The sequence below is a fragment of the Brevibacterium limosum genome, assembly GCF_011617705.1.
Taxonomy (GTDB): domain Bacteria; phylum Actinomycetota; class Actinomycetes; order Actinomycetales; family Brevibacteriaceae; genus Brevibacterium; species Brevibacterium limosum.
On the sequence record NZ_CP050154.1, the window covers coordinates 3283942 to 3399284 of the forward strand.

Here is a 115343-nt window from a genome sequence, read left to right on the forward strand (position 1 = left end):
CGACGCGCACGTAGCTGGCGTCGACTCGTCGGGCGGCCATCGTCAGTTGCCCGCCCAGACGAGAAGAGTTTAAGCAGCGCCGACAGAAGCGACCTCATCGATCAGCTCAGCGTCGTCATTCGGCCGAGGTCGCGGTGAACTGCCACTGTGCGGTGGTGTCCTGCCCCTGTGTCAGGGTGTCATCCGCGGTGACCTTGAAGCAGAGGGTGACCGGGTCGCCGGTCGCGGTGTCCGCGCCGGCGGTGAGGTCGAACTCGGCGGCTCCCGTGGTCGAGTCCAGTGCCGTTCCCGCCGGCGCCACGGACGTGCCGGTCGCAGTCGCCGTGCACTCCCCTGCCGAGGCGACCTGGACGATCTCATAGCTGAGGGCCGTGGTGTTGTCTCCGCCCCCGGCGGCCGAGGTGAGAGAGACGGTCGCATCGTAGCTCGTCGGTCCGTCGAGGCGGAGGACGAAGGGGGCCGCCACGGTGTCGCCCGGAGACAGGTTGTCCCCGCCGTCGAGAGAGAAGCTCAACTCGGCCGCGCCCGCGGAGCTTTCATGATCGTCGAAGTCCGTCCCGTTGGTGCTGCCTTCGACGTTGAACGAACCGGCACCGAAAATGCCTTCGGCCCATTCGTCATCGGTCCAGGCGGCGAGCGTCACCGCTGCACCGACGCCGAGGACGATGCCGCCGGCAAGGATGGCTTTGAACTTGCGCGAACGCGTGGTCTCAGTGGTCAAGGGGACTCCTCATTGTCGGGCGCTCCAGCGCCTTGTCACGATGAAATAATGCGGGGAATGACTCCATGATGACTGATGAATTACTTTCAAGGTGCCTTTTTTCTAACACTTCTGTAATCTGTTATGGAAAAGTGACCTTGAGGAAAGCCCGCCACAATATCCGATTTCGTCGTCCCACACCTCCCCGCCTCGCTCTCTCATTCATTGAGAACGTCGTCGCCTCGTGTCAGTGACTGGGCGCACACTGTTTAGACGAGACAGGCAAGGAGGCCAAGGTGGCACAACTTCAGACAGACGTTGCGATCGTCGGCGCAGGACCCGCGGGACTCATGCTCGCGCACCTGCTGCACAATGCAGGCATCGAATCCGTCGTCATCGACAGTCGCAGCCGCGACGACATCGCCCACACGCACCGCGCCGGAATCCTCGAAGCCGGATCGGTGCGCATGCTCGAAGCCGCCGGCGTCGAATCCCGCGTCCACACCGACGGGCACCGCCACGACGGCATCGACATCCGAGTCAACGGCGCCTCGAACCACTTCGACTTCCCCGAACTCGTCGGCGAATCCGTCTGGCTCTACCCCCAGAATGAGATCTTCGTCGACCTTTCCGCCGCCCGCGAACGCACCGGCCGCCCCACCTACTACTCGGTCACGGACACCACCCTCGGCGATGTCGAGACCGAACGCCCGTGGGTCACCGCCACCACCTCCGACGGTGAAGAGCTGCGCATCGGCGCCCGCTACGTCGTCGGGGCCGACGGCTCCCGCGGACCGTGCCGCTCGATGATCCCCGACGGCACCCGGCAGCGCTTCTTCCACGAGTACCCCTTCGCCTGGTTCGGCATCCTCTGCGAAGCCCCGCCCAGCCACGAAGTCCTCATCTACTCCCGCTCCGAACGCGGATTCGCACTCATCTCCCAGCGCAGCGCGAACGTCCAGCGCATGTACTTCCAGGCCTCCCCGGACACGGATGTCGCCGATTGGTCGGATGACCGGATCTGGACCGAACTCCAGGCCCGCGTCGACGGCCCCGACGGCTTCGAACTCAAGACCGGACCGATCTTCGACAAGACTGTGCTTCCCTTCCGCTCGGCGGTGACCGAACCGATGCAGCACGGTTCGATGTTCCTCGCCGGTGACAGCGCGCATACCGTCCCTCCGACCGGGGCGAAGGGCCTCAATCTCGCCTTCGCCGACGTCGCTGTGCTCGCCCCGGCCCTCATCTCGGCGCTCAAGGACTCCGACACCGAGGCGCTGGCAGGCTACTCGCAGACCGCGACCAAACGCGTATGGAAGGCCCAGAACTTCTCGTATCAGATGACACGGATGCTCCACACCGACCCGACTCAGGATGCCTTCGAAACGAAGCGCAGCCTCGGCGAACTGCGATCCATCCTCGAATCCGACCACGGGCGCCGGTACCTGGCCGAGTGCTACACCGGCTGGCCCCACGGCTGAGCCGCTCCCCATTCCTCCCCACGAACACCACCGAAGAGAGAAAGGTTCGACGATGAGTCAGCACCAGACCTCAGACACCGATGAGACCGCCGAGGCCTTCGATTCGCCCACCGTCATCGACCAGCCCGTGAAGGGCCCCGACGACGCAGCAGAATCCCAGACCACACTCTCGGCCGAGATCGACGGCATCGAAGCACAGTACAAGCAGGACGTCGCCGGCGGGAAGAAGCCCGAGACCCAGCCGCGCCTGGACTACCGGCCCTACCGGTCCTCGATCCTGCGGCACCCGACGAAGGATCCCCGCCACACCGACCCGGAGACGATCGAGCTCTTCTCCCCCGCGTTCGGACATCGGGACATCGGCACCCTCGAATCGGATCTGACCATCCAGGCCGACGGGGAACCCATCGGCGAGCGCATCCGCGTGACCGGCCGGGTCCTCGACGGCGAAGGTCGCCCCGTGCGCAATCAGCTCGTCGAGATCTGGCAGGCGAATTCGGCCGGACGCTATATCCACAAACGCGATCAGCACCCGGCCCCGATCGACCCGAACTTCACCGGCGTCGGCCGGACCCTGACCGGCGACGACGGCTCCTATTCGTTCACGACGATCAAACCGGGCCCCTACCCGTGGAAGAACCACCACAACGCATGGCGACCGGCACACATCCACTTCTCGCTCTTCGGTTCCGAGTTCACACAGCGGATGATCACCCAGATGTACTTCCCCGGGGACCCGCTCTTCGCCCTCGACCCGATCTACCAGTCGATCACCGACCAGAAGTCACGCGAGCGCCTGGTGGCGACCTACGACCACAACATCACCGAGCACGAATTCCTCATGGGATACAACTGGGACATCGTGCTCACCGGAGCCAACCGGACCTGGATGGAAGAAGAGGATGATGACTGATCTCACCGCAACCCCGGATCTGACTCCGACCCCGGGCCAGACCGTCGGGCCGTTCTACGGCTATGCGCTGCCCTTCGACCACGACAATGAGCTCGTCCCACCCGGTTCGGCACGCGCCGTGCAGCTGACCGGAACCGTCTACGACGGGGCAGGCGACCCGGTACCCGACGCCATCCTCGAGATCTGGCAGCCGGACGAGAACGGCGACGTCCCCCGTGAGACCGGTTCGCTGCGCCGCAACGGCTTCACCTTCACCGGCTTCGGCCGCGCGGCCGTCGACCCCGAAGGCGAGTTCAGCTTCTCGACGGTCAACCCAGGACCCACGGAGGCCGGCAAAGCACCATTCATCAGCGTCGTCATCTTCGCCCGCGGGCTGCTCAACCGGCTCTTCACCCGCATCTACCTGCCCGAGGACACCGCGGCGCTGACTGCCGACCCGCTCCTGTCCTCGCTCGACGAAGACGAGCGCACTCGCCTCATCGCCACGCGAGGGGCTGACGGATCGCTGCACTTCGACATACGGTTGCAGGGTGAGGGGGAAACTCCCTTCCTCCGATTCCCCAGCCACGAGGACTGACGCGACATGACCGACACCGCCCACACCCGGTTCCTCTTCGCCCCCGGCGATCTGCGCGGATCCGAAGCCATCGACGACGCCGCGTTCATCACCGCGATCGGCCAGGTCGAGACCGCGTGGATCGTCGCGCAGGGACGGGTGGGGCTGGTGTCATCGGAGATCCGCGCCGAGGTGGCCGCCGCCATCGATTCCACGATCCGCACACTCACGGACGATCACAATCACTTGCAGACGCTCGGCGAGGATGCCGAAGCCGGCGGCAACCCGCTCATCCCATTCCTCGCCCTCGTCCGCTCCAGGCTCTCACCTGAAGCCTCCCGCTGCCTGCACCGGGGACTGACCAGCCAAGACGTCGTCGATACGGCGATCGGTCTGCTCGTCTCCCGCGTCGTACGGCAGATGCAGGCGCGCCTCGAAGTCATCGGCGCCTCCCTCGTCGAACTCTCCGACGCTCACGCTCAGACACTGTGCCTGGCCCGCACCCTCACTCAGCCGGCGCTGCCGACGACTTTCGGGCTCAAGGCCGCCGCCTGGGCCGCCGAGGTCAACGAGGTCCAGGGCCAGGCGCCCTACGTCGACTATGTGCAGGTCGGCGGGGCCGCCGGCACCCGTGCCGCGATCCGCTGGTTCGCCGGAGACTCCACCGAATCCCTGCTGCGCGAATTCCACGTGCAGATGATCGGTCCCGACGCCGCGCTGACCCAGATCCCCGTCCCGTGGCACACCGATCGCGTCCGCATCCTGTCCTGGGGCTCCCATCTCGCCCAATGCGTCACGGTCGGGGCATCCATCGCCCGCGACGTCCTCATCGGTGTGCGCCCCGAGTTCGGCGAACTGTCCCTGGCCTCCACCGGCGGATCCTCGACGATGCCGCACAAATCGAACCCCACCTCGGCGGTGCTCCTCCACCGCAACGGAATGCGCGTCCCCGGCGCCCTGTCCACGCTGACCACGGCCGCCGCCGAAGCCGTCGAAGAACGTTCCGACGGCGCTTGGCACGCCGAATGGCCGGCCCTGTCCGAGCTCATGACCTTGGCGATCTCATCGCTGATCATCCTCGACGAGATGATCGCGGGACTGCAGGTCAACGCCGATGCCATGCGCACCAACCTCGATGCCGCCTCCCCCGGGATCTACGGAGAGAAGCTCGGCATCGTCTTCGGTGACCGCCTGGGCAAGGACACCCGCGCAGCCATCGTCGCCCCCGGCTCCGACCCCATCGCCGCACTGGCTGCTGCGATCGGCGACGAAGACGGCATCGAGGAATTCTTCACCCCCGAGTCCTACCTCGGGGAGGCCGAGGACATCCGCCGCACCATCCTGGCGACCATCGACAACTCCGGACCGCAGGAGATCGACCTGCCGTCCTTCGACTGAGAACCGCATTTCGACTTAAGACCCGACCGAAGAAAGTGACATCCATGGACCTCACCGCATCCGTTCTTGCCGCCCCCGCCGCCCCTGCGACCGACGCCCGGGTGCTCGTCGTCCTGCCCTCGCTGGGCACCTCCGCGGCCGCTCTGTGGCAGCAGGCCGCCACCGAGCTCTCCGCGCTCAGTCCGGAGACGACGGTCATCGGCATCGACCTGCCCGGTCACGGTCGTTCGGCTCCGATCGAGGTGCCCACCGGCACCGAGGTGGCTCCGCGGCTGACGATGACCGACCTCGCCGAGGCGGTCCTTGCCACCCTGGATCGGGTCCTTCCCGATGTGGCCGCCACCGACGCCCCCGTCGACCTCGCCGGCGATTCGATCGGCGGCGCCACCGCCCTGCAGCTGGCGCTCGACCACGGAGACCGCTTCGGCCGCATCGCCGTGTTCTGCACGGGCGCGAAGATCGGTGAAGCAACAGCTTGGGAGGAACGCGCGCAGACCGTGGCGACCTCGGGCACCCCGACTCAGGTCATCGGTTCGGCACAGCGCTGGTTCGGGGAAGGGTTCATGGACCGGGAGCCGGAGGCCTCGGCCGCTCTCCTGCACTCGCTGCAGGACGCCGACCGGTTCTCCTATGCCGCTCTCTGCTATGCCCTCGCCGATTTCGATGTCCGCGCACGCCTGCCCGAGATCTCGCGGCCGCTGCTGGCCGTCGCCGGCTCCCAGGACCAGCCGACTCCGCCGACGAAACTCGCCGAGATCGCCAACGGGGTCCCCGGCGCACTCCTCGAAGTCATCGACGGCGCCGCTCACCTCGTCCCCGCCGAGGCTCCGGTCGTGACCGCGGGTCTGCTCGCTGACTTCCTGCACGGAAAGGGACTCGGTGCAGGGGCCGGCGGCACCGGCGGTGCAGGCGCGACCGCCGCAGACGATTCGGAAGCCGACCTGCCCACCGCGTCCGGGCCGAGGGAGGCCAGCCGCGACGAAGTCCGTGAGGCCGGAATGACCGTGCGCCGTCAGGTGCTCTCCGATGCCCACGTCGACCGGGCGAACGCGAAGGTCGACGACTTCACCAGCGACTTCCAAGACCTCATCACCCGCTACGCCTGGGGCGAGATCTGGACCCGGCCCGGGCTCGAACGGCGCATGCGTTCGGCGATCACGCTCACGGCAATGATCGCCGGAGGCCACGAAGCCGAACTCGCGATGCACGTCAAGGCCGCACTCCGCAACGGACTCACCCGCGACGAGATCAAGGAAGTCCTTCTCCAATCGGCGATCTACTGCTCCGTGCCGAGCGCGAACACAGCCTTCTCCGTCGCATCCCAGGCACTGGCCGAATTCGACGCCGAGGAATCCTCCGACTCCTGAACCTCCGTCGGCGGGGCCTCGACCAGTTAAGCGGGTTCAGAGTGCACAGTTTTCACGAGATTCTGGCAATCTGTACACACTCAACCTAGTAGGCGCAGGGGCGACCGCCTGTTCGAATCGTCACATTGCGTCCTCAGGGCTACCGAGCAGCGGTGATGGGCAATAGGCTGGTGCGGTCGTCGCCCGAACCAGCAGCCTCCGAAGGAGTTCCATGAGCGAAGCACCGGTCTCCCGCGGAGTCTACAAGTTCGCGGTCTTCGCTTTGGCGATCGGCGCCTTCGCCATCGGAGTGACCGAATTCGCGACCATGGGTCTGCTGCCCATGATCGCCGAGGAACTGGGCATCACCGTCCCGCAGGCCGGACATGCGGTGTCCTTCTACGCGATCGGCGTCGTCGTCGGCGCACCCCTGATCACGACCATCGCAGCCCACATGGACCGCAAGCTGCTGCTCCTGTGCATGATGGGCCTCTTCGCTCTGGGCAACCTCGCCTCGATGCTGGCTCCGACGGCCGGGCTGTTCAACATCGCACGCTTCGTCTCCGGCCTGCCGCACGGCGCCTACCTGGGCATCGGAGCCGTCGTCGCCGCCTCCCTCGTCCCGGCCAATCGCCGCGGCCGGGCCATGTCGCGAGTGATGCTCGGCCTGACGATCGCGAACATCTTCGGCGTGCCCTTCGCCGCCGCACTGGGCAATATGTTCGGCTGGCGCAGCGCCTATGCTCTCGTCGCCGGCCTCGGAGTGCTCACGGTCATCATGGTCGCCATCGGCGTCCCGCGCGTGAAGCTCGGCGCCGTGCCCTCGGCCCGTGGTGAGATCAAGGCCCTCGGCCGCGTCCAGATCATCCTCACCCTCGTGGCCGGCTCCGTGGGCTTCGGCGGCATGTTCGCCGTCTACACCTACATCACCCCGACGATGACCGACGTCGCCGGCGTTCCCGAGATCGCGATCCCCTGGGTCCTCGCCGTCTACGGGCTGGGCATGACCGCCGGCTCGCTCATCGCGGGGCCGCTCGTCGACAAGTCCATCGAACGCTCGGCCACGGGCGGCATGATCCTCTCCGCTCTCGTGCTGGCCGCCTTCGGCGCCTTCACCCACATCGCGGCGATCGCGATCATCGCCCTCTTCCTCATCGGCATCTCCGGGTCGATGATCACCACGGCGCTGCAGATGCGTCTGTTCCGCGAATCCCACGACGCCCCGAGCCTGTCCGCGGCCATGAACCATGCCGCCTTCAATCTCGCCAATGCGCTCGGCGCGTGGCTCGGCGGCATCGTCATCACCGCGGGCCTCGGCTACCGAGCACCGGCCTGGGTGGGGGTGGGCCTGTGCCTGTCCGGACTCATCGTCATCTCCATCGCGATCTTCCTTCGCCGAGGCGGCTCCCCCGACCCGAGCACCCGCACTTCCGTGGAAACCTGAGCCGGTATTCAGCAGAACCCTCCGCCGAGACACTGGAACTATGGGTCACTATCGGATACTTTCCGGCTCAGAAATGTCCGTTTGTGACCTACGTTTGGGCGGAACGCTCGGCGCGGACAGTATCCGAACGTGACCCGCAGCTGCATGCCGATACGATGAAGCCATGGATCATCCTGCGCCCGGTCGCTCTCATGCCGTGACCCGCCACTCTGACGACCTGACCCTCCGCCCTGAATCGGCCGTACTCCTGACCCTCGCGGCGCTGGCCGTCCTCGCCCTTCTGCTGCTGAGCGGATGCGGATCTTCTGATTCCGGGGGCGATTCCGCCGACGGCTCGGACTCTTCGGCCGCCGCGGGAACCTGCTCGTACCCCGCCGATTCGCAGTCCGCGGCGAAGGACGTCAAAGCACCGGCAGAGGAACCGGAGGCGAAGGGCACCGTCGACGCCACCGTGGCGACCAGCGCAGGGGACCTCGCGGTGACTCTTGATGCCGACCGCACCCCGTGCACCGTCAACAGCTTCCTGTCGCTGGCCGCGCAGAAGTACTTCGATGACACCGAATGCCACCGCCTGACCACCGAGGGCATCTTAGTCCTCCAGTGCGGCGACCCCACAGGCACCGGCTCCGGCGGCCCAGGCTACTCGTTCGCCGATGAGCTCGACGGCTCCGAGACCTACCCGGCCGGCACTCTGGCCATGGCCAACTCCGGTCCCGACACGAACGGCTCTCAGTTCTTCGTCGTCTACGACGACAGCTCCCTGCCGCCCGACTACACCGTGTTCGGTCAGCTCGACGAGGCGAGCACGAAGACCGTCGCCGATCTCGCAGCCAAGGGCACGGACTCCGGCGCCGGGGACGGCGCACCCAAGGAGAAGGTGACGATCACCGAGGTCACCTCCGCCGAGTGACCTCACGTCTGAGTTGCCCACAACACTCGGACCTCCTATGGATCTCAGCACCTGAGACCTGGAAATCACGTTCTATGAGACGAGCGTAATGTCGATTCGTCGCCGTCGACGCTGTGCCTGACACAGCGCCGACGGCCTTTTCCATTGGCACGGACCACCCGCCCGTGCCTGCACTCACGAAACAGCGGAGCACCACCACCATGTCCACCGAAACACAACCGGAGAATCCCTCCTCGGCACCCGGAGTCGACGACGACGCAATCGCAGCGACTCGGAAGAACAACACACGCGGCAAGGTCCTGACCGCCTCGATGGTCGGCACCACCATCGAATTCTTCGATTTCTACGCCTACGCCACGGCCTCCTCGCTGGTCTTCCCGGCCCTCTTCTTCCCCAACCAGACATCGACGACGCAGCTGCTGAGTTCGTTCGCGATCTTCGGCGTCGCCTTCGTCGCCCGCCCCCTCGGCTCGATCATCTTCGGTCACTTCGGTGACCGCATCGGCCGCAAGAAGACGCTCATCGCCTCCCTGCTCATCATGGGCATCGGCACCTTCCTCATCGGCCTCCTCCCCACCGCAAGCACCCCGGGCTGGGTCGTCCTCGCCCCGCTGTTCCTCGTCCTGCTGCGCTTCTGCCAGGGCGTCGGCCTCGGCGGCGAATGGTCGGGTGCGGCGCTCCTGGCCACCGAGAATGCCCCGAAGGGCAAGCGCGCCATCTGGGGCACCTTCCCGCAGCTCGGTGCCCCCGTCGGCTTCATCATCGCGAACCTGCTCTTCGTCGCCCTCGGCACCTGGACCTCCCCCGAGGCGTTCCTCGCCTGGGGCTGGCGCATCCCGTTCCTGCTCTCGGCACTGCTCGTGGCCGTCGGCCTCTATGTCCGCATGTCGCTCATGGAGACCCCGGCATTCCAGCTTGTCGCGCAGAAGCAGCAGATCTCGAAGGCCCCGCTCGGACGCGTGTTCGCCACGAGCTGGAAGCCCCTCATCCTCGGCACTCTGATCATGCTCGCGACCTACGTGATCTTCTACTTCATGACCGCGTTCACCCTCACCTACGGAACGTCACCTGCCACCCCCGAACAGGCACAGACCGCCGCCGAGGCGGCAGGGAAGACCTTCGACCCCGCGGGCTTCGTCGCCGGGCTGGGGTACACGAAGAACGAGTTCCTCACCTACCTCATCATCGGGGTCGTGTTCTTCGGCATCTTCACCGTCGTCTCCGGACCCTTGGCAGAGAAACTGGGTCGTCGGAAGATGCTCTTGGGTGTGACCGTGCTCATCGCCGCCTACGGACTCGTCGTCAATGCCCTGTTCAACGCCGGCACCCCGGGAGTCATCATCGGCCTCATCGTCGGCTTCATCCTCATGGGGCTGACCTTCGGACCGATGGCCGCGTACCTGCCGGAGCTCTTCCCCGCCAATGTCCGCTATACCGGCTCGGCGATCTCCTACAACATGTCCAGCGTCATCGGGGCCGGTCCCGCACCGTTCGCCATGGTCGCTCTGTGGCAGGCCGAAGGAGGGTCGATCTTCTACTGCGGTCTCTACATCATCGCCGCGGCGATCGTCACCATCATCGCCTTGTGGCTGGCCAAGGACACCTCTGACCTCGACATGGAGGACCAGCTGAGCTGAGCCCCAGACCGAATGTGGTCGTTCCACCGAGGCCCGATCGCCGTTTCAGGCGGTCGGGCCTCGATTCTGTGACCGCAACTCGCTGGCAGCGCAGGCCGGTCGCCCGCATACGCGGCAACACTACGATTTCGTCACAACCGCCTCGGCGATCATCGAAGCGCCGTGGGTGTGACCCAGTTCACGGTAGGATTCCTCTCAGACACTGCCCAGACACGGATGTCCGGGCAATCCGTTTGCGTGACGAGGCCGTCACCGATCTCCTGGAGGAACCATGAAACGACGCTCGAGCCTGGCCATTGTGGCCGTCGGCGCCATGCTCGCCCTGTCCGCCTGCGGCGGCGGAGGCGATTCCGAACCTGCAGCGACCGCCGAGGGCGGAGTCCCCTTGGTCAAGGAAGGCAAGCTGACCACCTGCACCCACCTGTCCTACCAGCCCTTCCAGTTCGAGAAGGACGGCGAGGTCGTCGGCTTCGACGTCGACATCGTCGATGCCGTGGCGAAGAAGCTCGGCGTCGAACAGGAGATCATCAACACCTCCTTCGAGACGATCACCTCGGGTGCGGAGTTCAACCAGAACAAATGCGATGTCGCGGCTGCGGCGACGACGATCCAGCCGAAGCGCGAAGAGGCTGCGGACTTCTCCGAGCCGTACTTCGACGCGAACCAGGCGATCCTGACGAAGGCGGACAAGACTGCGAAGGACGAGGCGGGCCTCAAGGGCTTCAGAATCGCAGCGCAGGCAGGCACCACCGGCCTGGACTACGCGACCGAGCACTTCAAGGATTCCGAGGTCGTCACCTATGAGGACCTGCCGCTTTCGCTCGAGGCGCTCAAGACCGGTCAGGTCGATGCCGTCATCAACGACAACGGCGTGCTGTATAACTACAACGCCGAGAACAAGGGCTTTGCGGTCGGCTTCGACATCAAGACCGATGAGCACTACGGCATCTCGATGAAGAAGGGCAATTCGGAGATGAAGAAGGCCGTGGACGATACTCTCGCCGAGATCAAGGAGAACGGCGAGTACGACAAGATCTACGAGAAGTGGTTCGGCGACGCCCCTAAGTGATCGCGCCTGAATGGGCGGTCTGCTGCGACGACAGCGTTGCAGCAGACCGCCCGTTCGGCTGAGCCCGACCGCCTCGCCTGAGCCCAACTGCCGCTCACGGCATGCATCTCGGCGGGCATCCCCGCCACCGTTTTCGAAGGACAACACCCATGTCAGTTCCCCATGCGCGAGAGGACGGCCGCCCGACCGACCCCGCCGTTCCCGTCGCAACCGCCACCCCGAAAGCCAAGATGAGCAAACGCCAGAAGGCGAAGCTCTCCCGCGGCATCCAATACGCCGTTCTCGTCGTCATCGCGATCATCATCGCGCTGGTCGCCGATTGGCCGACCTTCATCGACACGTTCGGACGATTCGACATCGCCGTCGGCATGTTCCCCGACGTCATCACGGGAGCGCTGAAGAACACAGTCGTCTTCACCGTCCTCGGCTTCGCTCTCGGCCTGGCGATCGCTCTCGTCGTCGCGCTGATGCGCTTGTCCTCGGTCGGCGTCTACCGCTGGCTGGCGACGATCTACATCGAGTTCTTCCGCGGTCTGCCGGCCCTCGTCGTCTTCCTCGTCATGGGTTTCGGATTGCCCGTCGCCTTCCCCGGGTTCATCCTCCCGCAGCTCGTCATCATCATGATCGCCCTCGGCCTCGTGTCCTCGGCGTATATGGCCGAGACGATCCGCGCCGGCATCCAGGCAGTGCCGAAAGGGCAGATCGAAGCCGCCCGGTCTTTGGGCATGTCCTCGTCGCGCGCAATGTTCACGATCGTCCTGCCGCAGGCCATGCGCATCATTCTGCCGCCGCTGACGAACGAGCTCATCCTGCTGACCAAGGACTCCTCCCTGGCCTACATCCTCGGCTCGTCGGTCGACGGCCGTGAGCTCGCCGCCCTCGGCCGAGCAGAGATCGTCAACACCGCGAATCTCACCCCGTTCATCGTCATCGCGGTCTGCTATCTCATCATCACGGTCCCGCTGTCGTATCTTTCGCGGGTGTTGGAGAAGAAGTACGGTTCCGCCGATTCAGGAGTGAAATGATGACTGCCACCACCTCGTATTCGTCGACGAAGACCCCGATCATCGCGATTCGGAACCTGCAGAAGAGCTTCGGGGCGAACAAGGTCCTCACCGATATCAGTCTCGACGTCGACAAGGGCGAGGTCGTCTGCGTCATCGGACCCTCGGGCTCGGGCAAGTCGACGATGCTGCGCTGCATCAATACGCTCGAGACTCCTAGCGGCGGCTCGATCGTCGTCGACGGCATGGACATGACCGATCTGGACCTCGACATCGACGCTGCCCGCACCCGCATCGGCATGGTCTTCCAGTCCTTCAACCTCTTCGGCCACCTCACGGTGCGGGAGAACCTCACGATCGCCCAGACCAAGGTGCTGCGTCGTTCGAAGGCCGAAGCGAACAAGGTCGCCGAGACGAACCTCGCGAAGGTCGGGCTCTCCGAGAAGATGGAGGCCAAGCCGGGATCGCTCTCCGGCGGGCAGCAGCAGCGCGTGGCCATCGCCCGGGCACTGAGCATGGACCCCGACGTCATGCTCTTCGACGAGCCCACCTCGGCGCTGGACCCGGAGACCGTCGGAGACGTCCTCCAGGTCATGCGCAACCTCGCCGAGGCGGGAATGACGATGGTCGTCGTCACCCACGAGATGGAGTTCGCCCGGCAGGTCGCCGACCGCGTGGTCTTCATGGACGGCGGAGTCGTCGTCGAGGAAGGACCTGCCAAGGATGTCATCGGCAATCCCCAGGAGCAGCGGACGAAGGACTTCCTCTCCCGCGTGCTCAATCCCGGACAGCTGGGATAGCGGACAGCCGGTCGACCGCGGGCTCAGAGAGTGAAGCCGGCGGGGAAGGGATCACTCGGGTCGAGCATGAACTGCGAGGTCGCGGTCAGCCAGGCGCTGCCGGTGATCGCCGGCACCACGGCCACGTGTTCGCCCACGGTCGTCTCCTTGATGAGGCGGCCGGTGAAAGTGGTGCCGATGAAGCACTCATTGACGAAATCCGTATTCAGTCCCAACTGCCCGCGGGCGTGCCGGACGGCCATGAGCGCGCTCGTCCCAGTGCCGCCGGGCGAACGGTCCAGCCACCCGGGGTGATTGATGAGGACGTGGCGGGCATCCGGTACGTCACCCCTCGGCCCGGGCTCCGTCGGCGGCGTCAGAAACACGACGTGCTCGCAGCCGCGGTAGCCGGTGTCCGGATGCACCGGGTCAAGCTGCTCGTTGACTGCGGCCATGATCTCACGACCGGCAGCGATGAAGTCGTCGCCGCGCTCGCGCTCGAACGGGATGCCGACCTCCTCGGCGGAGACGAAGGCGTAGAAGTTCCCGCCGAACCCGATGTCGCAGGCGATCCTCCCCCGCCCGGGCACCTCGACGGACTGGTCGAGCGCGTGCGCATAGGAGGGAACGTTGATGATCGTGACCGCCTCGGCGTGACCGTCCCGGACGGCCACCTCGGCGGTGATGAGCCCGATCGGGGCATCCAAACGCACAGTCGTGACGGGTTCGACGACCGGCACCATTCCCGTCTCGACGAGGACGGTCGCGACCGCGATCGTGCCGGCTCCGCACATCGGCAGCACCCCGGTCACCTCGATGAAGAGCACTCCCCAGTCCGCGTCGGCACGGGTCGGCGGCTGCAGGATCGCACCCGAGAGCCACCCGTGGCCGCGCGGTTCGCACATGAGGAAGGTCCGCAGGTCGTCGGAGTTCTCGATGAACCATTCACGACGTTCGGCCATCGACTCACCGGGGAATGCTCCGACTCCGCCGGTGACGACACGCACGGGCAGCCCCTCGGTGTGGGCTTCGACTGTCTGGATGAGACGGTTGGTGCGCATTGTCCCTCGCCTCGCCTTTCTCGCTCAGCTCTCCAGAACGTCCTTGAGGATGACGCGGTAGCCCTGGCGGGAGTCGAAGCCGTGGATCTCACGGGTGTCGAGCGCCGACATGAAGTCGAGCACCTCGGCGGTGATGACCTGTCCGGGCACGAGCACCGGGAACCCTGGCGGATACGGGGTGACGAATCCGGCCGAGACCGGCTGTTGCCCGTTCTCGACGCGGCGTCGCAGCTCATGCGGGAGCACATGCTCGATGTTCTGCCGGCGCAGACCCGCATAGTAGGCCGTGCGCAGGTCGCCGTCGGGCAGCTGCTTCGACGGATCCTCAGCAGGAACCTCGGCGGCATAGTCGGGGGCGAAGGCACTGAAGTCCGGCAGCGGAGGCATCACCGCTGCGGGTTCGGTCAGCGCATCCTGTTCATGGAGCTCGTGCGGATCATTGAACATCCCCGCCAGTTTGACCAGCACCTCGATGAGGTAGGCGACGGCCGAGCGTGAGGTGCCGATGTTCGTCATGAACAGCACCGTGTTCCGGCTCGTCTTATTCACCTGGATGCCGTAGCGGTCCATGAGGTGCTCGTGCTTGAACGTGTCCCCGTCGACTCCCGTGCCCGAGATCTCGACGGTGATGCGGCTGGGATCGACGACGAACTCGTCGCGGACCCAGGCGTCCCACATCGTCGACAGGCCATCGCGCAGCGGCATCGTCCGTTCGGTGACGCGGTATTCCTCCGGAATGAGGTCGGCAGCGGTGAGCACTTTGAACGTCTTCTTCAGCAGCGGATGCCTGGCGATCGCCGAGGACAGGCTCATCGCCAGGTCGAGCTGCTTCTGCACGAGCGCGAAGCCCTCCATCTCCACCTGCCTGCGACCGAGATCGAGGGACGCGAGGATCTGGTAGTTCGGCGAAGTCGACGTGTGGGTCATATACGCCTCGTGGAAGGCCTCCTCGGCACCGGAGGAGAACTCCTGATCGTAGACGTGGATCATCGAACCCTGGCGCAGCGCGGTCAGCGTCTTGTGCGTCGACTGAGTCGCGTACACGCGGATCGTCGCATCCGGCGGCGGCAGCAGATCCTCCTCCAGCCACACCGAATCGGGGGCGGGGGCACCGGTCTCGGGATCGAACAGGCGCTTCTGCTGCTCCCGGTACGCCGCGGCGTGCGCGTTGGTGGACAGGTTCTCCTCCAGGGTCTCTGCAGCGACCATGGCGGTGCGCTTGCGGGTGACCGGGTGGAACCGGGCGAAGGCGAACCAGGCTTCGTCCCAGAGGAAGACGAGGTCGGGTTTGATCGCCAGGCACTCGGACATGACCGTGTAGGGGTCGTAGACGATTCCGTCGAAGGTGCAGTTGGTCAGGGTGATCATCCGCACCTCGTCGAGGCGGCCGGCGGCCCGGTAGTCGAGCAGCAGCTGCTTGATCCTGGACAGCGGCACCGCCCCATAGAAGGCGACATCGTTGAGCGGGTACGCCTCGAGGTACGCGGTGCGAGCACCGGTGAGCATGAGCGCATGGTGGTGGGACTTGTGGCAGTTGCGGTCGACCATGACGACCTCGTCGGGTGAGACGACGGCCTGGTGGACGATCTTGTTCGCCGTCGACGTGCCGTTCGTGACGAAGTACGTGCGTTTGGCACCATAGGCGCGCGCGGCCAGCGCCTGCGCCTTCTTCAGCGTATGCACCGGAGCGAGCAGGGAATCGAGCTCACCGGAGGTGGCACTGGATTCGGCCAACAGCAGATTGAGTCCGTAGAAGTCGACGAAGTCGCCGATCCACTTCGAACCGACGACGGAGCCGCCGCGGGAGACGGGCAGGGCGTGGAAGACACCGGCCGGGCGGCGGGCATGCTCACGGATCGCGTCGAAGAACGGAGTGTCGTAGAGGTGCTGGATGCGGCGCAGCAGCGACAGGTGGAGTTCGAACTGGTCCTCACGGCGAAACACACGACGGAACCGGTGCGTCAGGGCACCGGCGAGGCTTTCGATATGCGCACCGGCCATGAGGTAGAGGTCGAGCTCCGGACGCAGATTCGCCAGAGTGTCGGCCAACCGCAGCACCCGGCGGACCGAATTGAGCGGACTCATCGGCGCCGTCGGCGATTCCTTCGTCGAGGTGTGCGCGAACTCGATGGAATCGCGCAGGTCGCGGCTGAGCACCTCGCGGGTGTTGTCCGTGAATCCGGGTCGGATGACGCAGGCGAGCAGGTTCGGGTTCGTCAGTGCCGCCGCCACCGCATCGTCGGCGGTGGGCACGATCACGTAGTCGTAGATGAACTGGTCGGAGGCATTGCGGAGTTTGAGCAGGTCCGTGTGCAGCTCATCACGGCCGCCTTCGGTGGTCTCATCGACGATGAGGACCTCGAAGCGGGGACGGGTGTCCTGTCGGTCCTTGAGTTCGGCGCGCTCATCCTCGGTGAGCTCGTCTTCACCGGTGTCGGGCACGGTGGTGCCGCGCAGCCGGTTGACCGCACGGGTGATCATGTCATGTGCCCGGTCGAATTCGCCGTTCGAGAGCAGGTCGGTGATCTCCTCGACATAGCGCTGGCCGAAACCGGCCCAATAGAGTTCGATCGTCTTCAGCGAGCGCAGCGAGCGCCACACCTCGCCGTCTTCGGCGATCATCGAGAAGTCCCCGCCGCTGACGGCCAGCCGCTTGATCGCGAACTTCAGGTACTCCCACGCATCCGAGCGCAGCCGCCAGGTGCTCGCCGGCATTCCCGGGTCCCGTTCGAGCTGCGCCCTGCGCGGTGTCGACGGGGCCCCGGCTCGACCGTGCCTGCGGCCGCCGCCGAGGTCGGTGGCCTCAAACTCCTGCGCCGTTGCCTGGTCGGAGTCGATTCCGGTCATGCGAGAGCCTCCTGGCTGTCAGTCTCAGTCCTCACCCCGCTTCGGTGAGGATTTCCTGCTCACGGGCTCAGCCGGCGGACCGTACTGATTCCGTTGTTGCACGATCATACGACCTCACGGTTGCGAATGGGCACGGTGGTGGGCCCGTGAGACAACCACGGAAGGCAAAATGATGATAAGGATGGGGTATGGACACCTCCGCGTCTCTTTCTGCAGGTCATCTCATCGTCGAGGAACTCGAAGCACACGGAGTCGCTCGCACCTATCTGGTGCCCGGCGAGTCGTATCTCGATGTCATCGACGGTCTCCGCGATTCGGCGATCACCCCGATCGTCTGCCGCCAGGAGGGCGGTGCCGCGTATATGGCCGTCGCCGAGGGGCGGATGACCGGGGTGCCCGGAATCGCCATGGTCACGCGTGGCCCGGGGGCGGCGAACGTCAAGGTCGGCGTCCACACCGCCTACCAGGACGCGACCCCGCTCGTCGTCTTCGTCGGGCTCATCCCCACCGATCATCGGGGCCGCGAATCCTTCCAGGAATTCGATCTCGAGGGCTGGTTCTCCTCGACCGCGAAGAAGGTTCTCACCCTCGATGATCCCGACAAGACCGCCGAGGTGGTCGTCGACGCCATGCACACCGCCGTGACCGGTCGGCCCGGTCCCGTCATCGTCGGCCTGCCCGAAGAGGTCCTCGTCCAGCGCAGTTCGGGGACGGTCCTTCCCCCGCGGGTGCATGGTTCGGCATCGCCGTATGCCGGTGACGTCACGGAGCTGCGGGCCCGCATCGCCGCCGCCGACCGCCCCGTGCTCATCATCGGCGGGGAGGACTGGTCGCCGTCGACGTCGCGGCGCATCGCCCAATGGTCGCGCGACCGCGGCCTCGGGGTGCTCGGGACCTTCCGCGCCTACGACGGCATCGACCATGACAGCCCGAACTTCCTCGGCATCTTAGGCTTTGGTGCCGCCCCCGTGGCCATGCGCACCCTCGCCGAGGCGGACCTGCACATCTATCTCGGCTGTGTCCGCACCGATGTGGCCACCGACGGGTTCAGCAACGGCGTCGACCAGCGCACCGTCGTCATCGGCCCCGATGCCGATGCGCACGGCCACTTCGGTCGCCTCGACCAGCACATCGTCACCTCGGTCAGCCGGTTCGCCCAATCCCTGTTCACCGAGGAGGGCACCCGCACCTATTCGGTGTCCTCCGACGGGTCGATCGATGAACCGCCGCTCGGCGACGCCCTGTCCGAAGCGGCCGGGGACGCCGTGCCGCTGCCGGACTGGGTGGCCGAGGCCAGATCCGAGCTCGAGGCGTGGCGGAGACCGCAGGTGGCAGCGTCGGGGTCGGCCGCCTCGGCGGGGTATGTCGACATGGACGAAGCATTCGTCCACGTGAAGGAGCTGCTGGCCAAGGACGCGATCATCACCTACGGAGCGGGGAACTTCTCCGGCTGGGCCACGCGCTTCCTGCCCACGCACGGGTTCCCCTCGGCACTGGGCCCGCGCAACGGATCCATGGGATTCGGGCTGCCCGCCGCGGTCGCCGCCGCGCTCGTCCACCCGGAACGGTCGGTGTTCTGCATCGCCGGCGATGGAGATTTCCTCATGAACGGGCAGGAGATCGCCACGGCCGTCCAATACGGCGCCGACATCACCGTCGTGCTCAACGACAATTCGGTCTACGGCACGATCCGCGGCCATCAGGACCGCGAATACCCGGGCCGGGCCACGGCCACCGCACTGCAGAACCCGGACTTCGCAGCCATGGCCACGGCGTTCGGAGGGCTCGGCATCCGCGTCGAGGCCACCGAGGACTTCCGTGACGCGTTCGAACGGGCGCTGGCATACAAGGGACTCTCGCTCGTCCACTGCATCACGGATCCGGCCGTTCGCGGGGCGCGCCTGCCGTGAACGGTTTGCCGTGAACGCCGGAGCGGACGTCTTTCGAATCTGACTAAGGTGACCGTATGAGAATCGACGCGATCTTCACCGACCTCGACGCACACACTCTCGACCCGACGCGCCCGCGGGCGCAGAAGATCGGGGTCTGGGGCAACCGGATCATCGGCTTCGACGAGGAGCTCGACGGCATCGACGCCGATCGGGTCGAGTCCTTGGGCGGAGCGACGGTGCTGCCGGGATTCAACGACGTCCACTGCCACACGACGTGGTTCGGTCTCACCCTGGCCTCGGTCGATGTCACGGCACTGCCCGGCGGTCTGCCCGATGTGTATGCGGCGCTCGAGAATGCCGCGGCGACGACTCCGTTCGGGGAATGGATCGAAGCCACGGGGTATGCCCACCGTGACTATGACGGGCAGTATCCGGACCTGGCCCGTCTCGACGAGATCACCGGGGACCATCCCCTGTTCATGCGGCAGACGTCCGGTCACGCCGCGATCGTCAACACCGAAGCGATGCGCCGGGCCGGGATTCTGGACCCCGGCTTCGAGGAACCCGTCGGCGGCAAGGTCGTGCGCGACGCCGCCGGACATCCCACGGGGCTGATCGAAGAGACGGCACAGACCCTGGTGCAGGATCTCATCCGCCCGTATTCGCTCGACACCGTCGTCGACGCCCTCGATCTGGCGACGGCCTATTACGCGAAGGAAGGCATCACGTCCTTCGGCGAATGCGGAATCGCCTACGGCTGGATCGGCCACTCCCCCATCGAGATCAGCGCCTACCTGCGGGCTCGGGAGGAGGGCAGGCTGCGGGCTCGGGCTCAGCTCATGCCGCAGGCCGACGGGCTGCACCCGATCGCGGCGAACTCCGCCGACGGGTTCGGCATCGGTCTCGATGCGGGACTGCGCACCGGCCTCGGCGATGATCACATCTCGATCGGGCCCGTGAAGTTCTTCATGGACGGAGCTCTGTCCGGCGAGACCGCGGCGCTGCGGGAGAACTATGCGGGCAAGGACCATCCGGGCTACCTGCAGGACGACGCCGAGGTGCTGCGTCAGCAGATCCTCGACACCTATGCGTCGGGCTGGTCGTTGGCCGTTCATGCCATCGGTGATGCCGCTGTGGATGCGGCGGTCGCCGATATCGTCGAAGCGCAGAAGAGGTACGGCAGGCGGGCGGTGCCCAACCGGATCGAGCATGCCGCGTTGGTCCATGACGAGCATCTGGCGACTCTGGCCGAGCACGGAATCGTCGTCACCCCGCAGGCGGCGTTCGCCGATGGCATCGGGGACGGGATGAATGCCTCGCTCGGGCCGGACCGGCGGCACCTGATCTACCGTGCGAAATCGTTCGTCGACGCGGGTGTGCCGATGGCCGGCAGCTCGGACCGGCCGTGCGCCGACGGCAATGTGCTGCGCGGAATCGAAGCCTACGTCACCCGCAGGACCCGTGACGGGGACATCATGGGCTCGGCGGCCGAAGCCTTAAGCGTCGACGAGGCGATTGCCGCCTACACGGTCGAGGCGGCGAAGGCCTCGGGTCAGGGAGCGGACAAGGGCACGCTGAGCCGCGGCAAGCTCGCCGACTTCGTCGCCTTGGAGACTCACCCGGGCGACGTCGCAGCGGACGAGATCGCACAGATCCCCGTCAAGGCCACGATCTTGGGCGGCAACTACACCCACCAAACCCCCTAATTGCTACCTGACGGCGGCCCAGCAACCTCGCGCAAGGTTGCTGGGCCGCCGTCAGGTAGTAACTACCGGGGGAAGTCGAGGTCGGTGAGGACCTTCTCGAAGACTCCGAGGCCGCGTTCGAGGTCCTCTTCGCTGATGTTGATCGGCGGGACCACGTGCAGGCGGTGATAGTTGTTGAACGGGATGACGCCGTGTTCCTTCAGCGCCGCGACCACCGAGGCGACCTCGGGGGAGCCTCCGCCGTAGGGGGCCAGCGGTTCCTTGGATTCCTTGTCCCAGACGAGTTCGATCGCCCAGAACGCTCCGGTGCCGCGGACCTCGCCGACGTGCTTCGAGTTCTCCGCGATCTGTTGCAGGCGGGGGCCGATGATCGTCTCTCCGATATGGGCGGCGTGTTCGATCATGCCCTCGTCGGCCATTGCGTTGATCGTCGCGACTGCGGCCGCGCACGCCAGCGGATGACCGGAGTAGGTCAGTCCGCCGGGGTAGACGCGTTCGGCGAAGGTCTCAAAGACGTCGTCGTTGATGACGACTCCGCCCAGTGGGACGTAGCCGGAGTTCACGCCCTTGGCGAAGGTGATGAGGTCGGGGACGATGTCGAAGTGTTCGAAGGCGAACCACTTGCCCGATCGTCCGAACCCGGCCATCACCTCATCGGCGATGAGCACGATCCCGTGCTCGTCGCACAGCGCCCGCACGCCCTGCATGTATTCGGGGCTGGGGATCATGATTCCGGCGGTGCCGGGGATGGATTCGAGAATGATCGCAGCGATCGTCGCCGGCCCCTCGAGCTCGATGGTCCGACGCAGATGCTGCAGCGCCCGTTCGGTCTCTTCGGCCTCGGTGGCGGCGTGGAACTCCGAGCGGTAGAGGAAGGGCCCGAAGAAGTGGACGACGCCGGCCGCTCCGTGTTCGTTCTCCCACCGACGCGGGTCGCCGGTGACGTTGACGGCCGTCTGGGTTCCGCCATGGTAGGACCGGTAGCGCGAGAGCACCTTAGTCCGCCCGGTGTGCAGACGCGCCATGCGGATGGCGTGCTCGTTCGCATCCGCGCCGCCGTTGGTGAAGAACACCCTGTTCAGGCCGTCCGGGGTTCGGTCGGTGATGAGGCGTGCCGCCTCGGAGCGGGCCGCGTTGACGGTGGCGGGGCTGATCGTGCACAGCACATCGGCTTGGTCCTTGATCGCCTGCACGACGGCCGGATGCTGGTGGCCGATGTTCGTGTTCACCAGCTGCGAGGAGAAGTCGAGGAACTCCCGCCCCTCACCGTCGATGACCGTCGACCCGTGAGCGCGGGCGACGGTCGGTGGGTCGATGAGTCGCTGTGCCGACCACGAGTGGAAGACGTGCGCGTGGTCGAGTTCACGGGCTCGGGCGGATTCGTCCTTGAGCGCTGCGAGGTCGGCGTCGCCTGGCTGGTGCACCATTGTCACCCTTTCACTGAAGTACCGGGGATGAGCGCGGAATCCGCGCCCGTGGGCTCATGGTAGAACACATTCGACTACAGTGACGAGCATGTCTTACCGGACCATCGTCAGCCCCGTCGAGGCCGAGATCGAAATCAAGAAGTCCCGGTTCCTCACTCGTCTCTCCCCTGCCGCGGATGAGCCCGAGGCGCGGTCCGTCATCGCCGCCGCGAGGGCCGAGCATCCGAAGGCCCGCCACCACTGTTCGGCCTTCGTCCTCGATGTGGATTCGCGCACTCAGCGCTTCAGCGACGACGGGGAACCGGCCGGCACAGCGGGCGCCCCGATCCTCGATGTCGTCACCGGCCATGATCTGACCTTCGTCGTCGCCGTCGTCACCCGGTATTTCGGCGGCACTCTGCTGGGGGCCGGCGGGCTCGTGCGCGCTTACGGTCAGGCCACCTCGGCGGCGGTGGATGAGGCACGGATCATCACCCGTCGTGAGCGCGTCCTCGTGTCCGCGCACGTCGACTACGCCCGGGCCAACGCCCTGGAGCGGGCGGCCGGGAACCGGGGATGGACGACGCGGGCCGACTACGGCGGTGAGGTGGGACTCGACGTCCTCGTCCCCCTCGCCGAGGTGGCCGAGGCCGTGGCGATGTACGCCGACCTCACGGCCGGTCAGGCAGAGCCCGAGGTCGGTGAGGTCGAGTGGGTGTGAGATCCGAGTTCCGTGCTCGGCACAGTCGAGTTCGAATCAGTCGAGCGCGGCGATCTTCGCGACCTGCGCGTTCGTGAGCATGACGAGATCCTCGGGGCGGATCTCGATCTCGAGACCGCGACGGCCGGCCGAGACGAACACGGCGGAATGGTCGAGCGCGGTGCGGTCGACGACGACCGGAACGGCATGGCGCTGCCCGAACGGAGAGACTCCTCCGACGGGGTAGCCGGTGCGACGTTCGGTCTCGGCGACGCCGGAGAGCTGGGCCCTCTTCGCTCCGCGCGCCGAAGCCAGAGCCTTGAGGTCGAGCTGACCGGAGACCGGGACGAGTGCGGTCACGGGTGTCCCGTCGACCTGGATCATCAGGGTCTTGAACACCTGGTCGGAGCTGACACCGAGCTTGTCGGCGGCCTCCGAACCGTAGCGGCGAGTGGCTGGATCGTGGTCGAAGCTGCGCAGGCTGTAGTCGATGCCTGCCAGGTTGAGCACTCGCACGGCCGGGGTCGCCGCACTGGATGTCTTGGATGCAACTGTCATAAGGGGGTAGTGCCTCCTGCCCGCAGATCGACGGGGCCAGGAGGCGCAGTGTTCACGACTCCGTGTCCCCGCGTCGATACGGACGGAACGTTGTATCGGTGCTGATAGGTACCCGCCCACAATAGGCGAAGTGGGCTGGCGGGCGCCAATTCTCATGACCCCAAGTGACCCGTCGGTAAATTCACCGACCCTTTCAGCCGAGCGCGTTCAGCCCCAGCCGAGTTCGTGGAGTCGGTCATCGTCGAGCCCGTAGAAATGCGCGATCTCGTGGACGATGGTGATGACGATCTCCTCACGCAGATGATCTCTGTCCTCGGCGAAGTCGATGAGGTTGTCACGAAAGATGAAGATGTTGTCGGGCATCTCGAACCCGGCGACCCCCCGCTCCCCGATCGGCGTGCCCTCATAGAGGCCGAGCAGGTGCCGGTCGCCGTCCTCCGGTCGGTCCTCGACGAACAGTGCGACATTGTCCAGCTGTTCGGTCACCCCTTCGGGCAGCAGATCCAGGGCTTCACCGAGGATCGCATCGAACTCGTCATCGCTCAGGGCCTCCATGTCCCCCACTCTAGCGACCCCGATCCCCTCGCCGAGGCGGCCCGGCGAAACGTCGGAAACCGCCGCATCCGGCCTGTGACGGAGGACACTCCATTTCGTTTTGCATTCCGCGAATCGGGTGGGATAAGCTTAACGTCGTTGCCCACGGGGAATCCGAGGACAACCTGGGCCCCCATCGTCTAGAGGCCTAGGACACCGCCCTTTCACGGCGGCGACACGGGTTCGAATCCCGTTGGGGGTACGGTGTAGGATCGTAAGGTCTTCCATCGCAACAGCAAGGCCCTGTGGCGCAGTTGGTTAGCGCGCCGCCCTGTCACGGCGGAGGTCGCGGGTTCGAGTCCCGTCAGGGTCGCGGAGCATAAGGCTCTTCTTCGGAAGAGCCTTAGTTTCTCTCGACATACTTATGTGTGTCGGCGGCTCGGCTCTGTAGCTCAGTTGGTAGAGCGTTCGACTGAAAATCGAAAGGTCACCGGATCGACGCCGGTCGGAGCCACAACACGGAAGCCCCGCTTCCCCAGTGAGAACTGGGAGGCGGGGCTTCTTCGCGTCTCCACCGCCACCTCTTGAAATCCGCACCGACTGGAGTAGGTTGAAGATGAGTTCGATGACCCGCCCACGTCGTAGTGGTGCCGGGTGAAAGGAGAGCACGATGACGAACAATCCGACGATTCAGGAACTCAGCCACGAGGACAGAGCTTTCCCACCCCCGGCGGACTTCGCCGCCGCCGCGAACGCGAAAGCCGACGAGTACGACAAAGCCGCGGCCGACCGCATCGGCTATTGGGCGGAACAGGCACAGCGCATCTCCTGGGAGACGCCCTTCGACACGGTCCTCGACTGGTCGGAGAAGCCCTTCGCGAAGTGGTTCGTCGGCGGCCGGCTCAATGCCGCGTACAACTGTGTCGACCGCCATGTCGAGAACGGCCTCGGCGATCGCGTCGCCTACTACTTCGAAGGCGAATCCGGCGACACCCGCACCATCACGTACTCCGATCTTCTGCGTGAGGTCTCGAAGGCCGCGAATGCGCTCACCGAACTCGGGGTCAAGACCGGCGACCGGGTCGCGATCTATATGCCGATGATCCCCGAGACGGTGTTCGCCATGCTCGCCTGCGCCCGCCTCGGCGCTCCCCACACCGTCATCTTCGGCGGCTTCTCCGCCTCGGCGATCGCCGACCGCGTCAAGGACTGCGGGGTCGAGTTCGTCATCACCGCCGACGGGGGCTACCGCAAGGGCAAGCCGTCGGCCCTCAAATCCGTCGTCGATGAGGCGATGGAGGACTGCCCCGAGGTGCGCAACGTCCTCGTCGTCCGCCGCACCGGCCAGGACGTAGCCTGGAACGACGATCGCGATCTGTGGTGGGACGAAGTCGTCGATCGGCAGCCGGAGACCCATACTCCGGAGGCCTTCGATTCCGAACATCCGCTCTACATCATGTACTCCTCGGGCACGACCGGCAAGCCCAAGGGCATCATGCACACCACGGGCGGCTACCTCGTCGGGACCTCATTCACCCATTGGGCGGTCTTCGACATCAAACCCGAGACGGACGTCTATTGGACGGCCGCGGACATCGGCTGGGTGACCGGCCATTCGTACATCGTCTACGGTCCGCTGGCCAACGGGGCCACCTCGGTGCTCTATGAGGGCACCCCGGACACACCGCACCGGGGACGGTGGTGGGAGATCGTGCAGAAGTACAAGGTCTCCATCCTCTACTGCGCGCCCACGGCCATCCGCTCGTTCATGAAATGGGGCCGCGACATCCCCGGGCAGTACGACCTGTCCAGCCTGCGCCTGCTCGGCAGCGTCGGCGAACCGATCAACCCCGAAGCGTGGATGTGGTACCGCGAGCACATCGGCGGCAACCGCTGCCCCGTAGTCGACACCTGGTGGCAGACGGAGAACGGCAGCATCCTCATCAGCCCGCTGCCGGGTGTGACCGAGACGAAGCCGGGCTCGGCGATGCGTCCGCTGCCGGGCATCGTCGCCGACGTCTACGACGATGAGGGCAATTCGGTCGAGCCCGGAAACGGCGGCTACCTCGTCATCAAGGAACCGTGGCCGTCGATGCTGCGCACCCTCTGGGGCGATGAGGAACGGTTCAAGAAGACCTACTGGTCGCAGTACCCGGACGTGTACTTCGCCGGGGACGGGGCGAAGATCGACCGCGACGGCGATTTCTGGGTCCTCGGCCGCGTCGACGACGTCCTCAACGTCTCCGGACACCGGATGTCGACCGCAGAGATCGAGTCCGCCCTCGTCGCACATCCGAAGGTCGCCGAGGCGGCCGTGGTCGGGGCGAGCGACGAGATGACGGGGCAGGCGATCGAAGCTTTCGTCATCCTCCGTGAGAGCGCGCACGACGGCGGGGACGATGTCGTGGGCGAACTGCGAGGTCATGTGCGGTCCTCGATCGGACCGATCGCGACTCCCCGTTCGATCATGATCGTGCCCGACCTGCCGAAGACCCGGTCGGGCAAGATCATGCGTCGGCTGCTCAAGGACGTGGCCGAGAATCGCGAGGTCGGCGATGTCACGACTCTCGCGGACTCCTCGGTGATGGATCTCATCCAGAAGGGCGTCGCGGAGAGCTGACCGTCCGCTCCGAGAGATTCCGCCCGCCACCTCTTGCGGTGACCCACGACACACTGATGTACTCTTGAGTAACATCTGGTGGGTCACCGTCGGTGATCGCACCCGAATGCCGAAAGACACTCGACTGCAAGGATGCGTACGAATGAAACGTGGAACCGAAATCGCCGGCGCCAAGGTGCTGATCACTGGAGCCGGAAGCGGAATCGGCAGGCTCATGGCCCTGGATGCGGCGGCCCGCGGCGCTGCCGAGGTCATCATCTGGGATCTCTCGGACGAACGAGGCGACGTCGTGCGCGCCGAGGTGCAGGCCGCAGGAACAGCCGCCCGAGCCTTCGCCGTCAACGTCGGTGATGCCGACCAAGTCGCCGCCACGGCCGAGCAGACCGGACCGATCGACATCCTCATCAACTGCGCCGGCATCGTCACCGGCAAGAAGCTCCTCGAAGTCGACGAGGCTGCGGTGCGACGGGTCTACGACGTCAACACCTTCGCCCTGTACTGGACGACCAAAGCCTTCCTGCCCGGGATGATCGAACGCGACCGCGGCTCGGTGGTCACCATCGCCAGCGCCGCAGCCCTGACCGGAGTCGCCCGGCAGACCGACTACTCGGCGAGCAAATGGGCTGCGGTCGGCTTCACCGAATCCCTGCGCGGAGAGCTGCGCGCCGATGGCTGCCGGGTCAATACGCTCGCCGTCTGCCCCTTCTACATCAACACCGGCATGTTCAAAGGTGTGCAGACGAAATTCCCTCGCCTGCTCCCGATCCTCGAAGAGAAAGATGTGTCCACGCGCGTCCTCGATGCCGTCGAGTCCGGTCGCGAGCAGCTGGTCATGCCCTCACTCGTCAGGTGGGTCCCGGGCGTCCGGCTGCTGCCGACCCGCGCCTTCGACAGAGTCATGGACTTCCTCGGCGTCAACCAGACGATGGACCACTTCACCGGTCGGACCGGCAAGAACCGGTTGCACAGGTCCCCGTCCGGGGACGTTCCGGTAGCCGTCGCACGTCACTAGGAGGCACATCGTCGGTCCGCGCGGTTGCGCGTCGCGCTCGGCCGCAGCCTCGGCGCAGGTCCACAATGGAGTCAGTGGGACGACCGGGAAGGACGCGACATGGCAACGACGGATCTGGTCCTCGAGGGCGGTGGCACGAAGCTGCCGGGCCTCGTCGGGGCTGTCGAGGCTCTTGCCCACGGCGGCTACGACTTCCATCGCATCGCCGGAACCTCGGCCGGAGCGATCGTCGGTTCGCTCACCGCGGCGGGGATCTCACCGCCGACCCTGCGGCAGAAGGTCCTCGAACAGGACTTCGGCGAATTCGAGGACCTCTCCCCCGCGTTCCGCCCCGTCCCCTGGTTGGGACGAGTACAGGGATTGCTGCTGCACAAGGGGATGTACGTGGGCGAGGCGCTCCATGACTTCCTCGCCGAGCTGCTGGCAGATCAGGGTGTGCACACCTGGGGTGACCTCAAGTTCGCCGACCCGGGCAGTGCGATCCCGGCGGAGCGGTCGTATCGGCTCGTCGTCATCGTCTCCGACGTCTCCCGCGGGCGCATGCTCCGCCTGCCCTGGGACTATGAGGAGACCCTCGGCGTCGATGCGGACAGCCAGTCCGTCGCCGAGGCCGTGTGCGCCTCGGCCGCCAGCCCGTTCTTCTTCCGCCCCCGCAGTCTGCCCGCCCGGCCGAGCGTGGCCGGCGGAGACTCCGTACTCGGCGCCGACGGCGGACTGCTCTCGAACTTTCCTGTCGACGTCTTCGACCGCAAGGACTCGAAACCGGCACGCTGGCCGACCTTCGGCGTCATGCTCTCGGCCCGCCAGACGGCCGCCGCCGAATGGCGGCCCAACGCGACCACGTACCAATACGCGAAGTCCCTGCTGTCGACGATGATCAACGCCCACGACCTTCGGCACATCGATGACCCCTCGGTGACCGAACGGACGGTCTTCGTCGACACCACCGGACACAGCAGCACGGACTTCGCCCTGACGACGGCCGACAAGCTCGATCTCATCTCGTCGGGCCGAAAGGCCGGAGAGAAGTTTCTGGCCGACTGGGACTGGCAGGAGTGGAAGGACCGCTTCGACCGGAAATGATCCTGACCCCCATGGCCTGCGACCGATCGACGTGTAAGAATGAGGGCCCGAACCTGATCGCGAGCGAAGGAGAGATCATGAGCGAGTTCGAAGCGGACGCAGCAGACCGGCCTGAAGACGACCCCATCCTCGATGACCCCGAACTCGACGAGCCGACGGCCGACGAGTTGGATGATCCCGAACTCAACGCCGCCGAGGCCGAGGCCGACCAGGTCGACGCCGACTCCGGCATCGACGAGGAGCCCGCCGAGGCGCCCGTCGAGCCCGGTGCCGAGGGCCCCGAAGGAACCGGCATCGAAGGCGCCGACGATGTGCTCGTCGACGACGCGGGCTGGGAGGACGAGAACGAGGCACCCGACCTCTCGGACGAGTTCAACACCGATCAGTCGCCGGCAGCGGAGCAGGGAAATCGCGTCGGCGACGAGATGGTCTCCGAAGGCGATGACGACTTCGAGGTCGCCGAGCTCGACGGGGACGATCTCAACGTCGATGCCCTGGCCGATGACGGGACCGAAGAGGTCTCGGTCATCGACGGGATGCCCGAAGTCATCGACGATTCCTATGAGGAGGACTGACCCCTCCCCGATCGCGGGGTAGGAGGATCCCTCGACGTGGGCCGAAGTGAGGTTGCTCTCCGAATGCACTGAAACTCAAGGGCTGGTGTGGCATCTGCTCGGTGAGGGTGCTAGACCGGGAGTGGAAGGAGTCCTCACATGTCAGCATCGGCCCGCACGTCAGGCCAGCATTTCGACCTGCCGCACATGGGGTCGGGTCGCCCGCTCCACCGACTCGGCGTCATCGCCACAGTCGCGACCTTCGGCGGTCTCCTCTTCGGCTATGACACCGGCGTCGTCAATGGTGCCCTCGAGCCTCTGAGCAGGGACTTCGGCCTGACTCCGCTGTCCGAGGGCATGGTCGTCGCTTCACTCATGGTCGGTGCCGCCTTCGGTGCGGTCTTCGGCGGTCGGGTCGCCGACGCCTATGGTCGTCGACGGACGATCCTCGGCCTCGCCGTCATCTTCATTCTCGGCACCTTGGCCTGTGTGCTCGCCCCGGGCGCGGAGTTCCTCATCGGCGCCCGCTTCGTCCTCGGCATCGCCGTCGGTGGTGCCTCGGCCTCAGTCCCCGTCTACCTCGGTGAGATCGCCCCCTCGGAGAAGCGCGGCTCGTTCGTCACCCGCAATGAGCTGATGATCGTCGCCGGCCAGCTCGCGGCCTTCGTCATCAATGCCGTGATCTTCAACTTCTGGGGTCACGTCGATTCCATCTGGCGCTGGATGCTCCTCGTGGCCCTGGCCCCGGCGATCGCCCTCCTCGTGGGGATGATCTTCCAGCCGGAGAGTCCCCGGTGGCTGATCTCGAAGGGACGCTCCGACGAAGCTCTCGACGTCCTCCGGCAGGTCCGCTCCCCCGAACGCGCCGAGGCGGAGGTCGCCGAGGTGACCAAACTGGCCCAACAGGACGCCCAGCAGCAGACCGGCGGGCTCTCCGACTTGGGGACGCGCTGGGTGCTGCGCTTGGTGATCATCGGCGTCGGGCTCGGCTTCTTCCAGCAGCTGACGGGCATCAACTCGGTGATGTACTACGGCACGCAGCTGCTGACCAACGCCGGACTCGACTCCGGAGTCGCCATCATCGGCAATATCGCCAATGGCGTGTTCTCCCTGGCCGGCATCTCACTGGGCATGTTCCTGCTCAACAGGCTGCCGCGCCGCGTCATGTTCCTCACCGGATACGGACTCATCGCGTTCTTCCACGCCCTCATCGCCCTGACCGCGGTCATCGTCCCGTCCGGCCCGGGACAGGCGTGGACGGTCCTCGTCTTCCTCGTCCTCTTCGTCTTCTCGATGCAGTGTACCGTCGGTCCGCTGACCTGGCTGATGCTCTCCGAGATCTTCCCGATGAAGATCCGCAGCTTCGCGATGGGCATCTGCGTGTTCGTACTGTGGATCATGAACGCCGTCGTCGCCCAGTTCTTCCCGCCGCTCATCGAGGCGATGGGCATGACCGCGACCTTCGGCATGTTCGCAGGTCTGGCCGTCGTCGCCTTCATCTTCCTCGCCCTGCTCCTGCCGGAGACGAAGGGCAAGGATCTCGCACAGTTCGAGCGGGAGTTCAAAGCCGAGTACGGCCGGAAGTAAGGAGTCACCATGTCCGTCGCAGTCGCCGTCACAGACAGTCCGGAGGGCCGTCGCGCGCTCGAGTCCGCAGTCTCCGAGGCCAGGCAGCTGAATACCGGTCTCCTGCTCATCAACCTCACCCTCCACGACTTCACCGACGATGAGATCCCGCCCGACCTCGAGGTGACTCTGATCAACCGGTCCGGTCGCGGCGATCGTGATCCCGTCACCGCCGTCCTCGATGAGCTGGGCGACCACGCCGAGGTGGAGCGGCTCGTCCTCGGGGTGCGCAATCGGTCCCGGGTGGGCAAGATTCTGCTCGGCTCGGTCACGCAGAGACTCATCCTCCGCTCCCCCGTGCCCGTGCTCACCGTCCGCCGGGATGCGGCCGGACGCTGACTCGGCCCAGTTCGGTGAATGCCCCGTACGACAGCATATTCGCCGTCTCTGCAGGGCGGTGATCATCGAGGATCCGCAGGGAGCGCAGCGCCTCCGACATCGCCGCACGATAGAGCAGCGATCCGGTGCTGATCCGGCCCACCCCCGCCTCGGCGAGGGTCGACCGCGAATACCGCGGACTGACCAGCACCGGAACCCAGCTGCGACCGGTGATCGTCTCGATCGTCTTGAGGTCGAGGTCGCCGGGGGTCGGTGCTCCGACGTCGAGTCCGAATGCGTCGGCGAGACCGGCCCGCCCGGCATCGGTGATGGTCAGGGACTCGTCGATCCACTCTCGCTGGGTCAGGGCAGAGAAGAGCTGAATGCCGAACCGGCCTGCGATGTGCCTGCAGCAGGTGCGGGCGTCCATCAGCCGGCGATCACGGGTCTTCGCCGCCAGGGTCGGTGCCGCGGTCATCGGCCCTCCGGCCAGAGCTCCCGTGTGTTCCAACCAGTCCGCGACGTCGGTCGAGGCGATCTGGACATAGCGGTGCCGACCTTCGCGTCGCTCGGCGAGGACACCATGGTCGATGAGGATACTGGCATGTTTTCGGACAGTGAGGACATCGGAACGGAACGGGAATCTCCTCGTCATGGCTCCATGGTAGGACCGTGTCGTTTCGGCCCGGCCCGAAACGTCCCGGCTCTGTGCTTCGAGGCGGCACGGAGGTCCGCCTCGTGCATGGCCTAGGCTTGACTGCGGGAGTTTCCGTTCGAGGTGAGGGGGCATGCGTGGCCGATACGACAGAGGGCACCGAGGCGGCAGACCGACTCGAATCCGCGCTCACCGGCCGGATCGATACGTCCACCCTCGACGAGATCTCCGCGCTGGCCCAGCAGGTTCCGCGGGCCGAGATCGGACGCCTCGTCCACACGTCGACGCCTCTGCAGTCGGCAATGCTCTTCCGGGTGCTGACCAAGGAGGAGGCGCTCGACGTCTTCGAGGACCTGCCGCCGGCGTACCAGGCCGAACTCATCGGCAACCTCCGTGAGCCCGAGGTCGCCGACATCGTCGAGGGCCTCGACCCCGATGACCGGGCCGAGCTCTTCGGCGAGCTGCCCGCGGGCGTGGCCAGTCGTCTGATGAAGGGACTGACCACCGACGAGCGGGCGATGACGTCCGCAGTCCTCGGCTACCCGAAGTCCGCGATCGGCCGCTACATGTCACCCGAGGTGCTCGGCCTGCACGAGGATTGGACCGCTGCCGAGGCGATGGAAGTCGTGCGGGCCCGCATCGACGGTCCCGAGACCGTCTATCTCCTGCCCGTGGTCGGTCCCGGCCGCGTGTTGCGCGGAGTCGTGTCTCTGCGCAACCTCATCGCCGTCGACGGGGACACTATCATCGAGGACATGGTCCGCGATTCGATCAGCACCCATGCGCTGAGCGACCGTGAGGAAGCGGCACGCGAGTTCCTGTCCCACCGGCTCATCGCGATGCCGGTGACCGACCAGGAGGACCGCCTCGTCGGAATCCTCACCATGGACGACGTCCTCGACATCATCGACGAGGAGGACGCCGAGGACATCGCGCGCGGCTCGGGCACGGAACCGCTCGACCGCTCCTACCTGTCCTCGACGATCCTGCGCCTGGTCAGGAGCCGCATCGTGTGGCTGCTCGTCCTCGCCGTCTCCGCGATCCTCACCGTCCAGGTCCTCGAGGTCTATGAGGACCGTCTCGACCAGGTCGTCGTCCTGGCCCTCTTCATTCCGCTGCTCACCGGCACCGGCGGCAACACGGGCAATCAGGCCGCGACCACCGTCACCCGCGCCCTGGCCGTCGGTGAGGTGCGCATCCGGGACCTCGGCCGGGTGATCTGGCGGGAGCTGCGCGTCGGGGCGCTGCTGGGAGCGGTCCTCGGCGTTCTCGGCTTCATCGTCGCGGGCCTCGTCTACGGGTGGCCGATCGGCTTGGTCATCGGGCTCACCCTGCTGTCGGTGTGCATGATGGCAGCGACGGTGGGCGGGCTGATGCCGATTATCGCGAAGAAGGTCGGCGCGGACCCAGCCGTGTTCTCCAACCCGTTCATCTCCACGTTCTGCGACGCGACCGGCCTCATCCTCTATTTCACGATCGCGACCACGGTGCTCGGGCTGAGCTGAGCCTTTCGGCCTGAGCTGAGCCTGCTCGGTCGATCGGCCGAGGCGGTCACCCCGACCACGCCTCCCACAGACGGGCGTAGGCCCCCTCGGCGGCGACGAGTTCGGCATGGGGTCCCTCCTCGATCACCCGGCCGTGCTCCATGACGAGGATCCGGTCGGCCTTCTCGGCCTGGCTGAGACGGTGGGCGACGACGAGAGCGCCCCGTCCGTCCAGGGCTGCCTGCGCGGAGGCTTCGAGGACATGGGCTCCGGCGGATCCCGCCTCGGCGGTGGCTTCGTCGAGGATCGCGAAGTCCGGGTCGGCGAGGACGAGTCTGGCCAGGGCGATCGTCTGCTCCTGGACCGCGGAGAGCCGGGTTCCGCCGTCGCCGATGTCGGTGTCCAGACCATTGGGCAGTGTCTTCACCCAGTCGTCGCCGACCGTCTCGAGCGCTGAGCGGATCGCCGCGTCGGAGGCTCCGGGCACCGGCAGTGCGATGTTCTCGCGCAGCGTTCCGCTGAAGGTGTGGACCTCTTGGGCGACCATTGAGATGTGGTCGCGGAGAACTGCCTCGTCCAGTCCGGTCAGATCCGCGCCGGTGCCTGGGTCGCCAACGAGTGCGGCACGTCCGTGTGAGGGTGCCGAGAGTCCGGCGGCGATGCGGGCCAGGGTCGACTTGCCGGCTCCGGTGGTGCCGACGACGGCGACGACCTCGCCCGGGGCGATGCGCACGCTCACGCCTGTCAGGACGTGATTGTCGGAATCAGGGTCCTCGTCGTAGCTGAACCAGAGGTTCTCGAGCACCAGCGACGGGGCACCTGAGACGGTGTGGGTCGACCGCCTCGGCGAGGTTTCGGCTTCGTCGATGACCCCGACCATGCGGGTCAGCGATGCTCCGGCGGACTGGATCTGATCGAACAGGCCGACGAGTGCTCCGATCGGGTTGAACAGGCGGTGGAAGACCAGCGCGGCAGTGGTCACGGCTCCGGCGGTCGTCTCGCCGAGGAGGACGAGTGCGAATCCGGCGACGAGGAGCAGGGAGAGGACGACGGCCTCGGCGCGGTTGTTGCGGCCGAAGGCGCGGGTGAGGAAGCGGAAGACGTGGATCGACAGGTCGCGGGCCTCGCCGGAGGCCGAGTCGATGCGGGTCATCTCACCGCCTTCGGCACGGTAGGCACGCAGGGTCTGGGCTCCGGTGAGCCCGCCGAGGAGACGGCCGGCACGTCTGCCGAAGGCCGCGCGCTCCTCCTTGTAGATGGGCTCGGACCGCGGCAGGTACCAGCGCAGAGTGAGCCAGTACATCGGCAGGGCGACGAGGCCGACGATGCCCAGCCGCCAGTCGATCGCGGCCAGTCCCGCGGCGGAGACGATGACGACGAGGAGGGATTCGACGACCAGCGGCAGCACCTGGGCGGCGGCTTCGCTGATCTTGCGTGAGTCGTCGGCGACGCGGGAGACGAGGTCGCCGGTGCCGGTGGCCTCGATCCGCTGGGAGTCGAGTGACATGGCCGAGTCGACGACCTGTGTGCGCAGTTCGGCGACGACGGGCATGGCGATGTGGGCCAGGGCCCAGGCGCCGATCCACGTGCCCACGGACATGACGACACCGGCGACGGCCACGGCGATCGCGCAGACCCACACGAGGTCTTCTCCCGCCCCTGCCGGCAGTTCGTCGACGAGCCGGCCGATCGCCCAGGGGCCCACCAGGCCGGCGCCGGCGTTGGCCAGTCCGGCGATGACGAGGAGGACGATCCATCCCGCCCTGGCTCGCAGCAGCGGGGCCAGGCGGGTGAACGCACGGCGTCTGGTGGCGATGGTCAGGGTGGTGTGTGCGCTCACCTGGTCACCGCCTGACGGTAGGCCTCGGCGTCGTCGGCGGCGAGCAGTTCGGAGTGGACGCCGCTGAGGATGGGGCCGGTCGCCGGCACGAAGACCACGGTGTCGGCCGCGGCCAGGAAGGCCGGTGAACTGGTGAGGATGATGGTCGCGGTCGCCTCGGCGGACCGTCGCAGCCGCGTCACTCCCTCGGCGATCCGGGCTTCGGTGACGGCGTCGACGGCGGTGGTCGGTTCGTGGAGGACGAGGACGGACGGGCCGGCGTCGAGGGCTCTGGCCAGTGCCACGCGCTGGCGCTGTCCGCCGGAGAGATTGCCGCCGAGCTCCTGGATGCGATGATCGAGGCCGCCGTCGACGAGGCCGAGGAGTTCGTCGGTGCCCGAGGCCGCGAGCACGTCCTCGGTCACCGGGTGGTCTGTGGTCCCGACGATCATCGTGATGTTCGAGCGGATCGTGCCTTCGAACAGGTCGACGGTGTGGGGAGACACGATCATCCGGTCCGGTCCCGTGCCGCGGGCGTGGGTCCCCAGTGCGCCGAGGAGGTCGGCCGCCGGTTCGGACTGTTCGGTCACGATGCAGGTCAGAGTCCCGAATCCGCAGGTGAAGTCGACGGTGCGGCCCTCGTCGACGTCCCAATCACCGACGGTGATTCCCGAGTCGTCGAGTTCCACGGTCGGTGGTGTCGGGCGCTCCGCTGACGCGGGGGCGTCCGCTGTGTCGATGTCGCGAAGCAGGGTCGCGATCCTCTCAGCGGCGCCGTGGGACTGGGCGAACTGTCCGACGATCTCGGCCAGTGCGCGCATGGGTTCGGTGAGGAATGCTGTCATTCCGAGGATGCCGATGAGCGCCCCGACGCTGATCTGGCCCTCGATGAGGCGCAGCCCTGCGACGATGAGGACGAGCGCGAGCACGATCGACATCACGAGTGCGCCCAGACCGGCAAGACGCCCGGTCCTCTCGCCGGTGGCGATGCCGGCGGTGGCCGCCTCGTCGGAGGTGGTCCGGTAGCGGCTCACCGCCCAGGGTTCGCCGCCCATGGCTTTGATCACGCGCAGGCCGTGCATGAGGTCGGAGGCCGAGCGTCCGGCGCTGGCCACGGCTTCGAGCTGGGCGCCGGCCTTGGCCGAGACGGATCGTCCGGGCAGCGCGACGATGATCAGACCGATGGGCACGGCGATGAGGACGACGAGTCCGGTCACCGGGTCGGCGACGAGGAGGAAGACGGCGGCGGTGAGCATTCCCAGCACCGAGGCGATGCCGCGTCCGGCTTGGGCGAAGGAGAGGGCTGCGGTGTCGGCATCGGCCGAGGCGATCGAGAGGACCTCGCCCGAGGCACGGTCGGCAGGCAGGTTCGCCGAGGTCAGGGCCGCGTGGGTGATCTCGACGCGCAGGGCATGTGCCTCGTGTTCGCGGGCGGCATTGCAGAAGCGGGAGCCGAAGCGATATCCGAGGCTGAGCACGGTGAACAGCAGCCCGATGCCGATGATGGAGACGATGAGCATCGTCCACGACAACGGGATGATCGCACGGTCGACGACGATGCCGATGGCCACGGGCACGAGCGCTTCGCAGACCTGCCACAACGACAGTGTGACGGCTCCGGGGACGAGGAGGGAGAGGCGCCGGCGGGCGGCTCTGGCCAGGAGGGTCGAACCTGAAGAGGGTATGGTCGGCACGAAGGCTACCCTAACATCTCCGTTGATTCGGAGGACTACACTGCCGACTATGTTGCCCATCACCGCCGACCTCGAGCACGGGATCCCCCACCTCAATGGTCAGACTTTCGTCGTCACCGGAGCCAACAGCGGTCTCGGGCGGGTCAGCGCCGGCGCTCTCGCCGCCCACGGAGCCCGTGTCATCCTCGCGGTGCGCAACCTCGAGAAGGGTGAGGCGGCTGCGGCGGCGATGACCGGATCGGTCGAGGTCCGCGAGCTCGATCTGGCCGACCTTGCCTCCGTGCGCTCGTTCGCCGCAGACTTCGACAGCCCGATCGATGTCCTCATCAACAATGCGGGCATCATGACTCCGCCCTTGGGCTTCACCGCCGATGACTTCGAGTCCCAGTTCGGCACCAACCACCTCGGACACTTCGTGCTGACGAACCTTCTCCTGCCGCAGATCCGCTCGCGGGTCGTCACGGTCTCCTCGCTGGCACACAGGCAGGGAGTCATCGACTTCACCGACCTCAACTGGCGGCGCCGGCGGTATCGGGCGATGGCCGCCTATGCACAGTCGAAACTGGCGAACCTGCTGTTCACCACCGAACTCGAACGACGACTGACGGCGCACGATTCCGCAGTGATCGCGACCGCGGCCCACCCGGGACTGGCCGCAACCAACCTCTTCCACTCCGGAGACCGACGACGACTGCGCGATAGCCTCGGCAAGGCCATCACCCGGCTGTTCACGCAGAGCGACACCGCCGGTGCCGCGCCGACGCTCAACGCAGCCCTGGCCGATGTCCCCGGCAATTCCTACCTGGGTCCGGGCAGTGCCTTCGAGACCCGCGGCGAAACCGTCTTCGCCTCCCGCACGCCGAACGCGCTCGATGAGGACGTGGCCGGGCAACTGTGGGAGGCGTCGAAGGAGCTGACGGGGGTCGGGTTCCCTGAATCGTTGTCCTGACGAACCGACCACTCGCCGCCACGGTCGGTATCGTGGCGCTATGACTGTACTGCGCAATGTTCGGATCCTCGACCTCGACTCCACGAGCTCTGCCGGCGACCCGGTCGACGTCGAATTCGCTGACACGATCACTGCGATCCGCCCGGTCGCGGCCCCGGATCCGTCTTCGGCGGCCACCCTGCTTCCCGGTCTCATCGACACCCACGTCCACCTCGGCGAGCGCTCACGGCTGGTCGAGGCGCTCCGGTCGGGGCTGACGACGGTCGTCGATCTGGGCACCCATCCGGATTCGCTCGTCGCGGGATTTAGATCCGACGACGAGCTGCCGGACATCCTCAGCGCAGGATCGGCCGCCTCGGCGCCGGGCAGCACCCAGATCGATGTGATGGGTTTCCCGGCCGAGTCCGGTGTCACCGGTCCCGGCGATGCCGAACGGTTCCTCGACTGGCGCGTCGGGAACGGCGTCGATCTCATCAAGATCATCATCGAAGATCCCGACGCGACCGACACGCCTGCTCTCGACATCCCGGCCCTGCGCGCGCTCGCAGAGGGAGCCCGGCAGCGGGGGCTTCTCACCGTCGCCCACGCGGTGACTGCCGCGGCCTTCGCTCGCGGACTCGATGCCGGGGTCGACATCCTCACCCACGTGCCCTTCGATCGCCCGTTGCCGGAGGCGATCATCGAGCGGATGGTCGAGACCGGCACGCGTGTCTCCCCCACTCTGGTGATGATGCGCGCAATCGCCGACGCCCGCCTCGGCGAGCATGCCGATGCCGCCATGGAGCAGGCGATCGCCAATGTCCGCGCCATGCACGAAGCCGGAGTCATCGTCATCGCCGGCACGGACGCGAATGAGACGCCCTTCGCCCCGGTCCGTCACGGTCCCTCGCTGCACACCGAACTCGCCTATCTGGTCCGGGTAGGCATGAGCACCGCCGAGGCGATTCGGGCGGCGACCTCGACGGCGGCGGAGACGTTCGGTCTGAGCGACCGGGGTGGGATCAGTGAGGGTGCCCGGGCCGATCTGGTCGTCGTCGACGGCGATCCGCTCGCCGATCTCTCGGTGCTGGCCAGCCCCGCCGAGGTGGTCGTCGGCGGACGTCGGATCGCACGCTGATTGCTGTTACCGGAATGCCTGCTGCCCGGTGATGTGACGGCCGAGGATGAGGGTATGGACTTCGTCGGTGCCCTCATAGGTGCGCACGGATTCGAGGTTGTTCGCATGCCGCAGCGGTGAGTACTCGAGTGTGATGCCGTTCCCGCCGAGCATCGTCCTCGCTTCGCGGCAGATGGCGATGGCCTCGCGGCAGTTATTCAGCTTGCCGACGGAGATCTGGACCGGGTCGAGCGTTCCCGCGTCCTTGAGGCGACCGGTCTGGAGAGCCAGGAGGGTGCCCTTCTGGATCTCGAGGGCCATGTTGACCAGCTTCTCCTGAGTGATCTGGTAGGCAGTGAGCGGCTTGTCGAACTGGAGACGGTTCTGTGCGTAGTCCAGGGCGACCTCGAAGGAGTCGCGGGCGGCTCCCATGGCGCCCCACATGATTCCGTACCGGGCCTCATTGAGGCAGGAGAACGGCCCCTTCAGTCCCGTGACTCCGGGCAGGACCGCCTCGGCGGGCAGTTCGACATCGTCCAAGTCGATATCGCACTGGATGGACGCCCGCATCGACAGCTTCTGCTCAATGGGGGTGGCGGTGAAGCCGGGGGTCTCCGTGGGGACGAGGAAGCCGCGGATGCCGTCGTCTGTGGCGGCCCAGATGACGGCGATGTCGGCGATCGAGGCCAAGCCGATCCAGCGTTTGGCGCCGTTGAGAGTCCAGGACCCGTCGGCGCTGCGGGTGGCGGTGGTCGACATCGAGGCGGGGTCGGATCCGGCGGTGGGTTCGGTCAGTCCGAAGCAGCCGATGATCTCGCCTTTGGCCATGCCGGGCAGGTAGCGGTTCTTCTGCTCTTCGGAGCCGAATTTGTGGATGGCCGACATCGCCAGCGATCCCTGCACGGAGACGAAGGTGCGCAGCCCCGAGTCCCCGGCCTCGAGCTCGAGGGCGGCGAGACCGTATTCCACGGCGGATCGTCCGGGGCATCCGTAGCCCTGCAGATGCATGCCGAGGAGGCCGAGTTCGCCCATCTCACGCACGATCTCGGTCGGGAAGATCGCTCCTTCGTACCAATCGGCGATGTTCGGGCGGATCCGCTCGTCGACGAAGGTGCGGACCTTCTCACGGGTGGCCAGCTCCTCGGTGGACAGGAGCCCGGCGAGGTCGAGCAGGTCGGAGGGATCGGCGGCAGCGGTCATGGAGGTCTCCTGAAGCGAACGTGTGATGGATCGGATTGCGGGCCGGGACGTCGGGAGCGGGGTGCCGGTCGACGTGACCCTTCTCTTTCACTGTGCCATTCGCATTACCTTAAGTCCAAGACTTAATATTGACCCTATTGATTGGTTTGCAATATCAATTTGCAGTTCGCAGTGGGGGCGGCACCGCTGTCGGCGAGGTAAGCGAGTCGCTGAGTCCGAGGAGCACAGGCATGGAGTTGAGACATTTCGAGGCCTTCGTCGCCGTCGCCGAGGAGCTGCATTTCGGCCGCGCCGCGCAGAAGCTTCACATCGCCCAGCCGGCATTGAGTCAGATGATCCGCTCGCTGGAGAAGGAGCTCGGGGTCCGACTCTTCGACCGCACGACCCGGCGGGTGCGGTTGACCGCTTCCGGTGAGGCGATGCTCGAACCCGCGCATGCGATCGGCACGCAGGTCGACGGGGCGAAGCGGATCGCACGGGCGGCTCAGGACGGGGCGGTCGGTCGGGTGCGGATCGGCTTCGGTGGGACGAGCGGCTATTCGATCCTCTCGCGCATTGCCCGCGAGGTTGCGTCCAGGCAACCGGGCATCAGCCTCGACCTCAATCCGCAGATGTACTGCGGGGAGGCTGCGCAGGCTCTGCGTGACGGGGAGATGGATCTCGCTGTCGTCAGTCCGCCGGCTCCAGCAGGGATCGATGTCCATGTCATCCGACAGGAGACCGTGATGGTGGCGGTTCCGATCACGCACCGGCTTGCCGATGAAGAGGAGGTCTCGATGTCCGTCCTCGCCGGCGAACCGTTCATCTCCTATGCCCCTTCGCACGGTTCGCAGGTCAGGGAGGTGATGGTCCGGTTGGCCCATGAGGCCGGATTCCTTCCGCATGTCGTCCAGGAGGCGCCGGATCCCTACAGCCTGCTGGCACTCGTCGGCGCGCAGGTGGGAGTGGCCATCGTCGTCGAGTCCTCGGACCACATCCGCATCGACGGGGTGCGGTATGTTCGCCTCGCCGAGGGTGGGGATGCCTTCACACTCGCGCTCGGCTGGCGCCGGAACAACCCGTCGACGGCCCTGGCGGAGACCCTCGCCATCGTCCACAACCTCCTCCCCTCCCCTATTGCTACCTGACGGCGGCCCAGCAACCTTGCGCGAGGTTGCTGCGCCGCCGTCGGGTAGTAATTACCAGCTGATGACTTGGGGGACGCTGACGTGTTTGAGGCCCTCGAGACCGAACTCGAGGCCGAAGCCGGACTTCTTCACCCCGCCGAAGGGCACTCGGGGGTCGACGGCACCGTGTTTGTTGATCCACGTGGTGCCTGCCTCGAGTCGGGCAGCGACGCTCCGGCAGGCGTCGAGATCGGTGCCCCACACCGAGGATCCGAGACCGACTTCGAGCTCGTTGGCCCATTCGACGGCCTGGTCGAGGTCGGTGTACTTGATGATCGGCAGCACCGGCCCGAACTGCTCCTCGGCCACCAGCGGGTTGTCGTTGTCGATGTCGGCGACAAGGGTCGTCGGGTAGAAGTAGCCGGGCTGTTCGGCGACGGGGTCGCCGCCCATCAGCACGCGCGCTCCCCCGTCCTTGGCCGCGTCGACGAGACGAGCGACGATGTCGTACTGCTGCCTGTTCTGCAGCGGGCCGAGCACATTCCCCTCCTCCAGGCCCACGCCCATCGGGGACTGTCCAGCCACCTCGACGAGGGCCTGGCAGACCTGGTCGTAGAGCGATTCGGGGACGTAGAGGCGCTTCATCGCCGCACATGTCTGCCCGGTGTTGATGAATGCTCCCCAGAACAGGTCCCCGGCGATCTGGGCCGGATCGGCGTCGTCGAGGACGATGCCTGCATCGTTGCCGCCGAGTTCGAGGGTGATGCGGGCGAGGTTGTCCGCGGCGGCGCGCATGATCGCCTGCCCGGTCTTCGTCGACCCGGTGAACATGATCTTGTCGACATCGGCATGGCCGGTCAGAGCGGCACCGACCGCCCCGTCGCCGGGCACGACGGCAAGAACATCGGCCGGCAGCACCTGGTTGATCACGGCGACGAGCGCCTGCACGGACAAGGGCGTGTACTCCGAGGGTTTGAGGACGACCGTGTTGCCCATCTTCAGCGAGGGGGCGAACTGCCAGACGGAGATCATCATCGGCCAGTTCCAAGGTCCGACCGCGCCGACGACGCCGACCGGCCGGTAGTGGAGTTCGGCATGGGTCTCCCCGTCCTCGACGAGGACTTCGGGTTCGAGTTCGAAGGCGGCGTTCGCGCGCAGCCAGGCCGCGCACGCGCCGACCTCGAAGCGGGCGTTGGGACCGTTCAGGGGTTTGCCCTGCTCGCGGGAGAGCAGCTCGGCCAGCGCCTCGGCGGAGGCTTCGATCGCGTCGGCGGCCTGGTTGAGGAGGTCGCTGCGCTCCTGCGAACTGCGCTCGGCCCAGGCGGGTTGGGCCTTGCGTGCGGCAGCGACAGCGGCATCGACGTCGGCGGGGGTGCCCTCGGCAGTGCGGCCGACGACCTCGCCGGTGGCGGGGTCAAGGATCTCGCGGCCTGCTGGGTTCTCGATCGCGGCCAGGATGGCTGCGGTGGTGCTGAGGTCGGTGACGGCTGTCTCGGTGGTCATGATGCTCCTTGTGTCGATGACTGTGCAGCTATTGATGGGCAGGTCGGTTGGTGGTCGAGGTCGTGGTTCGGTCTCTCATCCCAGGCTTCCACCGGAACCGATTCCTGCATAGAGGTCCGGCGAGGACGAGCGGAGGACGATGGCCCAGATGGTGCCGATGAGTCCGGGGACGAGGACGATGGCCGGCAGCAGCCAGGACAGGACCGTGGTGCCCTCTGTGCCGATGAGGACGTTGAAGTTGATGACGATGGCGACGAAGAGGCTGAGGAGCCCGATCGCCGAGAGGCCGGGAGCGAATGCTCGGGTCCACGGCGAGTACTCCCCCGCCTTCGTGCGCAGGAAGCCGACGACGGCGAGCGCGGTCAGCGCCATGAGCAGCACGAGGCCGAAGGCGCCCATGTTCGTCAGCCACGTGAAGAGCGTGACGACGGGGAACAGCGGGTCATCGCTGCCGGAGCCGACCACGGCGAAGACGAGGATGATCACGAGCGCGAGACCCGACTGGGTGAGCGAACCGGCCACCGGGGCACCGCTGCGACGCGAAGTCCTGGCGAGGCCGGACGGAAGGACCCGATCGCGGCCGAGGGCGAAGACGTAGCGGGCGACGATGTTGTGGAAGGCGACGAGCGCGGCCAGCAGCGAGGTGAGGAAGAGCAGGTTGCCGAGGTCGACGAACCACACCGGAGCATGCTCGCCGAGGAAGACGAACATGAGGTCGGGGCCGAACTGCTGCGACCGGCCGATGACCTTCGAGGCCCCCTCTCCGACGACCATCGCCCAGGCGGAGAACGCGTAGAACACCGCGATGATGCACACGGCGATGACGGTGGCACGTCCTGCGGTGCGTCTGGGGTCTTTGACCTCCTCGTTGTAGATGGCTCCGGACTCGAAGCCCATGAAGGCCGCGATCGAGAACGCCAGGGCCGCACCGACCCCGGGAGCGAAGAGCTGGTCGAGCGCGAAGCCGTCGGTGGTGATGCCTTCGGGGCTGTGGGCGAGTCCGATGATGTCGAAGACGATGACGACGAGGAACTCCGCACCGACGATGATGCCGAGCACCTTCGCGGAGAAGTCGACGCGCAGCACCCCCATGATGCCGACGATGACCCAGCCGATGAGGGCGCAGACCCACCAAGACCAAGAGAGGCCGAAGAGGGTGTCGAGGAAGGAGGAGAAGACGAAGCCGAACATTCCGGCGATGCCGATCTGCATGGCGTTGTAGGCCACCAGCGCGGTCATCGCCGCACCCATCCCGACGGGTTTGCCCAGTCCTTTGGAGATATAGGCGAAGAACGCGCCGGCATTGTGGACGTGGCGACTCATCGCCGCATAGCCGATGGCGAAGAGGATGAGGATGATCCCGAGGACGACGAATGACAGCGGAATCCCGATCAATCCGGTGACGGCGAAGTTGCTGGGCACTCCGCCGGCGACGACGGTCAACGGCGCCGAGGCGGCGATGATCATGAAGACGAGCGCGGGGATTCCGATGCGGCGGGCATCGAGTGAGGCCGTGGCCGCGGGTGCGTGCCGGGCGTCCGTGGAGGCCCGATCGGCGGCGTTGCCGATCGGGGAACCCAGGCCGCCTTCGGCCGGGTCCGAGCTGAGAGTGCTCATGTGATCCACCTAACAGTCGTAAGTGATTACTGCCAGTGTGGCCGCTGCCTGTCCGCTGCGTCTTGGCTTTGCAGGCAGAGTTCTTGACGATTCGCGCATTCGCGGCCGGCCGCCCCGGCTCGACCCAGCCGAACCGGTTTCGTCAGTCGGCCAGGGCGCTGCGGCGATATGCTGCGGGCGGCTGGCCGACCGCGCTGCGGAACAGGCGGGAGAAGTGTGCGGGGTCGCTCAGTCCCCATCGGGCACCGATGGCAGCCACCGGCGTCTGACGCAGTCCGGGGTCAGCGAGGTCGAGTCGGCACTTCTCGATGCGGCGGCGCCGGATCTCCCCGGCCACGGTCTCCCCGCTGCCTTCGAAGATCTGGTGCAGGGTGCGCACCGAGATGAAATGGGCGGCCGCGATGGTCGACGGCGTGAGCTGCGGATCGGAGAGGTGAGTGTCGATGAAATCGGTGACCTCGGCCCACAGTTGCTGCCGCTCGTCGACCTCGTTGCCTGCGGCCGAGAGCTCGTCGGTCATCACCGTGGTGAGCAGATCGACGACATTGCCGGCCAGCCGCACTCCGGTCGCCCGACTGAGTGTCGGCAGCATGGCTCCGGCCTGGGAGATGACCTGGGCGACGACCGTGCCGAGCTGATGGTCGGCTCCGATCGGGGTGGCGGTGAGCTGGCCGACGGTTCCGGCGGGCAGGTTGACCCGCGACTGCGGGAACATCATGACGTAGGACGAGAAGTCCGACTCGAAGCTGAGCGTATAGGGACGGGACGTGTCGTAGATCGCTAGCGATCCGGGTGCCAGGGTCATCTCGCGTCCGTCCTGGATGAGCAGGCCGTGCCCGTCGAGCTGCAGCGAGACCTTGAAGTAGTTCGTCCCGACCGTGCAGCAGTGCGCCTCTGACCCCGACCGGGCGATCAGGTCGGGGGTGCGCAGGACGGCGTGGGGGTTGGCGTTGATCTGCGACATCACCACGGAGTCGTAGTCGCGAGCGCTGATGCGACCCTGGAATCCGCCTCGGCGCTGGGGTTCGGTATCGAGCGGGACGAACGAGTCCGAGACCAGGCTCTGCCAGCCGTCGAAGTCGTTCGCGGTGTCTTCAAGCAACATCGTCGTCCTTAGATTGCTCGGCCCCGACCGCTTCGTCGAAGGCCCGTTGTCCGGTCACTCTATCCCCAACCGTCGCGCCAGTCACGACCCTGAGACCAATTACCGACCATTTGGTCACCGCCCTTCGGCAAGGCTCCCGCCGCTCGCCCCACTCCGGCCCCGCCTCATCAGCTCCGCCGGTCCAGTCGGGCGATGACGTAGTCGAGCTGGGCCCGGAAGCCGTCGAAGTCGAATCCGCGCCCGCCGATGATGGCGGTGGTCTGTGCCCCGAGGAGATAGGTCAGGAGCACCTCGGTCTCGGATTCGATGGCGGCCTCGGCACGCAGCCGACCATCGGCATCGGCCTCGCCGAGCCAGGACACGATCCACGCTCGCCAGAGCTCCATGGTCTCAGCGGTCGCGCGCGTATGCTCGGGATTCTGGGCCACCTCGGCGAGATAGGACAAGACGACGCGGGCCTCATCGTGCAGTTCCGGCGTCACCGGGAGCACCTCATGCGCGAACGCCCGCAGAGCATCGAGCCCGCGCAGACCCGCCGTCGAGGTCGCCACCCGGGCGTTCGTGGCCTCGAAGACGTACAGGTAGGTGGCCGCGAGGAGATCGGCCTTCGACCCGAAATACGTTGTGACGACCCCGTTGGCGAAGCCGGCCTCGGTCGCGATATCGCGCATCGTCGCTCCGCCGAGCCCCTGCCTCACGATCAGGCGCAGCGTCGCCTGCACGAGGTCCCGGCGACGCTGGTCATGGTCGACGATCTTGGGCATGGTTCCTCCAGCGGCAATGATCGGGTCTTGACTTTATTTCCTACGAATGTAGATTTTAGCGTGACTCAGCCCACAGGCCCAGATTGCAAAGGTGCACAATGTCCTGCCATTCCTCCGCCGCCATCGCCGAGGCGACCACAGCCACCCCCTTCACTCTGCCGACCGAGACCGAGATCGCAGGCGTCACTTCGGTGCTGCGCTCGGCCGGACATTTTCCGGAGACCGCGCGCATGGCCTACGTCGGCCTGCTCGATCCCGTGCGCGGCACGGATCGGACCACCGCCGAGGTGGACCGCCGTTTCCGTGCCTTCGTCCTCGACAAGACCGCCGCCACCGCCCGTGACATCATCGTCTCAGCCACCCGCGAGACCGTCGACACGGTGACCGAGTTGGACTCGACCGAGATGGGCGAGTTCCCCGTCATGGAGGAGGAGTTCGAGGTCGTCGAGGAGGTCCTCGCCTCCGATCCGACGTGGCTGGCCAGCCTGGAGAAGCGCGGACTGCCCGTCGACGAGGTCCGGGTCGCTCCGCTGTCAGCCGGGGTCTTCGAGTACCCGGAGGAGTCGGGTCGGCGGATTCTGCGTGGGCTCGCCTTCCACCAGCAGCACGAGACCGACTCGGCGTGGGCGCACCCGATCGACGGCCTCGTCGCCTATGTCGACGTCACGAACAAGACCGTCGACCAGATCCTCGACCTCGAGAACGTCCCGGTGCCCGCCGAACACGGCAACTACACGGATCCCGAGCTCACCGGACCTGTGCGCACTACGCAGAAGCCGATCTCGATCACGCAGCCGGAGGGCCCGAGCTTCACCGTCACCGAGGGCAACCACATCGAATGGGAGAAGTGGTCCTTCGATGTCGGCTTCGACATGCGCGAAGGACTCGTCCTGCACAACATCGCCTTCGACGACGGAGACCGGCGCCGCACGATCCTCGACCGGGCCGCCATCGCCGAGATGGTCGTTCCCTACGGCGACCCCTCGCCCGTGCGGTCGTGGCAGAACTACTTCGACACCGGGGAATATCTCGTCGGGCAGTGGGCGAACTCGCTCGAGCTCGGGTGTGACTGCCTCGGCGATATCACCTATCTGTCACCGTGGGTGGTCAACAACCTCGGCGAACCGCGGCAGATCAAGAACGGAATCTGCATGCACGAGGAGGACGCCTCGATCCTGGCCAAACATTCGGACCTGTGGTCAGGGGTCGCCTACACCCGCCGCAACCGCCGCTTCGTCGTCTCGTTCTTCACCACGGTCGGCAACTACGACTACGGCTTCTACTGGTACCTCTACCTCGACGGCACGATCGAGTTCGAGGCCAAGGCCACCGGTGTCGTCTTCACCTCGGCGCTGCCGAACGGGTCGACGGACTTCGCCTCCGAGATCGCACCCGGCCTCGGTGCCCCGTTCCACCAGCATCTCTTCGGCGCTCGCCTCGACTTCGCCCTCGACGGAGGCAAGTGCCGGGTCGAAGAGGAGGACGTGGTTCGTCTCCCGGTCTCGGAAGACAATCCGCGCGGCAACGCCTTCAGCCGATCCCGGACGGTCCTGGGCACAGAGCAGGCCGCACAGCGGGACGCGGACCAGTCGAAGGCCCGGACCTGGGTGGTGACGAACCCGGAGTCGAACAACCGCCTCGGCGAACCGGTCGGCTACAAACTGCACCCGACGGGCCTGCCCACCCTGCTCGCGGCCGAGGATTCGTCGATCCATCGCCGCGCCACGTTCGCCTCGAAGTCGCTGTGGGTGACGCAGTATCACGAGGAGGAACGCTATCCGACCGGGGATTTCCCGAATCAGCACCCCGGACATGCGGGGCTGCCGACGTGGACGGCTGCCGACCGCAACGTCGACGGTGAGGACATCGTTCTCTGGCACAGCTTCGGCCTCACGCACTTCCCGCGGGTCGAGGACTGGCCGATCATGCCCGTCGACACCGTCGGCTTCAAGCTGCGTCCCGAAGGCTTCTTCGACCGCTCCCCCGCCCTCGACGTCCCGGCCCCGGAATCCGGCAGCCACTGCTGCGACTCCTGACCTCCCCTAATTGCTACCCGACGGGGGCCCAGCAACCTGGCGCCAGGTTGCTGGGCCCCCGTCGGGTAGTCCGGAGAGCTCGGGCGGAACGGAATTGACGATGCGCGCACAACCGTCGGTGGCGGCTTGCCGAAACGTGCACACCTCGACCGCAGACATTCCTAAACGGTGACAGACGTCACTAGCCTGTGGCCATGACAACCGAGCATGCAGCAGGCGCCAAGGCCTCGAACACCGCAGCCCATCCGGACACCTTCCCCACCGAGTTCCCGAATGAGCGATTCGACTATGTCGTCGTCGGGGCGGGATCGGCCGGGTGCGTGCTCACCCGCCGCCTCCTCGACGCCGGCAAGACGGTCTGCCTCGTCGAGGCCGGTGGTGACGAGACGAACCCGAACATCGACCACCTCAACAACCTCGGCCTCATCTGGCACTCTGCCCAGGACTGGGACTACTACACGATCCCGCAGCCAGGTGCTCTCGGGCGCAAGATCCACCTGCCTCGCGGCAAAGTCCTGGGCGGATCGAACGCCCTCAATGCCGTCATCTGGGTCCGCGGTGATGCTTGGGACTACGATCAGTGGGTCGCATCCGGCTGCCCGGGCTGGTCCTGGGACGACGTCTGGCCGGTGTTCCAGGCGATCGAGAACTATGACGGCGAGGTCACCGAGACCCGCGGCACCGGTGGACCGATGGATGTGCGCGTCGACTACGAACGCAACCCGCTGCAGGAGGACATGCTCACCGCGGCCGAGCAGACCGGCGTGCCCTACAACGAGGACTACAACTCCGGCAGCGTCGAAGGGGTCGGAAAGATCCAGCTCAACGTCCGCGACGGCAAACGGCTGAACACATGGCGGGCCTACCTCAAGTCCCGCCTCGGCGACGGGAATCTCACGATTCTGACCGCTACCCACGCCCGTAGGCTCCTCACCGAGGGAACGACGGTCACCGGGCTCGAAGTCGACTTCCGGGGACGGGTCGGCACTCTGTCCGCGGACGAGGTCATCCTCTCCGCCGGTGCTCTGGCCTCCCCTGAACTGCTCCTGCGCTCGGGTATCGGTCCCGCCTCAGAGCTGGCCGAAGTCGGCATCGGCTCGGTGCTCGATCTGCCGGGAGTCGGCAAGAACCTCCAGGATCACTGGCTCTCTCCGGTCATCTTCTCGATCGGCGATCGGGAGGCTCCGATGGGCGAGGTGGCACCGGCGGAGGTTCACTTCTTTGCGAAGTCCCGGCCTGAGCTGCCGGTTCCCGACACTCAGCCCTTGTTCTTCTCCGTGCCGATGTACGCCCAGGATTCCGCCCCTGCCGCACAGACCGGACCGGGTCCCGGCGGAGCCTTCACTCTGCAGGGCGGCCTGGTTCGCCCCGAGAGTCGAGGCGAGGTGCGGCTGAGCGGTCCGAACCCGCAGGATCCGCTCATCGTCGATCCGCAGGTGCTCTCCGAGCAGGCTGATGTCGACGCGCTCGTGTGGTCGGTGCGACAGTGCCGTGAGATCGGTCGGGCCGAAGCACTGTCGCCGTGGCAGCCCATGGAAATTCATCCCGGCCCCGAGGTGGCCGACGAGGATCTCGAGGACTATGTCCGCGGGTCTGTCGTCACCTACCACCACCAGGCCGGGACCTGCCGGATGGGCACCGACGCCGAGGCGGTCGTCGACCCGAGCACGTTCGAGGTCCGGGGACTGAGAGGGCTGCGTCTGGCCGATGCGTCGATCATGCCGCTCGTGCCGACAGGGAACACCAACGCACCGACGATCATGATCGCCGAACGCGCGGCCGCCGCTCTCGTCGGTTCTCCCGCCGACGGCATCACCGCCCCCGCCACCTACTGATTCCACTAATTGCTACCCGACGGCGGCCCAGCAACTTCGCGCGAGGTTGCTGGGCCGCCGTCGAGTAGCACGGGGCTGGTATCTTCTACTTCGTCGGCCGACCTGCAGACGAGAGGGACTGGGAGTGCACAAGGCAAGCGAGGCGACCGTTCCCGCTCAGGAGCTGCTGGTCACCATCGGGGCCGGGCTGCTCGCCGGCGGGATCTCCACGGTCGATGTCGAAGACGCCCTGACCGGTCTGGCGCCCGCCGTCGGTCTGAAGTCCATCAACGTCGCCGCCCTGCCCAAGGGCCTGTTCCTCACCCTCGGCCCCGGCAGTCCCACCCGATTCGAACGGATCGGTCCTGACCTGCGGTTCGATCAGACCGCGAAGCTGCTCGACATCGTCGACGCCCTTCGATCCCGCCGACTCGGCATCGAGGCAGCACGCCGGAAGATCGAAGCCGAAGTCATTGCCAGTCCCCCGCGCTGGCCTGGATGGCTGACCTACCTCGGTGCGGTGCCCATCGGCGTGGGACTGTGCCTGCTGCTCGAACCCGGACTCATCAATCTCGCATTCGCCGCCTTCGGCTCCCTCATCGTCGCCGGCGTCCTGGCGCTCAACGCCAAGCATCCCAGCCTCGGTGCGCTGTTGCCGGTGGCCTCGGCGTTCATCGTCGGGGTCCTCATGCTCGCCGGCTACCGGCTCGACTGGCTCGAGAGTCCGCTGCGCACGATCGTCGCGACCCTCGCCCTCCTGCTGCCCGGCAGCGCCGTAGTCACCGGGCTCACGGAGATCTCCGCCGGCGCTCTGTCCGCCGGCAGCTCCCGGCTCGTCTCCTCCACAGTGCAGCTGGCGATGTTCATCGCCGGAGTCGCCGGTGCCGCCGTGGTCACCGGTACCGGCGCCGAGGCGCTGGCGAACTCCCAGCTGACCGATTCCACCTGGTGGCTCTCGGCCCTCGGAGTCGCCTCCGCGACTCTGGGTCTCATCCTCTACCTCCACACCCCGCTCGAACACACGGTCCCGATCGTCCTCGCCATCGCCGCCGCAGCCCTGGCCCAACTGGGAATCGGCGCTCAGTTCGGTGCCGCCATCGGCGGTCTCGCCGGCGCCCTGACCGCCTCGCTGGTGGCCGTCGTGCTCTCGCGTCTGCCGAAAGGGCCAATCTGGCGGATCAGCTTCGTGCCCGCATTCCTCGTCGTCGCGCCCGGCTCTTTCGGGCTCCTCAACGCCTCACAGATCGAATTCGGCGACGGGTCCGGAGTCGCCGGCAGTCTGCTTGCGGCAGGGGCGACGTTCTTCACGATCGCCATCGGCACCGTCATCGGCTCCGCCCTCGCCCATGCCGCCGAGCCCAAGGACGAAATCGTCGCCTGACGTCAGGCCCTCCCGAGCAAAGGCCCTCCCAGAACTACCCGGCGGCGGCCGAGCAACCTCGCGCGAGGTTGCTGGGCCAGGTTGCTCGGCCGCCGCCGGGTAGTTCTGGGAGGGAGAGTCAGGAGGGGTCTTCCTGCGCGAACGGCGCGGAGGCCGCGTCGAGACGTTCGACCTCGTCGGCGCTGAGTTCGAGCCCGGGCGCGGCCATGAGCGATTCGAGCTGCTCAGGTGTGCGGGCCGAGACGATCGGCGCCGTCACTCCCTTGGCCAGCAGCCAGGCCAGTGCGACCGTCGCCGGAGCCACGTCATGCGAGTTCGCGATCGCCACGAGGTCGTCGACGGCTCGTAGCCCCTCGGCGTTGAAATACCCGTTGACCATGGCCCCTCGATCGGCACCCTCGAGGTCGACCTCGGTGCGGTATTTGCCGGTGAGGAAGCCCGCGGCGAGGCTGAAGTAGGAGAACACCGCAAGGTTCCGTCGCTCGGCCACCGGGCGCAGGTCAGTCTCGAACTCCCGCCGGTAGACGAGGCTGTACTGCGGCTGGATGGCCACAGGTTTGACCAGGCCTTCGTCCTCGCATGCGGCGAACCAGGCGGCCAGCCGCGCGGCGGAGTAGTTCGACACTCCGATGTGCGTGGCCTTGCCGGAACGCACGATCTCATCGAAGACGCGGGCCACCTCGGCGATGGGGGTCACCTCATCATCACGGTGGGCATAGTAGAGGTCGACGTGAGCGGTCTGCAGACGCTCCAGGGAGGCGTCGATGGCGGTGCGGATGTAATCGGGGTTCTGCGTCTTGTGGTCAGGATGGTCACCGACCTTGGTGGCGATGACGACGTCATCGCGGTTGCCGCGGTCGGCCAGCCAGGTGCCGATGATGGTCTCGGATTCGCGACCGGTGTTTCCGGGCACCCACGCGGGGTAGGACTCGGCGGTGTCGAGGAAATTGCCGCCCGCGGCGACGAAAGCGTCGAGGACCGCATGCGACTGGGCCTCATCGGCCGTCCAGCCGAAGGTGTTCGTGCCGAGGTTGATCGGGAAGATCGACAGCTCAGTGCCGGGGAACTGCTTCCGTGACGTCAAATTCTCCTCCTTCAGTAGGGTGCTCGGCCATATGTGGGCCGCACTCCCGCACAACGGAATTGCGTCGGGGACTATTCCGCCGAGGCGACTCGCCCTTCCTTCCGCCCCGCGCGGGAGGTCATGAAAGCCGCCGTTTCGTACCCGACGCGGGCGTCCTCCCGCACCTGCTCCACCTGGTCGGGGACCATGGCGGCGAATGCGCGGTCCTTGAACCGCTGCGGCAACAGGCTCACCCACCGGGTTGCCGATCCGATGAAACCGGGAACGGTGATCTCGAACCGGAGCCGCGCCACGGCGTCGACGACGGTGGCCGCGACATCGTCGGGGCGCAGCAGTCGGACCGACCCTGTGCCGGTGCCCGCTGCGAGGACGGTGTCGACGACGGCGGGCATGATGACGCTCGTGTCCACTCCCTTCCCGCGCAGCTCCGCACGCACCGCGCGGAAGTACCCGAGCACCCCGGCCTTGGTCGCAGCGTACGTCGCCTCCCCCGGGACGGGCAGGATCGATGCCGCCGAGGCGACCGCGATGAGGTGCCCGCGCCCGGCCCCGCGCATGGCAGGCGCTGCGGCCTTGACGCCGTTGATGACACCGAGGAGGTTGACCTCGAGCTGGGCCCGGGCCGCAGAATCCGGCTCCTCCTCGAAGGATCCGACCCACATGATGCCGGCGTTGTTGATGAGCACATCGACGGGACCGAGTTCGCTGCGGACGGCACCGAGGAAGTCGTCGAAGGAGTCCCTGTCGGCGACGTCGAGGGAGTAGGCGCGCACGCCCAACTCCGCGGCGGTCTCCTGCGCCGCTTCGAGGTCACGATCGCCGATGGCCACTCGAGCCCCGGCAGTTGTGAGGCGCTCGGCGATCGCACGCCCGATCCCGCGGGCCCCTCCGGTGATGGCGATGACCTTGCCTGTGACTGCTCTCGATCTGCTCATGCGGCCACCGCACCCTTCGTCATCTCCCGTTCGATCTCCCACAGGTAGTGGTCGAAGTCGACCTCCATCGTGTGCCGCGGCGAATCGTAGAACTGCTTCTTGTTCCGGTCGTCATCGCGGGCCAGCTGCCTGACCATGTCCCGGCGGCTCGGCAGCTCGCAGGCGCCGGTGAGGATCTTCGCCGCCAGCTTCGACTGGACCTCGGACAGCGGCATGACCGCCCCCACCGGTTGGAGCAGTCCGATGAAGAACAGGCCCGGCCGATCCGGATGGACCATCCGCTTCCACAGGGGCAGGTCGTTGTTCTCGACGTCGACGACGTCGGCGGACAGGAACGGGAACGACACCCGGTATCCGGTGGCCCAGACGATGAGGTCGGCCGGCGCCGAGGTCCCATCGGTGAAGACGACCCGATCCCGCTCGAGACGCTCGATCCCGGGGCGCGCCGTCACGGCCTTCGCCTTGAGCCGGTCCCGAATGGCGTCCGATTGCACGGGGTGCGATTGGCCCGGCGCGTGCGGGGGCACCGGCAGTCCGTACTTCTTCAGTCCTCCTGAGGCCAGTGCGCCGAGGCGCAGCCTCAGCGAGGTCATCCACCACGGAGCCCATCCGGGCATGACGACCTGATCTGTCGCCATGCCCATGATCGTCTTCTTCATCACCCATTGGCCGCGTCTGATCGAGAGGTTGACGCTGCGGGCCCGATGCGAACCTTCGACGGCGATGTCCATGGCCGAGTTGCCGGCACCAACGACGACCACATCGCGTCCCTCGAGCTGATCACCGCTGCGATAGTCGTGGGCGTGGATCTGTTCGCCGTCGAAGTCCCCCGGGTATTCGGGGTCGGGCCACCGAGCGTCCCAGTGGTGTCCGTTGGCGACCATCACGGCGTCGTAGTGCCGAGTCTCGGAACCGGATGCGGACGTGATGTCGACGTCCCAACCGCCACGGCCGCCTCGGCGAACATCGGTGACCTCGGTGTCGAAGGTGATCGTGTGGCCGAATCCGAAGTGGTCGACGTAGTCGCGGAAGTAGTCGTAGACCTGATCATGGCGGGCGTAGTGCGGGTAGTGCTCGGGCATGGGGAAGTCCGAGAAGGCCATGCGCGGGCACGAAGTGTTGATCTGCAGGGTCTCATAGCACGCGCTTGTGCCGTTTGGGTTGTCGAAGAGCCACGTGCCCCCGATTTCGCTGCCCTTCTCGAAGCAGTCGAACGGGATGGCCGAGGTGTAGAGGGTCTTCGCGGCGGCGATCCCCGAGGATCCCGCCCCGATGATGCACACACGAGGCAGCGTGTCGTCCGGCGGGATGGGCGCGGTCACCTTCGGGGCTCGATGTCTCTGCCTGACGCTGTAAGGCATGTCACAATACTGCCATTGAAAATCAGAATTTTCACTACACTGGAGGAATGAATGTGCAAGCCTCCGAGAACTTCCCCGGCACCTCCTCGGCGGGCATGTGGCGCGGAACCTCACGGACCGACCGCGACGGGGCACGTCGTGAGCGCCTCCTCGAAGCTGCGCTCGAGCTGTACGGAACGCTCGGATTTCGGGCGACCTCCATCCAGGCGCTGTGCCACGAATCCGGTGTGTCGAGCAGGTCCTTCTATGAGCTCTTCCCCGCTCGGAGGGCGGGGCCGACCGCGGAGGACGGGACAGCACAGGAGTCGTTATCGGCCCAGGAGTCGCTGCTCGAACAGCTCTACATCGTCCTCAATGCGGAGATCGGCGAGGCCATGGCCACGCTGAGGATTCCGGCCGCGGCGAGCCTGCGCGACGCGACCGTCCACGTCGTGTCCGCTGCACTCATGCCGATGCTGCGCGATGAGCGCAAGGCCCGCGTGCTCGAGGTCGAGGCCGTCGGCGTCAACGAGTCGCTCGAAGCCCGGCGAAGGGAGACGATGCGCATGCTCGCCGCGGCCGTCGATTCTGCGTTCGTGCGGCTGCAGTCCGCCTACGACCTGCCCGACCTCGGTTTCTCGCCGGAGGCGGACGGCGGCGATCTCACCAGCCTCATCGTCGTCGGCGGAATCACCGAAGCCCTGGTCCAGCGCGTGCATACCCCCGTGCCGGAGCGTATGTCGACCACGGCCTTCCTCACTCACATCGCCGAGGTGGCCATGCGCGCCTATGGGGTGGTCCCCGACCGCGGTTCGTGACACGATGGCCCTGTGATCGGCCACCTGTTCGGGTGTCGATGAGGAGAGACAATGGCTGTTTCGCAATCGCGATCAAGACGGGTCACGGGGGCCGCTGTGCTGTCCATCGTCTTGGCGCAGTGGTTCGGGACCTCGCTGTGGTTCAGCCCCAGCGGCGCCGTCGAAGGGCTCTCGGCCTGGCTCGGGGCGACACCCGGGCAGTTCGGATGGCTCATCGCCGCCACCCAGATCGGCTTCATCTGCGGAACGCTGCTGAGCGCGGCGACCGGGATCGCGGACCGTTTTCCGCCAGAGCGGATCTTCATCGTCTCGAGCCTCATCGGTGCCGGACTGAACTTCGTCTGGACCCTCGGCCCTTCGGAGCTCGCGCTCGTGTGGATCTCTCGCTTCTTCGTCGGCGTCAGCCTTGCGGGGATCTATCCGATGGGCATGAAGATGATCGTCAAACGGGCCCAGGCGAAGTCCGGGCAGGCCCTGGCCTGGCTCGTCGCGATGCTGACCCTGGGCACCGCGATGCCCCAACTGCTGTCGGCGGTCGGGGCCTCCCTGCCCTGGCAGTCGATCATGTGGGGCTCGTCCGCCCTGGCCGTGCTCGGGTCCGTGCTCATCGCCATGATCTCCGGCCGAGGGGCGCCTCGCCGAAGCCGTGGAGTGATGCGGGCGAGCGCTGCGTCCACGGCGACGACGAGTCCGAGGGGAGATGGTGAACCGGCGCTGCGCAGACTGTTCCGGGACCGGATGTTCCGAGCTGCCGTCTTCGGGTACGCGGGCCACATGTGGGAGCTCTACGCCTTCTGGGCCGTGGTTCCCACACTCGTCATCGCTGTTGTGGGAGAGAGGAGCGGCTCCACCGGCCTGGCGACGACGAGCTTCCTCGTCATCGCCGCCGGGGTGGCCGGATGTGTGCTCGGCGGAGTCATCGCTCGCCGGGCCGGTGGTGCCGCCGTCGCCGCAGCGGCGCTCGCGGGCTCTGGGCTGATGTGCCTGATCTATCCGCTGCTGCCCGACGTGGGGCCGATCCTCGTCGCAGCCTTGGCGCTCTGGGGCTTCCTCGTCATCGCCGACTCCCCTCAGTTCTCGGACCTGGCCGCCCGTTATGCTCCCGCAGAGCTGACGGGAACGGGGCTGACGGTGATGAACTCCCTCGGCTTCGCCGTCAGCGTCATCAGCATCGTCGTCCTCCAGAGCCTCATCGTGAGTTTCGGAGCCGTCGCCGTGTGGCTGCTCCTGCCCGGCCCTGTGCTCGGTCTGCTGGCGATGCGCCCGCTCGTGCTCGGGCCGAGGTCGCCGCAGCCTCGTCCAGGCGAACGGATTCGTCGGCGGTGAGAGCGAGCTCCGGGACGGCCGGCAGAGTACCGCCGCGACGGCCTCCCTCGAGGTCGCTTTCGGTGCGGTACCGGCCGAGCAGCGAATCTGTCGAGGACACGGACTGCTTGAGCGGACTACTTGAGGAGTCGGTCCATCCTGCGGTCGCTGAGCTTCTTGCCTCCGGTCTGACAGCCGGGGCAGTACTGCAGTGACTTATCGGCGAAGGAGACCTCCGCGATGGTCGCCCCGCACACCGGGCACGTCTTCCCGGTGCGGCCGTGGACCCGCAGTCGGCGCTTCTTCGCCGCCTTGATCTTCCCCGGCGGCAGCTCGATCAACGCGTCCCGGGCCCGACCGAGTACCTCACGCACCGTCTCGAGCAGTGCCGGTGCGTCGACGCCCGAGGCCGGGGCGAATGGGGAGAGCCTGGCCGTATGGAGGATCTCGTCCGAGTAGGCGTTGCCGATGCCGGCGATGAGTTCCTGATCCTCCAGGACGGTCTTGATCCGAGAGTTCGAACCGGCCAGGGCCGAGGCGAACTGGTCTGCCTCGATGGACAGGGCGTCGGGCCCAGCCCTGTCGATGGCGGGTACCTCGGAGCGGTCGGACACGAGCGAGACCGCGGCGTTCTTCTTCGTTCCCGCTTCACTCAGATCGAAGCCGGCCCCGGACGCCAGATGGATGCGCAGGCCGAGCGGTCCCTTGCCCATCTTCACCGGGCCGGTGGGCACAGCCTCGTGCCAGACCAGCCAGCCGGCACGGGCGAAACGACAGACCAGTTCGAGGCCGTCGAACTCGACGATGAGGACCTTGCCGACCCGGGAGACCCCGGTGATCTCGAGTCCGCGGATCGCATCCAGCGGCGGATCGGCGGTCTTGAGGATGCTCAGCTCCCCGATGTCGGTGCGGGTGACGAAGTCGCCGACCACCTTCGCGCGCAGGAAGCTCACCAGTGCGTCGACCTCGGGCAATTCCGGCATGGTCCCAGTATGCGCCCTGGTCGGGGCGGAAGCCACTGCCCTTGTGAGTCCTGTGCGCGAGGGCTAACGTGGACAGATCACGCATGGGCGTGCCGCGCCATGTGTTTCGACCACTGCTGAAGGAGGTTGACGATGGCAGAGAATGTCGCTCAGAAGCTCATCAACTCACATCTGGAATCCGGGGAGCTCGCCCCCGGCAACGAACTCGGGATCCGGATCGACCAGACACTCACACAGGATGCGACGGGCACCCTGGTCATGCTCGAACTCGAGGCGCTCGGCCTCGACCGGATCCGCACGGACCTGTCGGTGCAGTACGTCGATCACAACCTGCTGCAGACCGATGAGAAGAACCCGGAGGACCATGAGTTCCTCCGCTCGGCGGCCCAACGGTTCGGACTGTGGTTCTCACCCGCAGGCAACGGCGTCTCCCACCCGGTCCACCAGTCGCGGTTCGGCAAACCGGGCGCAACCCTCATCGGTTCGGACTCCCACACCTGTGCCGCCGGGGCACTGGGGATGCTCGCCATCGGCGTCGGCGGTCTCGAGATCGCCATGGCCATGGCCGGTGAGTCCCTCTACATCAGCGCCCCGCAGATCATGGGGGTCGAACTCACCGGCACACTGCCGGACTGGGTCTCCGCCAAGGACGTCATCCTCGAGATGCTGCGCCGCCATGGGGTCAAGGGCGGCGTCGGCAAGATCATCGAGTACCACGGGGACGGGCTGAGGAACCTCACGGCCATGGACCGTCACGTGATCGCGAACATGGGTGCCGAACTCGGTGCCACCGCCACTGTCTTCCCCGCCGACGATGCCGTCCGCGCCTACCTCGAAGCCGTTGACCGCGGTGAGGACTTCACGCGCCTCGAGGCGGACGAGGGTGCCGAATACGATCTCACCGACAGCATCGACCTCTCGCAGCTCGAACCGCTCATCGCCGCGCCCTCGTCACCGGGCAATGTCACTCCGGTGCGCGAGGTCGCCGGTGACGACGTCTTCCAGGTCGTCGTCGGCTCCTCGGCGAACCCGGGGCTGCGGGATTTCGCGGTCGTCGCCGAGACGCTGGCCGATAGGCAGATCCATCGGCAGGTCTCCCTCGACATCAACCCCACCTCCCGCGAGGTCTTGGCCGACCTGATCTCCGGAGGATGGCTGACCTCGCTGGTGGGATCCGGAGCACGGATCCACCAATCCGGCTGCATGGGCTGCATCGGCATGGGCCAGGCACCGGCAGTCGGGCGCAACAGTCTGCGCACCATGCCGCGGAACTTCCCCGGACGCTCCGGCACCGACGAGGACTCCGTGTGGCTGTGTTCGCCGGAGACTGCGGCCGCCGCCGCGCTGACCGGGAAGATCACCGATCCTCGCGACCTCGACATGGACTATCCCGAGGTGCGGCTGCCGGAGAAGTTCTCCGCGAACCCGAAGATGCTCGTCCCGCCGCTCGAACTCGAAAAGGCGCGGGAGGTCGAGCTCGTCAAGGGTTCGAACATCTCGACTCTGCCCGACTTCGAGCCCCTGCCCGACGACATCGATCTGGAGATCCTGCTCAAGGTCGGCGACAACGTCTCCACGGATGAGATCATGCCCGCCGGCTCCCGAGTCCTGCCCTACCGATCGAACATTCCGAAGATCGCCGAGTTCGTCTACATCCAGGTCGACGACACCTACGCCACCCGGGCCGCCGAGCACGATGGCGGTCATGCGATCGTCGGCGGTGAGAACTACGGGCAGGGATCCTCGCGTGAGCACGCGGTCATCGCTCCTCGGTATCTCGGACTGCGGGTGGTCGTGGCGAAGTCGCTGGCACGCATCCACTGGCAGAACCTCGCGAATTTCGGCGTCCTTGCCCTCGAGTTCACGAACGAGGCCGACTACGAGGCAATGTCCCAGGGTGATGTGCTTGAGTTCCGGGGCCTGCGTGATGAGCTCGCTCAGGGAGATTCGATCACCGCCGAGGCGGCCGGGCGGAAGTTCGAATTCCGCCATGGCCTTTCGCCTCGTCAGGTCGAGATGGTCCTCGCCGGCGGCCGCATCGCCCAGCGCGCCCAACAGAACTGACCTCAATTACTACCTGACGGCGGCCCAGCAACCTCGCGCGAGGTTGCTGGGCCGCCGTCAGGTAGTTCGGGGAGGGAGGGCACGAAAACGGCGGCCCGGATACCGAACAAGGTATCCGGGCCGCCGTCTCGTTTCGAGCGCCCGAGGCGCCCGTGGGCGCCTACGAAGCCGACCGCTGGATCAGTTTCGAACGCTCAGGGCGCCTGGACTTCCCCAGCGGGTGGCTTCAGCCCTTGACCTTGGCCTCGATGGCCGCGCCGACCTCGGCGTCGATGTTCTTCCAGTACTGGATCGCGTTGGACAGCACCGGCTCCTCGACCCCGTCGGAGAGGCCGCCGGCGACGGTCTCGATGAGACCCTGGCGCTCCTCCTCGGAGTAGACCTCGCGAACCAGGGTGTGTGCCTGGCCGAAGTCGTCGTCCTCGGCGTGCAGGCTGTAGGCGCTGCGGACGAGCTCGCCGTCGGACTCCCAGCTGTTGTCGATCGTGCCCTGGGTGTCCTGGTAGGAACGTCCGTACGAGTTCGGGGCGTAGACCGGTGCATTACCCGAATGGTGGTACTGCATCTGGCCTTCCTTGTCGTACGAGTTCGTCTTCGTCACCGAGGCGTTGACCGGCAGCTGGTTGAAGTTCGTGCCGATCCGGTTGCGCTGGGCATCCGGGTAGGAGAACACGCGGCCCAGCAGCATCTTGTCCGGAGAGATCCCGGTGCCCGGCACGGTGTTCGAGGGGCTGAAGGCAGCCTGCTCGATCTGTGCGAAGTGGTTCGACGGGTTCTCGTTGAGCGTGAACTTGCCGACCTTGATGAGCGGGTAGTCCTTCTTCGACCAGGTCTTCGTCAGATCGAAGGGATTGAACCGGTAGGTCTTCGCCTCTTCGTAGGGCATGATCTGGACGTAGAAGGTCCAGGACGGGTAGTCGCCGCGCTCGATGGCGTCGAAGAGATCGCGGCGGTGGATGTCCGCATCCTCGCCGGCGAGCTTGCCCGCCTCCTCGTTCGACATGTTCTCGACACCCTGATCGGTGTGGAAGTGATACTGGACCCAGAACTTCTCGCCCTCGGCATTGATCCACATGTAGGTGTGCGAGGAGTAGCCGTTCATGTTCCGCCAGGTCTTGGGCAGACCGCGCGGTCCCATGAGGTAGGAGACCTGGTGGGCGGATTCGGGCGAGAGAGACCAGAAGTCCCACTGCATGTTGTTGCTGCGCAGACCCGAATCGGGGGTGCGCTTCTGCGAGTGGATGAAGTCGGGGAACTTCATCGGATCGCGGACGAAGAAGACGGGGGTGTTGTTGCCCACCATGTCGAAGTTGCCCTCTTCGGTGTAGAACTTCAGCGCGAATCCGCGCACGTCGCGCCAGGAATCGGGCGAACCGAGTTCACCGGCGACGGTGGAGAAGCGGGCGAGCATCGGGGTCTTCTTGCCCGGCTGCAGGAAGTCGGCCTTCGTGTAGGCGGAGACGTCCTCGGTGACTTCGAGTTCGCCGAAGGCACCCGATCCCTTGGCGTGGGGGCTGCGCTCGGGCACACGCTCACGATCGAACCGGGCCAGCTTCTCGACCAGGGCCACATCGTGGAGCATGAGCGGACCATCGGCCCCCACGCTCAGCGAGTGGGCGTCGGATTCCCTGGGCGCACCGGACTCGGTCGTCGAGGGCTTGGTGCTGTCATGTCCGGGGTATTCATGATCTGTATGTTGCGTCATCACATCTCCTTCAACCGTTTGATTTCAGGTGACCTCGCGCATTCCTCCGCCGTTGCCCGACGGAGAGACGTGTCTCCCACCAGATCTGTGGATCGGAGGGTGCACGCGCCTCACCTGATCTCGATTTCCCGACGTCGGCAAAACTCTGTCGGAGTCAGTTTCAACCTAGCGAGGTTCTCTGTTGAGCACAACCAAGGGCGGCCTGTCTTCATTCCCGTAAGCGGTGTAGATCTCCTCACCCCTGCGCTGAGGCGGCCGATCCACCGCCGGAGCCGCCGGCTGACCCGCCGGTTCCCGAGCCCGAGGATCCGCCGCTGTCCGCGGAGGATCCGCTGCCGCCGGTGCCCGGTGAACCGTCCGTTCCGCCGCTGGTGTCACCTGCGCTCCCGGTGCTTCCCGCACTGTCCGAGGCTGTCGTGCCGCTGCTTGTATCGGTGCCGTCGGCGGTCGTCGAGCCGGTATCGGTTCCGGTGTCCGTCGTGGTGTCCGCTCCTTGGTCGGTCTGGCCGGATTCCGTGCCCTGCGAGCCGGTCTCTCCCGCCGAGGTGGACTGTCCGGTCTGACCGTCCGCTCCGCTGTCGGGTGAGCTCTGCTGCCCATCCGCCCCCGACCCGGAGCCGCTGCTCGACCCCTCGCCGGAGGATCCGGAGTCTGAGGTTCCGGTGTTCGTCTCCTCACCCGTTGTCGACTGTCCCGACACCGATCGTGAGATCTGCGAGGTGCCGGGCGAGATATCGGCGTCGGTGAAGTTCTCGGCCACGACGACAGCGCCGAGTCCGATGCCGAAGGCGGCGACGCCGATCGTCACCGGGTAGAGGACCCGTTTGCGGCGCAGCTTCTGCCACCAGGTGCGCGGTTGCGCGTCAGTTCCCGATCCGGATTGCTCAGCGTGTTCACCGGGTTCGTCCTCCTTCGCCGAGGCAGCCGTCAAGTGCGCGTAGTCACCGGTGGGTTCCGGCGGTGCGAAGGCCGAATCCTCGGCGAGCGAAGGGTCGACGGCGGCGGGTTTCACAGCATCCGGGCCCTTCGCGATCTTCGCCTTCACAGCCGGGGCCAGCTTGGATCCGACTTTCTGGATCTTCTCCCTGCCTTTGTCGAGGCTGCGCCCGTACAGGGTGACGGCCAGCGCGGTGACGACGCTGGCGACGCCGGCTCCGACGACGGTTCCCGCGACTCCCAGCTGGCCCCCGATGACCGAGGAGGTCGCTGCCGCACCGGCGCCGGCGATGAGCTGGGTGGCGGAGATGCGTCCCTCGGATGGTTTCTCGTTCTTGGGTGCGTCCTTCGCCTCAGGATCAGAGGCCGGTTCGATCGTGGCCCCTGTCGGAGTGTCGATGGGCATGGTCGAGTCATCGCGGCGGATCGGATTCGGTGGAATCACCGGGGTCGTCACATGCTCGGTCGGGGTCGGTGCGGCTCCAGGCCGAGCGGCCGCGATCTCCTCGGTGATGAGCGGCAGGGTCTGCGAGTGCCGAGGTGTGTGAGTCGACTCCGCTTCGTCTGCGTACTGATTGTCCGACTGGTCCGGTTCGCCGGTATTCGATGCCACTGATCCTCCCAGAACACGTGCTTCGAACCAGTATCCGGCCTCAGTGTTCGGGCATGCTGAAACGCGGTCGCCCAGCCTGAGAGATCGCTGACCCAACGAGTCGCGCTTGCACGCTCTGACGTGGAACGATGCAGAACCGTGTGACCTGCGGGACACCCGACTCTCACCATTTTTCCAGCCGTGGTCGCCGTGGGCGCTCAGTGCAGGATGACCAAGCCGAGGTGGTCGTGAGGAAGCTCGGAAGCGCTGAGTTCGAACAGCTGGAAGCGCGGGGCGTGCGGGGCCGCGTCCAGGGTGAGCACGAAGCAGGGCTGCCCTGCGAGACGCGGCGGGCTCGGCTGTCGGGGACCGATCATCGACAGCCGTCCACGGGAGTCCGCGTCGGGCTCGGGACCGCGAGCATCCTCGACGACCATGAGGTTGACGGCGAAGCACGGTTCGGCCACGTCGGTGAGCACGACAGCCTGCTCGCCGTGGAAGCGCATCGGGCAGCGTTCGGGCACCCGGCGGGCGGTCCCGTCGACGGTGAGGACCGCCTCGGAGGTGGGCAGCAAGGTGCGGTCCATCCTCGGCAGTGCGGAGAACGGACCGGGACGTTCGAGGCGGGCGATGCTCAGTCTCCAGGGTCTCAGATGCGGGGTGAGCGCCTCGGAATCGGTGATCGATACGAGTTCGGTCGTCTCTCCCGCGCCGTTGGCCCATGGCACAGGGGCCCGGTCGTCGAAGCTCGTGAGCACGCGCATGGGTCCCACTCTAGACCGAGCAGCCCGCTCCCTGACCCACACGTGCAGGATCCACAGGAGCCGGGCCCACTCGCACAGGTGCGGATCCCCGCACGGAGGATACGGAGGATCTTGCCAAACGTCGGGAGAGGACTAGCCTTGAGGGGTGCAGTGCGTCGGCTCGCCTCGGCGCAGGGCATGGACAGCACTCATATCGATGAGGGGCACGCGTCGATGAGGGGCAGGCGGAATCGTTTCCGGGTGCTTTTCGTTCGTCTCGCCAGCACGCCGAACACACGTGCCCGCAGGCCTCTCACCGTCGATCGGAGGGAGGGGCATGTTCGGACCGGACAATGTCCGCAGACGGTGGCGGCCGGAAGAGATCACCGTGACCAAGCCCGATGTCACGAAGCGGGCGATCGGCGCCGCCGCCATCGGCAATATCACCGAGTGGTACGACTTCGGAGTCTACGGCTACCTGGCGGTCGTCATCGAAGGAATCTTCCTGCCGAAGGATTCTGGCCCCATCGGACACGTGATTGTCGCCGGGCTCTTCGCCGTCGCCTTCCTCGTCAGACCTCTCGGCGGGCTCTTCTTCGGTCCGCTGGCCGACAGGATCGGCCGCAACAAGGTGCTCGCGATGACGATGATCCTCATGGCCGCCGGCACCTTCCTCATCGGGGTCATCCCCGACTATGCGACCGTGGGTCTGTGGGCGCCGTTCCTGCTGCTGGCGTGCCGACTGCTCCAGGGCTTCTCCACCGGCGGCGAGTACAGCAATGCGATGACCTTCATCGCCGAATACGCACCGGATCGGCGGCGCGGGTTCCTCGGCAGCCTGCTCGAGGTCGGCACCTTCACCGGATATGTCCTCGGGGCCTTGTTCGCGACGATCGTCCAGACCGTCTCGACTCCCGAATTCCTCGAGTCGTGGGGCTGGCGGATCCCCTTCTTCATCGCCCTTCCTCTCGGCTTCATCGGCGTCTACCTCCGGACGAGACTCGCGGACACCCCGGCCTACAAGGAGATGGAGCGGCTCTCCGAACAGGAGGAGCAGAAGAACCACGTCAAGGGAGAGTTCAAGGAGATCTTCAAGCTGTGGCCGAATCTGCTGGCCTGCTGCGGTCTCGTGTTGGCCTGGAACGTCACGAACTACATGCTCACGTCGTTCATCCCGCTCTATTTCCCGATGGTTGAGGACATCCAAGGCAGCGGCGGCGTCTCCGAGCTGACCTCGCAGATCCTGCAGATCATCGTCATGGCCTGCTGCCTGGCCGTCATTCCGGTCATCGGCAAGGTCTCGGACAGGGTCGGTCGCAAGGCCGTCGTGCGATCCGGCGCCATCTCACTCATCGTCCTGTCGTTCCCGTCTCTCTGGCTCGTCCGCGGGCACAGCGACATCGTCGTCTTCCTCGGCCTGCTCATCATGGGACTCAGTCTCATCTGCTTCAGTGCGACGATGCCCTCGACCCTGCCGTCGCTGTTCCCGACGATGGTGCGCGCCGGAGCCCTGGCGATCGCGTTCAATCTTTCGATCTCGCTGTTCGGCGGCACGACCTCGGTGGTGATGACCTCACTCATCAACGCAACCGGATTCCTCATGTGGCCGGCGGTCTACCTCATGGCGGCCGGCGTCATCGGACTCGTCGCCATCCACTTCGTGCCGGAGAGCAACCGCCGCCCGCTGTGGGGATCGACCCCGTCTGCGGCGTCACGGGAGGAGGCGGAGGATCTCGCCGAGGAGCTCAGCAGCAGAGCCGGACCCACCTGAGGCACGAATTCTGCTTCAGGCGCCGGTGGGCTCCTCGGGTGTCAGGACCTGCACAGGCAGAACGGGTGACCGGCCGGGTCGAGGAAGACGCGGAACGTCTCGCCCGGCTGCTCGGGGGCTTTGCCCGCACCGATCTCAAGCACGGACTTCTCCGCGACATCGAGGTCGTCGACGATGACATCGAGGTGCATCTGCTGGGGGTGAGCCTGCCCGGGCCAGCTGGGCGCGTGATAGTCCTCGACCTGCTGGATGCAGATCGGCGGCCAGGAATCGGAGGTGACTGCCGCCCAGGTGCCGTCCTCGTCGACCGCGACCGTCCAGTCGAGAAGCTTTCCGTAGAACTCCGCGAGCTCGGCGGCGTCGGGAGCATCGAGCACGACAACGGGCTGCTTTGCTATAGCCATGCCCCGAGTCTACGCCGCGGCACGGACATGTCGAGGGCCCCGGCGGCGGCGGGCCCGAGCAGTGGACGATCTGCTCGAGAGGCAACGGCAATCGCGCCAGGGACCCTGTTCGCGAAACGATGACGTGGCGTAGGATTGTTGAGCAGATCCGCCGGGCGAGCGATCGCGCCGGCACCCCAAGCGAAGGTGCGCGATGAGTTCTCACACTCTGCCTGTCGGCGACACTCCGGCGGTGTACATCATCCACGACAATCCGGAATGGATCGCCCCATTCACCGAGGCGCTCGATCGCCTCGGCGTCCCTCATATCGAGTGGCTGTTGCCCGAGACCACGATCGATCTTGCCGCCGAACCTCCACAGGGGCTGTTCTGGTCACGGCTGTCGGCGTCGGCGCACACTCGAACCGATCGGCATGTGAAGGAGTACGGACGCGCGGTTCTCGACTGGCTCGCCGCCGCTGGGCGCCGGGTCCTCAACGGTCGCGACGTCTACGAGCTCGAGGTGAGCAAGATCCGTCAGCATCGCGAGCTGGCCGGCCGCGGCTTCGACGTGCCGCGCACCGCGGCCGCATTCGGACCGCAGGCGCTCGTCGAGGCCGCGGGGACCTTCGCTCCCCCGTTCATCACGAAGCACAATCAGGGCGGGAAGGGACTCGGTGTCCGCCGCTTCGACTCCCATTCGGAGCTTTCCGACGCGGCTGCAGATTTCGCACCCTGCGGAGCGAATGCACCGATCGACGGCATCACCCTCATCCAAGAGTATGTGCAGCCAGCGCTGCCATTCATCACCCGCGCCGAGTTCATCGGCGGCCGTTTCCACTATGCGGTGCGCGTCGACGTCTCCGGCGGTTCCTTCGAACTGTGCCCGGCCGATGCCTGCGAGATCCCCCGGGCCGACGCATCGATCGGTTCCGCTGCCACTCCGGTCAGCCGGTTCTCCCGCCGGGACGACATCACCGCCGAGACACCGCTGATCGCTCACCTCGAGACGCTGCTGGTCGATCTCGGTGTCGCGATCGCCGGCATCGAGTTCATCGAAACTCTCGACGGTCGCCAGGTCGTCTACGACATCAACACGAACACGAACTACAACCCGACCGTCGAAACGGCCGAACAGCTGGCAGGTCGGCGGCCGGCCGCCGACCGGATCGCCGATTTCATCGCCGACACCCTCGCCGAGGTGGCCCCACCGTCCGCGTCGCTCGCCGGGTCCGCACCCCGGTGAGCACCCGCATCCGGGTACTCACGGATCTGCTGACTGGGCTGCGCGCTGTCGGGCCCGGGCGGCGTGCTCTTGTGGCTCTCGACGGGGTCGACGGGGCCGGGAAGTCGACGATCGCCCGGGAACTCGTCGGTCTCGCGGAAGAGGGTTCGGGAGGTACCGGCACTGCGGCGGTTCGTCCGGTCGCCACAGCTGGCATCGACGGGTTCCACCACGCGCGGGCGGTTCGCTGCGCCCGCGGCAAGGGGCCGGAGACCTTTTACCGGGATTCCTACGACTACAGCGCATTCGTCGAGTCGGTCGTCGAACCCTTTCGCAGGGGTGAAGCGATCGTTGCTGCGGTGTGGGACGTCGACGCGGACCGGCCGATCGAGCCGGAACCTCGGATCCTGCCCAGCGACTGTGTCCTCCTCGTCGAAGGGATCTTCCTCCACCGTCCCGAGCTGCGCAGTCTCTGGGATGCGAGCGTGTGGGTCGATGTGCCGTTCGAGGTCTCGGTTCCTCGCGGCAATGAGCGGTTTCCCGGACGCTTCGATGCCGACCCCGAGGATGAGTCGAATCACCGATATGTCGGCGGCCAGCGCCTCTACTTCGCCGAGGCGACCCCGCGGGAGCAGGCGACGTGGGTGCTCGACAACCGCGACCTCGACCGGCCGACCTTGACCGGTCGGCCCTGACTCGTTCGATCTGACAACAGTTCTTGTCAGAGTGATTGGGTCGAGGGGCTGCAGGGGAGCGCCGAAGGAGCCGGCGCTGAGAGTGCACACGCAGACCCTTTGAACCTGATCCGGTGAGCACCGGCGGAGGGAGTGGAAGAGCAATGACCACCACAGACATCAACACGACGATCACCGTGGCCGCCGACGGAGCGGTGTCGGCACTGATGAGGTCGACGAGCAGACAATGGGCGGAGGCCATCGACCACCGATTCGTCCGCGAACTCTTCGCCGGCACCGTCGACGACGCGGTCATGCGTGACTATCTGGTGCAGGACTATCAGTTCTTCGAGTCGTTCCTGTCCATGCTCGGTGCCTGCGTCGCCCATGTCGATGAGCTCGATGCGAAGCTGCGGTTCGCCCGGCAGCTGGGGATGCTCGCCGCCGATGAGGACACGTACTTCGTCGATTCCTTCGCCCAGCTGGGAGTGCGTCCCGATGAGTATCTCGACCCTGAGCTCACGGCGCCCACGGCGGGGTTCCGGGATCTCATGGACGAGTCCGTCGCCTCGGCGTCGTACCCGCAGCTGCTGATCGTCCTCGTCGTCGCCGAATGGCTCTACCTCGACTGGGCCGAATCCCAAGAGTCAAGACCGCCGCGCCAGGTGCACCGAGGATGGATCGACCTCCACCGAGGCGACACCTTCCACGGGTGGGTGCAGTTCCTCGTCGACGAACTCGAACGCGTGTTCCCGACAGACGACGACCAGGGCTCAGACGCCGAGACCCTGGGTCGCACCTGGCACCAGGCCGTCGACCTCGAATGCGCCTTCTTCGACAACGTGTACGAAAACTGAGCCGCCCGGGCCTGCACACCGCAGCTGCCCAGCCCGCTGACCTGATATGTGGATTTACTTGTCAAGGGGCAGAATAATGTTTTCCCGGATCGGTTTCCGCTGGCGTCCAGGATGGTAAGAGTGCCACCGCGGTCAGGGGCGAGGTTCAGACGCGTCGTTGTCGACAAGCATTGTCAGCCTGATATTCGGGGGTTGGTTACCCCATGACGATTATTCGAACCGGAGCATCCCGTTGTCTAGAATCGAGCGTCACCGCACCTTCTGGCGGGGTTGCCCATAGGTCAAACTCGGATCAGCTCCTGATGCTGCCTCGAACCGTCGCCCCTGCCGCGGGGCACGATCATCGTGAACTTACCCCATCTGGGCCTCCTGCCCCTCGGGGCCAGTCACGTTCATCTGTAAGGGTGCGGCCACCGACCAGCACCACCCTGCAAGCTCTCGGGCAACTGCGGTGTTCGCCTTGACCCGACGCTTCTTCCGAGCATCGAAGTTCGCCCATACCCGGTGCAATCGTTGATTGCCCTCGATCGCACGAACTCGGGTCGCAGCATCGACTTTGTCGAACTGTCGCAACAGGCGCGCCCCGGGTCGCGAGTACGGGCGGGCGTGTGACCACGCGGCCTCGATGAGCAGCTTCCTCGCATACGTGTTCCCGGCCTTCGTGATCGCTCCCTGCGACCGCGACTGCCCACTCGAGTGCTCCGACGGGGTCAGACCCAGATACGACCCGATCGTGGCCCCGGTGAATCGCGTCCAGTCGCCGATCTCGACCGCCAGCCCGAACCCAGTCGTGATTGAGATTCCTCGAAAACACATCAGAGCATCGATGATCGGTGTTTCCTCGGCTTCGGCGACCAGATCGGCAATCGTCGCATCGAGACGTCTGACATGGGCCATCAGCAAAGTCTCGGTCTCGAGCTCCGCAGACAACGCTTGCTGCGATGCGGCTGGCTCGAGTCGTTGTCGAGCCAACCAGTCGTGATGAACCTGAGTCCACTTCGTGTCCTTGGGATACCGCAACGCGTGACGGAGGATCATCGCGTTGATCCGCTGCCGGGCATGCGTCAGATCGAGCACAGCGCGTTGCCTGGCCCGGGAGACATCCCGGAGTCCTTCCTGACCGATCGGCGGGACGCGGACCGCGGTGATCTCACCCAACGACAGCATCCTCGCCAACCCCAGGGCATCACGCTGATCGGTCTTGACGCGGTCTCCCGGGGCCCGCAGCAGTTTCGACGGTGCCGCGACCGTGCAGGTGATTCCCTGATCTGTGAGGTCGCGGGCGAGTCCGTATCCCGTTGGGCCGGCTTCATACGTGACCGCGGTGTCGTCGCCGTGGGCCTTGATCCACGAGATCACCGTGGGGTTATCGGCTGGCATCGTTGCCTGGTCGATTTCGCCGGTGTCAGCGTTCAGTGCTGCCGCGGTCACGGTTTTCGCGTGAACGTCTAATCCGATGAAGGTAGTCTTGAGCATGTCGGGACCTCCAAAAGCTCAAATGTGGCTCTACCAGTACACACCCGAAACCGGTGTTCCCGGTAGGACGGTGGTGGAGTCTGGGCAACCCACGATTCCTTTGATGCACGGAGGCCCCGGCCCCGCCCTTACCTCATATTGTCTAGACTGACCTCATGAGCACAGGTGTTGATGCAGTCGTCGTCGGATCCGGCCCCAACGGCATGGCCGCCGCGGTCACCCTGGCCCGCGCCGGGCTGTCCGTCGAGGTGTTCGAAGCTCAGTCGACGATCGGTGGCGGCGCCCGCACCCTCGACCTCGGTTTGGCGCCGGGCGTCACTCATGACATCTGCTCGGCCGTGCACCCGCTGGCCATCGCCAGTCCCTTCTTCGTCGACTTCGACCTGCGTGCCCGCGGCATGGAGCTGACCACCCCCGAGGTCTCCTACGCCCAACCCCTCGACGCCAAGCCCGCCGCGTTGGCGTTCCACGATCTCGACGAAACGGTCGACCGCCTCGGCGAGGCGGGACCGGAATGGCGACGTTTCTTCGCCCCGCTGCTCGATCGTGTCGATGACGCGATCTGGCTCTCCCTCGGTGACAAGCGTTCCGTGCCGGAGACACTGCGCGATATTCCCGGAATCGCGAACGTCGTGAAGTTCGGCCTGCGGCTGCTGAGCCAGGCCAGTCCTGCCTGGAACATTCCGCTGTCCCACGAATCGAGCCAGGCCCTGTTCACCGGGGTCGCCGCGCATGCGATCGGCGGGCTGCCGGCGATGGGCACAGCGGCCACGGCGACGATGCTCTCCACGGTCGCGCACGCCGGCGGCTGGCCCTCCCCCATCGGCGGTTCGCAGGCGATCATCGACTACCTCGTCGCCGATCTCGAAGCACACGGCGGAACCGTCACCACGAATGCGCGCATCGACCACGTCTCCGATCTGCCAGCGGCCCGCGCCTATCTTCTCGACACCTCGGCGCTGAACGCCGCCCAGATCTTCTCCGGACTCCTTCCCGGCAAGGTCGACCACAGCCTGCGTTCGTTCAAGCACGGCAACGCCGCCGCCAAGGTCGACTTCGTCCTCGACGGCCCGGTCCCCTGGTCCGACCCCGAAGTGGGCCGGGCCGGCACCATTCACGTCGGTGGGACCCGGGCCCAGATGGCCGCCGCCGAGGCGCAGGTGATGTCCGGTCGGATGCCGGCCGACCCCGTGTGCCTCGTCTCCGACCCCACCGTCTTCGACCCCTCACGCGAGGTGGGCGGACTGCGGCCGCTGTGGACGTATTGCCACGTCCCATTCGACTGCCCGCTCGACCCGACCGAGTACATCACCCGGCAGATCGAACGTTTCGCCCCCGGCTTCCGCGACCGCATCGTCGCTCACAATGCGATCCCCGCCTCCGAGATGGCCGACCACAATCAGAACTACATCGGCGGCGACATCGCGACCGGTGTTGTGTCCTTCTACCGCATGATGGCTCGGCCGCGCACCAGCTGGGACAACTACAGCCTCGGCGTGCCGGGGGCCTTCCTCTGCTCGGCGGCGACCCCACCGGCCCCGGGCGTGCACGGGATGAACGGCTGGTTCGCCGCCCGCCGAGCGCTGAAGACCCGCTTCGGGATCGACGAGGCGCCCAGCCTGGCTCCGGGCGACTGATCGAGTGCGTCCCCGCGGGAATGCTCCACCATCTCAGACGTGATCGAATCGGGCACAGATTGTCGGGCGGGACACCCTGGGCCACCGGAAGTATGGATGAGTGAAGGGAGAGATCGTGATCGCTGAACTCAATACACTCATCGACCTCATCGAGTCGAACCTGACTGCCGATTCCGCGGAGTCCGTCGAGGTCGGCGCGCTGGCCGCCAGGCTCGGCACGACCGAGTATCACCTGCGGCGGATGTTCTCATCGCTGGCGGGAATTCCGCTCTCGGAGTATGTCCGCAGGCGCAGAATGACCGTCGCCGCCGGTGACGTCATCGACGGTGAGGATCTGCTGAGTGTGGCGGTGCGGTACGGATACGGATCGACGGAGGCATTCACGCGTGCCTTTCGGTCCGTCCACGGTACGGCTCCGTCCGAGGCTCGGCGCAACGGCGGTCCCCTTCGCAGCCAACAGTCACTCAGGTTCCGCCTGACGATCGAAGGGAGTTCGACCATGGACACCAGAATCATCGACCGCCCCGCATTCGCACTCATCGGCCATGCTGTGCGTGTGCCGCTCATCCACGAAGGAGAGAACCCGCACATCCGCCAGTTCGTCGCTTCGCTCCCGCACACCGAGCACGAACGGCTCAAAGAGCTCTCGGACACGACGCCAGAAGGGCTGCTCCAGGTCACGGACGGCGTGGATCCGGACTACCGCGAAGGAACCGACCTCACCTACTTTCATGGGGTCGCAATCTCGTCGGCCGCCTCGGCGCCGGAGGACCTCGATATCATCGATGTCCCGGCTGGGATGTGGGCCGTCTTCACAGCAAGCGGCCCGTACCCGAAAGCACTTCAGGACACGTGGGCGGCCACGGCCGGCGAATGGTTCCCATCGAACCCGTGGCGGCTGCGTCCGGGGCCCTCGATCGTGTCGATTCTCGATCGCGCCGAGGACTTCAGCACCGCGACGACGGATCTCTGGCTGCCCGTGGAGCGGGCCTGACTCAGCCCCGCACCCACCGGTCGGCATCATCGTCGTAATGCCATTCGACCACCTCGGTGACGGCGTCGATGACGTCGTTCAGCCAGAACGTCGTATCCGGGTGCCAACCCGCCATCAGACTCGCGGTCCGATCGTCGGTGTTCCCCACCGTGGGAATGGTCTCCGATGCCTCGCCGAGGTGGGCCTCGGCTACGTCGATGACCGCACCTGCCGTACGCAGGTAGCCGACCAGACCGACGTGGACGCCGTCGAATTCCTCGGCCACCTGTGACCAGTCCGGGATCGCCCAGCGCCCTTTGCGGCCCGTGGTCTCGAACCACACCTGGCGGCGTTGGGCGGTGACGTCGAGCGGATAGCGTCGGCACAGATCAGCCCAGTCTGCAGGTCCACGGATCTCGGCGATGCGGGCACCCGAGCGCAGCCGCAAGCGGCAGGCCCGTGCGCGCTCGAGGCCGAAATCGTCCTCGACGAGTTCCACGCCGATCGGCGTTCCGTCCGGCCAAGTCCCTGTCGATGACCAGAGACCGTGAGGAGGCGTCGACCACCACTCGCCGCTGACCTCGCAATGGGGGTTCTTCACGAAATCGTGGCGATAGTCCGTCTCCGCGGTGAGGACGTCGGCGAGCCATTCGTCGAGTCCCCGGGGCTGCCGGATTCCGCCCCCGTCGCTGGTCGGATAGAGATCGGTCAGAGTGATCTCCGGATGCTCCTCTGACGGGCAGGCGGGGCTCGGCTCAAGATCGAAGACAGCCGGCAGTGAACCACGGTGCTCTTCATCGTCCCACGCCAGAGCCCATTGATCATTCGAGTTGAGCGGCGATGACCAGCTGTCGAGCAGTCCGGTGTCAATGAGGATCTCGGCGAAGGGACGCAGGGCTTCGCGCACCACGGTGTCGGAAGCGATCTGGTCGTGGCCGTGCGGAGACTGCCAGTACATGGCGCCGGAGATGACCTCGGCCATCCCGTTCTCGAGGTCATCGTGGGTCGGGATCATTGGTGTGACGAGTCGTAGCCGCGCCGCGACGTCGGCTGGACTCATGGCCTTCGGATCAGAACCAGGTTCTGGTTCCGTCTCGAGTTCTGATTCGGATCCCATCTCCGTGCCGTCGTAGCAAAAGTAGACCGTGACCGCGACTCCCTCCGCCCTATCGACGCGTGAGCCGGCGTCGAACACCGCGCTGCGGAACTCATCCAAGGCACGCGCTTCCTCGGTGAGGGGCTCAGCTTCGTCGTCGAATTCGTCGGTCCGTCCGCGCTGGGCCAGCCCGAAAACGAGCGAGCGTCCCCGCGGGGACGTCAGCAGATCCTCGGCGGTGATCCCGCCGTCCGGAGCGGTCGAGTACGTGGTCATGGCACCGAGACTACGCGACCGCGACGACACTCGGAGGCGCGGGCCCGCAGCGCAATCGCCGCACGCTCAGCGAGTCGCGAAGCGCCGCGGCACGAGTTTCTCCAGGGGCAGGAACGCCGCCCAGCAGATGACGGTCGGCAGGAAGTGGATGCCCAATGCCAGGTACGTCATGAGGTGGAAGAGGCAGAAGAACGCGACCACCGCGTAGAGCCACTTGCCCTTGAGGAACAGGGCGACCGGTGAGAGGAACTCGAAGACCAGCGTCGCCCACTGTGCGGCGATGAGAAGGCCGGGCATTTCGAGGAACGGCTTCGACCATTCGGCGCCACGGCGCATGAGCGCCCAGATGATGACCGCACCGTTGGCCCAGTGGGTGATGTTGCCCGAAGCGATCCACTTCATCAGCACCGAGTAGAAGTAGGTGAGCACGACCGCGATCTGGACGATCCGCAGCGCCCAGCCGGCCCGCGCCGAGGCGGTGCTGACGTCCCGGAATCGGGCGGTGCCGATCGTCGGCAGGACGAAAGCGGCGATGACGAGTGCCATATGATCATGCGCCACGTACCCGTATCCCTGCGTATAGAACATCCACGCGCCGAAGCTGATCGCCACCGCCCAGCCGCTGATGCGCTGGAGGATTCCGGCGGCGGCGAGCAGGGAGAAGACGATGATGAGGGTGAGCAGGATCTGCGCGCCGAGGACGCTGACCGCAGGGATGTGAAGGAACCTCGCCAGCCACAGCGGCTGGTAGAACTCGGGTGTCCAGCCGTGGGCGATGACGTCGCCGGAGATCGTGAGCACATCGATGATGATGAAGACGTAGATGAAGACGCGGAACACGGCCACCCGGGCCAGTGGTACGGCGGGCATGAACCAGCGGAGGAACGGATTCCGGTCGGCCGCCTCGGCGGGGGTGGTCGTCAATGTCGGGGTGCCGGTCATCGGACCTCCCAGGTTGCCAGCGTCGTCTGTTCGGGTTCGCCGACGGCCAGGCCGTTCTGCAGTTGGGTGGTGGTGCGGCAGAGGATCATCGTTTCGGGTTTCGGTTCGTTCGGGTGCAGCCGAGCGTACGAATCGGCCATCGACTGCATGAGCGCGGGGTGGGCGATGACCCGGTCGAGCTGGGATTCGACGTCACCGCGTTCGATGCCGACGGTCGCGGTGTTGAAACCGAGGCGACGCGGTTCGTCCTCGCCGGGGAACTGGGCTTCGATGCAGGTGGAGTTCACGGTGCCGTTGAGGTCTTTGGCGGTGGCGTACTGGGTGAGCGAGCCGAGCGGGAAGAAGTCATTCGTGTTGAGGAACTGACCGCAGGTGAGGATGACGAATGCAACGGCAGGAGCGACGATGCGCCAGGCGACGGAGACCGTCGACAGCGGTTTCACGCGGGTCGGGCCTTTGGCGCTGCGGGAGCCGGGTGGGGCGGACTCGCCGGTGTCTTCCGCGGCGGACTCGCCTGTGTCGTCCACGGCGGCGGGGTCCTGGCTCGTCAGGAGACGGCGCTTCTTCTCTTCCATACGCTGCGGGACTCGTCCTCTCGGGTGCGGCTCGTTCGCTGACAATCCTATCCGCCCAGAACTACCCGACGGCGGCTGAGCAACCTGGCGCGAGGTTGCTGAGCCGCCGTCGGGTAGTAAGAGGGGTCAGGAGCTGCGGGCGTAGAGGTTGAGCTGCTCCCAGCCGGCCGCATACTTCTGGAAGGCGGCGACGGCCGATTCCGAATCATCGTTGCTCAGAGCGGTGACCCACGAGTCGACGAGCTCCGCGGCCTCACTCGGCCACAGCACATCGGACATCCCGCCGAGGTCGAGCTCGAGGACCGAGTTCATATCGAAGGTGTCGATCCACTCGGCCAGAACCGAGGTCTGCTCGACCATGTCGACGACCTTCGAACTGTCAGCGATCGTCTCCGAAGCCCATTCCATGCGCGCCGAGGCGGCCAGAATATCCGTGCGGATGAGCACCCGCAGCCCCTCGTCGGTCTCCTCCGTGATGACCTGATCCTCGGTCAGGGAGAAGAACAGCCACCACGACGGCGGCACGTCCCAAGCCGAGACCCGGGTGAAGATCCGCGTGTCCTTCGCGTCCTGCAGCCATTCCGCACGGCGGCTGGCGGCACGTCGGCGGGCGGTCTTCGGAGCGACGATGTCCAAGGTCGCCTTCGAAGTGTGCTCGGTCAGCGACTCGAGCGCCTCCCACCCGCGGATGTCCTCTTGAGCAGGGCAGAAACGGTCCACCCCGTCCGCGGTCTGAGACGCAGGAAGGAAGATCGGAGTGCGCCGAAAGGAGTCGGCCACGGGCGAAGGGGGCAGGGAGATCAAGCGCTTGTCGGCGTCGTGGGAAATCTGCTCCTCGACGCGTGAGCGGTTGTCCTCCACCTGCCTGTCTTGCAATTCGGAATGCACCACAAGAGGTTCGAAGATCCGCAGGGTGACGACATAATCGCGACGGTAGGCCATGGGCTCAGCCTATCCAAGGTCCACTCACAAAATGGAACTTCGCAGTATGAACAGGTAGGATTTAAGCGCATAGCAGAGATCTAGTCCGGGGCAATTGGCCCCATTGACGACGGAGGGGGTCACGCCAGTGGGTCGCGGCCGCGCAAAGGCAAAGCAGATCAAGGTAGCTCGGAAGCTGAAGTACTACAGCCCGGATACCGACCTAAATAGACTCCAGCAGGAGCTGGGCGCCGACGCGCGCCAGTCTGGTCCGTCCGATCCGTACGACGATGAACCCGACTACTCTGATTACGCCGACAAGTACAATGTCGACGATGACGACGAGGACGATGACTGAGCTCAGATGAGTGCAGCCGCGCACGGCTGATCTGACATCGCAGAGGGCGGGGACTTCGGACCCCGCCCTCTGTCGTGTGCGCATCTGATCGTGCGCGCACGTGTTCTCCCGCTCCGGGCATTCCCTCGCCGAGGCGGTCCTGCCCTCCCGTGCATCCCCCACCGTTGGCAGCATTCCCGCCAGCCCCGCGGCCATCACTCACCAGAAGCAGCACACGCTCGTGCAGGAGCACGAGGGTGTGAGAGTACGGGTGAGGGATGCTTCGCCGCGCGGCCCTCACTGCAGGATGGCGGCGCCGCCGTCGACGCCCTTGGCGCCCTGCACATAGTAGGGGTCGGAGGCCAGGGAACCGTCATCGGCAGCGACGTCGCCGAGCACCCAGGCCCCTGGGCTCGCGGCGAGCACACCGTCGACCGACTCCGCGTCGACGACGAGGACCATGCCCACGCCGAGGTTCCAGGTGCGTTCGCGGTCGTCCTGCGGCACTCCGCCGAGGTCGCCGAGCACGGAGAACACCGCCGGGATCTCCCAGGAGGCACGCGACATCTTCGCGACCAGACCCTGCGGAAGCACCCTGGCCACATTGGCCGAGAGTCCCCCGCCGGTGACGTGCGAGACCGAATGCACGGCATCCGGCAGTGCGTCGAAGAGAGCGGCGAGCTCACCGGTGTAGACATGGGTGGGAACGAGAAGCTCCTCACCGAGGGTGCGGCCGAATTCCTCGACCTGCCGATCCAGGCCCCATCCCGCCTCGGCGATGATGTGGCGGACCAGGGAGTAGCCGTTGGAGTGGATGCCCGAGGACGGGAGACCGATGAGCACGTCCCCAGCACGGACCTTCTCGGGTCCGAGCAGCTTCGAGGCCTCGACGACGCCGGTGGCGGCACCGGCGACATCGTACTCGTCGACCCCGAGCAGGCCCGGATGCTCAGCGGTCTCCCCGCCGACCAGCGCGACACCGGCCGATGCACAGGCATCGGCGATTCCGCGCACGATATCGGCGATGCGTTCGGCCACGACCTTGCCGCAGGCGATGTAGTCGGTCATGAACAGGGGTCGGGCACCGCAGACGATGATGTCGTCGACGACCATGCCCACGAGGTCGTAGCCGATGGTGTCGTGCTTATCCATGGCCTGCGCGATGGCGACCTTCGTGCCCACTCCGTCGGTCGACGAGGCGAGCAGCGGACGCTCGAAGTCCTTGAGCACGGAGACGTCGAAGAGTCCGGCGAATCCGCCCGTCCCACCGACGACCGAGGAGTTGTGGGTGGCCGAGACGGCGGCCTTCATGAGTTCGACGGCGCGGTCTCCTGCCTCGACGTCGACGCCGGCGGCGGCATAGGTGGTGGACTTCGGGTTCGCTTCGGAACTCAACTCAGCATCCTTTGTCGGCGGGTGTGTTGTTGACGGGAATCGGGTAGTCGCCGGAGAAGCAGGCGGTGCACAGCTGGCTGCGCTCCTGCTGGGTGGCGGCGATCATGCCGTCCAGAGAGATGTAGCCGAGAGAATCTGCGCCGAGGTTCTCGCAGATCTCGTTCGTGGTCAGTCCGTTGGCGATGAGCTCGGCTCGGGTCGCGAAGTCGATGCCGTAGAAGCACGGCCACTTTACCGGCGGGGAGGAGATGCGCACATGGACCTCCGCCGCCCCGGCCTCGCGCAGCATCCGCACCAGGGCCCGCTGGGTGTTTCCGCGCACGATCGAATCGTCGACGACGACGAGGCAGCGGCCTTCGATGTTCTCCCGGATCGGGTTGAGTTTGAGGCGGATGCCCAGCTGCCGCAGGGTCTGCGAGGGCTGGATGAAGGTGCGTCCGACATAGGCGTTCTTCATCAGCCCCTGACCGAACGGGATGCCCGAGGCCTCGGCGTAGCCGACGGCCGCCGGCGTTCCGGATTCGGGTGTGGCGATGACGAGATCGGCGTCGACCGGGTACTCCTCGGCCAGCTGCCTGCCCATCTGGGTGCGTGCAGCGTGGACGTTCTTGCCGGCGAGCATGCTGTCGGGACGTGCGAGATAGACGTATTCGAAGACGCACCGGGCCTGGTCCGGTTCGGCGAAGCGGTGCGAGCGCAGACCGTCTTCGTCGATGGCGATGAGCTCGCCGGGTTCGATGTCGCGCACGAACTTCGCGCCGACGATGTCGAGCGCCGCGGTCTCCGAGGCCACGACCCAGCCGTTCTCCATCCGTCCCAGCGACAGGGGACGGACCCCGTGCCGGTCACGGGCGGCGTAGAGGGTGTGCTCGTCCATGTAGACCAGCGAGAACGCTCCCTCGACATGCGGCAGCAGGTTCAGCGCCGCCTCGGTGAGGTTCTCTCCCTCTTCGGTCGCGAAGAGTTCGGTGACCAGGGAGGTGTCGTTCGACGAATCGCGGAAGGGCCGGGTGCGGGCCGTCTTCCTCGTGGCCGCCTCGACGACCTTCGTCGCGTGGTCACGACGGGAATCGGCCATGGCTTCGAGCGCGTCGAAGTTCGTCAGGTTGCCGTTGTGGGCCAGCGCCACGGTGCCGAACGGGGTCGGTCCCAGCGTGGGCTGGGCGTTCTCGAACGAGGGCGAACCGGTCGTCGAATACCGGGTGTGCCCGACGGCGATATGGCCCTGCAGAAGCTCGAGGTCGCGTTCGTGGAACACCTGGGAGACCAGACCCATATCGCGGTAGATGAGGATCTGCTTGCCGTTGCTGGCAGCGATTCCCGCGGACTCCTGTCCGCGATGCTGCAGGGCGTAGAGCCCGAAGTAGGTGAGTTTGGCGGTTTCCTCGCCGGGGGCCCAGACTCCGAACACACCGCATTCGTCCTGCGGTCCGCGGTCCTGGGGGTCGATTTCGTGCGTCAGCTGCCCGTCTCCTCTTGCCACGAGTGAAATTGTCTCATACCCGCGCAGACGCTCTGACCCGGTGATCAGACTGTGGAACCGGGGGCCGAATCCCGGCCGGCTCCCGAAGCGTCCTCATCGTCGACCGCGGGCGCGGCATCCGTGTCCGCCGAGGCGGCTGCCCCCTCGGCATCGCCGGCATCCGGGTCCTCCCCGCGGGCTTCTGCGATGCGGCGGCGTGCGATCTCCTTCGGGTCGTCGACCATATCGATCTGCGCATCGACCCGGTACTCCTTCGACCGCTTGCGTCCCCTCCAGTCGAGGATGAGTGCGATGAGTCCGCCGAGGAACAGCCCGCCGATCCCGAGGACGAGCAGCATCAGGCCCAGGCCCTTGGCCACCGTGTAGCCCATCGGCATATCGGCCGGGTCGACGAAGACCGCGAGGATTCCCGCGACCACGATGCCGAGCACCGCGCCGATGCCCATGAACACCGAGTACTTGGGGCTGCGACGGACGGAGACGTCGATCTGGTCCTTCATGATCTCCTTGGACACGTGGCCGATGGGGCCGATGGATCGCCGGGGACACCCCGGAACAACAGGTCCCGAACAGTCTAGTCGAGTCAGCCTGAGGTTCCTCCCAGGCAGCCTCATGCCAGTTCCCATAAACTGGACACAACCAGATGGAAACTGGACGCAACCAGGTTGACGGCCACAGAAGACAGAGGTTCCGATATGTCCCATACGATCATCGTCGGCATCGACGGTTCCGACAACGCCGACTGCGCCCTGCAGTGGGCGATCACGCACGCACAGAAGACCTCCGCCGAGATCCGCATCGTCTCCGCCTACACCGTCCCCGGCGTCAATATGAGCCAGGCCGACATCGTCTACCCCGCCGACTTCGACGTCGCCGTGAAGAAGACCGTCGAAGACATCGCCGAGGCGGCCGCCGCCACCGTCACTGCAGCCGCCGTTCCCGTGTCGACGACGATCGCGCCCGGTGACGCCTCCGGAGTGATGGTCGAGCATTCGAAGAACGCCGCCCTCGCCGTCGTCGGGGCACGCGGTCGCGGCGGGTTCGCCGGCCGCCTCCTCGGGTCCGTGGCCCTGGCCATGCCCGCACATTCGCAGTGCCCCACCGTCATCGTCCCGAGCACGTGGCCGACCCGGGTCATGCCGACGACTCCCCTGCCCGTCGATGATCCCGTCCGCACGACCGATGATCCCTCCGCCGAGGCGGCCGGACGTTCGCGCCCCGACTTCACCGGGGAGGTCGTCGCCGCCGTCGATCCCTTCGAGACCGACACTCCGGTGCTGCGTGCCGCCGCCGCTCAGGCCGCGATCTACGGAGTTCCGCTGCGCCTCGTCGGGGTCACCGCCACACATATCCTCTCGCCCGAGTGGATGCCCAGCGAGGAGCATCTGATCAGGATGTATGACGAAGCGGCCAAGGCCTTCGCCGCCGCGGCCGACTCGCTGAAGGCCGACTTCCCCGAACTCGAGGTACGGTACTCGGTCTTCGATGCCCCCGCCACCGAGGTGCTTGTCAGCGCCACGTACACCGCCGATCTCATGGTCATCGGCTCCCGTGGCCGCGGCGGGTTCGTCTCCACCATCCTCGGATCGACGTCGCAGGGAGTCCTCTCCCACGCCGTATGCCCGGTGCGGGTCGTGCGGGTCAACCGCCGTCAGCCCGGCCGCCGCCGCTGAGCCGCGAGGTCTGCGGATTCGGGGAGGCGAGCGCCGGCCCTCACCCCAGCGCGATGAGCCCTATACCAAAGACCACGACGAGGGCGCCGGCGAGTTTGAGCAGCACGTTCCTCTCCCCGAAGAACCACCAGGCCAGCAGCGTGCCGACGATGATCGAGGTTTCGCGCACCGGTGCCACGAGCGCCACCGGCGCCTGCTGCATCGCATAGAGCACGAGCACATACGCCAGGGGCGAGAGGAGCGCCACGGTCACGAGCGCCCGCTTGTGTGAGCGGAGGATGCCACGGAAGTCCGCGCGCTTCTCCCGTCCTCCCGGCAGCGCGAACGCCCCGGCGGTCATGATCAGCCCGACGCAGGCTTCGGAGACGGCGAAGTAGAGCAGCGGGGAGTCACTCACATGGTTGACGGCGAAGTCGTCCCAGAGCGTGTAGGAGGCGATGAACGCCCCGATCAGCCCGCCCCAAGCGAGTCCGCGCCGCAGTCCGTCACCGGTGGGGCCGCCCCCGCCGCCGCGGGGACGGATCGTGACGACAGCGATTCCGGCGATGACGGTGAAGGCTCCGGCCGCCTCGGCGAGGGTGGGACGCTCACCGAGGAAGGCCACGGCGATGATGATCGTCACGACCGGTCCGGTGCCCCGCGCCGTCGGGTAGACGACGCCCAGGGGAGCATGGTCGTAGCCGGACTGCAGGGTCACCGAGTAGGCGATGTGGAACACCGCGCTCAGCGCCGCCGCGCCGACGAGTCCCCAGTTCAGCGGCTGCGCGCCGGTGGCGATGATGACGACGGCGACCGGGGCGAGCAGGAGCGCCGAGAGCCCGTGGTAGGCGAGGACGAAGGCATAGCCCTTGCCGGTGACGGACTTCGCGGCGAGGTTCCACAGGGCGTGGGCGATCGCAGCGATGAGGACGAGGCCGAGCACCGGGAAGGTCATCGGCGCACCGTCGCCTCACCCGGGCTCGCGACCCGACCTCGCTCGGTCGGCACCCGCACCGTCACAGCTTGATGGCGACGGTCTTCGTCTGCGTGTATTCGTCGAGAGCCTCGATGGACTTCTCGCGACCGTAGCCGGACTTCTTGAATCCGCCGAAGGGCAGTTCGACTCCCCCGCCGGCACCGTAGGTGTTGACGAAGATCTGGCCGGCGTCGACCTCGGCGGCCAGTCGGTGGGCGCGGGAGATGTTCTGCGTCCACAGGGCCGTGACCAGGCCGTATTCGGTGCCGTTGGCCAGAGCCACGGCTTCGTCATCGTCAGCGAACGGCAGGGTGACGACGACGGGGCCGAAGACCTCTTCCTGGGCGATCCGGGACCGCGGGTCCACGGAGTCGACGATGGTGGGGGTGATGAACGCCCCTTCGGCGAGGTCGTCGGCCAGGCCTTCGGGCCGTGTGCCGCCGGTGACGATCTGCCCGGAAGCGACCTCTCCGAGGAACCCGCGCACCCGCTCGTGCTGCTTGCCGGAGATCAGAGGCCCGAGCATCGGGTCGTCGAGGCCGTAGCCGATGGTCACCTGCGACATGGCGGCCGTCATCTTCTCGACGACCTCGGCATGGATGTCACGGTGGACGATGAGCCGGGATCCAGCCGAGCAGGTCTGCCCGGCGTTCTGGATGATGGAGCGGACCAGCGACGGGACGGCCGCATCGACATCGGCATCGGGGAAGACGATGTTCGCGGACTTCCCGCCGAGTTCGAGGACCGTGGGCACGACCCTCTCTGCGGCGGCGTGGGCGATGGCCGAACCGGTCTGCGTCGACCCGACGAAGCCCAGGTGCGCCACTCCGGGGTGGGCGCTCAGTGCCGCTCCCGCCTCGGCGCCGAGGCCAGTGACGACGTTGAAGGCTCCGGCCGGGAACCCGACGGAGTGGATGAGCTCGGCCAGCCGCACGGTCGACCGTGGGGTCTCATCCGCCGGTTTGGCGACGGCGCAGTTGCCGGTGGCCAGCGAGGTGGCGGCGGCGCGGCCGATGAGCTGGAGCGGATAGTTCCAAGCCACGATATGTCCGGTGACGCCGAAGGGCTCCCGGCGCGTGTAGACGTGCATATCGTCGGCCAACGGGATCGCGTGGCCGTAGTAGGACTCGATGGTGTGGCCGTAGAACTCGAAGTAGCGGGCGCACACGTCGACGTCGGCATAGGCCTGCGTCAGCGGTTTGCCCGTGTCCTCGGTTTCGATGCGGGCGAGATCGTCACGGTGGGCGGTGATGACGGCGGCGGTGGCGATGAGCAGACGGGAGCGCTGTTCGGGACTCGAGCGCTTCCATTCCTGCTGCGCCTTCGCCGCCACTTGCACGGCCCGATCGACTTCGTCGGCGCCGGCTCGGGCGATATCGCCGAGGTGACCGCCGGTCGCCGGGTCGATGTTCGCGTAGGTGAGCAGGGACGGAACATGACGTCCGCCGATGAACGACGTCGTCTGCGTGATCTGTGCGCTCATTCTCAGTCCTCGAGTTCTGCAGCGGTGAACAGTGGCAGGAGATCGCCGAGGTCGGCTCGGGTCCCCGAGGCGTCGATGTCTCCGGCGGCGAGCGCCTCGGCGAAGTCGGTGCGTCCCGTGACCAGTCCCAGCCACACGTCGGCGGAGGTCTCGACGACGTTCGGCGGGGTGCCGCGGGTATGCCGGGGGCCGGCGACGCACTGGGTGACCCCGAACGGCGGGACCCGGACCTCGACGCTGTTGCCTTCGGCGCGGGAAGCGAGCTCTTCGAGGGTGAAGCGCACGGCGGTGGCGATGGTCGACCGGTCGGCCGGGGCCGCGTCGAGCCTCGCCTGGGCCAGCCACATCTCCACAGCGCTGCGACCCTGATCGGGGTCGATCCTTCTGCGAATCGCCATCAGTCCCTCTTCCTCTCACTGATATCGGCAATATCCTCCCCGAGCTCCAGGCGTCCGACAACGTTCGTCCGCCCCTCGGAATCCGTGCCCCCGGTGACCGGGTCCGTGATCGCTGCGATCACTGCGTCCACTGTGTCGTCGACCGGCGCCGAGGCGGGCCCCTGTGCGGCGTCGAACGCTCCCGCCCGCCGGAGCAGGGTGAGAGCGACCAGCCCGGTGGCCCGGGAGGACCCGTCGAGGCATTTCACGGCGACCGAATACCCGGATCTGGTGGCCATGACGATGACGCCTTCGGCCCCGCCCTTGGCGAAGACGCCGAGCTGATCGATGACGGTCGAGTTCGGCCGTCCGTGGCCGTCGATGGCCCACGGGTCGGCGAAGACCGCCTCGGTGAGAGTGCGAGCTTCGCTCTCATAAGCCGTCCACGCCTCCGAGGTCGCCTCGGCCGCCTCGGCGGCAGCGCCGTCGCCATCCGTGCCGCCCATCCGCACGACGCGCCCGATGGCGCGGGCCAGACCGGTGAGGCTGAGTGCGAACACGGGAGCGCCGCAGCCGTCGATGCCGACCGCGGCGGGCTCCTCGGAGGCGAAGGCGGCGACCACCTCGGCGACCCTCTGCTGCACGGGATGCTCCGGTGACAGGTAGGTCGCGGTGTCGGCGCCGATGGCTCGGGCAGCGGCGAGGAACGCCGCGTGCTTGCCGGAACAGTTGAAGTACAGGGGCGAGCGCGGGTCGCTGTCCTCATCGCCCCGGGCCCTAGCCGTCTCCTGCAGTTCGCGGCGGAAGGCTCCGTCGGCGGGATGAGCGGACGGGCACTGAAGGTCGGACACGCTCAGTCCGGCGGCCTCGAGCATCGCGGACACGACCGCCACATGCCCGGCCTCGGACTTGTGCGAGGCCGTGGCCAGAGCCGCGGCCGGTCCGTCGAGCTGCGCGCCGAGGCTCATCGCAGCGATCGCCTGCACCGGCTTGAGGCTCGACCGGGTGAACACGGGAACGTCCGGGGCACCCAGGCTGATCAACGCAGATCCCTGCGGGTCGAGGACGACGGCGGATCCGATGTGCCGGGATTCGATGAAATCGCAGCGGCGGACGACGGCGAGCTCGGCCGCCTGCGCGGGGGTGAAAGTCGAGAAGGTCACGCACTCAAGCCTACGACCCTTTAGGCTGGTGGCGTGAAGGTTCTTGTCATCGGTTCGGGCGCCCGTGAACACGCCCTCGTCCTCGCTCTCTCGCGCGACCCGCAGGTCGACGCCGTCATCGCCGCTCCCGGCAATCCCGGGATCGCGCAGATCGCCCACACCGAGGCCGTCGACGCCTCGGATGCCGCCGCCGTGACCGCGCTGGCCGAGACCCTCGACGTCGATCTCGTCGTCATCGGCCCCGAGGCACCGCTGGTCGCCGGAGTCGCGGATGCTCTGCGCGAAGCCTCGTTCCCCGTCTTCGGTCCCAGCGCGGAAGCCGCGCACCTCGAAGGCTCGAAGGCGTTCGCGAAGGAGGTCATGGAGTCCGCGGATGTGCCGACTGCACGCACCGTCGTCGCCTATTCGACCGACGAAGCCTCTGCCGCGCTGCGCGAATTCGGTGCCCCGCACGTGGTCAAGGCCGACGGCCTGGCCGCCGGGAAGGGCGTCGTCGTCACCGATGACCTCGAAGACGCGCTGGCGCATGCGAGCTCCTGCCTCGCGGTCTCCGACCGGGTCGTCATCGAGGACTATCTCGACGGTCCCGAGGTCTCCCTGTTCGTCCTCTGCGACGGAAAGACCACCGTCCCCCTGGCCCCGGCGCAGGACTTCAAACGCATCGGCGACGGTGACACCGGCCCGAACACGGGCGGAATGGGCGCCTATTCGCCGCTGCCATGGCTGCCTGCCGGCACGGTTGACGAGATCATCGACACCGTCGCCCAACCCGTCGTCGATGAGATGGCCCGCCGCGGCACCCCGTTCACCGGACTCCTCTACTGCGGCCTCGCGCTGACGTCGAAGGGTCTGCGCGTCATCGAGTTCAACGTCCGCTTCGGCGATCCGGAGACCCAGTCGGTGCTTGCCCGCCTCTCCAGCCCTCTGGGTCAGACGCTGCTCGCCGCTGCCGAAGGCCGCCTGAACGAGGTCGGACCCCTCGAATGGGATCCGCGCTCCTCGGTGACCGTGGTCATGGCCGCCGAGAACTACCCGGGGACTCCGAGCACCGGAGACATCATCCGCGGGCTCGACACCGCCGGAACCTGGCCCGACATCAGCCTCCTGCACGCGGGCACGAAACTAGCGACCGGTCCCAGCGGCGGATTCGCCCCCGAGGATGCCGTGATCACGAAAGACATCGCCGAGACCGGTGACATCGTCACCTCCGGCGGCCGTGTGCTCTCCGTCGTCTCCCTTGGTGACGACCTCGTCGATGCGCGGGCGAAGGCCTATGCCGCGGTCGACGACATCAAGTGGGACGGTGAGCAGCACCGCACCGATATCGCCGAGGCCGCCGCGCGCGGTGGCATCGAGCTCGCCTCCGGATACGCCGCCCCCGCGCCGGTCGCCCCTGTGCTGCCGGGCTGGAGGCACGTGTACTCGGGGAAGGTCCGCGACCTCTACATTCCCGCCGACGCCGCCGACACCGCCTCGGCGGACCGTCTGCTGATGGTCGCGACCGACCGGATCTCGGCCTATGACTGGGTGCTCGACTCGGAGATCCCGGACAAGGGCAAGGTGCTCACGGGACTGAGCCTGTGGTGGTTCGATCAGCTCGCCGAGGTCATCGGCAACCATGTCATCAGCTCGGATGTGCCCGCCGCCGTGGCCGGTCGCGGGCTGGTCGTGCAGAACCTCTCCATGTTCCCCGTCGAGTGCGTGGCCCGCGGCTACCTCACCGGTTCGGGAATGTCGGACTACCGGGCCACCGGGTCCGTGTGCGGCATCCGGCTGCCGGCCGGACTGGTCGAAGCCGACCGCCTCGAGCCTCCGATCTTCACTCCGGCGACGAAGGCCGAGCTCGGCGAGCACGACGAGAACGTCAGCTTCGAGGCCGTCGCCGAGACCGTCGGGACCGAGACCGCAGAGAAGCTGCGCGACCTGACCGTGGAGATCTACCAGCGTGCCGAGCAGATCGCCCGGGAACGCGGGATCATCCTGGCCGACACGAAGTTCGAGTTCGGGACCCTGCCCGACGGCACGATCGTCCTCGGCGACGAAGTGCTCACCCCGGACTCCTCCCGCTTCTGGGACGCCGAGGGCTACGAGGCCGGCAAGGCTCAGTCGAGCTTCGACAAGCAGTTCGTCCGCGACTGGCTGACCGAGGAGTCCGGGTGGGACAAGGCCTCTGACACGCCGCCCCCGGCACTGCCCGCCGAGGTCATCGAGAAGACCCGTGCCCGCTATATCGGGGCATTCGAGAAGCTCACCGGAGAGACCTTCCCCGGCTGAGACCCAGCGCTCCGCAGAGCGCTAGTGCGTGTCTCCCAATGTCGTGCCGCGGTTAAGGGGATTCTGGTTCAATGAACGGATCACACACCGAGGACGGGGCCACGCCGTTCACAGAATGGGCTATACGGGATGCCGAGGCCGCGGACGTAGTGCCGATCTGTGAGTTCGGAGAAGCTCACACCCGAGGGCATTAGACATCCTTGATTGGTGGCCGGGCGGCGGAGCCGCAAGTTTCCAGCTAGGTGGAGCGAGTCAAATATTTAATCCGCCGTCTTCCGAGGGCTGATCGTCATCGCAGAGGCAGAAGGCAGGGTCTTTGGCGTTGCCCAGCTCGGGCGCAACGGATCTGACCACGTCCTATACAAGCTGTATCTTGATCCTGACTATCGCGGTCGTGGCCCCGGGCCTGCCCTGATCGAGAGCATCCTTCAATCCTGCCGTCCAACGCGCCTCGCCTGTGCGTCGAGCACTTCGAAGACAATGAGCGTGCCGGAGCGCTATATGAGCCCGAAGGCTTTATCGTCGAGCGGATCGAACGAAGTGATGCGAACTCTGCACTCGACGTCGTATGGCGTGCAAGGGACCCCTGACCGCGTGCTCACAAAAAGGAGACATGCCCTGGGTTCAAATCCTGGGGGCGGTGCCTGGTGTTGCTGGTGTACGCGTCAAATGAAAGATCCGGATCAGAAACCCCGATGCCAGTGATGGGGATGAACCCTGAGTGGTGGACACGCTGAGACTGGCCCATAATGGGCCGGAGAATGCGAGTAGAAACCATGCCGAAGAAGAAGTACTCGGACGAGTTCAAAGCCGACGCCGTCGCGCTGTACGAGACTCATCCCGATATGTCCTATTCCCAAGTCGCGACCGATCTCGGCGTCTCGCGTGGCGCGATCAAGTCCTGGGTGCATCAGGCCCGGAAGGCCGCCGGAACAGTCCCGACAGCCGCGGCAGGCCATCCGGAGTCGGCTGAGGAAGAGCTGGCGCGTCTGCGGGTCGAGAACGCTGATCTGATCGATCGGGCCAAGCGTCTGCGGGCTGAGAACGACAAGCTCGCCGAGGAGCGAGCTATCCTGCGGAAGGCCACGAAATATTTCGCGGCAGAGACGACCTGGTGATCCGCTTCCAGTTCGTTGACGACCACCGGAACACCCATGAGGTGAAGCGGATGTGTGCCGTGCTGGGTCTCCAGCGCTCGAGCTTTTACAAGTGGTGTGCCTCCCGGTCGGCACGGGCGGCCAGGCAGGCTGCTGATGATGCTCTGTGCGAGCGGATTGAGCACCATTTCGAGTTCTGGGACCACACGTACGGGTATCGACGGATCACGGCCGAGCTGGCCGATGACCCAGAAGTGGACGGGCCGGTCAACCGTAAGCGGGTTGCTCGCCTGATGCGGAACAACGGCATGGTCGGTATCCACTTGCGTAAGCCGAAGACCACGACGATGGCGGACCCGGAGGCTCAGGTGTTTGCCGACCTGGTGGGCCGGGACTTCTCGGCCGCTGAGTTGGGCACGACCTACGTCGGCGACATCACCTACTTACCCTATGGTAATGAAGGGAAGTTCTTGTATTTGGCCACCGTCATCGATTTGTATTCGCGGCGGATTGTGGGCTGGTCGATCGCCGATCATATGCGGTCCAGTCTTGTCGAGGACGCGTTGCAGAATGCGTTAAACAATCGAGAAACGCTGGAAGGTGCGATTTTCCATAGCGACCATGGTCGGCAATATACGTCCTCGTCGTTTCAGGCGATGTGTCGTCGGTTCGGGGTGGTTCAGTCGATGGGCAGGGTGGGGTCGAGTGCTGATAATGCGTTGGCGGAGTCGGTCAACGCTGCGTTGAAGCGTGAGACGTTGCAGGGAGAGAAGCGGTGGGCCTCGGAGCTCGAGTGTCGGCGGGAGGTGTTTCGGTGGTTAGTTCGATACAACACGGGGCGTCGGCACTCGGCTTTGGGTTATCGAGCACCTGTTGACTTCGAGGTTGGTTATGCGTCTATGGTGGATTTTGTTGCCTGATAGTACACATTGATGTGTCCACTTCAAGGGGTTCACGCCCGATTGCGCCTGGTCGTCTTTGTGGATTGGCCGGGAGCTTTTACGGGTGCAGGCAGGTGGTAAGCCGCCTGATTTGGGATCAGATCCTCGAGCGCTCGAACCTCTCCATCCGTACCGAGCACGTCAACAGATGTTGTGTTCACATCAACCAAACAAAATAGTCTGGGTTGACGTGCTCACCCTTGTCCTGTGACGCGGCCTTTGATTGGCACGAACGCGAATGCCCCGGCCCGTGTCTGTGGTGGTTCACGGGCCGGGGACTGACCTCTTAGCCAGCTGCACTCGGCTCGATCAGGGTGACCGAATCGTATTGCCCTTCTAGGATCAGCCTCATAGTTTTGAGAGCTTCACCTAGGGCATGGTCTGGATCGTTGCCACCCGCCCTGTATACCGGTAGAGTCTCGTTCTTATCGTCGCTGGCTAGCGAAAACGCGCAAATATAAAAATACTCGTCCATTTTCTGAGGCTCATACACTTTGACATTCACGATATTAGAATCGCAGTTGTATTTGGCTATCACGCGCGCTTATCTTCTTTCGCTTTTTACGACATTGGCGCAGCCTGCCTGAGGCAATTCGCATAGTCAACGTTCGCCTGCTCCCAGTATTTCCGTCGAAGGTTGATATCATGCTTATTTTTCGCGGGAAGTGACTCACAGTATCGCATATCTGCGTTGTGCATTCTCGCGCATTCATCCTCGGTGGGCCGTCCGGAGTATGGCTTAGCGCCTGCTTTGACCGGCCGGACGCAAACTTCGTCTCTCGAAGCGTCATTTTTCTGAGCCTGGCTCTCTGGCACGTTGGTTATGTCGGGGTTCGTTCGATGCTCAGTAACGCTATGCCCGGCGGGCTCGCTTGGCATAGATGCATGGGTGGCGCTACCGGCGCCGATAGTGAAGGTGACTGCCATTACAGCGCCGATTCCTACTGTTGCCATATTTTTCAGAATGTTCATCATGTTCGCCTTTGCTGTTGAGGGTGTGGCGCTCATCACACTATCGCGCAAGTGCTGTTGCTTAAAAGAGGGAGGATAACGCGTAATAATGTTGCAAAACATCAACAATCATCGAATCCGCGACAGCGCAATGGACGCGCCGCCCGCTGCGAGAAGAAGCTGGCAGGAGTGTTACAAGAACGATGCATAATCTTCACGCGGATGGCACAGGGTCTCGGCAAACGCCGTTGAGCCGAGAGGTGGTAAATCGTGGGGGACACAATCCACGGTGTACCAACAGCAAGAAACGTGACCCCCTCAGGGTAAGGGCCCCTACGAAGTAGCCCACCGCTAGGGCATGTCTCCATTATTGGCGGAGCCTTGTCAGGACCGCGCTGATCACGACTGCCGCCCGGTAGGTGATGGCAAGTTAGTCGTACCGTCGCTAATCCTCGCCATTGCTTGACGTACGAAAACGAACGCTCCAACAAATTGCGGTTCCGATAGGCACCGGCGTCGAATTCCGGGGCCGTCCACCTTTGTTGCCGCGTCTTTTCCAAGTCGCGATCTGGTCCCCATTTCCCCGGGGTCACCGCCCGAACGCCACGGGAACGCAGGTATTCGCGTTTGCCTCTGGACCCATACGCACGATCAGCCAGAACAGCGTATGGACAGGCGCGAGGGCGACCGTCGCCGGTCCGCGGTACTCGAATGTCAGCCAGGACCTGCGGCAGGATCACCCCGTCAGGGCGCTGTTCACTAGTGACTACCACTGCCAGCAGCCAGCCTTTACCGTCGACGGCTTGGTGGAATTTGGTCGGCAGCCCACCACGTGAGCGACCAATACCATGCCCAGCTGGTTCACGCTCCCGAACGGGCAGATACTTGCAATTCGACGTAGCCCCCTGTGTCCTGGCCAGGGCGCGTCGTGTTCGTCGCGTGCTGGTGGGCACGATTGATGGCGCCGTCGACGGAGACGCTCCAATCGATGCCACCGACCGCGGCGGCTTAAGATAGCACTCTGTCCAGGTGCCGTCGGCGGCGTAGCGGCGGTGGCGCTTCCATACCGTCTGCCAGGGCCCGAAACTCTGGCATGGAAGGTCGCGCCAGGCAATGCCGGCCCGATAGCGGTAGACGATCCCTTCGAAGATCCGGCGATTGTTCTGAAATGGTTGGGCCCTCTTGCCGGCATTCGAGGGCAGGAGAGGTTCGATTCGCGCCCACTGCTCGTCGGTAATGACTCGGTGTCGTTGCCGTGTCGTCACGACTCCACCGTGCAATTGCTGGATTGGTCAATAAAGGAGACACGCCCTAATACGTGAGCCGCGGGGCATCGACAATGAGTCGGCGCCCCGCGGCTTCGTCGTCCCCTCCGCCGGCCCGCGTCAGCCTGCGACCTCTCGCCGCCGCCCGTCTTCGCCGACAGCCGAGCCGCCAACGACTCCTGTGCGAATATCGCAGTGTGAGACGCTGAATCAGCGCTATTGGCAATCCGTGTTGCAGTTTCCCTCACTTGACGCATATTTCTGCAACGGAATCAGTGGAATCACGGGGGAAGTTCCGCTAAGGTGATTTCACAGTGATCCACAACACACCCAGAGAGCGGGCTCGGCAATCCGCCTCTGCCACGACACTGCAGTCGGGAGGCAGCATTGGACCTCGATATCCTCGACGTCACGATCTTCGACGGTGAGGCTCTGCGCGCCGAGAATCGTGTGAGCATCCGCGACGGGATCATCACCGAGATCGGCACCGGACCCGCAGCTGTGCCCGCATCGCGCACGATCAACGCCGACGGCAAGCTGCTCACTCCCGGCTTCGTCGATGCGCATGTGCACACGACCTTCGGCGGTCAGGAGGCCCTGGCCTGCGATATCAGCGGAGCGGACAGCCTCGAGGCGGCATTGCAGATGATCCGCGACTATGTCGCCGACACGACCCGTGATGACGGCGCGACTGACCCCGCGAACGACTGGGTCATCGGTGGCGGCTGGTCGATGGCCCACTTCCCCGGAGGAGACCCGACCGCCGACATCTTCGACGAGGCCTGCCCCGATCGGCCGGCGATCCTGCTCAGCGCCGACCACCATTCGGCATGGGTGAACACGCAGGCGATGACCGCAGCCGGACTCGATGAGACCTCCACGGCACCTGCCGGCGGCGTCATCGTCGCCGATTCCGCGGGCCGCCCCACCGGGTGCCTGCACGAATCGGCAATCGACCTCGTCTCAGCCCACGTTCCCGCCGCCTCCGATGAGGAGGTCCTGGCCGGTCTGCGCGAAGGTCAGCGCTACCTCAACTCCCTCGGCGTGACCGCGTGGATGGACGCCATCGTCGGCGACTACGGCGGCCACCGCGACCCGTACGACACCTACGTCGGGGCGGCGGAATCGGGCGTACTCCGGTCCGAGGTCGTCGGCAGCCTGTGGTGGCCGCGCGGAGTCGAGGACATCGACGCCGAGGTGGCCCGACTGACCGATCTCGCACGCTCCGACGGACGCTTCCGCGCCACCTCGGTGAAGTTCATGCTCGACGGGATCGTCGAGTCCCGGACCGCGGCGATGACGACCGAATACACGTGCACCTGCGGCGGCTTCGGAACGAGCTATTTCACTCGCGCCCACCTCGAGGCCTCGTTCGCGGCCCTCGACGCGGCCGGTTTCGACATCCACTGCCATGCGATCGGCGATGCCGCGGTCAAGGCCGCCCTCGACGCTTTCGAGGCCGTCCGCAGCCAGCGCACGGTCGGCACCGGGACGACCGGCGCAGCTGACACCGGCGAACGCCGTCACCATATCGCCCATGTCCAGGTCGTCGATCCCGCCGATGTCCCGCGCCTCGCCGAACTCGGCGTCACCGCGAACCTGCAGGCACTATGGGCCTGCTATGACGAGCAGATGATCGACCTCAACCTGCCGTTCCTCGGTGCCGAGCGCAGCGGCTGGCTCTATCCCTTCGGGTCCCTCAACCGCTCCGGCACCCATTTGGCGATGGGTTCGGACTGGCCGGTATCGACGGCGAACCCGTGGGACGCGATCCATGTCGCGCTCAACCGCTCGCACCCGACCGCCGCGGATGAGTCGCCGCTGCTGCCGGACGAGGCAATCGACCTGACGACGGCGCTGCGTGCCTACACCGCAGGTTCGGCACACCTGCTGCGCTCGGCCGACAACGGCCGCATCCGCCCCGGTCAGCCGGCCAACCTCGCCTTGGCCAGCGCCAACCCCTTCAAACTGCCGCCGACCGATATCGCGGAGATCGCGAACGAACTGACGATCTGTGACGGGCGCATCGTCCACGACGCCCTGCCGCCTCACACACCGGCACCGACCACTCCGTCCGCCTCGACCACCACCGGCTCAGCCAGCTGAAGACGAAAGGCCATCATGACCAGTACAGCTACCTCGGCGCCCTCTGCGGAGACCGGACTCGACCACCTCGAGATCCAGGGTGTGAAGAAGGTCTTCGGCGACAACACCGCCATCGAACGCCTCGATCTGAACGTCCGCAAGGGCGAATTCCTCTCCCTGCTCGGCCCCTCCGGCTGCGGAAAGACCACCCTGCTGCGGATGATCGCCGGCTTCGAGACCCCCACCGACGGTGCGATCCTGCTCGCCGGCAAGGACATCGTGTCCCTGCCGCCGCACCGCCGGCCGGTCAACACGGTGTTCCAGTCCTACCTGCTGTTCCCGCATATGAACATCGCCGACAACATCGCCTACGGACTCAAGCAGGCGAAGGTCCCGAAACCGGAGATCGCGCAGCGCGTCCGCGAGGCCCTCGCACTTGTGCAGATGGAGGACTTCGCCGGACGCAAACCCGAGCAGCTCTCCGGCGGTCAGCAGCAGCGCATCGCCCTGGCCCGGGCCCTGGTCAACCGGCCGCAGGTCCTCCTCCTCGACGAACCGATGTCTGCGCTCGACAGGAAGCTGCGGGAGGAGATGCAGCTCGAGCTCAAACGCCTCCACACGAAGCTCGACACGACCTTCGTCTTCGTCACCCACGATCAGGATGAGGCGCTGGCGATGAGCGACCGCATCGTTGTCATGTACGACGGCGTCATCCAGCAGATCGGATCCGGTGAGGACATCTACGCGAACCCCCACAACGGCTTCGTCGCCGGCTTCATCGGCAAGCAGAACTTCATCTCCGCCGAGGTGGCGTCCTCCGATTCGACGACCGTGACCCTGCGCACGGCCAACGCTGTGCTCACGGCCCCGACGCTGACACTCAAACCGGCCACCGCTGCCGGTGAACCCCGGGATCTCGAGGTCGGTGACCGGGTGCGCGCAGCCATCCGTCCCGAACGGATGCACGTCGCCCCCGCAGGCGAGAGTTCCGGGGAGACGAACACGGCCCGCGGCTCCGTGATCTCGTATTCGTTCCTCGGCGACGTCATCCAGTACATGATCGTCGTCGGTGACAACGACGAGATCCTCGCCCGCGTGCCTGCCGCCGGGCGGGAGCCGATCAGCGCCGGCACCGAGGTGGAGCTGAGCTGGGATGCCGACGCTGTCGCCGTGTACGACCGTGAGCCGAGCGCGATCACGTCCCTCCTCGAAGGCGGTGACTGAAATGGCCCGGCAGAGACCCGATGTGACGTTCCTGGCCCCACGGGCCGCCTCGGCGAGGTTGAGCCGGCGAGCGCTGTTTGCCGGTTTCGGCGTGGTCGGCCTCGGAGCGCTGAGCGCGTGTGGGAAGACCACGAAGATGGCGGCGTCGCCGCCGACCGACGGAGAGCTCGAATCGAAGCTCAACCTCTACTCGTGGGGCGACTACGACAACCCCGAACTTCTCGACGCCTTCAAATCCCAGAACGACATCCTCGTCCAGGTCGACGCCTACGGGTCGAACGAGGAGCTCGTGGCGAAGCTCTCGACCTCACGCGGGACGTCCGGCTACGACGTGGTCGTGCCGACGGGGTCGAACATTCCGCAGATGCTCGAACATGACCTGCTCCAGGAGCTCGACCTCAGCCTGATCCCGAACTTCGAGCACATGGACCCGAACTTCACGCATCAGTACTTCGACCCGGACAACACGTACTCGATCTGCAAGGCGTGGGGCACCACCGGGTTCGTCTACAACACGAAGAAGATCACGCGGGAGATGACCAGCTGGCAGGACTTCCTCGACGCCGCGCAGAAGGAAGCGGCCGGGACGACCGCGCTGCTCGAGGATCCGTGGGAGGTCTCGGCGATCGTCCTGGGAGCCCTCGGCTTCAGCCTCAACACCGAGGACGAGGGGGAGCTCGACAAGGCCCGCAACATCATCGTCGATGATCTGGCCCCGAACGTGAAGGCCTATGTCGGCAATGCGGCTACCAGCATGATCCAAGGCAGCTTCACCCTCCTGCACGCCTACAACGGAGACGCCAGGCAGGGGCTGACCGAGGTCAGGGATCCGGAAAACTGGAAGTTCGTGTTCCCCACCCCCTCGGCGAATCTGTGGATGGACTGCTGGGCGATCGCCACCGGCGCCCCGCACCCGGATTCCGCACACGCCTTCATCAATCACATGATCTCGCCGGACACCGCGGTCGACCAGCTCGACTACATCGGCTACCCGATCGGGACGAAAGGGCTGGCCGAGCAGGCGAAGAAGGCCGACCTCGATGAGCAGGACCTCATCTTTCCTGCACAGAAGGTCCTCGACCGTCTCGAACCGAGCAAGCAGACCCCGGCCGATCAGATCCGGACGAAGATCCTCACCGACGCCCAGGCCAGGAGCGGAGCATGAGCACTCAGACCCGACCGCAGCAGCCACGACCGAAGAAGTCGGCGACGAAGTTCTTCGGCCCGGCGGCCATCTCGTTTCCGACATGGGCCTATGCACTCTTCTTCTTCATCATCCCCCTCGCCCTCATCGTCTTCTACAGCTTCGGATACAAACCCGACCAGTTCACAGCCATCGCCACCGACCGGCTGTCCTTCGACCGATACCCGGAAGCGATGAGCGCAAGCTTCGTCTCGACCTTCTTCGCGACCGTGCGCATCTCCCTGCTCGGCACCCTGCTGTGCCTGATCATCGCCCTGCCGTTCGCGTACTGGCTGGCGATCAAGGTCGCACCCGCCCGCAGGTCACTGGCTCTGGCCCTGGTGATGGTGCCGTTCTGGACGAACTTCCTCGTGCGCACCCTCGGCTGGCAGATCATGCTCTCCCCCGACGGGTTCCTGTCGAACTGGATGCAGAGCCTCGGGCTGCTCGACGGCCCTCTCGACATCCTCTACACCCGAACGGCAGTGCAGATCGGCGTCGTCTACAACTATCTGCCGCTGATGATCCTGCCGCTGTTCGTCGCCATCGACGCCTCGGGCAAGAAGCTGCGCGAGGCCAGCTACGACCTCGGCGCGGGAAAGATGAAGACCTTCATGCGGGTCACGCTGCCGATGGCGATGCCCGGAGTCGTCTCCGGCTGCCTGCTCGTGTTCATCCCGCTCAACGGCGACTACGTCACCGCGACCGTCCTCGGCGGAGCGAGCGGATCGATGGTCGGTCAGCTCATCGCCAACCAGTTCAACACCGCACAGAACTGGGCGGTCGGAGCGGCCATGGCGATGATCCTCATCATCTCCACCCTGGTCGTCGTCGGTCTCGGGTTCGCTCTGCTCAAGCTCGGGCAGGCGATCACGGCCAAACTCAACAGTGTTCCGCTGCACGACGGGAGGGCCTGAGATGCCGAAGAAGAACACATTCGCACGCCGGACACCGACCGATATCGCCCTCCACGCCTGGGGCATCATCGTCTTCGTCTACCTGTTCGTGCCGATCGCGGTGATCATCGCCTACTCGTTCAACAACGGCAAGGTGCTCGCGAACTTCCGCGGCTTCGGCATCCACGCCTACATCAGCGGCATCAACAACGACATCATCGTCTCCTCCATCGTCACGAGCCTGCAGGCCGCCGTGGGCACCGCCATCGTCTCGACGATCTTCGGCACCCTCGGCGGAGTCGCCCTGGCCCGGGCCCGCAAGGGAGCATGGTGGGCACTCGGACTGACCGCGATCCTCGGACTGACCCTGGTCACACCCGAGATCGTCGACGGCATCTCGTTCCTGCCGTGGTTCGTCACCGTCGGCGTCGACTGGGGCATCACCCCGCTCAACAACGGCCTCGTCCGACTCATCATCTCCCACGCGATGTTCTCCATGGCGATCGTGACATTCATCGTCAGAGCCCGGCTCGCCGGCATGGACACCCAGCTCGAGGATGCCGCCGCCGACCTCGGCGCGACACCGTGGAACCGATTCAAGGACATCACCCTGCCGATCGCGGCCCCCGGCATCCTCGCCGGTGCTCTGATGTCGTTCACCGTCAGCCTCGACAACACGATCCTCTCGAGCTTCGTCCAACAGCCGGGCTACACCCCGTGGCCGGTCTACATCTTCTCCGCCGTCCGCGTGGCCCTGCGACCCGAAGTCGCGGCGATGTCGACGGTGATGTTCGTGCTCACCCTCGCCGCACTCGGCTTCGTCGGATTCGTCCTGCGCAAAGCCGGCGGCAACGCCACAGAGATCATCAAGACCATGGCCGCCTGAGGCATCCCCTCACCGAGGCGGCCCACCGTTGCGCCGGCCCCTCGCCGAGGCGGTGTTCCGTTCCGCCCGACCCGCACCTGCTGACCGGCAGAGTACACACCGACCACACCGTGAAGAAAGTGAAGTGACATGGACGTCAATGCCGCATTGGCCGACGCCTCGACCATTCCGTACTGGCTCGACACCGACCTCCGCCCGGAGCCGCTGCCGCCGTTGCAGGAGAACCGCGAGGCCGACCTCCTCGTCGTCGGCGGTGGGTTCACCGGTCTGTGGACCGCTCTGCAGGCCAAGGAGCGGAACCCGAACCGTCGTGTCGTGCTCGTCGAGGCGAACACGATCGGATGGGCCGCCTCGGGGCGCAATGGCGGATTCTGCGCGGCCAGCCTCACGCACGGCTATGACAACGGGGCGACACACCTGCCCGAGGAGAACGATCGGCTCGCGCAGCTGGGCCGGGAGAACCTCGACGCCATCGAAGCCGCTGTCGCGAAGTACGGAATGGACGTCGAGTTCGAACGTACGGGAGAGCTCGACGTCGCCACCGAGGACTACCAGGTCGCCGAGCTGCGGGAGGCTCACGATCCGGATTCCGGTTTCATCTTCTTTGACCAGGAGCAGCTGGCGACGATGGTGAAGTCGCCGACGTACAAGGCTGCGCTGTGGGATTCTCGCGAGGTCGCGATGGTCCACCCGGCGAAGCTGTGCTGGGAGCTGCTGCGCGTCATCCGCGAACTCGGAGTCGAAGTCTTCGAAGGCACGAAGGTCACCTCCGTCACCGATCGGAAGACCACCGTCGAGGTCACCACCGAGTCCACCGGCGAGGCAGGCACGGCGAGCGGCGGATCGGTCGCGGGCCGCGGATCGGGGGCGGCCGCCTCGTCGCGGTCATCGTCGACGATCACCGCGAAGCGCGTGGCCCTGGCGACGAACGTCTTCCCGTCCCTGCTCAAGCGGGTGAGCCTGCATACGGTCCCCGTCTACGACTACGCGCTGATGACCGAGCCCCTCAGCGACGAGCAGATGGCAGCGATCGGGTGGGAGGGTCGCCAGGGCATCGGCGACTGCGCGAATCGCTTCCACTACTACCGGCTGACCGCGGACAACCGGATCCTCTTCGGCGGCTGGGACGCCGTCTATCACTTCGGACGCCAGGTGTCGTGGAAATACGACCAGCGGCCCGAGACCTTCGAGACCCTCGCCGAGCACTTCTTCGCCACTTTCCCACAGCTGGTCGGACTGAAGTTCACCCACAAATGGGGCGGGCCGATCGACACGTGCTCACGGTTCTTCTCGTTCTTCACCTCCGCCTATGGGAGGAAGGTCGCGATGGCCGCCGGATTCACCGGTCTCGGAGTCGGCGCCTCACGGTTCGCCGGCACGGTCATGCTCGATCTGCTCTCCGGTGAGGACACAGAGCTGACCGAGCTCGAGATGGTGCGCAGGCTGCCGCTGCCGTTCCCGCCCGAGCCGGCGGCCTGGCTGGGCATCAAGATGACGACGAATGCGCTGGTCAAGGCCGATGAGAACGAGGGCCGGCGGGGGCCTCTGCTCAAGGTCCTCGATGCGGTGGGCATGGGCTTCGATTCTTGAGCTCACGTCGGGGCCCGTCGCACGCTCCGGCCGGCGCCGTTCTCCTCACACCCCTGCGCGGCGCCCAACTCCCCTGCCGACGCCGTTTCGGCGTCCGGACCGTGGGCCGGGCCCCCTGGCATGCTTGGTAGACTCTGGGTGAGCGCGGGAGGAACTCCCGAACACTTTCACAAAGGAGCAGTACACGCATGGCACGTGTCGTCGTTGAGGTGATGCCCAAACCCGAGATCCTTGACCCCCAGGGCAAGGCGATCTCCGGCGGACTGACCCGCCTGGGCTTCACCGGGTTCGGTGGGGTTCGTCAGGGCAAGAGATTCGAACTCGAGGTCGAAGGCGAAGCCACCGAGGAAGTCCTCGCACAGGCGCGCGAAGCCGCGGAGAAGCTTCTGTCGAATCCCGTGATCGAAAACGTTGTGGCAGTGCGTGTGGCCGAGGATGCCTCGTGACCGCTGTCGCTGCTGATCCCACCGCCGAGGCGGCTGCCGAGTCCGCGGTCTCCGTCGGAGTCGTCACGTTCCCCGGAACACTTGATGACCGTGACGCCGCCCGCGCCGTGCGCCTGGCCGGAGCGAACCCGGTGAACCTGTGGCATGCGGATTCGACCCTGTCCGGCGTCGACGCCGTCATCCTGCCCGGCGGTTTCTCCTATGGCGACTACCTGCGCTGCGGTGCGATCGCCGGTTTCGCTCCGATCATGGAGTCCGTCGTCGCCGCGGCGAATGCCGGTATGCCGGTGCTCGGCATCTGCAATGGCTTCCAGATCCTCTGCGAATCCCGGCTGCTGCCCGGTGCGCTCATCCGCAACGATCACCAGCACTTCATCTGCCGCGACCAGGACCTGGTCGTGGAGAACGCGGACACCGCGTGGACGAGCGACTATGAGCAGGGGCAGACCATCCGCATTCCGCTGAAGAACGGTGAGGGCGGGTTCGTCGCCACCGACGAGGTGCTCGACGAGCTCGAGTCCACCGGACGTGTGGTCTTCCGCTACCAGGGCTTCAATCCGAACGGTTCTCTGCGCGACATCGCCGGGATCACGAACGAAGCAGGCAACGTCGTCGGCCTCATGCCGCACCCCGAACACGCCGTCGAGGCCGGTTTCGGTCCCGAATCCGGCAGCGGAATCGACGGTCAGGGGGTCTTCTCCTCGGCCGTGCGCACGCTCGTCGCCAAGGGCTGAATATGCATCGGGCCCCGAGCTTCGGTTCCGAACCGAGCTCGGGGCCCGAACTTTACTCCTCGGCCCAGTCGAGTCCGACAGCTGTCTCGAGAGTGCTGTTCGTCGCGTGCAGCGGGACTGCCCAGGTCTTGTCTCCGACGATGCCGTCGGAGTCGACCCCGCCCCAGTTCTGAAAGCCCTCCACGGATTCTCTGGTGCCGGTCCCGAAGTCTCCGTCGGCTTCGCCTGGCGACGGCCAGTCGCCACTGTCCGCTCCGGCGATGAGGGCCTCCTGCAGATCGCGGACGACCTCGCCTTTCGACCCCGTCTGCAGCAGGGGCATCGGTCCGCCGTTCGGCAGGGCCTCCCAGGTTTCGTCTCCGACGATTCCGTCGACCGTCGGTCCGGCACCCTCCTGGAATCGCTTCACCCCCGCTTCGGTGTCGGGACCGAAATCACCGTCGACGTCGACGCTGAGATCGGGGGTTCTCCGCAGGGCTCGCTGAGCCCGCAGGACTGTGGCGCCTGTGTCGCCGCGTCTGATTGTGGGCTGTCCGGGATTGACCATGATTCTGCTCCTTCTTCATTGCTGTCATGGAAGCTTCCTTGCCGCCATGACGACCAAGCTAGGTCCGGCGGTCCTGCACCATCAAGGTTCCGACGAGACTCACTGGAGGTGCACGCGAACTGGTTCGGCAATGCGCGAGCACAACACAGATCGGCCCCGGTTCTTCGACTCGAAGTCGAGGATCCGGGGCCGACCCTTTCCGCCAGGACCGCCTCTCGCCGTCGGGCCGGGTGGCGTCACCAACCCGACGGGTCACCGGTCACTGTCAGTCCTTGTTCTTCCGGCGGGCCAAGCCGATGGCCGCTGCACCGCCGAGGATGAGCAGAGCGCCTGCACCCAGCCCGGTGAGTTCGGCACCGGTGCGCGGCATCGATGAGCCCCCTCCGGAGCCGCCGGCTTCACCGGACTCCCCTTCGCCCCCGCCGCCGGATCCGCCGCCGGTGACGACGAACTCGCCTGATCTGCTGACATCCATGCAGTCGGCAAAGACCTGATAGCTGCCGACGTAGTATGCCGGATCGTCACCGAGGCCATAGACCTGGATTCCGGCTGCGCCGTCCTCATCAGCCGTTGCGGTCTGCTCGTAGAGCTTCTCGCTCTTGTCCCCGGAGTACACCTCGAAATGGACCTCGGCGTCCGCTGCGCAGTCGGTGATTGTCATCTGCACGCCCTTGTCCCTGTCGATGAAATCGACTCCGGAGATTCGTTCGGGGTCGATCGAGAGCTTCGGGTCGACGACGCTGCCGTCATCGGTGACAGTGAACGTGGTCTCTGCGCTCTTGTCGCCGCAGGAAGCCAGGACGATGAAGTCTCCGACCCACCCTTGGCCGCCGTCGCCGTCGGGGACGAACCGGGCGGATCCGGCTGCGTCTTCACCGGCTTCCTGGGTCTCGTCCCAGATCACGGTGTCGGGGTCTTTTGCGGAGCTCACTTGGAACTTCACGTCGGAGTCGACATGGCAGTTGACGAGAGTGATGTTGACGCCGTTCTCGAGGAAATCAGCCAACTTCTGGCTCTGTGGAGTCACGCTGAGATCCGCATCGGATCCGTCGTCGTTCTCAGTGACCGAGTATGTCGACTCGGCGCTCTCGTCACCGCACTTCGCGCTGACCACGAAGCCACCGATCCATCCATCGCCTCCGGTGCCGGGCATGAAGGACGTGGAGACCGAACCGTCGTCGCCGGCGGTCTTGGTCTCTTCCCAGATGTTCGTGTCGTCGCCCTTGCGGACGATGGTGACGGTCACCTCTTCGCCCGCCTCGCAGCTGCTCACGGTGATGTCGACGCCGTTGTCGAGGTACGAATCGATGCCCTGGCTCTGCGGATCGACGCTGACGGCTGCATCCGAGTCGTCGTGGTTTTCGGTGATCTCCACGCTGCCGGTGAACGTCTTCGACTCCTGACCGTCGCGGGCGACAGTCACAGTGACGTCGACGACATCGCCGACCTTGAGCTCGGTGTTGCCGCGGAGCTCTCCGTTGAACGTTCCGTCGCTGTCGACGGTGACGGAGCCATTCTCGCCGGGATCGGCGGTGACGGTGTCTCCTGCCTCGAGGCCGGTGATCGTGTAGGGGATGGCTTCCGCCGCCTCGTCGACCGGCATCGTCGGCTGGTCGAGGGAGAACGAGGCGTCGATCGGGCGCGACTCCTCGGTCGGCTCGGCTGAGCCTTCGTCCGGATCGGCGGCGTTCTCGTCGCCTCCCGGATCAGCGGAGTCCTCGCCGTCACCGGGTTCGGTTGGTGTTCCGTCGTCGCCGGGATCTGCGGCGTCCTCGCCGGGGCCCGTGGGTGGGTTCTCTGTTCCCGGGGTGTCGGCGCCCGCGTTGCCTGCGTCTCCTGCGGCCCGGATGTCTGTCGATTCAGGGGGTGAACTGTCGTCTGCCTGCGCGACCGCCGGGCTCACTCCACCGATGGAGAGAGCCAAAGCGAATGTTGCCGCCATTGCCAACCGTTTCATGATGGTCCTTCCAGAGTTCTGGCCGGTTGCCGTTTTCAGTTGTGGCAAGGACCATACACAGGCAATTGAACGCGCACGACTTTAGTTCATTTAGGTCATGACAGAAGTGATAGAGCGGTTTTGCCGAATATTTATCACTTCGCAACATCGTTCGCCCATCCCGATTCCGGCAACCCAGTCCATTCAGCCGGAGGCTGCGCTCTGACCAGCACAGCAGCCTCGAATCAGCCAGCCGATCCGCACGGCCCGTTGTTCAGGACAGGGTCACGTTTGGGTCGACTTCGGCATTCTGGGCACGAAAAACGTTATGCCGGTTTCTCGCCCGCTGCCTGATTTCCGCGGTGGATGAGTCGCAGGGTCCCCGAGCTCGAGCTCGGGGACCCTGCGACTCTGGTGAAGGTTCAGGCCTGTTGCGGGGGAGCTTCCGCTGCCCGCACCTCGGCGCCTCCACCGTCGTCATTCATCCCGTCCGCACCGTCACCGTCGGAGGTCGCCGCCTCGTCGGCCGGTCCACCGGTTTCGGTCTCGGCGAGGACTTCGGCGGTGAACTGCTCCTCGGCATCCTCCCCACGGAACTGCGACATGTACAGCCTGTAGTAGGCGCCTTCGGCGGCGAGCAGCTCATCGTGATTGCCGTGTTCGACGATCGCTCCGTCCTCCATCACGAGGATGGTGTGGGCGTCGCGGATCGTCGACAGTCGGTGAGCGATGACGAACGACGTCCGATCGGTCCGCAGGGCCGCCATCGCCTGCTGCACGAGCACCTCGGTGCGGGTGTCGACCGAGGAGGTCGCCTCATCGAGGATGAGCAGCGACGGGTCGGCGAGGAAGGCTCGGGCGATGGTGATCAGCTGCCGCTCGCCGGCCGAGACGCTGCCGCCGTCGGAATCGATGACGGTGTCATAGCCGTCGGGCAGCTGCCGCACGAACCTGTCGACCGTCGTCGCCTTGGCGGCCGCGATGACTTCCTCATCGGTGGCGCCCAGCCGACCATAGCGGATGTTGTCGGCGATCGTGCCCTCGAACAGCCAGGCGTCCTGAAGCACCATGCCCACATGGGAACGCAGGTCGGCGCGGCTGAGGTCGCGGGTGTCGATGCCGTCGAGGAAGATAGTCCCTCCCGTGATCTCGTAGAAGCGCATCACGAGGTTGACCAAGGTGGTCTTGCCGGCACCCGTCGGGCCGACGATCGCCACCGTATGGCCCGGTTCCGCGGTGAAGGACACCTTTTCGATGAGAGACATCTCCGGAGCGTAGCGGAAGCTCACTTCGGAGAACTCGACCTTACCGGGAGTGCGCGGCGGCAGCTCCCGCTGCACCTCGTCAGGGTCCTCCTCCTCGGCGTCGAGCAGCTCGAAGGTCCGCTCCGCCGAGGCGACACCGGACTGAAGCATGTTCGCGACGCCGGCCATCTCGGAGATCGGCTGTGAGAACTCGCGTGAGTACTGGATGAACGCGGTCGCATCGCCGAGCGTCATCTGTCCCGTCGCAACCTTGAGTCCGCCGGCGACGGCGATGAGGACATAGCTGAGGTAGGACACGAACTGCATCGAGGGCATGATCATGCCGGAGACGAACTGTGCTCCCGCCGAAGCCTTGTACAGCGATTCGTTGCGCCGGTCGAACTCCTCGAGCATGACCTCGTCACGGCCGAAGGCGCGGACGATGTCGAGGCCGGAGAACGATTCTTCGACGTGCCCGTTGACCTCCCCGGTGTGCTTCCACTGTGCTTTGAACAGCTTCTGCGACCGGGTGCCGATGACACCGGCGATGATCGCCGACAGCGGCAGGGCGATGAGAGCCAGCAGTGCGAGCTGCCAGGACACGATGAACATCATCACGCCGATGCCGATGATCGTCAGCGCCGACTGCACGAGCTGCGAGAACGCCTGCTGCAGGGCCTGCTGGATGTTGTCGACGTCGTTGGTCACTCGCGACATCACGTCGCCGCGCTGACGGGTGTCGAAATAGCGCAGCGGCAGCCGGTTGATCTTGCGTTCGATGTCCTCACGCAGTCGGTAGACCACGCGCATGACCAGGGCGTTGAGGATATAGCCCTGTGCCCACATGAGCATCGAGGCAACGAGGTACATGAGCAGGACGACGATGATGATCTGCCCGAGTGCAGTGAAGTCGATCCCCTGTCCGGGGACCACATCGGCGGTGGCGAGCATATCGGCGAAGTCGTCTCGCCCTTCGGCGCGGGCGCCGGCGATGATGTCATCGATGTTAGCACCCTCGGGCAGCTGAGCGCCGATGATGCCGGAGTAGACGACGTCCATCGCTTTGCCGAGCACCTTGGGCGCGATGACGGTGAGGACGACGGAGCCGACGACGAGGGCGACGACGTAGATCATGCCCTTCTTCTCGCTGGCCATGAGTCCGAACAGCCGTTTGACCGAGGGCCAGAAGTGCTTGGCCTTGCGCGGAGGTGTGCCTCCGCTCATCTCGAGCTCTTCACCGCTGGGGATGTATTCGTCTTCCGGTGCCACCACGGTCTCTGTTGAGGTGTCGTCGGCCATGTCAGTTCACCTCTTCCGTGGTCAGCTGCGATTCGATGATCTCGCGGTAGGTCGAGTTCGACTCGGCGAGTTCCTCATGCGTGCCGCGGCCGACGATCTTCCCGGCTTCGAGGACGATGATCTGATCGGCGTCGCGGATCGTCGACACGCGTTGGGCCACGACGATGACCGTGGCCTCCCCCGTCGATTCGTCGAGGGCTGCCCGCAGCCGTGCGTCGGTGGCGACGTCGAGGGCGGAGAACGAATCGTCGAAGACATAGATCTGCGGCTTCACCGTCAGGGCTCTGGCGATGCACAGCCGCTGACGCTGCCCGCCGGAATAGTTCGTGCCTCCCTGGGCCACGCGTTCCTCGAGGCGGTCCTCCTTCTCGGCAACGAAATCGTCGGCCTGAGCGATGCGCAGGGCCTCCCACAGCTCCTCGTCGCTGGCGTCGTCATTGCCGAATCGCAGGTTCGAGGCGATTGTTCCGGAGAACAGGTACGGCTTCTGCGGTACCAGACCGATCAGCTGAGCCAGCTGGTGCCGGTTGAAGTCGGTGACGGGGGTGCCGTCGATGAGGATCTCGCCTTCCTGCGGGTCGATGAGTCTGGGGATGAGGTTGACGATCGTCGACTTCCCGGCACCGGTCGATCCGATGATCGCGGTGGTCGTACCGGGCTGGGCGGTGAAGTTCAGTCCTTCGAGGACGGCCACCTCGGCGCCGGGGTATCCGAAGGTGACATTGCGGAATTCGAGCTCACCACGGCCGGGCATCTCCGTGACACCCGACGGAATCGCCATCGTGCTGCGGGTGTCGAGGATCTCGGCGATGCGTTCGGCGCAGACGACGGCCCGCGGAATCATCATCATCATGAACACGCCCATCATCACGGCCACGAGGATCTGCAGCAGGTACTGCAGGAACGCGGTCAGCGATCCCACTTCCATCTGTCCGGCGTCGACCCGGTGACCTCCGAACCACAGGACGGCGGCGGTGGCGAGGTGGAGGATCATCATGATGGCGGGGAACATGAGGACGAACAGGTTGCCGACCTTGACCGAGGTTTCGGTCAGGGCACGGTTGGCGTCGGCGTAGCGGTCGGTTTCGAAGGGTTCGCGGACGAAGGCGCGGATGACCCGGATGCCCGTGATCTGTTCGCGCAGGACGCCGTTGATGTCATCGACCTGATCCTGCATGCGGCGGAACAGCGGCATGAGGAGGTAGACGAGGATGGCGACGACGACGAAGAGGACGGGCACGGACACCCACACCAACCAGGACAGCCCCGCGTCTTCACGCAGCGCCATGATGATGCCGCCGATGCACATGATCGGTGTCGAGACCATGAAGTTCAGGGTCATGAGCACCAGCATCTGAACCTGCTGGACGTCATTGGTGTTGCGGGTGATGAGGGTAGCGGATCCGAACTTTCCGACTTCGAGCATCGACAGGTCGTCGACCTGCCGGTAGATGGCGCGGCGGAGGTCCCGGCCGACGCCCATTCCCGTCCGTGCGCCGAAGTAGATTGCGGTGATCGCGGTGATGACCTGGACGAGGCAGACGAGCAGCATCGTCATGCCCGTCGACCAGATGAAGTCCGTGTCGCCCTTGGCAACACCTTCGTCGATGATCCGAGCATTGAGGCTGGGCAGGTACAGCGCAGCAATGGTCGAGGCCAGCTGCAGGATGACGACCAGGATGATGAACGGCCAGTAGTTTCCGGCGTATTTCAGGGACAGGCGGAGTAGTGCCACGTTGAACGTCCTGAGTGATGAGTGACTGATGATTGAGTCGTGAGAGTTGCAAAGCGCAACAGACTAGCTTACATGGATTCTCCTCTCGGAGGTAGGCGTTCAGGCGACGGATCGGGCCGGTCCGTTGAGATCCCTACCTCACCATGAGGCACTGACACGACCATCGCACCGCGTGCCTCCTCGCTTCTCGAGCGCTCCCGCATACGCTTGACAGCATGAGCTCAACTCTGCAGGACCTGGTCAATCGCGCCGTTTTCTACTCAACTGAGGTGCAGACGCATTTCGGTGCGCTCATCGCCGACGCCGAATGGGAAGTCGACTTCAGCGCCGACCCGCACCTGACGTTCACGTCTGCCGACGGTGTCGTCCTGCGCGCCAGGCCGCATCTGGTCGGTTCGGAGTCGGATCGGGAGAAGACGTGGCTGTGGGGGTGGGAGAACGTCAACGACTTCCCCGACGCCGTCGTCGGCCTCTCCCACGAGGTGCGCAAGTTCGGCGCCGCTGAGGAGGTCAGCGAGCTCACGACCGCCGAACTCAACCTCGATGAGGAGCTCGCACTGCGTCTGACTCTGGCCTCGAAGGAGGCCACCGACAAATGGGCCCACTACCCTGCCGCTGCCGGCGCCGGAACCACGGTGTGGCTACTCGTCGATGCCGCCGAGATCGCACTGCCCGCCCCGCAGGTCAAGGTCTCGGTGCGTGCGCTCATGCAGGGGCTGACACAGACGACGGTGACCGATCACCGCGCGGCCATCGCATCGTACGTTGCCAAGCGCGGCATTCCGACGGCAGAGCTCCCCGATGGGGGCCTGCGGATGCTGTTCGCCGATGGATCCGCGGACCTGTCCTTCGACGATCAGCGCCGAATCTCCAACTGCGATCTGAATGCGCCCCTTGAGGGCGAGGCCGCTGAGCAGTTCGCCGCCGCTGCGGATTCCGCTGGCACCCCCGCCGAGGCGGCCGCCGCCTCCCGTACGCCGGGCCCGACTCCCGCTCCCGCCGCGGAAGAGACTGCCGCACCTTCGACGACGGCGCCGGTGGCCCCCACGCCGACTCAGGCAGAAGAGGCCCCCCGTACAGAGTCGGTGCCGGTCGAGGAGCCCGCTGCGGAGTCGTCCGCGGCCGCCGGAGCTCAGGCCGACGAGGTTGCCGAACCCGCGTCAGAAGGCACAGACACGTCGCAGGAGCGGAAGCGGCCGGAAGCCGAGCAGCCGCGAGGAGACAAGCCTGTCGAACCTGCCGAAGCGGAGACACCAGTCGAAGAAGAGTCTGCCGAGGAGACCAAGCCGAAGAAGAAGGGACTGTTCTCGAAGCTGTTCGGGCGCTGATGCTCAGCTGAGTTGCTTGGTCGCTGACAGATGACTTGGGGCCCCGCCGGTCGGCGGGGCCCCAAGCGATTCACCGGTCTTCAGCGATTGACAGGTGCCTCGGGAGCCCAGTGGAAGCCGCGGTCGAAGAGGAACCGTCGCTCCTCGTCGTTGTACAGTATCAACTCCGCGTCGTCAGTGTGCAGCGAGAACTCCTCTCCTCCGGTCTTCGAGTACCGGAGCTCGAGTTTGCCAGAGGAGTCGCGGATGGGCGTCTGAGCGCCTTTCCGCACCGGGTACAGCTCCACTGTGATCGTCTGGTCGTCGACGCTGTAGAGGCCGTCCTGGAAGTCTCCATCGGCTCATCCTGTTGTCCTTGCCGTATCCGATCTGACCGAAGGCGATCTGAGTGATGTCCTCAGTCGTATGATCAGTGCCCTCGATCGGAGCCGGCTTGCCTGACGCAGTGACGGCGTAGACACCCGAGAGCTCCTCCGGACTCCTAGGACGCCCCCAATCGAAACTGGTACCAGCGGCCAGACCGCTGCCGACCAGGATGATGACGGCGAGTATCGGCGAGACCCAGCGAGTGATCCGGACGAAGATCCGATTGCGCCAGATGTGCCCGCTGACCGCGGGTCCGGTGCTGCGACCGAGAGCGAATCTCACCACTCGAGGGACATTGGGGATGAGCAGTACGAGGCCGACAAGCGCCATCGCTCCGGAGAGTTGCTTCACGGCACGTCAAAGGTCAGATTGAGGAGGAATACGACGCTCATATCGACCGTCGCGGTGAGTGCCCCGATTGCTCCGAAGTCGGATTCCCCACCCTATTGCTACCTGACGGGGGTCCAGCAACCCAGTCCAGCAACCCCGCGCCAGGTAGCAGGACACCCCTCAGGTAGCACCAACACACCACCACCGGTGAATAGCAGAAAGGCCCCACCCAACACAGTTGGATGAGGCCTCCCCACTCAAAAAATATTGCGGCGGTCACTTACTCTCCCACAACCACCAAGTTGCAGTACCATCAGCGCGAATGGGCTTAGCTACCGGGATCGGAACGGTTAACCGGGCGTTTCCCCACCACTATCACCACCGCAAAACCAACAAACCACCACACCCAAACCCATGCTCGGGTGGTAGTGGTCCAAGAACCGCACAGCGAACGCGAACACCAAAAACTCATGCAACATGCACACCCTATGGGTGTGAACTCTTCACATCATCCTAGAAAAACAAACAAAACTGTTTTCGCACACACCAACCCCAAAAATTGGATGGTTGATGAGTGATCGGTGTATTAGTACCAGTCAACTCCACACCTTACAGTGCTTCCATACCCGGCCTATCAACCCCATCATCTATAGGACACCTCCCCCAACAAATGTTGGTCGGAAATCTCATCTCGGAGCAGGCTTCCCGCTTAGATGCTTTCAGCGGTTATCCATCCCGAACGTAGCCAACCAGCCATGCTCCTGGCGGAACAACTGGCACACCAGAGGTTCGTCCGTCCCGGTCCTCTCGTACTAAGGACAGACCTCCACAAATTTCCTACGCACGCAGCGGATAGGGACCGAACTGTCTCACGACGTTCTAAACCCAGCTCGCGTACCGCTTTAATGGGCGAACAGCCCAACCCTTGGGACCGACTCCAGCCCCAGGATGCGACGAGCCGACATCGAGGTGCCAAACCATGCCGTCGATATGGACTCTTGGGCAAGATCAGCCTGTTATCCCCGAGGTACCTTTTATCCGTTGAGCGACCACGCTTCCACAAGCCATGGCCGGGTCACTAGTCCCAGCTTTCGCTCCTGCTCGACACGTCCGTCTCACAGTCAAGCTCCCTTGTGCACTTACACTCGACACCTGATTGCCAACCAGGCTGAGGGAACCTTTGGGCGCCTCCGTTACTCTTTAGGAGGCAACCGCCCCAGTTAAACTACCCATCAGGCACTGTCCCTGAACCCGATCAGGGTCCGAAGTTCAGGAATCCACTATGGTCAGAGTGGTATTTCACCGATCGACTCCACCCCAACTAGCGTCAGGGTTTCCCAGTCTTCCACCTATCCTACACAAACCACACCGAATCCCAATACCAAACTATAGTGAAGGTCTCGGGGTCTTTCCGTCCTGCTGCGCGTAACGAGCATCTTTACTCGTAATGCAATTTCGCCGAGTTCGTGGTTGAGACAGCAGAGAAGTCGTTACGCCATTCGTGCAGGTCGGAACTTACCCGACAAGGAATTTCGCTACCTTAGGATGGTTATAGTTACCACCGCCGTTTACTGGGGCTTAAATTCTCCGCTTCACCCCAAAAAGGGGTTAACAGGTCCTCTTAACCTTCCAGCACCGGGCAGGCGTCAGTCCGTATACATCGACTTACATCTTCGCACGGACCTGTGTTTTTAATAAACAGTCGCTTCTCTCTGGCCTCTGCGACCACCACCAGCACATCCCCACGCATAGTGGGTTCACCGGGATGGTCCCCCTTCTCCCGAAGTTACGGGGGCATTTTGCCGAGTTCCTTAACCACGATTCTCTCGATCACCTTAGTATTCTCTACTCGACCACCTGTGTCGGTTATAGGGTACGGGCAACACACACCCTCACGTCGATGCTTTTCTCGGCAGCAGAGGATCACCAGATCACCCCACCAATGTGGGGCGCCCATCAGCTCTCACACACCTGTGGGGACGGATTTACCTACCCCCACGTGCTACAACCTTAGACCGTGACTACCATCGCACGGCCTGGCTACCTTTCTGCGTCACACCTCACGCTTACCGACTCCACACTCAGGTCCCCCCAGCATCCCCAACAACAAGTCCGAAGACTCATAGGAGGAGTTTGGGGGTTAGTTTCGTGTGTTTTGGTACTGTCGGTTGTGTGTCGGTACCAGAATATCAACTGGTTGTCCATCGACTACGCCTGTCGGCCTCGCCTTAGGTCCCGACTTACCCAGGGCGGATTAGCCTAGCCCTGGAACCCTTGGTCATCCGGTGGACGGGTTTCTCACCCGTCTTTCGCTACTCATGCCTGCATTCTCACTCGAATCGCCTCCACCACTCGTTCACACGGCAGCTTCACCAGCAACTCGACGCTCCCCTACCCAACACCACACCATTACGGCGTATGTGGTGCTGCCACAACTTCGGCGGTGTACTTAGCCCCGCTACATTATCGGCGCTCAATCACTTGACCAGTGAGCTATTACGCACTCTTTCAAGGATGGCTGCTTCTAAGCCAACCTCCTGGTTGTCTTCGCAACTGAACATCCTTTCCCACTGAGCACACGCTTAGGGGCCTTAGTTGATGGTCTGGGCTGTTTCCCTCTCGACAATGAAGCTTATCCCCCACTGTCTCACTGCCACGCTGAACCTTGACTGGCATTCGGAGTTTAGTTGACGTCAGTAACCCGGTAGGGCCCATCAGCCATCCAGTAGCTCTACCTCCAGCAAGAACCACGCAACGCTGCACCTAAATGCATTTCGGGGAGAACCAGCTATCACAGAGTTTGATTGGCCTTTCACCCCTAACCACAGGTCATCCCCTCCATTTTCAACTGAAGTGGGTGCGGGCCTCCACGCGCTCTTACACACGCTTCACCCTGCCCATGGCTAGATCACTCCGCTTCGGGTCTAGGACACGCGACTCAATCGCCCTGTTCGGACTCGCTTTCGCTACGGCTACCCCACACGGGTTAACCTCGCCACGCACCGCTAACTCGCAGGCTCATTCTTCAAAAGGCACGCCATCACAGCCATCAAGATGCTGCTCTGACGGATTGTAAGCACATGGTTTCAGGTACTCTTTCACTCCCCTCCCGGGGTACTTTTCACCATTCCCTCACGGTACTATCCGCTATCGGTCATCAGGAAGTATTTAGCCTTACCAGGTGGTCCTGGCAGATTCACACGAAATTCCACGAGTTCCGTGCTACTCGGGCAACGCACACACTGCAAGCTGCCGGCGTTTCGCCTACGGGACTCTCACCCACTCCGGTCCTGTTTCCCACCAGGTTCGACTACACCAACACGCTCACAGACCGGCCATGCTGACCAGACCATGCACACCCCACAACACCCTGCCAGCAAAACCAGCACGCTTGACACTGACAGGGTTTAGGCTCATCCGGTTTCGCTCGCCACTACTGCCGGAATCATTGTTATTTTCTCTTCCTGCGGGTACTGAGATGTTTCACTTCCCCGCGTTCCCCCCACATGCCCTATATATTCAGACACGGGTCACCACCCTCACGAGTGGCGGGGTTTCCCCATTCGGACACCCTCGGATCAACGCCTGTTTATCGGCTCCCCGAGGCTTATCGCAGATTTCCACGTCCTTCATCGGCTCCTGATGCCAAGGCATCCACCATGCGCTCTTACACACTCACCCCACCCCCACGAAGGGGCCGGTTCGTGTGCGCGAAAAATTGTTTCATTCACCTTTACTCGATGATGACAAGAAAAATCACATTACATAAACAACACAAAAAATTGTGTCATTTGATGCTCGCGTCCACTATACGATTCTCAAACCACTACCAAACACCCACCACCCACAACCACACCGTGGCTGCGAAATGACCGGGTTGGTCCTGTTGGTTGAAACCACACCCACACCTACGTGTGGGGTTTGTGATTCCAGGACCCAATAACGTGTTTGTCCTAGCCCATACAACAATCAACGTCGACACGGCAGTCACCGGACAACGCTGGAAGGTATGAGCGGAAGAAGTGATGTTCCACCCTTGAGCTCTCATGATGACCACATGCGGGTCATGCCATGAGGATCTTAATGTGTGCTCCTTAGAAAGGAGGTGATCCAGCCGCACCTTCCGGTACGGCTACCTTGTTACGACTTAGTCCCAATCACCAGTCCCACCTTAGACGGCCCCCTCCCCACAAAGGGGGTTAGGACACCGGCTTCGGGTGTTACCGACTTTCGTGACTTGACGGGCGGTGTGTACAAGGCCCGGGAACGTATTCACCGCAGCGTTGCTGATCTGCGATTACTAGCGACTCCGACTTCACGTAGTCGAATTGCAGACTACGATCCGAACTGAGACTGGCTTTAAGGGATTCGCTCACCCTCACGGGTTCGCCTCTCTCTGTACCAGCCATTGTAGCATGCGTGAAGCCCAAGACATAAAGGGCATGATGATTTGACGTCATCCCCACCTTCCTCCGAGTTGACCCCGGCAGTCTCCTATGAGTTCCCACCATCACGTGCTGGCAACATAGAACGAGGGTTGCGCTCGTTGCGGGACTTAACCCAACATCTCACGACACGAGCTGACGACAACCATGCACCACCTGTACACCAGCTCCAAAGAGAAGAACTGTTTCCAGAACGGTCTGATGTATGTCAAGCCTTGGTAAGGTTCTTCGCGTTGCATCGAATTAATCCGCATGCTCCGCCGCTTGTGCGGGCCCCCGTCAATTCCTTTGAGTTTTAGCCTTGCGACCGTACTCCCCAGGCGGGGCACTTAATGCGTTAGCTACGGCGCGGAGAACGTGGAATGTCCCCCACACCTAGTGCCCAACGTTTACGGCATGGACTACCAGGGTATCTAATCCTGTTCGCTCCCCATGCTTTCGCTCCTCAGTGTCAGTTACAGCCCAGAGTCCCGCCTTCGCCACCGGTGTTCCTCCTGATATCTGCGCATTTCACCGCTACACCAGGAATTCCAGACTCCCCTACTGCACTCTAGTCAGCCCGTACCCACTGCACGCGCAACGTTAAGCGTTGCGTTTCCACAGCAGACGTGACCAACCACCTACGAGCTCTTTACGCCCAATAATTCCGGACAACGCTCGTACCCTACGTATTACCGCGGCTGCTGGCACGTAGTTAGCCGGTACTTCTTCTGCAGGTACCGTCACTTTCGCTTCTTCCCTGCTGAAAGCGGTTTACAACCCGAAGGCCGTCATCCCGCACGCTGCGTCGCTGCATCAGGGTTTCCCCCATTGTGCAATATTCCCCACTGCTGCCTCCCGTAGGAGTCTGGGCCGTGTCTCAGTCCCAGTGTGGCCGGTCGCCCTCTCAGGCCGGCTACCCGTCGTCGCCTTGGTGGGCCCTTACCCCACCAACAAGCTGATAGGCCGCGAGCCCATCCCCGATCGAAAAACTTTCCACCGGAGAAG

The 115343-nt window shown here is 65.5% G+C and carries 91 protein-coding genes, 3 tRNA genes, 3 rRNA genes and 1 riboswitch (2 of these 98 only partly in view); of the genes, 53 read left to right on the forward strand and 44 right to left on the reverse strand.

The genetic code is table 11. From position 1 onward, the window contains the following. Both GUY37_RS14895 and GUY37_RS14900 read right to left on the reverse strand, forming a co-directional pair. Positions 1 to 98, reverse strand: the 5' portion of a protein-coding gene (locus GUY37_RS14895) for a SipW-dependent-type signal peptide-containing protein (protein WP_166827143.1). The gene continues 619 nt to the left of window position 1, outside the view; the window shows 98 of its 717 coding nt (coding positions 1-98); the start codon lies at positions 96 to 98; its stop codon lies off the left edge, out of view. A 17-nt stretch (positions 99 to 115) separates the two neighbouring features. Next, positions 116 to 721, reverse strand: a complete 606-nt coding sequence (locus tag GUY37_RS14900) for a SipW-dependent-type signal peptide-containing protein (protein ID WP_166827146.1) — start codon at positions 719 to 721, stop codon at positions 116 to 118. Positions 722 to 996: 275 nt separating this feature from the next. Between GUY37_RS14900 and GUY37_RS14905 the strand changes: the two genes are divergently transcribed. The 11 genes from GUY37_RS14905 (at position 997) to GUY37_RS14955 (ending at position 13258) form a co-directional block, all read left to right on the forward strand. After that, complete coding sequence (locus tag GUY37_RS14905) at positions 997 to 2181, forward strand: 4-hydroxybenzoate 3-monooxygenase (protein ID WP_166827149.1); 1185 nt, start codon at positions 997 to 999, stop codon at positions 2179 to 2181. A 52-nt stretch (positions 2182 to 2233) separates the two neighbouring features. Then, a complete protein-coding gene (gene pcaH, locus GUY37_RS14910; protein ID WP_166827152.1) occupies positions 2234 to 3094 on the forward strand; it encodes a protocatechuate 3,4-dioxygenase subunit beta in 861 nt (286 codons plus the stop codon). Further along, entirely contained in the window at positions 3087 to 3671 is a 585-nt protein-coding gene (gene pcaG, locus GUY37_RS14915; RefSeq protein WP_166827154.1) for a protocatechuate 3,4-dioxygenase subunit alpha, read from the forward strand. The genes pcaH and pcaG overlap by 8 nt, the downstream gene beginning before the upstream one ends. 6 nt (positions 3672 to 3677) lie before the next feature. Continuing rightward, entirely contained in the window at positions 3678 to 5048 is a 1371-nt protein-coding gene (locus GUY37_RS14920) for a lyase family protein (RefSeq protein ID WP_166827157.1), read from the forward strand. Between the two features lie 44 nt (positions 5049 to 5092). Then, on the forward strand, positions 5093 to 6415 hold the full coding sequence (gene pcaDC / locus GUY37_RS19535; RefSeq protein WP_166827159.1) for a bifunctional 3-oxoadipate enol-lactonase/4-carboxymuconolactone decarboxylase PcaDC: 1323 nt from the start codon (positions 5093 to 5095) through the stop codon (positions 6413 to 6415). 211 nt (positions 6416 to 6626) lie between these two features. Further along, complete coding sequence (locus tag GUY37_RS14930; protein ID WP_152348673.1) at positions 6627 to 7838, forward strand: MFS transporter; 1212 nt, start codon at positions 6627 to 6629, stop codon at positions 7836 to 7838. A 163-nt stretch (positions 7839 to 8001) separates the two neighbouring features. Beyond that, a complete protein-coding gene (locus GUY37_RS14935) occupies positions 8002 to 8748 on the forward strand; it encodes a peptidylprolyl isomerase (RefSeq protein ID WP_166827162.1) in 747 nt (248 codons plus the stop codon). Positions 8749 to 8948: 200 nt separating this feature from the next. Then, positions 8949 to 10385 carry an MFS transporter gene (locus GUY37_RS14940; protein ID WP_323127508.1) on the forward strand — a complete coding sequence of 479 codons (1437 nt, stop codon included), beginning with the start codon at positions 8949 to 8951 and terminating at the stop codon, positions 10383 to 10385. A 271-nt stretch (positions 10386 to 10656) separates the two neighbouring features. After that, positions 10657 to 11454, forward strand: a complete 798-nt coding sequence (locus tag GUY37_RS14945; protein ID WP_166827165.1) for a transporter substrate-binding domain-containing protein — start codon at positions 10657 to 10659, stop codon at positions 11452 to 11454. A 230-nt stretch (positions 11455 to 11684) separates the two neighbouring features. Further along, positions 11685 to 12479 carry an amino acid ABC transporter permease gene (locus tag GUY37_RS14950; RefSeq protein ID WP_166829848.1) on the forward strand — a complete coding sequence of 265 codons (795 nt, stop codon included), beginning with the start codon at positions 11685 to 11687 and terminating at the stop codon, positions 12477 to 12479. Further along, positions 12479 to 13258 carry an amino acid ABC transporter ATP-binding protein gene (locus GUY37_RS14955; RefSeq protein ID WP_407645365.1) on the forward strand — a complete coding sequence of 260 codons (780 nt, stop codon included), beginning with the start codon at positions 12479 to 12481 and terminating at the stop codon, positions 13256 to 13258. Before GUY37_RS14950 ends, GUY37_RS14955 begins: the two co-directional genes overlap by 1 nt. Before the next feature lie 23 nt (positions 13259 to 13281). Here the strand turns inward: GUY37_RS14955 and GUY37_RS14960 are convergent, their stop codons facing one another. Continuing rightward, positions 13282 to 14298: a proline racemase family protein gene (locus GUY37_RS14960; protein WP_166827167.1), complete on the reverse strand. Its 1017-nt coding sequence runs from the start codon at positions 14296 to 14298 to the stop codon at positions 13282 to 13284. Between the two features lie 24 nt (positions 14299 to 14322). After that, positions 14323 to 17013: an aminotransferase class I/II-fold pyridoxal phosphate-dependent enzyme gene (locus GUY37_RS14965; protein WP_166829853.1), complete on the reverse strand. Its 2691-nt coding sequence runs from the start codon at positions 17011 to 17013 to the stop codon at positions 14323 to 14325. Between the two features lie 320 nt (positions 17014 to 17333). Here GUY37_RS14965 and GUY37_RS14970 point away from each other — a divergent pair, with 320 nt between their 5' ends. Beyond that, entirely contained in the window at positions 17334 to 19055 is a 1722-nt protein-coding gene (locus GUY37_RS14970; RefSeq protein ID WP_166827170.1) for a thiamine pyrophosphate-dependent enzyme, read from the forward strand. A 56-nt stretch (positions 19056 to 19111) separates the two neighbouring features. Further along, on the forward strand, positions 19112 to 20743 hold the full coding sequence (locus GUY37_RS14975) for an amidohydrolase (protein ID WP_166827173.1): 1632 nt from the start codon (positions 19112 to 19114) through the stop codon (positions 20741 to 20743). 62 nt (positions 20744 to 20805) lie between these two features. Here GUY37_RS14975 and GUY37_RS14980 read toward each other — a convergent pair whose 3' ends face one another. Continuing rightward, positions 20806 to 22170 carry an aspartate aminotransferase family protein gene (locus tag GUY37_RS14980; RefSeq protein ID WP_166827175.1) on the reverse strand — a complete coding sequence of 455 codons (1365 nt, stop codon included), beginning with the start codon at positions 22168 to 22170 and terminating at the stop codon, positions 20806 to 20808. Between the two features lie 88 nt (positions 22171 to 22258). On the opposite strand from GUY37_RS14980, the gene GUY37_RS14985 reads away from it, so the two are divergent. Beyond that, positions 22259 to 22870 carry a YigZ family protein gene (locus tag GUY37_RS14985; RefSeq protein ID WP_166827178.1) on the forward strand — a complete coding sequence of 204 codons (612 nt, stop codon included), beginning with the start codon at positions 22259 to 22261 and terminating at the stop codon, positions 22868 to 22870. Positions 22871 to 22906: 36 nt separating this feature from the next. Here the strand turns inward: GUY37_RS14985 and ybaK are convergent, their stop codons facing one another. Next, positions 22907 to 23407: a Cys-tRNA(Pro) deacylase gene (gene ybaK / locus GUY37_RS14990; RefSeq protein ID WP_152348681.1), complete on the reverse strand. Its 501-nt coding sequence runs from the start codon at positions 23405 to 23407 to the stop codon at positions 22907 to 22909. Positions 23408 to 23614: 207 nt separating this feature from the next. Next, positions 23615 to 23962, reverse strand: a complete 348-nt coding sequence (locus tag GUY37_RS14995) for a metallopeptidase family protein (protein WP_166827180.1) — start codon at positions 23960 to 23962, stop codon at positions 23615 to 23617. Between the two features lie 168 nt (positions 23963 to 24130). Here GUY37_RS14995 and GUY37_RS15000 point away from each other — a divergent pair. The 9 genes from GUY37_RS15000 to GUY37_RS15040 all read left to right on the forward strand — a co-directional run bounded on the left by GUY37_RS15000 (position 24131) and on the right by GUY37_RS15040 (position 31175). Beyond that, a tRNA-Glu gene (locus tag GUY37_RS15000) sits at positions 24131 to 24203 on the forward strand. Between the two features lie 37 nt (positions 24204 to 24240). Continuing rightward, positions 24241 to 24314, forward strand: a tRNA-Asp gene (locus GUY37_RS15005). A gap of 68 nt (positions 24315 to 24382) precedes the next feature. Beyond that, positions 24383 to 24455: transfer RNA gene (locus GUY37_RS15010), tRNA-Phe, on the forward strand. 156 nt (positions 24456 to 24611) lie between these two features. After that, complete coding sequence (gene acs / locus GUY37_RS15015; protein ID WP_166827183.1) at positions 24612 to 26561, forward strand: acetate--CoA ligase; 1950 nt, start codon at positions 24612 to 24614, stop codon at positions 26559 to 26561. 142 nt (positions 26562 to 26703) lie between these two features. Then, on the forward strand, positions 26704 to 27573 hold the full coding sequence (locus GUY37_RS15020; RefSeq protein ID WP_166827185.1) for an SDR family oxidoreductase: 870 nt from the start codon (positions 26704 to 26706) through the stop codon (positions 27571 to 27573). Positions 27574 to 27672: 99 nt separating this feature from the next. Beyond that, positions 27673 to 28656: a patatin-like phospholipase family protein gene (locus GUY37_RS15025; RefSeq protein ID WP_166827187.1), complete on the forward strand. Its 984-nt coding sequence runs from the start codon at positions 27673 to 27675 to the stop codon at positions 28654 to 28656. A 77-nt stretch (positions 28657 to 28733) separates the two neighbouring features. Further along, complete coding sequence (locus GUY37_RS15030) at positions 28734 to 29231, forward strand: hypothetical protein (protein ID WP_166827190.1); 498 nt, start codon at positions 28734 to 28736, stop codon at positions 29229 to 29231. Between the two features lie 138 nt (positions 29232 to 29369). After that, positions 29370 to 30797 (forward strand): sugar porter family MFS transporter, encoded by a 1428-nt coding sequence (locus GUY37_RS15035; RefSeq protein ID WP_166827192.1) that lies wholly within the window; start codon positions 29370 to 29372, stop codon positions 30795 to 30797. 9 nt (positions 30798 to 30806) lie between these two features. Beyond that, positions 30807 to 31175, forward strand: coding sequence for a universal stress protein (locus GUY37_RS15040; protein WP_152348700.1), 369 nt, complete (start codon positions 30807 to 30809; stop codon positions 31173 to 31175). Here the strand turns inward: GUY37_RS15040 and GUY37_RS15045 are convergent. Next, the gene (locus GUY37_RS15045) at positions 31144 to 31809 is read right to left on the reverse strand and encodes a hypothetical protein (protein WP_166827195.1); all 666 of its coding nucleotides are present in this window, start codon (positions 31807 to 31809) and stop codon (positions 31144 to 31146) included. The genes GUY37_RS15040 and GUY37_RS15045 overlap by 32 nt on opposite strands. A gap of 137 nt (positions 31810 to 31946) precedes the next feature. On the opposite strand from GUY37_RS15045, the gene mgtE reads away from it, so the two are divergent. Beyond that, positions 31947 to 33314, forward strand: coding sequence for a magnesium transporter (gene mgtE / locus GUY37_RS15050; RefSeq protein WP_166827197.1), 1368 nt, complete (start codon positions 31947 to 31949; stop codon positions 33312 to 33314). Between the two features lie 46 nt (positions 33315 to 33360). Here mgtE and GUY37_RS15055 read toward each other — a convergent pair whose 3' ends face one another. Continuing rightward, entirely contained in the window at positions 33361 to 35133 is a 1773-nt protein-coding gene (locus GUY37_RS15055) for an ABC transporter ATP-binding protein (RefSeq protein ID WP_166827200.1), read from the reverse strand. Then, positions 35130 to 36806, reverse strand: coding sequence for an ABC transporter transmembrane domain-containing protein (locus tag GUY37_RS15060; protein WP_228278209.1), 1677 nt, complete (start codon positions 36804 to 36806; stop codon positions 35130 to 35132). The genes GUY37_RS15055 and GUY37_RS15060 overlap by 4 nt, the downstream gene beginning before the upstream one ends. 49 nt (positions 36807 to 36855) lie before the next feature. Between GUY37_RS15060 and GUY37_RS15065 the strand changes: the two genes are divergently transcribed. Both GUY37_RS15065 and GUY37_RS15070 read left to right on the forward strand, forming a co-directional pair. Then, positions 36856 to 37755, forward strand: coding sequence for an oxidoreductase (locus tag GUY37_RS15065; RefSeq protein WP_166827207.1), 900 nt, complete (start codon positions 36856 to 36858; stop codon positions 37753 to 37755). Between the two features lie 40 nt (positions 37756 to 37795). Continuing rightward, positions 37796 to 38872 carry an amidohydrolase family protein gene (locus GUY37_RS15070; RefSeq protein ID WP_166827208.1) on the forward strand — a complete coding sequence of 359 codons (1077 nt, stop codon included), beginning with the start codon at positions 37796 to 37798 and terminating at the stop codon, positions 38870 to 38872. A 6-nt stretch (positions 38873 to 38878) separates the two neighbouring features. Here the strand turns inward: GUY37_RS15070 and GUY37_RS15075 are convergent, their stop codons facing one another. Continuing rightward, positions 38879 to 40051 (reverse strand): acyl-CoA dehydrogenase family protein, encoded by a 1173-nt coding sequence (locus tag GUY37_RS15075; RefSeq protein WP_166827211.1) that lies wholly within the window; start codon positions 40049 to 40051, stop codon positions 38879 to 38881. A 230-nt stretch (positions 40052 to 40281) separates the two neighbouring features. On the opposite strand from GUY37_RS15075, the gene GUY37_RS15080 reads away from it, so the two are divergent. Then, positions 40282 to 41178 (forward strand): LysR substrate-binding domain-containing protein, encoded by an 897-nt coding sequence (locus GUY37_RS15080; RefSeq protein ID WP_166827213.1) that lies wholly within the window; start codon positions 40282 to 40284, stop codon positions 41176 to 41178. A 51-nt stretch (positions 41179 to 41229) separates the two neighbouring features. Here the strand turns inward: GUY37_RS15080 and GUY37_RS15085 are convergent, their stop codons facing one another. The 4 genes from GUY37_RS15085 to GUY37_RS15100 form a co-directional block, all read right to left on the reverse strand. Next, positions 41230 to 42660: an aldehyde dehydrogenase family protein gene (locus GUY37_RS15085; protein WP_166827215.1), complete on the reverse strand. Its 1431-nt coding sequence runs from the start codon at positions 42658 to 42660 to the stop codon at positions 41230 to 41232. A 75-nt stretch (positions 42661 to 42735) separates the two neighbouring features. Further along, positions 42736 to 44127, reverse strand: a complete 1392-nt coding sequence (locus GUY37_RS15090) for an APC family permease (protein WP_228278485.1) — start codon at positions 44125 to 44127, stop codon at positions 42736 to 42738. Between the two features lie 292 nt (positions 44128 to 44419). Then, positions 44420 to 45382 (reverse strand): AraC-like ligand-binding domain-containing protein, encoded by a 963-nt coding sequence (locus GUY37_RS15095; protein WP_166827220.1) that lies wholly within the window; start codon positions 45380 to 45382, stop codon positions 44420 to 44422. A gap of 167 nt (positions 45383 to 45549) precedes the next feature. After that, entirely contained in the window at positions 45550 to 46146 is a 597-nt protein-coding gene (locus GUY37_RS15100) for a TetR/AcrR family transcriptional regulator (RefSeq protein ID WP_166827223.1), read from the reverse strand. A gap of 98 nt (positions 46147 to 46244) precedes the next feature. Here GUY37_RS15100 and GUY37_RS15105 point away from each other — a divergent pair, with 98 nt between their 5' ends. The 3 genes from GUY37_RS15105 to GUY37_RS15115 all read left to right on the forward strand — a co-directional run bounded on the left by GUY37_RS15105 (position 46245) and on the right by GUY37_RS15115 (position 51377). Next, a complete protein-coding gene (locus GUY37_RS15105; RefSeq protein ID WP_166827225.1) occupies positions 46245 to 48182 on the forward strand; it encodes a primary-amine oxidase in 1938 nt (645 codons plus the stop codon). Between the two features lie 194 nt (positions 48183 to 48376). Then, positions 48377 to 50017 (forward strand): GMC family oxidoreductase, encoded by a 1641-nt coding sequence (locus tag GUY37_RS15110; protein WP_166827227.1) that lies wholly within the window; start codon positions 48377 to 48379, stop codon positions 50015 to 50017. Positions 50018 to 50141: 124 nt separating this feature from the next. Further along, entirely contained in the window at positions 50142 to 51377 is a 1236-nt protein-coding gene (locus GUY37_RS15115; protein ID WP_166827230.1) for a threonine/serine exporter family protein, read from the forward strand. Between the two features lie 118 nt (positions 51378 to 51495). On the opposite strand, the gene GUY37_RS15120 is transcribed toward GUY37_RS15115, so the two are convergent. From GUY37_RS15120 to GUY37_RS15130, 3 genes are all read right to left on the reverse strand, one after another. Next, positions 51496 to 52461: an aldo/keto reductase gene (locus GUY37_RS15120; protein ID WP_166827232.1), complete on the reverse strand. Its 966-nt coding sequence runs from the start codon at positions 52459 to 52461 to the stop codon at positions 51496 to 51498. Positions 52462 to 52532: 71 nt separating this feature from the next. Next, entirely contained in the window at positions 52533 to 53396 is an 864-nt protein-coding gene (locus GUY37_RS15125) for an SDR family oxidoreductase (RefSeq protein ID WP_166827235.1), read from the reverse strand. Continuing rightward, the gene (locus GUY37_RS15130; protein ID WP_166827237.1) at positions 53393 to 54757 is read right to left on the reverse strand and encodes a flavin-containing monooxygenase; all 1365 of its coding nucleotides are present in this window, start codon (positions 54755 to 54757) and stop codon (positions 53393 to 53395) included. Before GUY37_RS15130 ends, GUY37_RS15125 begins: the two co-directional genes overlap by 4 nt. A gap of 47 nt (positions 54758 to 54804) precedes the next feature. Between GUY37_RS15130 and GUY37_RS15135 the strand changes: the two genes are divergently transcribed. Both GUY37_RS15135 and GUY37_RS15140 read left to right on the forward strand, forming a co-directional pair. Continuing rightward, a complete protein-coding gene (locus tag GUY37_RS15135) occupies positions 54805 to 55554 on the forward strand; it encodes a TetR/AcrR family transcriptional regulator (protein ID WP_166827240.1) in 750 nt (249 codons plus the stop codon). Positions 55555 to 55605: 51 nt separating this feature from the next. Continuing rightward, positions 55606 to 56880: an MFS transporter gene (locus GUY37_RS15140; protein ID WP_166827243.1), complete on the forward strand. Its 1275-nt coding sequence runs from the start codon at positions 55606 to 55608 to the stop codon at positions 56878 to 56880. Positions 56881 to 56996: 116 nt separating this feature from the next. Here the strand turns inward: GUY37_RS15140 and GUY37_RS15145 are convergent, their stop codons facing one another. Next, positions 56997 to 57842, reverse strand: coding sequence for a DNA-formamidopyrimidine glycosylase family protein (locus GUY37_RS15145; RefSeq protein ID WP_166827245.1), 846 nt, complete (start codon positions 57840 to 57842; stop codon positions 56997 to 56999). Positions 57843 to 57974: 132 nt separating this feature from the next. Between GUY37_RS15145 and GUY37_RS15150 the strand changes: the two genes are divergently transcribed. Continuing rightward, positions 57975 to 59906, forward strand: a complete 1932-nt coding sequence (locus GUY37_RS15150) for an aconitate hydratase (RefSeq protein ID WP_166827248.1) — start codon at positions 57975 to 57977, stop codon at positions 59904 to 59906. A gap of 226 nt (positions 59907 to 60132) precedes the next feature. Here the strand turns inward: GUY37_RS15150 and GUY37_RS15155 are convergent, their stop codons facing one another. The 3 genes from GUY37_RS15155 to GUY37_RS15165 form a co-directional block, all read right to left on the reverse strand. Then, positions 60133 to 61611, reverse strand: coding sequence for a catalase (locus GUY37_RS15155; protein WP_152348727.1), 1479 nt, complete (start codon positions 61609 to 61611; stop codon positions 60133 to 60135). A gap of 235 nt (positions 61612 to 61846) precedes the next feature. Then, a complete protein-coding gene (locus tag GUY37_RS15160; RefSeq protein WP_166827250.1) occupies positions 61847 to 63160 on the reverse strand; it encodes a hypothetical protein in 1314 nt (437 codons plus the stop codon). A 197-nt stretch (positions 63161 to 63357) separates the two neighbouring features. Further along, positions 63358 to 63903, reverse strand: coding sequence for a HutD family protein (locus GUY37_RS15165; RefSeq protein ID WP_166827253.1), 546 nt, complete (start codon positions 63901 to 63903; stop codon positions 63358 to 63360). 316 nt (positions 63904 to 64219) lie between these two features. Between GUY37_RS15165 and GUY37_RS15170 the strand changes: the two genes are divergently transcribed. Next, entirely contained in the window at positions 64220 to 65653 is a 1434-nt protein-coding gene (locus GUY37_RS15170) for an MFS transporter (protein ID WP_166827255.1), read from the forward strand. A gap of 41 nt (positions 65654 to 65694) precedes the next feature. Here GUY37_RS15170 and GUY37_RS15175 read toward each other — a convergent pair whose 3' ends face one another. Next, positions 65695 to 66057 (reverse strand): VOC family protein, encoded by a 363-nt coding sequence (locus tag GUY37_RS15175; RefSeq protein ID WP_166827258.1) that lies wholly within the window; start codon positions 66055 to 66057, stop codon positions 65695 to 65697. A 193-nt stretch (positions 66058 to 66250) separates the two neighbouring features. Between GUY37_RS15175 and GUY37_RS15180 the strand changes: the two genes are divergently transcribed. The 3 genes from GUY37_RS15180 to GUY37_RS15190 all read left to right on the forward strand — a co-directional run bounded on the left by GUY37_RS15180 (position 66251) and on the right by GUY37_RS15190 (position 68792). Further along, entirely contained in the window at positions 66251 to 67282 is a 1032-nt protein-coding gene (locus tag GUY37_RS15180) for an ATP-grasp domain-containing protein (protein WP_166827260.1), read from the forward strand. Further along, the gene (locus GUY37_RS15185; protein WP_166827263.1) at positions 67279 to 67956 is read left to right on the forward strand and encodes a nucleoside/nucleotide kinase family protein; all 678 of its coding nucleotides are present in this window, start codon (positions 67279 to 67281) and stop codon (positions 67954 to 67956) included. The genes GUY37_RS15180 and GUY37_RS15185 overlap by 4 nt, the downstream gene beginning before the upstream one ends. A 42-nt stretch (positions 67957 to 67998) precedes the next feature. Continuing rightward, positions 67999 to 68105, forward strand: a riboswitch (TPP riboswitch). Further along, positions 68100 to 68792 (forward strand): TenA family protein, encoded by a 693-nt coding sequence (locus GUY37_RS15190; protein WP_166827266.1) that lies wholly within the window; start codon positions 68100 to 68102, stop codon positions 68790 to 68792. (Overlaps the previous riboswitch by 6 nt.) Before the next feature lie 351 nt (positions 68793 to 69143). Here the strand turns inward: GUY37_RS15190 and GUY37_RS15195 are convergent, their stop codons facing one another. Then, on the reverse strand, positions 69144 to 70268 hold the full coding sequence (locus tag GUY37_RS15195) for an IS110 family RNA-guided transposase (protein ID WP_166827269.1): 1125 nt from the start codon (positions 70266 to 70268) through the stop codon (positions 69144 to 69146). Positions 70269 to 70423: 155 nt separating this feature from the next. Here GUY37_RS15195 and GUY37_RS15200 point away from each other — a divergent pair, with 155 nt between their 5' ends. Both GUY37_RS15200 and GUY37_RS15205 read left to right on the forward strand, forming a co-directional pair. Next, positions 70424 to 71905 (forward strand): phytoene desaturase family protein, encoded by a 1482-nt coding sequence (locus GUY37_RS15200; RefSeq protein WP_166827271.1) that lies wholly within the window; start codon positions 70424 to 70426, stop codon positions 71903 to 71905. Between the two features lie 115 nt (positions 71906 to 72020). Continuing rightward, positions 72021 to 72899: an AraC family transcriptional regulator gene (locus GUY37_RS15205; protein ID WP_166827274.1), complete on the forward strand. Its 879-nt coding sequence runs from the start codon at positions 72021 to 72023 to the stop codon at positions 72897 to 72899. 1 nt (position 72900) lies between these two features. Here GUY37_RS15205 and GUY37_RS15210 read toward each other — a convergent pair whose 3' ends face one another. The 4 genes from GUY37_RS15210 to GUY37_RS15225 all read right to left on the reverse strand — a co-directional run bounded on the left by GUY37_RS15210 (position 72901) and on the right by GUY37_RS15225 (position 76709). Then, complete coding sequence (locus GUY37_RS15210; RefSeq protein WP_166827277.1) at positions 72901 to 74250, reverse strand: hypothetical protein; 1350 nt, start codon at positions 74248 to 74250, stop codon at positions 72901 to 72903. A 66-nt stretch (positions 74251 to 74316) separates the two neighbouring features. Next, the gene (locus GUY37_RS15215) at positions 74317 to 75192 is read right to left on the reverse strand and encodes a hypothetical protein (protein WP_228278210.1); all 876 of its coding nucleotides are present in this window, start codon (positions 75190 to 75192) and stop codon (positions 74317 to 74319) included. Continuing rightward, a complete protein-coding gene (locus tag GUY37_RS15220) occupies positions 75189 to 75767 on the reverse strand; it encodes a hypothetical protein (protein ID WP_166827280.1) in 579 nt (192 codons plus the stop codon). The genes GUY37_RS15215 and GUY37_RS15220 overlap by 4 nt, the downstream gene beginning before the upstream one ends. A gap of 126 nt (positions 75768 to 75893) precedes the next feature. Beyond that, positions 75894 to 76709 carry a hypothetical protein gene (locus GUY37_RS15225; protein WP_166827283.1) on the reverse strand — a complete coding sequence of 272 codons (816 nt, stop codon included), beginning with the start codon at positions 76707 to 76709 and terminating at the stop codon, positions 75894 to 75896. Between the two features lie 127 nt (positions 76710 to 76836). Here GUY37_RS15225 and GUY37_RS15230 point away from each other — a divergent pair, with 127 nt between their 5' ends. Beyond that, complete coding sequence (locus tag GUY37_RS15230) at positions 76837 to 77046, forward strand: DUF3073 domain-containing protein (RefSeq protein WP_152348772.1); 210 nt, start codon at positions 76837 to 76839, stop codon at positions 77044 to 77046. Positions 77047 to 77322: 276 nt separating this feature from the next. Here GUY37_RS15230 and purM read toward each other — a convergent pair whose 3' ends face one another. From purM to GUY37_RS15245, 3 genes are read right to left on the reverse strand one after another with little or no spacing between them, the layout of a single operon-like run. Further along, positions 77323 to 78420, reverse strand: coding sequence for a phosphoribosylformylglycinamidine cyclo-ligase (gene purM / locus GUY37_RS15235; RefSeq protein WP_166827286.1), 1098 nt, complete (start codon positions 78418 to 78420; stop codon positions 77323 to 77325). A 1-nt stretch (position 78421) separates the two neighbouring features. After that, entirely contained in the window at positions 78422 to 79903 is a 1482-nt protein-coding gene (purF, locus tag GUY37_RS15240) for an amidophosphoribosyltransferase (RefSeq protein WP_166827289.1), read from the reverse strand. A 44-nt stretch (positions 79904 to 79947) separates the two neighbouring features. After that, complete coding sequence (locus GUY37_RS15245; protein ID WP_208094687.1) at positions 79948 to 80403, reverse strand: hypothetical protein; 456 nt, start codon at positions 80401 to 80403, stop codon at positions 79948 to 79950. Between the two features lie 195 nt (positions 80404 to 80598). Between GUY37_RS15245 and GUY37_RS15250 the strand changes: the two genes are divergently transcribed. Then, positions 80599 to 81576: a universal stress protein gene (locus GUY37_RS15250; RefSeq protein WP_166827292.1), complete on the forward strand. Its 978-nt coding sequence runs from the start codon at positions 80599 to 80601 to the stop codon at positions 81574 to 81576. 40 nt (positions 81577 to 81616) lie between these two features. Here the strand turns inward: GUY37_RS15250 and GUY37_RS15255 are convergent, their stop codons facing one another. The 4 genes from GUY37_RS15255 to GUY37_RS15270 form a co-directional block, all read right to left on the reverse strand. Beyond that, positions 81617 to 82510, reverse strand: coding sequence for an EamA family transporter (locus GUY37_RS15255; protein WP_166827295.1), 894 nt, complete (start codon positions 82508 to 82510; stop codon positions 81617 to 81619). 61 nt (positions 82511 to 82571) lie between these two features. After that, positions 82572 to 84014: an aldehyde dehydrogenase family protein gene (locus GUY37_RS15260; protein ID WP_166827298.1), complete on the reverse strand. Its 1443-nt coding sequence runs from the start codon at positions 84012 to 84014 to the stop codon at positions 82572 to 82574. Between the two features lie 2 nt (positions 84015 to 84016). After that, positions 84017 to 84412 carry a sterol carrier family protein gene (locus tag GUY37_RS15265; protein WP_152348745.1) on the reverse strand — a complete coding sequence of 132 codons (396 nt, stop codon included), beginning with the start codon at positions 84410 to 84412 and terminating at the stop codon, positions 84017 to 84019. Further along, positions 84412 to 85554 (reverse strand): asparaginase, encoded by a 1143-nt coding sequence (locus GUY37_RS15270; RefSeq protein ID WP_166827302.1) that lies wholly within the window; start codon positions 85552 to 85554, stop codon positions 84412 to 84414. Before GUY37_RS15270 ends, GUY37_RS15265 begins: the two co-directional genes overlap by 1 nt. A gap of 33 nt (positions 85555 to 85587) precedes the next feature. On the opposite strand from GUY37_RS15270, the gene purD reads away from it, so the two are divergent. From purD to GUY37_RS15285, 3 genes are all read left to right on the forward strand, one after another. Further along, positions 85588 to 87828: a phosphoribosylamine--glycine ligase gene (gene purD, locus GUY37_RS15275; RefSeq protein ID WP_166827305.1), complete on the forward strand. Its 2241-nt coding sequence runs from the start codon at positions 85588 to 85590 to the stop codon at positions 87826 to 87828. Between the two features lie 291 nt (positions 87829 to 88119). Further along, positions 88120 to 88533, forward strand: coding sequence for a GNAT family N-acetyltransferase (locus GUY37_RS19540; protein ID WP_407645411.1), 414 nt, complete (start codon positions 88120 to 88122; stop codon positions 88531 to 88533). Positions 88534 to 88604: 71 nt separating this feature from the next. After that, positions 88605 to 89845 (forward strand): IS3 family transposase gene (locus GUY37_RS15285; protein ID WP_407645366.1). Its coding sequence is split into 2 segments (ribosomal slippage): positions 88605 to 88932 and positions 88932 to 89845, totalling 1242 coding nucleotides; the frame shifts between segments, so codons are not numbered across the junction. A gap of 1094 nt (positions 89846 to 90939) precedes the next feature. Here GUY37_RS15285 and GUY37_RS15290 read toward each other — a convergent pair. Then, positions 90940 to 92082, reverse strand: coding sequence for an IS5 family transposase (locus GUY37_RS15290; RefSeq protein ID WP_407645367.1), 1143 nt, complete (start codon positions 92080 to 92082; stop codon positions 90940 to 90942). 387 nt (positions 92083 to 92469) lie between these two features. Between GUY37_RS15290 and GUY37_RS15295 the strand changes: the two genes are divergently transcribed. From GUY37_RS15295 to purQ, 8 genes are all read left to right on the forward strand, one after another. Further along, a complete protein-coding gene (locus GUY37_RS15295; protein ID WP_166827311.1) occupies positions 92470 to 94188 on the forward strand; it encodes an amidohydrolase in 1719 nt (572 codons plus the stop codon). A 15-nt stretch (positions 94189 to 94203) separates the two neighbouring features. After that, the gene (locus tag GUY37_RS15300) at positions 94204 to 95391 is read left to right on the forward strand and encodes an ABC transporter ATP-binding protein (protein ID WP_166827314.1); all 1188 of its coding nucleotides are present in this window, start codon (positions 94204 to 94206) and stop codon (positions 95389 to 95391) included. 1 nt (position 95392) lies between these two features. Next, on the forward strand, positions 95393 to 96556 hold the full coding sequence (locus GUY37_RS15305; protein WP_228278211.1) for a polyamine ABC transporter substrate-binding protein: 1164 nt from the start codon (positions 95393 to 95395) through the stop codon (positions 96554 to 96556). Next, positions 96553 to 97491, forward strand: a complete 939-nt coding sequence (locus GUY37_RS15310) for an ABC transporter permease (RefSeq protein ID WP_166827320.1) — start codon at positions 96553 to 96555, stop codon at positions 97489 to 97491. The genes GUY37_RS15305 and GUY37_RS15310 overlap by 4 nt, the downstream gene beginning before the upstream one ends. 1 nt (position 97492) lies before the next feature. Beyond that, positions 97493 to 98356: an ABC transporter permease gene (locus GUY37_RS15315; RefSeq protein ID WP_166827323.1), complete on the forward strand. Its 864-nt coding sequence runs from the start codon at positions 97493 to 97495 to the stop codon at positions 98354 to 98356. Between the two features lie 129 nt (positions 98357 to 98485). Further along, positions 98486 to 99946, forward strand: coding sequence for an NAD(P)/FAD-dependent oxidoreductase (locus GUY37_RS15320; protein WP_166827326.1), 1461 nt, complete (start codon positions 98486 to 98488; stop codon positions 99944 to 99946). A gap of 188 nt (positions 99947 to 100134) precedes the next feature. After that, on the forward strand, positions 100135 to 100392 hold the full coding sequence (gene purS / locus GUY37_RS15325; protein ID WP_166827329.1) for a phosphoribosylformylglycinamidine synthase subunit PurS: 258 nt from the start codon (positions 100135 to 100137) through the stop codon (positions 100390 to 100392). Further along, a complete protein-coding gene (gene purQ, locus GUY37_RS15330) occupies positions 100389 to 101126 on the forward strand; it encodes a phosphoribosylformylglycinamidine synthase subunit PurQ (RefSeq protein ID WP_166827332.1) in 738 nt (245 codons plus the stop codon). The genes purS and purQ overlap by 4 nt, the downstream gene beginning before the upstream one ends. Before the next feature lie 52 nt (positions 101127 to 101178). Here the strand turns inward: purQ and GUY37_RS15335 are convergent, their stop codons facing one another. From GUY37_RS15335 to GUY37_RS15350, 4 genes are all read right to left on the reverse strand, one after another. Then, positions 101179 to 101673 carry a peptidoglycan-binding domain-containing protein gene (locus tag GUY37_RS15335; RefSeq protein ID WP_166827335.1) on the reverse strand — a complete coding sequence of 165 codons (495 nt, stop codon included), beginning with the start codon at positions 101671 to 101673 and terminating at the stop codon, positions 101179 to 101181. A gap of 265 nt (positions 101674 to 101938) precedes the next feature. Continuing rightward, on the reverse strand, positions 101939 to 103630 hold the full coding sequence (locus GUY37_RS15340; protein WP_166827339.1) for an LPXTG cell wall anchor domain-containing protein: 1692 nt from the start codon (positions 103628 to 103630) through the stop codon (positions 101939 to 101941). A 401-nt stretch (positions 103631 to 104031) separates the two neighbouring features. Beyond that, a complete protein-coding gene (locus tag GUY37_RS15345; protein ID WP_323127510.1) occupies positions 104032 to 106152 on the reverse strand; it encodes an ABC transporter ATP-binding protein in 2121 nt (706 codons plus the stop codon). 1 nt (position 106153) lies between these two features. Further along, complete coding sequence (locus tag GUY37_RS15350) at positions 106154 to 107887, reverse strand: ABC transporter ATP-binding protein (RefSeq protein WP_166827342.1); 1734 nt, start codon at positions 107885 to 107887, stop codon at positions 106154 to 106156. A 215-nt stretch (positions 107888 to 108102) separates the two neighbouring features. Here GUY37_RS15350 and GUY37_RS15355 point away from each other — a divergent pair, with 215 nt between their 5' ends. Continuing rightward, entirely contained in the window at positions 108103 to 109215 is a 1113-nt protein-coding gene (locus GUY37_RS15355) for a DUF6882 domain-containing protein (protein ID WP_166827345.1), read from the forward strand. 80 nt (positions 109216 to 109295) lie between these two features. On the opposite strand, the gene GUY37_RS15360 is transcribed toward GUY37_RS15355, so the two are convergent. The 4 genes from GUY37_RS15360 to GUY37_RS15375 all read right to left on the reverse strand — a co-directional run. After that, positions 109296 to 109502 (reverse strand): hypothetical protein, encoded by a 207-nt coding sequence (locus GUY37_RS15360; RefSeq protein ID WP_166827347.1) that lies wholly within the window; start codon positions 109500 to 109502, stop codon positions 109296 to 109298. A gap of 676 nt (positions 109503 to 110178) precedes the next feature. Next, a 5S ribosomal RNA gene (gene rrf / locus GUY37_RS15365) occupies positions 110179 to 110297 on the reverse strand. A 180-nt stretch (positions 110298 to 110477) separates the two neighbouring features. Next, positions 110478 to 113592 (reverse strand): 23S ribosomal RNA (locus tag GUY37_RS15370). Positions 113593 to 114009: 417 nt separating this feature from the next. Next, a 16S ribosomal RNA gene (locus GUY37_RS15375) occupies positions 114010 to 115343 on the reverse strand; it runs 196 nt beyond the window's last position. Together the 16S, 23S and 5S rRNA genes form the textbook arrangement of a ribosomal RNA operon.

Excerpts from the sequence above, each read along its gene's own strand:
- GUY37_RS14950 (WP_166829848.1), top strand. The coding sequence starts at position 11,685 with ATGAGCAAACGCCAGAAGGCGAAGCTCTCCCGCGGCATCCAATACGCC.
- GUY37_RS15340 (WP_166827339.1), bottom strand. The coding sequence starts at position 103,630 with ATGAAACGGTTGGCAATGGCGGCAACATTCGCTTTGGCTCTCTCCATC.
- GUY37_RS15170 (WP_166827255.1), top strand. The coding sequence starts at position 64,220 with ATGTTCGGACCGGACAATGTCCGCAGACGGTGGCGGCCGGAAGAGATC.
- GUY37_RS15195 (WP_166827269.1), bottom strand. The coding sequence starts at position 70,268 with ATGCTCAAGACTACCTTCATCGGATTAGACGTTCACGCGAAAACCGTG.
- GUY37_RS15125 (WP_166827235.1), bottom strand. The coding sequence starts at position 53,396 with ATGAGCAGATCGAGAGCAGTCACAGGCAAGGTCATCGCCATCACCGGA.
- GUY37_RS15315 (WP_166827323.1), top strand. The coding sequence starts at position 97,493 with ATGCCGAAGAAGAACACATTCGCACGCCGGACACCGACCGATATCGCC.
- GUY37_RS15180 (WP_166827260.1), top strand. The coding sequence starts at position 66,251 with ATGAGTTCTCACACTCTGCCTGTCGGCGACACTCCGGCGGTGTACATC.
- GUY37_RS15135 (WP_166827240.1), top strand. The coding sequence starts at position 54,805 with ATGAATGTGCAAGCCTCCGAGAACTTCCCCGGCACCTCCTCGGCGGGC.
- pcaG (WP_166827154.1), top strand. The coding sequence starts at position 3,087 with ATGACTGATCTCACCGCAACCCCGGATCTGACTCCGACCCCGGGCCAG.
- GUY37_RS15025 (WP_166827187.1), top strand. The coding sequence starts at position 27,673 with ATGGCAACGACGGATCTGGTCCTCGAGGGCGGTGGCACGAAGCTGCCG.
- GUY37_RS15335 (WP_166827335.1), bottom strand. The coding sequence starts at position 101,673 with ATGGTCAATCCCGGACAGCCCACAATCAGACGCGGCGACACAGGCGCC.
- GUY37_RS15150 (WP_166827248.1), top strand. The coding sequence starts at position 57,975 with ATGGCAGAGAATGTCGCTCAGAAGCTCATCAACTCACATCTGGAATCC.
- GUY37_RS15245 (WP_208094687.1), bottom strand. The coding sequence starts at position 80,403 with ATGAAGGACCAGATCGACGTCTCCGTCCGTCGCAGCCCCAAGTACTCG.
- GUY37_RS15035 (WP_166827192.1), top strand. The coding sequence starts at position 29,370 with ATGTCAGCATCGGCCCGCACGTCAGGCCAGCATTTCGACCTGCCGCAC.
- GUY37_RS14920 (WP_166827157.1), top strand. The coding sequence starts at position 3,678 with ATGACCGACACCGCCCACACCCGGTTCCTCTTCGCCCCCGGCGATCTG.
- GUY37_RS15320 (WP_166827326.1), top strand. The coding sequence starts at position 98,486 with ATGGACGTCAATGCCGCATTGGCCGACGCCTCGACCATTCCGTACTGG.
- GUY37_RS14930 (WP_152348673.1), top strand. The coding sequence starts at position 6,627 with ATGAGCGAAGCACCGGTCTCCCGCGGAGTCTACAAGTTCGCGGTCTTC.
- GUY37_RS14940 (WP_323127508.1), top strand. The coding sequence starts at position 8,949 with ATGTCCACCGAAACACAACCGGAGAATCCCTCCTCGGCACCCGGAGTC.
- GUY37_RS14975 (WP_166827173.1), top strand. The coding sequence starts at position 19,112 with ATGAGAATCGACGCGATCTTCACCGACCTCGACGCACACACTCTCGAC.
- GUY37_RS15130 (WP_166827237.1), bottom strand. The coding sequence starts at position 54,757 with ATGCCTTACAGCGTCAGGCAGAGACATCGAGCCCCGAAGGTGACCGCG.
- GUY37_RS15090 (WP_228278485.1), bottom strand. The coding sequence starts at position 44,127 with ATGATCATCGCCGCCTCGGCGCCGTTGACCGTCGTCGCCGGCGGAGTG.
- GUY37_RS15165 (WP_166827253.1), bottom strand. The coding sequence starts at position 63,903 with ATGCGCGTGCTCACGAGCTTCGACGACCGGGCCCCTGTGCCATGGGCC.
- GUY37_RS15145 (WP_166827245.1), bottom strand. The coding sequence starts at position 57,842 with ATGCCGGAATTGCCCGAGGTCGACGCACTGGTGAGCTTCCTGCGCGCG.
- GUY37_RS15065 (WP_166827207.1), top strand. The coding sequence starts at position 36,856 with ATGTTGCCCATCACCGCCGACCTCGAGCACGGGATCCCCCACCTCAAT.
- pcaH (WP_166827152.1), top strand. The coding sequence starts at position 2,234 with ATGAGTCAGCACCAGACCTCAGACACCGATGAGACCGCCGAGGCCTTC.
- GUY37_RS15155 (WP_152348727.1), bottom strand. The coding sequence starts at position 61,611 with ATGACGCAACATACAGATCATGAATACCCCGGACATGACAGCACCAAG.
- GUY37_RS15310 (WP_166827320.1), top strand. The coding sequence starts at position 96,553 with ATGAGCACTCAGACCCGACCGCAGCAGCCACGACCGAAGAAGTCGGCG.
- GUY37_RS15250 (WP_166827292.1), top strand. The coding sequence starts at position 80,599 with ATGTCCCATACGATCATCGTCGGCATCGACGGTTCCGACAACGCCGAC.
- GUY37_RS15210 (WP_166827277.1), bottom strand. The coding sequence starts at position 74,250 with ATGACCACGTACTCGACCGCTCCGGACGGCGGGATCACCGCCGAGGAT.
- GUY37_RS15260 (WP_166827298.1), bottom strand. The coding sequence starts at position 84,014 with ATGAGCGCACAGATCACGCAGACGACGTCGTTCATCGGCGGACGTCAT.
- GUY37_RS15100 (WP_166827223.1), bottom strand. The coding sequence starts at position 46,146 with ATGCCCAAGATCGTCGACCATGACCAGCGTCGCCGGGACCTCGTGCAG.
- GUY37_RS15045 (WP_166827195.1), bottom strand. The coding sequence starts at position 31,809 with ATGACGAGGAGATTCCCGTTCCGTTCCGATGTCCTCACTGTCCGAAAA.
- GUY37_RS15265 (WP_152348745.1), bottom strand. The coding sequence starts at position 84,412 with ATGGCGATTCGCAGAAGGATCGACCCCGATCAGGGTCGCAGCGCTGTG.
- acs (WP_166827183.1), top strand. The coding sequence starts at position 24,612 with ATGACGAACAATCCGACGATTCAGGAACTCAGCCACGAGGACAGAGCT.
- GUY37_RS15345 (WP_323127510.1), bottom strand. The coding sequence starts at position 106,152 with ATGGCCGACGACACCTCAACAGAGACCGTGGTGGCACCGGAAGACGAA.
- GUY37_RS15040 (WP_152348700.1), top strand. The coding sequence starts at position 30,807 with ATGTCCGTCGCAGTCGCCGTCACAGACAGTCCGGAGGGCCGTCGCGCG.
- pcaDC (WP_166827159.1), top strand. The coding sequence starts at position 5,093 with ATGGACCTCACCGCATCCGTTCTTGCCGCCCCCGCCGCCCCTGCGACC.
- purS (WP_166827329.1), top strand. The coding sequence starts at position 100,135 with ATGGCACGTGTCGTCGTTGAGGTGATGCCCAAACCCGAGATCCTTGAC.
- GUY37_RS15255 (WP_166827295.1), bottom strand. The coding sequence starts at position 82,510 with ATGACCTTCCCGGTGCTCGGCCTCGTCCTCATCGCTGCGATCGCCCAC.
- GUY37_RS14955 (WP_407645365.1), top strand. The coding sequence starts at position 12,479 with ATGACTGCCACCACCTCGTATTCGTCGACGAAGACCCCGATCATCGCG.
- GUY37_RS15220 (WP_166827280.1), bottom strand. The coding sequence starts at position 75,767 with ATGGAAGAGAAGAAGCGCCGTCTCCTGACGAGCCAGGACCCCGCCGCC.
- GUY37_RS15020 (WP_166827185.1), top strand. The coding sequence starts at position 26,704 with ATGAAACGTGGAACCGAAATCGCCGGCGCCAAGGTGCTGATCACTGGA.
- GUY37_RS15070 (WP_166827208.1), top strand. The coding sequence starts at position 37,796 with ATGACTGTACTGCGCAATGTTCGGATCCTCGACCTCGACTCCACGAGC.
- GUY37_RS15300 (WP_166827314.1), top strand. The coding sequence starts at position 94,204 with ATGACCAGTACAGCTACCTCGGCGCCCTCTGCGGAGACCGGACTCGAC.
- GUY37_RS15190 (WP_166827266.1), top strand. The coding sequence starts at position 68,100 with ATGACCACCACAGACATCAACACGACGATCACCGTGGCCGCCGACGGA.
- GUY37_RS15075 (WP_166827211.1), bottom strand. The coding sequence starts at position 40,051 with ATGACCGCTGCCGCCGATCCCTCCGACCTGCTCGACCTCGCCGGGCTC.
- GUY37_RS15140 (WP_166827243.1), top strand. The coding sequence starts at position 55,606 with ATGGCTGTTTCGCAATCGCGATCAAGACGGGTCACGGGGGCCGCTGTG.
- GUY37_RS15355 (WP_166827345.1), top strand. The coding sequence starts at position 108,103 with ATGAGCTCAACTCTGCAGGACCTGGTCAATCGCGCCGTTTTCTACTCA.
- GUY37_RS14945 (WP_166827165.1), top strand. The coding sequence starts at position 10,657 with ATGAAACGACGCTCGAGCCTGGCCATTGTGGCCGTCGGCGCCATGCTC.
- GUY37_RS15225 (WP_166827283.1), bottom strand. The coding sequence starts at position 76,709 with ATGGCCTACCGTCGCGATTATGTCGTCACCCTGCGGATCTTCGAACCT.
- GUY37_RS15085 (WP_166827215.1), bottom strand. The coding sequence starts at position 42,660 with ATGACCACCGAGACAGCCGTCACCGACCTCAGCACCACCGCAGCCATC.
- GUY37_RS14970 (WP_166827170.1), top strand. The coding sequence starts at position 17,334 with ATGGACACCTCCGCGTCTCTTTCTGCAGGTCATCTCATCGTCGAGGAA.
- GUY37_RS15215 (WP_228278210.1), bottom strand. The coding sequence starts at position 75,192 with ATGACCGGCACCCCGACATTGACGACCACCCCCGCCGAGGCGGCCGAC.
- GUY37_RS15305 (WP_228278211.1), top strand. The coding sequence starts at position 95,393 with ATGGCCCGGCAGAGACCCGATGTGACGTTCCTGGCCCCACGGGCCGCC.
- GUY37_RS15030 (WP_166827190.1), top strand. The coding sequence starts at position 28,734 with ATGAGCGAGTTCGAAGCGGACGCAGCAGACCGGCCTGAAGACGACCCC.
- ybaK (WP_152348681.1), bottom strand. The coding sequence starts at position 23,407 with ATGACAGTTGCATCCAAGACATCCAGTGCGGCGACCCCGGCCGTGCGA.
- GUY37_RS14960 (WP_166827167.1), bottom strand. The coding sequence starts at position 14,298 with ATGCGCACCAACCGTCTCATCCAGACAGTCGAAGCCCACACCGAGGGG.
- GUY37_RS14995 (WP_166827180.1), bottom strand. The coding sequence starts at position 23,962 with ATGGAGGCCCTGAGCGATGACGAGTTCGATGCGATCCTCGGTGAAGCC.
- GUY37_RS14980 (WP_166827175.1), bottom strand. The coding sequence starts at position 22,170 with ATGGTGCACCAGCCAGGCGACGCCGACCTCGCAGCGCTCAAGGACGAA.
- GUY37_RS15110 (WP_166827227.1), top strand. The coding sequence starts at position 48,377 with ATGACAACCGAGCATGCAGCAGGCGCCAAGGCCTCGAACACCGCAGCC.
- GUY37_RS14965 (WP_166829853.1), bottom strand. The coding sequence starts at position 17,013 with ATGCCGGCGAGCACCTGGCGGCTGCGCTCGGATGCGTGGGAGTACCTG.
- GUY37_RS15175 (WP_166827258.1), bottom strand. The coding sequence starts at position 66,057 with ATGGCTATAGCAAAGCAGCCCGTTGTCGTGCTCGATGCTCCCGACGCC.
- GUY37_RS15105 (WP_166827225.1), top strand. The coding sequence starts at position 46,245 with ATGTCCTGCCATTCCTCCGCCGCCATCGCCGAGGCGACCACAGCCACC.
- GUY37_RS15095 (WP_166827220.1), bottom strand. The coding sequence starts at position 45,382 with ATGTTGCTTGAAGACACCGCGAACGACTTCGACGGCTGGCAGAGCCTG.
- GUY37_RS15200 (WP_166827271.1), top strand. The coding sequence starts at position 70,424 with ATGAGCACAGGTGTTGATGCAGTCGTCGTCGGATCCGGCCCCAACGGC.
- GUY37_RS14985 (WP_166827178.1), top strand. The coding sequence starts at position 22,259 with ATGTCTTACCGGACCATCGTCAGCCCCGTCGAGGCCGAGATCGAAATC.
- GUY37_RS14935 (WP_166827162.1), top strand. The coding sequence starts at position 8,002 with ATGGATCATCCTGCGCCCGGTCGCTCTCATGCCGTGACCCGCCACTCT.
- GUY37_RS15080 (WP_166827213.1), top strand. The coding sequence starts at position 40,282 with ATGGAGTTGAGACATTTCGAGGCCTTCGTCGCCGTCGCCGAGGAGCTG.